Annotated in this window: 111 protein-coding genes, 4 tRNA genes and 1 pseudogene (2 of these 116 only partly in view); 88 read left to right on the top strand and 28 right to left on the bottom strand. The window is 70.0% G+C overall.

Features of this window, described 5'->3' with window-relative positions; translation table 11 throughout:
- Positions 1-545, top strand: partial view of a purine-cytosine permease family protein gene (locus tag OG607_RS18570; protein ID WP_405724348.1) — the end only. 883 nt of this gene lie to the left of the window's left edge; the window shows 545 of its 1428 coding nt (coding positions 884-1428); its start codon lies beyond the left edge, outside the window; its stop codon occupies positions 543-545.
- 7 nt (positions 546-552) lie between these two features.
- Here the strand turns inward: OG607_RS18570 and OG607_RS18565 are convergent, their stop codons facing one another.
- Positions 553-1611 (bottom strand): hypothetical protein, encoded by a 1059-nt coding sequence (locus OG607_RS18565; protein ID WP_405724346.1) that lies wholly within the window; start codon positions 1609-1611, stop codon positions 553-555.
- Positions 1612-1720: 109 nt separating this feature from the next.
- On the opposite strand from OG607_RS18565, the gene OG607_RS18560 reads away from it, so the two are divergent.
- The 7 genes from OG607_RS18560 (at position 1721) to OG607_RS18530 (ending at position 6668) form a co-directional block, all read left to right on the top strand.
- Positions 1721-2425, top strand: a complete 705-nt coding sequence (locus OG607_RS18560; RefSeq protein ID WP_405724344.1) for a UbiX family flavin prenyltransferase — start codon at positions 1721-1723, stop codon at positions 2423-2425.
- Positions 2426-2507: 82 nt separating this feature from the next.
- Positions 2508-2969 (top strand): Lrp/AsnC family transcriptional regulator, encoded by a 462-nt coding sequence (locus OG607_RS18555; protein ID WP_329322008.1) that lies wholly within the window; start codon positions 2508-2510, stop codon positions 2967-2969.
- Positions 2970-3014: 45 nt separating this feature from the next.
- Positions 3015-4178 (top strand): aminofutalosine synthase MqnE, encoded by a 1164-nt coding sequence (gene mqnE / locus OG607_RS18550; RefSeq protein WP_405724342.1) that lies wholly within the window; start codon positions 3015-3017, stop codon positions 4176-4178.
- Positions 4179-4194: 16 nt separating this feature from the next.
- On the top strand, positions 4195-4929 hold the full coding sequence (locus OG607_RS18545; protein WP_405724340.1) for a class I SAM-dependent methyltransferase: 735 nt from the start codon (positions 4195-4197) through the stop codon (positions 4927-4929).
- A 207-nt stretch (positions 4930-5136) separates the two neighbouring features.
- Positions 5137-5673 carry a GNAT family N-acetyltransferase gene (locus tag OG607_RS18540; RefSeq protein WP_405724338.1) on the top strand — a complete coding sequence of 179 codons (537 nt, stop codon included), beginning with the start codon at positions 5137-5139 and terminating at the stop codon, positions 5671-5673.
- Between the two features lie 96 nt (positions 5674-5769).
- On the top strand, positions 5770-6063 hold the full coding sequence (locus OG607_RS18535; RefSeq protein WP_405736875.1) for a DUF4229 domain-containing protein: 294 nt from the start codon (positions 5770-5772) through the stop codon (positions 6061-6063).
- Between the two features lie 47 nt (positions 6064-6110).
- Entirely contained in the window at positions 6111-6668 is a 558-nt protein-coding gene (locus OG607_RS18530) for a TetR/AcrR family transcriptional regulator (protein ID WP_405724336.1), read from the top strand.
- On the opposite strand, the gene OG607_RS18525 is transcribed toward OG607_RS18530, so the two are convergent.
- Both OG607_RS18525 and OG607_RS18520 read right to left on the bottom strand, forming a co-directional pair.
- A complete protein-coding gene (locus OG607_RS18525) occupies positions 6655-7485 on the bottom strand; it encodes a MaoC/PaaZ C-terminal domain-containing protein (RefSeq protein WP_405724334.1) in 831 nt (276 codons plus the stop codon). The genes OG607_RS18530 and OG607_RS18525 overlap by 14 nt on opposite strands.
- Positions 7486-7489: 4 nt before the next feature.
- Positions 7490-8725: a 3-oxoacyl-ACP reductase gene (locus tag OG607_RS18520; RefSeq protein WP_405736873.1), complete on the bottom strand. Its 1236-nt coding sequence runs from the start codon at positions 8723-8725 to the stop codon at positions 7490-7492.
- Positions 8726-8851: 126 nt separating this feature from the next.
- Between OG607_RS18520 and OG607_RS18515 the strand changes: the two genes are divergently transcribed.
- On the top strand, positions 8852-10174 hold the full coding sequence (locus OG607_RS18515) for an acetyl-CoA C-acetyltransferase (protein WP_405724332.1): 1323 nt from the start codon (positions 8852-8854) through the stop codon (positions 10172-10174).
- Between the two features lie 50 nt (positions 10175-10224).
- Positions 10225-12099, top strand: a complete 1875-nt coding sequence (locus OG607_RS18510) for an AMP-dependent synthetase/ligase (protein WP_405724330.1) — start codon at positions 10225-10227, stop codon at positions 12097-12099.
- A 117-nt stretch (positions 12100-12216) separates the two neighbouring features.
- Here the strand turns inward: OG607_RS18510 and OG607_RS18505 are convergent, their stop codons facing one another.
- Positions 12217-12420, bottom strand: coding sequence for a cold-shock protein (locus OG607_RS18505; protein ID WP_003984261.1), 204 nt, complete (start codon positions 12418-12420; stop codon positions 12217-12219).
- A 288-nt stretch (positions 12421-12708) separates the two neighbouring features.
- Between OG607_RS18505 and OG607_RS18500 the strand changes: the two genes are divergently transcribed.
- From OG607_RS18500 to OG607_RS18485, 4 genes are all read left to right on the top strand, one after another.
- A complete protein-coding gene (locus OG607_RS18500; protein WP_405724328.1) occupies positions 12709-13566 on the top strand; it encodes a menaquinone biosynthetic enzyme MqnA/MqnD family protein in 858 nt (285 codons plus the stop codon).
- Positions 13567-13603: 37 nt separating this feature from the next.
- Entirely contained in the window at positions 13604-15220 is a 1617-nt protein-coding gene (locus tag OG607_RS18495; RefSeq protein ID WP_405724326.1) for a serine/threonine-protein kinase, read from the top strand.
- 70 nt (positions 15221-15290) lie between these two features.
- Entirely contained in the window at positions 15291-16490 is a 1200-nt protein-coding gene (gene mqnC / locus OG607_RS18490; protein WP_405724324.1) for a cyclic dehypoxanthinyl futalosine synthase, read from the top strand.
- Positions 16490-16939 carry an imidazolonepropionase-like domain-containing protein gene (locus OG607_RS18485; protein ID WP_405724322.1) on the top strand — a complete coding sequence of 150 codons (450 nt, stop codon included), beginning with the start codon at positions 16490-16492 and terminating at the stop codon, positions 16937-16939. Before mqnC ends, OG607_RS18485 begins: the two co-directional genes overlap by 1 nt.
- Before the next feature lie 18 nt (positions 16940-16957).
- On the opposite strand, the gene OG607_RS18480 is transcribed toward OG607_RS18485, so the two are convergent.
- Complete coding sequence (locus tag OG607_RS18480) at positions 16958-17809, bottom strand: DUF3152 domain-containing protein (protein WP_405724320.1); 852 nt, start codon at positions 17807-17809, stop codon at positions 16958-16960.
- Between the two features lie 127 nt (positions 17810-17936).
- Between OG607_RS18480 and OG607_RS18475 the strand changes: the two genes are divergently transcribed.
- On the top strand, positions 17937-18629 hold the full coding sequence (locus OG607_RS18475; RefSeq protein WP_405724318.1) for a demethylmenaquinone methyltransferase: 693 nt from the start codon (positions 17937-17939) through the stop codon (positions 18627-18629).
- Between the two features lie 56 nt (positions 18630-18685).
- Complete coding sequence (locus OG607_RS18470; RefSeq protein ID WP_405724316.1) at positions 18686-19972, top strand: geranylgeranyl reductase family protein; 1287 nt, start codon at positions 18686-18688, stop codon at positions 19970-19972.
- Between the two features lie 21 nt (positions 19973-19993).
- Here the strand turns inward: OG607_RS18470 and OG607_RS18465 are convergent, their stop codons facing one another.
- Positions 19994-20569, bottom strand: coding sequence for a hypothetical protein (locus OG607_RS18465; RefSeq protein ID WP_405724314.1), 576 nt, complete (start codon positions 20567-20569; stop codon positions 19994-19996).
- Between the two features lie 89 nt (positions 20570-20658).
- Here OG607_RS18465 and OG607_RS18460 point away from each other — a divergent pair, with 89 nt between their 5' ends.
- On the top strand, positions 20659-21243 hold the full coding sequence (locus tag OG607_RS18460) for a PadR family transcriptional regulator (protein WP_405724312.1): 585 nt from the start codon (positions 20659-20661) through the stop codon (positions 21241-21243).
- Here OG607_RS18460 and OG607_RS18455 read toward each other — a convergent pair.
- Together OG607_RS18455 and OG607_RS18450 are read right to left on the bottom strand one after the other, a co-directional pair.
- Entirely contained in the window at positions 21216-22325 is a 1110-nt protein-coding gene (locus OG607_RS18455; RefSeq protein WP_405724310.1) for a chemotaxis protein, read from the bottom strand. The two genes, OG607_RS18460 and OG607_RS18455, sit on opposite strands and share 28 nt — an antisense overlap.
- An 85-nt stretch (positions 22326-22410) precedes the next feature.
- Entirely contained in the window at positions 22411-23076 is a 666-nt protein-coding gene (locus OG607_RS18450; RefSeq protein ID WP_405724308.1) for a C40 family peptidase, read from the bottom strand.
- A gap of 691 nt (positions 23077-23767) precedes the next feature.
- Here OG607_RS18450 and OG607_RS18445 point away from each other — a divergent pair.
- From OG607_RS18445 to OG607_RS18320, 26 genes are all read left to right on the top strand, one after another.
- Positions 23768-24127 carry an NADH-quinone oxidoreductase subunit A gene (locus OG607_RS18445; RefSeq protein ID WP_405724306.1) on the top strand — a complete coding sequence of 120 codons (360 nt, stop codon included), beginning with the start codon at positions 23768-23770 and terminating at the stop codon, positions 24125-24127.
- 20 nt (positions 24128-24147) lie between these two features.
- Positions 24148-24702 (top strand): NADH-quinone oxidoreductase subunit B family protein, encoded by a 555-nt coding sequence (locus OG607_RS18440; protein WP_329313854.1) that lies wholly within the window; start codon positions 24148-24150, stop codon positions 24700-24702.
- A complete protein-coding gene (locus OG607_RS18435) occupies positions 24699-25403 on the top strand; it encodes an NADH-quinone oxidoreductase subunit C (RefSeq protein WP_405724304.1) in 705 nt (234 codons plus the stop codon). The genes OG607_RS18440 and OG607_RS18435 overlap by 4 nt, the downstream gene beginning before the upstream one ends.
- A complete protein-coding gene (locus OG607_RS18430) occupies positions 25400-26734 on the top strand; it encodes an NADH-quinone oxidoreductase subunit D (protein ID WP_405724302.1) in 1335 nt (444 codons plus the stop codon). Before OG607_RS18435 ends, OG607_RS18430 begins: the two co-directional genes overlap by 4 nt.
- A 26-nt stretch (positions 26735-26760) precedes the next feature.
- Positions 26761-27492 (top strand): NADH-quinone oxidoreductase subunit NuoE, encoded by a 732-nt coding sequence (nuoE, locus tag OG607_RS18425; RefSeq protein WP_405724300.1) that lies wholly within the window; start codon positions 26761-26763, stop codon positions 27490-27492.
- A 2-nt stretch (positions 27493-27494) separates the two neighbouring features.
- Positions 27495-28826: an NADH-quinone oxidoreductase subunit NuoF gene (gene nuoF, locus OG607_RS18420; protein ID WP_405724298.1), complete on the top strand. Its 1332-nt coding sequence runs from the start codon at positions 27495-27497 to the stop codon at positions 28824-28826.
- A complete protein-coding gene (locus OG607_RS18415; RefSeq protein WP_405724296.1) occupies positions 28823-31315 on the top strand; it encodes an NADH-quinone oxidoreductase subunit G in 2493 nt (830 codons plus the stop codon). Before nuoF ends, OG607_RS18415 begins: the two co-directional genes overlap by 4 nt.
- Positions 31312-32703, top strand: a complete 1392-nt coding sequence (nuoH, locus tag OG607_RS18410; RefSeq protein ID WP_405724294.1) for an NADH-quinone oxidoreductase subunit NuoH — start codon at positions 31312-31314, stop codon at positions 32701-32703. Before OG607_RS18415 ends, nuoH (OG607_RS18410) begins: the two co-directional genes overlap by 4 nt.
- On the top strand, positions 32696-33274 hold the full coding sequence (gene nuoI, locus OG607_RS18405) for an NADH-quinone oxidoreductase subunit NuoI (RefSeq protein ID WP_405724292.1): 579 nt from the start codon (positions 32696-32698) through the stop codon (positions 33272-33274). The genes nuoH (OG607_RS18410) and nuoI overlap by 8 nt, the downstream gene beginning before the upstream one ends.
- The gene (locus OG607_RS18400) at positions 33271-34080 is read left to right on the top strand and encodes an NADH-quinone oxidoreductase subunit J (RefSeq protein WP_405724290.1); all 810 of its coding nucleotides are present in this window, start codon (positions 33271-33273) and stop codon (positions 34078-34080) included. The genes nuoI and OG607_RS18400 overlap by 4 nt, the downstream gene beginning before the upstream one ends.
- Positions 34077-34376 (top strand): NADH-quinone oxidoreductase subunit NuoK, encoded by a 300-nt coding sequence (gene nuoK, locus OG607_RS18395; RefSeq protein WP_405724288.1) that lies wholly within the window; start codon positions 34077-34079, stop codon positions 34374-34376. Before OG607_RS18400 ends, nuoK (OG607_RS18395) begins: the two co-directional genes overlap by 4 nt.
- A 14-nt stretch (positions 34377-34390) precedes the next feature.
- The gene (gene nuoL, locus OG607_RS18390; RefSeq protein WP_405724286.1) at positions 34391-36289 is read left to right on the top strand and encodes an NADH-quinone oxidoreductase subunit L; all 1899 of its coding nucleotides are present in this window, start codon (positions 34391-34393) and stop codon (positions 36287-36289) included.
- Positions 36289-37884 (top strand): NADH-quinone oxidoreductase subunit M, encoded by a 1596-nt coding sequence (locus OG607_RS18385; RefSeq protein ID WP_405724284.1) that lies wholly within the window; start codon positions 36289-36291, stop codon positions 37882-37884. The genes nuoL and OG607_RS18385 overlap by 1 nt, the downstream gene beginning before the upstream one ends.
- The gene (gene nuoN / locus OG607_RS18380) at positions 37881-39530 is read left to right on the top strand and encodes an NADH-quinone oxidoreductase subunit NuoN (RefSeq protein WP_405724282.1); all 1650 of its coding nucleotides are present in this window, start codon (positions 37881-37883) and stop codon (positions 39528-39530) included. The genes OG607_RS18385 and nuoN overlap by 4 nt, the downstream gene beginning before the upstream one ends.
- A 203-nt stretch (positions 39531-39733) precedes the next feature.
- Positions 39734-41014, top strand: a complete 1281-nt coding sequence (locus OG607_RS18375) for an ATP-grasp domain-containing protein (RefSeq protein ID WP_405724280.1) — start codon at positions 39734-39736, stop codon at positions 41012-41014.
- The gene (locus OG607_RS18370) at positions 41011-42237 is read left to right on the top strand and encodes an FAD-dependent oxidoreductase (protein ID WP_405724278.1); all 1227 of its coding nucleotides are present in this window, start codon (positions 41011-41013) and stop codon (positions 42235-42237) included. The genes OG607_RS18375 and OG607_RS18370 overlap by 4 nt, the downstream gene beginning before the upstream one ends.
- A gap of 226 nt (positions 42238-42463) precedes the next feature.
- On the top strand, positions 42464-43486 hold the full coding sequence (locus OG607_RS18365) for a polyprenyl synthetase family protein (protein ID WP_405724276.1): 1023 nt from the start codon (positions 42464-42466) through the stop codon (positions 43484-43486).
- Between the two features lie 183 nt (positions 43487-43669).
- Positions 43670-44890: a cytochrome P450 gene (locus tag OG607_RS18360; protein ID WP_405724274.1), complete on the top strand. Its 1221-nt coding sequence runs from the start codon at positions 43670-43672 to the stop codon at positions 44888-44890.
- Positions 44891-44900: 10 nt separating this feature from the next.
- Positions 44901-46172: an aminotransferase class I/II-fold pyridoxal phosphate-dependent enzyme gene (locus tag OG607_RS18355; RefSeq protein WP_405724272.1), complete on the top strand. Its 1272-nt coding sequence runs from the start codon at positions 44901-44903 to the stop codon at positions 46170-46172.
- Positions 46169-47308, top strand: a complete 1140-nt coding sequence (locus tag OG607_RS18350) for an N-acetyltransferase (protein WP_405724270.1) — start codon at positions 46169-46171, stop codon at positions 47306-47308. Before OG607_RS18355 ends, OG607_RS18350 begins: the two co-directional genes overlap by 4 nt.
- A 59-nt stretch (positions 47309-47367) precedes the next feature.
- The gene (locus tag OG607_RS18345; protein WP_405724268.1) at positions 47368-48273 is read left to right on the top strand and encodes an NAD-dependent epimerase/dehydratase family protein; all 906 of its coding nucleotides are present in this window, start codon (positions 47368-47370) and stop codon (positions 48271-48273) included.
- Positions 48270-49574, top strand: coding sequence for a condensation domain-containing protein (locus tag OG607_RS18340; protein WP_405724266.1), 1305 nt, complete (start codon positions 48270-48272; stop codon positions 49572-49574). Before OG607_RS18345 ends, OG607_RS18340 begins: the two co-directional genes overlap by 4 nt.
- 106 nt (positions 49575-49680) lie before the next feature.
- Entirely contained in the window at positions 49681-50742 is a 1062-nt protein-coding gene (locus OG607_RS18335; RefSeq protein ID WP_405724264.1) for a CHRD domain-containing protein, read from the top strand.
- A 183-nt stretch (positions 50743-50925) separates the two neighbouring features.
- On the top strand, positions 50926-52098 hold the full coding sequence (locus OG607_RS18330; protein ID WP_405724262.1) for a LolA family protein: 1173 nt from the start codon (positions 50926-50928) through the stop codon (positions 52096-52098).
- 8 nt (positions 52099-52106) lie between these two features.
- Positions 52107-53075 carry an ABC transporter ATP-binding protein gene (locus tag OG607_RS18325; RefSeq protein ID WP_405724260.1) on the top strand — a complete coding sequence of 323 codons (969 nt, stop codon included), beginning with the start codon at positions 52107-52109 and terminating at the stop codon, positions 53073-53075.
- Positions 53062-53955, top strand: coding sequence for an ABC transporter permease (locus OG607_RS18320; RefSeq protein ID WP_405724258.1), 894 nt, complete (start codon positions 53062-53064; stop codon positions 53953-53955). Before OG607_RS18325 ends, OG607_RS18320 begins: the two co-directional genes overlap by 14 nt.
- A gap of 61 nt (positions 53956-54016) precedes the next feature.
- Here OG607_RS18320 and OG607_RS18315 read toward each other — a convergent pair whose 3' ends face one another.
- Entirely contained in the window at positions 54017-55558 is a 1542-nt protein-coding gene (locus OG607_RS18315) for a PQQ-binding-like beta-propeller repeat protein (RefSeq protein WP_405724256.1), read from the bottom strand.
- Complete coding sequence (locus OG607_RS18310) at positions 55558-56970, bottom strand: hypothetical protein (protein ID WP_405724254.1); 1413 nt, start codon at positions 56968-56970, stop codon at positions 55558-55560. Before OG607_RS18310 ends, OG607_RS18315 begins: the two co-directional genes overlap by 1 nt.
- Before the next feature lie 577 nt (positions 56971-57547).
- Here OG607_RS18310 and OG607_RS18305 point away from each other — a divergent pair.
- From OG607_RS18305 to OG607_RS18265, 9 genes are all read left to right on the top strand, one after another.
- A complete protein-coding gene (locus OG607_RS18305) occupies positions 57548-57865 on the top strand; it encodes a hypothetical protein (protein ID WP_405724252.1) in 318 nt (105 codons plus the stop codon).
- 4 nt (positions 57866-57869) lie between these two features.
- A complete protein-coding gene (locus OG607_RS18300) occupies positions 57870-59330 on the top strand; it encodes a WXG100 family type VII secretion target (RefSeq protein ID WP_405724250.1) in 1461 nt (486 codons plus the stop codon).
- A gap of 83 nt (positions 59331-59413) precedes the next feature.
- A complete protein-coding gene (locus tag OG607_RS18295) occupies positions 59414-60784 on the top strand; it encodes a S8 family serine peptidase (RefSeq protein ID WP_405724248.1) in 1371 nt (456 codons plus the stop codon).
- 165 nt (positions 60785-60949) lie between these two features.
- Entirely contained in the window at positions 60950-61399 is a 450-nt protein-coding gene (locus OG607_RS18290; protein ID WP_405724246.1) for a hypothetical protein, read from the top strand.
- An 85-nt stretch (positions 61400-61484) separates the two neighbouring features.
- A complete protein-coding gene (locus OG607_RS18285) occupies positions 61485-63719 on the top strand; it encodes a DUF6571 family protein (RefSeq protein WP_405724244.1) in 2235 nt (744 codons plus the stop codon).
- Positions 63720-64054: 335 nt separating this feature from the next.
- Positions 64055-64732: a hypothetical protein gene (locus tag OG607_RS18280; RefSeq protein ID WP_405724242.1), complete on the top strand. Its 678-nt coding sequence runs from the start codon at positions 64055-64057 to the stop codon at positions 64730-64732.
- Between the two features lie 225 nt (positions 64733-64957).
- Positions 64958-65572 (top strand): hypothetical protein, encoded by a 615-nt coding sequence (locus tag OG607_RS18275; protein ID WP_405724240.1) that lies wholly within the window; start codon positions 64958-64960, stop codon positions 65570-65572.
- Between the two features lie 192 nt (positions 65573-65764).
- Positions 65765-66064, top strand: a complete 300-nt coding sequence (locus tag OG607_RS18270; RefSeq protein ID WP_405724238.1) for a ribbon-helix-helix domain-containing protein — start codon at positions 65765-65767, stop codon at positions 66062-66064.
- A complete protein-coding gene (locus OG607_RS18265) occupies positions 66061-66471 on the top strand; it encodes a hypothetical protein (RefSeq protein WP_405724236.1) in 411 nt (136 codons plus the stop codon). The genes OG607_RS18270 and OG607_RS18265 overlap by 4 nt, the downstream gene beginning before the upstream one ends.
- A gap of 410 nt (positions 66472-66881) precedes the next feature.
- Here OG607_RS18265 and OG607_RS18260 read toward each other — a convergent pair whose 3' ends face one another.
- From OG607_RS18260 to OG607_RS18240, 5 genes are all read right to left on the bottom strand, one after another.
- Positions 66882-68060: a hypothetical protein gene (locus tag OG607_RS18260; protein ID WP_405724234.1), complete on the bottom strand. Its 1179-nt coding sequence runs from the start codon at positions 68058-68060 to the stop codon at positions 66882-66884.
- Positions 68057-69226 carry an exo-alpha-sialidase gene (locus OG607_RS18255; protein WP_405724232.1) on the bottom strand — a complete coding sequence of 390 codons (1170 nt, stop codon included), beginning with the start codon at positions 69224-69226 and terminating at the stop codon, positions 68057-68059. The genes OG607_RS18260 and OG607_RS18255 overlap by 4 nt, the downstream gene beginning before the upstream one ends.
- Positions 69226-70671: a sialate:H+ symport family MFS transporter gene (locus OG607_RS18250; protein WP_405724230.1), complete on the bottom strand. Its 1446-nt coding sequence runs from the start codon at positions 70669-70671 to the stop codon at positions 69226-69228. The genes OG607_RS18255 and OG607_RS18250 overlap by 1 nt, the downstream gene beginning before the upstream one ends.
- Positions 70672-70761: 90 nt before the next feature.
- Positions 70762-71337: a flavodoxin family protein gene (locus OG607_RS18245; RefSeq protein WP_405724228.1), complete on the bottom strand. Its 576-nt coding sequence runs from the start codon at positions 71335-71337 to the stop codon at positions 70762-70764.
- Between the two features lie 66 nt (positions 71338-71403).
- On the bottom strand, positions 71404-71895 hold the full coding sequence (locus tag OG607_RS18240) for a hypothetical protein (protein WP_405724226.1): 492 nt from the start codon (positions 71893-71895) through the stop codon (positions 71404-71406).
- A gap of 88 nt (positions 71896-71983) precedes the next feature.
- Here OG607_RS18240 and OG607_RS18235 point away from each other — a divergent pair, with 88 nt between their 5' ends.
- Together OG607_RS18235 and OG607_RS18230 are read left to right on the top strand one after the other, a co-directional pair.
- A complete protein-coding gene (locus OG607_RS18235; protein ID WP_329313774.1) occupies positions 71984-72796 on the top strand; it encodes a helix-turn-helix transcriptional regulator in 813 nt (270 codons plus the stop codon).
- Positions 72793-73026 (top strand): DUF397 domain-containing protein, encoded by a 234-nt coding sequence (locus tag OG607_RS18230; protein WP_405724224.1) that lies wholly within the window; start codon positions 72793-72795, stop codon positions 73024-73026. Before OG607_RS18235 ends, OG607_RS18230 begins: the two co-directional genes overlap by 4 nt.
- Here the strand turns inward: OG607_RS18230 and rarD are convergent.
- A complete protein-coding gene (gene rarD, locus OG607_RS18225) occupies positions 73013-73915 on the bottom strand; it encodes an EamA family transporter RarD (protein ID WP_405736870.1) in 903 nt (300 codons plus the stop codon). The genes OG607_RS18230 and rarD overlap by 14 nt on opposite strands.
- A gap of 204 nt (positions 73916-74119) precedes the next feature.
- Complete coding sequence (locus OG607_RS18220; protein ID WP_405724222.1) at positions 74120-74977, bottom strand: SDR family oxidoreductase; 858 nt, start codon at positions 74975-74977, stop codon at positions 74120-74122.
- Between the two features lie 107 nt (positions 74978-75084).
- On the opposite strand from OG607_RS18220, the gene OG607_RS18215 reads away from it, so the two are divergent.
- On the top strand, positions 75085-75483 hold the full coding sequence (locus OG607_RS18215) for a winged helix-turn-helix transcriptional regulator (protein WP_405724220.1): 399 nt from the start codon (positions 75085-75087) through the stop codon (positions 75481-75483).
- A gap of 12 nt (positions 75484-75495) precedes the next feature.
- On the opposite strand, the gene OG607_RS18210 is transcribed toward OG607_RS18215, so the two are convergent.
- The 5 genes from OG607_RS18210 to OG607_RS18190 all read right to left on the bottom strand — a co-directional run bounded on the left by OG607_RS18210 (position 75496) and on the right by OG607_RS18190 (position 82057).
- Entirely contained in the window at positions 75496-76584 is a 1089-nt protein-coding gene (locus tag OG607_RS18210) for a 2-oxoacid:ferredoxin oxidoreductase subunit beta (RefSeq protein ID WP_405724218.1), read from the bottom strand.
- The gene (locus OG607_RS18205) at positions 76577-78511 is read right to left on the bottom strand and encodes a 2-oxoacid:acceptor oxidoreductase subunit alpha (protein ID WP_405724216.1); all 1935 of its coding nucleotides are present in this window, start codon (positions 78509-78511) and stop codon (positions 76577-76579) included. Before OG607_RS18205 ends, OG607_RS18210 begins: the two co-directional genes overlap by 8 nt.
- A gap of 220 nt (positions 78512-78731) precedes the next feature.
- Positions 78732-79391 carry a response regulator gene (locus tag OG607_RS18200; protein WP_405736868.1) on the bottom strand — a complete coding sequence of 220 codons (660 nt, stop codon included), beginning with the start codon at positions 79389-79391 and terminating at the stop codon, positions 78732-78734.
- A gap of 108 nt (positions 79392-79499) precedes the next feature.
- On the bottom strand, positions 79500-80801 hold the full coding sequence (locus OG607_RS18195; protein WP_405724214.1) for a sensor histidine kinase: 1302 nt from the start codon (positions 80799-80801) through the stop codon (positions 79500-79502).
- A gap of 107 nt (positions 80802-80908) precedes the next feature.
- A complete protein-coding gene (locus OG607_RS18190; RefSeq protein ID WP_405724212.1) occupies positions 80909-82057 on the bottom strand; it encodes a sensor histidine kinase in 1149 nt (382 codons plus the stop codon).
- A gap of 244 nt (positions 82058-82301) precedes the next feature.
- Here OG607_RS18190 and OG607_RS18185 point away from each other — a divergent pair, with 244 nt between their 5' ends.
- From OG607_RS18185 to OG607_RS18110, 16 genes and pseudogenes are all read left to right on the top strand, one after another.
- On the top strand, positions 82302-82670 hold the full coding sequence (locus OG607_RS18185; RefSeq protein ID WP_329313757.1) for an NADH-quinone oxidoreductase subunit A: 369 nt from the start codon (positions 82302-82304) through the stop codon (positions 82668-82670).
- Positions 82661-83308 carry an NADH-quinone oxidoreductase subunit B gene (locus OG607_RS18180; RefSeq protein WP_405724209.1) on the top strand — a complete coding sequence of 216 codons (648 nt, stop codon included), beginning with the start codon at positions 82661-82663 and terminating at the stop codon, positions 83306-83308. Before OG607_RS18185 ends, OG607_RS18180 begins: the two co-directional genes overlap by 10 nt.
- Positions 83305-84042, top strand: a pseudogene (locus OG607_RS18175) (NADH-quinone oxidoreductase subunit C); the annotation flags it as partial. The gene OG607_RS18180 and the pseudogene OG607_RS18175, both read left to right, overlap by 4 nt.
- Positions 84043-84095: 53 nt before the next feature.
- Positions 84096-85058: an NADH-quinone oxidoreductase subunit NuoH gene (nuoH, locus tag OG607_RS18170; RefSeq protein ID WP_329313753.1), complete on the top strand. Its 963-nt coding sequence runs from the start codon at positions 84096-84098 to the stop codon at positions 85056-85058.
- Entirely contained in the window at positions 85058-85627 is a 570-nt protein-coding gene (locus OG607_RS18165) for a NuoI/complex I 23 kDa subunit family protein (RefSeq protein WP_405724207.1), read from the top strand. Before nuoH (OG607_RS18170) ends, OG607_RS18165 begins: the two co-directional genes overlap by 1 nt.
- On the top strand, positions 85624-86184 hold the full coding sequence (locus tag OG607_RS18160) for an NADH-quinone oxidoreductase subunit J (protein WP_405724205.1): 561 nt from the start codon (positions 85624-85626) through the stop codon (positions 86182-86184). Before OG607_RS18165 ends, OG607_RS18160 begins: the two co-directional genes overlap by 4 nt.
- Entirely contained in the window at positions 86184-86516 is a 333-nt protein-coding gene (nuoK, locus tag OG607_RS18155; protein WP_405724203.1) for an NADH-quinone oxidoreductase subunit NuoK, read from the top strand. The genes OG607_RS18160 and nuoK (OG607_RS18155) overlap by 1 nt, the downstream gene beginning before the upstream one ends.
- On the top strand, positions 86513-88504 hold the full coding sequence (locus tag OG607_RS18150; protein ID WP_405724201.1) for an NADH-quinone oxidoreductase subunit L: 1992 nt from the start codon (positions 86513-86515) through the stop codon (positions 88502-88504). Before nuoK (OG607_RS18155) ends, OG607_RS18150 begins: the two co-directional genes overlap by 4 nt.
- Before the next feature lie 18 nt (positions 88505-88522).
- Positions 88523-90076, top strand: coding sequence for a NuoM family protein (locus OG607_RS18145; protein ID WP_405736866.1), 1554 nt, complete (start codon positions 88523-88525; stop codon positions 90074-90076).
- A complete protein-coding gene (locus OG607_RS18140; RefSeq protein ID WP_405724199.1) occupies positions 90076-91566 on the top strand; it encodes an NADH-quinone oxidoreductase subunit N in 1491 nt (496 codons plus the stop codon). Before OG607_RS18145 ends, OG607_RS18140 begins: the two co-directional genes overlap by 1 nt.
- 115 nt (positions 91567-91681) lie before the next feature.
- Positions 91682-92542 carry a zinc metalloprotease HtpX gene (gene htpX / locus OG607_RS18135; protein WP_405724197.1) on the top strand — a complete coding sequence of 287 codons (861 nt, stop codon included), beginning with the start codon at positions 91682-91684 and terminating at the stop codon, positions 92540-92542.
- A 37-nt stretch (positions 92543-92579) separates the two neighbouring features.
- Positions 92580-92963, top strand: a complete 384-nt coding sequence (locus OG607_RS18130; protein WP_405724195.1) for a YccF domain-containing protein — start codon at positions 92580-92582, stop codon at positions 92961-92963.
- Between the two features lie 172 nt (positions 92964-93135).
- Positions 93136-93747: a class I SAM-dependent methyltransferase gene (locus OG607_RS18125; RefSeq protein WP_405724194.1), complete on the top strand. Its 612-nt coding sequence runs from the start codon at positions 93136-93138 to the stop codon at positions 93745-93747.
- Between the two features lie 82 nt (positions 93748-93829).
- Positions 93830-94837, top strand: a complete 1008-nt coding sequence (locus OG607_RS18120; RefSeq protein WP_405724192.1) for a DUF1996 domain-containing protein — start codon at positions 93830-93832, stop codon at positions 94835-94837.
- A gap of 67 nt (positions 94838-94904) precedes the next feature.
- Positions 94905-95510, top strand: coding sequence for a sigma-70 family RNA polymerase sigma factor (locus tag OG607_RS18115; protein ID WP_405724190.1), 606 nt, complete (start codon positions 94905-94907; stop codon positions 95508-95510).
- The gene (locus tag OG607_RS18110; RefSeq protein WP_405724189.1) at positions 95507-96232 is read left to right on the top strand and encodes an anti-sigma factor family protein; all 726 of its coding nucleotides are present in this window, start codon (positions 95507-95509) and stop codon (positions 96230-96232) included. The genes OG607_RS18115 and OG607_RS18110 overlap by 4 nt, the downstream gene beginning before the upstream one ends.
- A 192-nt stretch (positions 96233-96424) precedes the next feature.
- Here OG607_RS18110 and OG607_RS18105 read toward each other — a convergent pair whose 3' ends face one another.
- A complete protein-coding gene (locus tag OG607_RS18105; RefSeq protein WP_101403673.1) occupies positions 96425-96913 on the bottom strand; it encodes a YajQ family cyclic di-GMP-binding protein in 489 nt (162 codons plus the stop codon).
- 241 nt (positions 96914-97154) lie between these two features.
- On the opposite strand from OG607_RS18105, the gene OG607_RS18100 reads away from it, so the two are divergent.
- A tRNA-Tyr gene (locus tag OG607_RS18100) sits at positions 97155-97236 on the top strand.
- Between the two features lie 74 nt (positions 97237-97310).
- Here the strand turns inward: OG607_RS18100 and OG607_RS18095 are convergent.
- Both OG607_RS18095 and OG607_RS18090 read right to left on the bottom strand, forming a co-directional pair.
- The gene (locus OG607_RS18095) at positions 97311-97973 is read right to left on the bottom strand and encodes an NAD(P)H-binding protein (RefSeq protein WP_405724188.1); all 663 of its coding nucleotides are present in this window, start codon (positions 97971-97973) and stop codon (positions 97311-97313) included.
- Between the two features lie 17 nt (positions 97974-97990).
- The gene (locus OG607_RS18090) at positions 97991-99193 is read right to left on the bottom strand and encodes an amidohydrolase family protein (RefSeq protein ID WP_405724187.1); all 1203 of its coding nucleotides are present in this window, start codon (positions 99191-99193) and stop codon (positions 97991-97993) included.
- A gap of 229 nt (positions 99194-99422) precedes the next feature.
- Between OG607_RS18090 and OG607_RS18085 the strand changes: the two genes are divergently transcribed.
- From OG607_RS18085 to OG607_RS18045, 9 genes are all read left to right on the top strand, one after another.
- A tRNA-Thr gene (locus tag OG607_RS18085) sits at positions 99423-99495 on the top strand.
- 47 nt (positions 99496-99542) lie between these two features.
- Positions 99543-99615 (top strand) — tRNA-Met (locus tag OG607_RS18080).
- Positions 99616-99713: 98 nt separating this feature from the next.
- Complete coding sequence (gene rpmG, locus OG607_RS18075; protein ID WP_014144273.1) at positions 99714-99878, top strand: 50S ribosomal protein L33; 165 nt, start codon at positions 99714-99716, stop codon at positions 99876-99878.
- A 92-nt stretch (positions 99879-99970) separates the two neighbouring features.
- The gene (locus OG607_RS18070; RefSeq protein ID WP_405724186.1) at positions 99971-100423 is read left to right on the top strand and encodes a MaoC family dehydratase N-terminal domain-containing protein; all 453 of its coding nucleotides are present in this window, start codon (positions 99971-99973) and stop codon (positions 100421-100423) included.
- Between the two features lie 2 nt (positions 100424-100425).
- On the top strand, positions 100426-100860 hold the full coding sequence (locus OG607_RS18065; RefSeq protein ID WP_405724185.1) for a MaoC family dehydratase: 435 nt from the start codon (positions 100426-100428) through the stop codon (positions 100858-100860).
- Between the two features lie 110 nt (positions 100861-100970).
- On the top strand, positions 100971-101531 hold the full coding sequence (locus tag OG607_RS18060; protein ID WP_405724184.1) for a TetR/AcrR family transcriptional regulator: 561 nt from the start codon (positions 100971-100973) through the stop codon (positions 101529-101531).
- A gap of 95 nt (positions 101532-101626) precedes the next feature.
- The gene (locus tag OG607_RS18055; protein ID WP_405724183.1) at positions 101627-103063 is read left to right on the top strand and encodes a DHA2 family efflux MFS transporter permease subunit; all 1437 of its coding nucleotides are present in this window, start codon (positions 101627-101629) and stop codon (positions 103061-103063) included.
- 98 nt (positions 103064-103161) lie between these two features.
- Positions 103162-104073, top strand: a complete 912-nt coding sequence (locus tag OG607_RS18050) for a cyclase family protein (protein WP_405724182.1) — start codon at positions 103162-103164, stop codon at positions 104071-104073.
- Between the two features lie 43 nt (positions 104074-104116).
- Positions 104117-105172: a UDP-N-acetylmuramate dehydrogenase gene (locus OG607_RS18045; RefSeq protein ID WP_405724181.1), complete on the top strand. Its 1056-nt coding sequence runs from the start codon at positions 104117-104119 to the stop codon at positions 105170-105172.
- Here the strand turns inward: OG607_RS18045 and OG607_RS18040 are convergent.
- A complete protein-coding gene (locus OG607_RS18040) occupies positions 105162-105812 on the bottom strand; it encodes an NAD(P)-dependent oxidoreductase (protein WP_405724180.1) in 651 nt (216 codons plus the stop codon). The two genes, OG607_RS18045 and OG607_RS18040, sit on opposite strands and share 11 nt — an antisense overlap.
- A gap of 62 nt (positions 105813-105874) precedes the next feature.
- On the opposite strand from OG607_RS18040, the gene OG607_RS18035 reads away from it, so the two are divergent.
- Positions 105875-106480, top strand: a complete 606-nt coding sequence (locus tag OG607_RS18035) for a TetR/AcrR family transcriptional regulator (protein ID WP_405724179.1) — start codon at positions 105875-105877, stop codon at positions 106478-106480.
- On the opposite strand, the gene OG607_RS18030 is transcribed toward OG607_RS18035, so the two are convergent.
- Both OG607_RS18030 and OG607_RS18025 read right to left on the bottom strand, forming a co-directional pair.
- Positions 106470-107501: an adenosine deaminase gene (locus tag OG607_RS18030; RefSeq protein ID WP_405724178.1), complete on the bottom strand. Its 1032-nt coding sequence runs from the start codon at positions 107499-107501 to the stop codon at positions 106470-106472. The genes OG607_RS18035 and OG607_RS18030 overlap by 11 nt on opposite strands.
- 107 nt (positions 107502-107608) lie before the next feature.
- On the bottom strand, positions 107609-108847 hold the full coding sequence (locus OG607_RS18025; protein ID WP_405724177.1) for a pyridoxal phosphate-dependent aminotransferase: 1239 nt from the start codon (positions 108845-108847) through the stop codon (positions 107609-107611).
- A 181-nt stretch (positions 108848-109028) separates the two neighbouring features.
- On the opposite strand from OG607_RS18025, the gene OG607_RS18020 reads away from it, so the two are divergent.
- The 6 genes from OG607_RS18020 to OG607_RS17995 form a co-directional block, all read left to right on the top strand.
- A tRNA-Trp gene (locus tag OG607_RS18020) sits at positions 109029-109101 on the top strand.
- Between the two features lie 108 nt (positions 109102-109209).
- Positions 109210-109515, top strand: coding sequence for a preprotein translocase subunit SecE (gene secE / locus OG607_RS18015; protein ID WP_329313666.1), 306 nt, complete (start codon positions 109210-109212; stop codon positions 109513-109515).
- 73 nt (positions 109516-109588) lie between these two features.
- Positions 109589-110449, top strand: a complete 861-nt coding sequence (gene nusG / locus OG607_RS18010; RefSeq protein ID WP_405724176.1) for a transcription termination/antitermination protein NusG — start codon at positions 109589-109591, stop codon at positions 110447-110449.
- A gap of 149 nt (positions 110450-110598) precedes the next feature.
- A complete protein-coding gene (rplK, locus tag OG607_RS18005; protein ID WP_405724175.1) occupies positions 110599-111033 on the top strand; it encodes a 50S ribosomal protein L11 in 435 nt (144 codons plus the stop codon).
- Positions 111034-111118: 85 nt separating this feature from the next.
- The gene (gene rplA / locus OG607_RS18000; protein WP_329313660.1) at positions 111119-111841 is read left to right on the top strand and encodes a 50S ribosomal protein L1; all 723 of its coding nucleotides are present in this window, start codon (positions 111119-111121) and stop codon (positions 111839-111841) included.
- An 80-nt stretch (positions 111842-111921) separates the two neighbouring features.
- Positions 111922-112137: the beginning of a hypothetical protein gene (locus OG607_RS17995; RefSeq protein ID WP_405724174.1), read on the top strand. Its footprint extends 516 nt past the window's final position; only the first 216 of its 732 coding nucleotides appear in the window; it begins with the start codon at positions 111922-111924; its stop codon lies beyond the right edge, outside the window.

Here is a 112137-nt window from a genome sequence, read left to right as displayed (position 1 = left end):
TGCCGGGCTGGCTCGGCAATCTGACGCTGCTTGCGATCATCATCGGCGCGATCTCGGCGAACGCGCTGAACATCTACTCCTCCTCGATATCGTTCACCGCGATGGGCCTGCGACTGCCCGGCTGGCTGGGCCGCAGCACGCTCGTCGTGGTCTTCGGCGTGCTGGGCATGCTCTTCGCCTGGAGCGGGCTCGACGACGCGGGAGCGTCCTACGAGGCGTTCCTGCTGGTCATCTCGTACTGGGTGGCCCCCTGGCTCGGCATCGTCCTCGTCGAGCAGTGGCTCTCGCGCAAGGCCGAGCACGACGGGCTCGCGGCGAAGCTCACCGACCCCGGGTACGCGAACTGGGCCGGGCCGATCGCGCTGGTGGTGGGGATGGCGGTGTCGATCGCGCTGTTCTCCAACCAGACGAAGTACGTCGGCCCGGCCGCCGAGCACTGGCCGGGGATCGGCGACATCACGTGCGTCGTCGGCTTCGCCGTGAGCGCCGCGCTGTACGCGGCGCTCAGGCGCTACGGGCGTGTCCTCAACCGCCGGACGGGCTGAAACCCGGCTACGACGGGGCCGAACCGCTGTCCGTCATGAGCGCCATCATCGCGCCCATGATGTCCTGCGGGTTGAGCACGGTGGCGCCGGCCGGGGCCCGGACGGGCTTCGCGTCGGCGCCGAAGCCGATGGTGAGCGGGAGCCTGCCCTTGACCCCCTTGTCGAACTGCGCGACATCGACGGTGATGCCGGACAGGGCGCCGTCCTTGAGGGCGACGTCGAGGGTGATGTTCTTCTTCGGGACGTCCTTGAGGTCGGCGGGGTCGAAGCCGTCGGGGAGGTCGTCCTTGTACGGTTTGAGCGCCTTGGCGATGGCGTCGGCGGTCTTGGCGGCCGGGACGGTGACCGTGACGTGGTCGGCGCCGTTCTTGCTGCCGGCGTCCTTGAAGGTCGCGTTGGAACCGATGGCCTTGGCGACCGCCTTGACGATCGCCTGCTGGGTCTTGGGGTCGAGCGCGTCGGTGCTGGTGCCGGTGCCGGTGTCGCTGCCGCCGAACTCCTTCGCGAACTCCCCGAAGGAGTCCGGGTCGATCGAGACCCACTTGCCGCCGAGAAGGTTCTTCACGGACTTGTAGGACGACGGCAGCTTGTCCGCCTGGTCGAGCATCGACTGGAACTCCTTGAGGTCCGCCTTGCTCTCCGCGTCGCCGGCCGATGCCCCGAGCGTCATGAGCTGCTTCAGGTCGGCCTTCACGTAGAGCTTCCTGCCGTTCAGGCTGCGGACCTCCAGCAGCGACGTGTCGCCGCCGGTGGACACGGTGACGGCCACGGAGCCGTCCTTCGCCTTCGTCAGCACCTGGTCGGAGCTCACGGACATGGAGACGTCCAGGTCCGCGAGCATCTTCGCGTTGTCGTGCGTGAAGTCGTCCTCGCCCTTCAGCGCCGACCAGATCTGCGCCTCGGTCCCGTCGAAGCCGACCGTCATGGTCATGGCCTTCTGCTCGCCGAGCTTGGCGAAGGCCTGCTGGACCTTGGCCCCGGCGCTCAGGTTCGCGACCGTGCCGCAGGAAACCGCGGCGGTGGCTATGAAGGCGACGCAGCCGGCCGCGGCCGCGCCCTTGCGCATGGTGTTGATGGCGTACTCCTCGTGGGGACGTGGGGACGATCGTCGGGACGATGTTTCCGGCCAGTAATGACACGCGGAGCGGCCGAAAGGTTGCACTACGCTCGCGGACATGGACGACAGCACCCCGCGAGTGCCCCCGCGCCCGGCCCGTAAACCGTGGATCGTCGGGGTTTCTGGCGCTTCCGGGACGCCGTACGCGGCGGCCGTCCTACGGGGCCTGCTGCAGGCGGGCGAGGCCGTGGACCTGGTCGTGAGCCGGGCCGCCCGGCTCACCGTGCTGGACGAGACGGGGGCCCCGCTGCGGGACGCGCACTGGCGCGAGGACCTGGCCCGGTGGCTGGCGCGCGGCGCCGACGGGACACCGGACCGCTTCGCGGGGGCTGATGTGAGCGACGTGCGGTACTGGGCGGCCGGGGACCTCGCGGCGGGGCCGAGCTCGGGCTCGTACGCGGTGAAGGGGATGCTGATCGTGCCGGCCAGCACGGCGTGCGTGGCGGGGGTGGCGCTGGGGCTGTCCAAGGATCTGCTGCAGCGGGCGGCGAGCGTGACGCTGAAGGAACGCCGGCCGCTGGTGGTGGCGGTGCGGGAGACCCCGCTGAGCGGACAGACGCTGCGGCACCTGGTCGCACTGGACGAGGCGGGGGCCGTGGTGCTGCCGGCCTCGCCCGCGTTCTACGCGGGGGCGACCGACATCCAGGACCTCGTCGACTTCGTGGCGGGCCGGGTGCTGGACGCGGCGGGCGTGCCGCACAAGCTCTACCGCCGGTGGGAGGGCGAGCTCGGAGCAGCCCGTACGGAACCCCGGACCGAGTAGATGCGCAGGGCGTGAACCCGTTCATGCCTTAGATTCGTGTTCAGACAGTGCGGTCGTGACACGAATGAAGGGTTCCACTCTGATGGACGCGGTGGACAGGCAGCTCATCCAGGCGCTTCGCGAGAACGGCCGGGCCTCGTACGCCGAGCTGGGCCGGCTGGTCGGCCTGTCCGGCCCCAGCGTCACCGACCGCATCAACCGCCTGGAGCAGGCCGGCGTCATCACCGGCTACCGGGCCACCGTCGCCCCCGCCGCGCTCGGCCTCGGCGTCACCGCCCTGGTCGGCCTGCAGCTCAGCGACGCCGCCGACCACGAGGACGTGGCCCGGCGGCTGCGGGACCTGGACGAGATCGAGGACTGCTGGTTCATCGCAGGCGACGACTCGTACATGCTCAAGGTCCGCGTCCCCGATGTGGACGGCCTGGAGCGCACCATCCGCCGGCTGTCCGGCACCAAGGGCGTGGCCCGGACCCGTACCACCATCGTGCTGAGCGCCAAGTGGGAGAACAGGGTCGGCGCACTGCCCGACGAGCCGGGGGCGTAGGCTCGACCGGGTCGAATCGGACTGATATGAGGGAGAGGCTGCGGCATGGACGCTGGGCTCAAGCGTGAGCTGGAGGACAAGGTCTACGCGGGCGAACGGCTCACCCGCGAGGACGGCATCGCCCTCTACGAGTCCGACGACCTGGCCTGGCTCGGCGGCCTCGCGCACCACGTGCGGGAGAAGAAGAACGGCGACGTCGTCCACTTCAATGTCAACCGGCATCTGAACATGACGAACGTCTGCACCGCCTCCTGCGCCTACTGCTCCTTCCAGCGCAAGCCCGGCGAGAAGGACGCGTACACGATGCGCATCGAGGAGGCCGTCCGCCTCGCCTCGGCGATGGAGAGCGAGAGCCTCACCGAGCTGCACATCGTCAACGGCCTCCACCCCACGCTGCCGTGGCGCTACTACCCGCGCTCCCTCAAGGCCCTCAAGGAAGCGCTCCCGAACGTCTCCCTCAAGGCCTTCACCGCCACCGAGATCCACCACTTCGAGACGATCTCCGGCCTGTCGGCCTCCGAGATCCTCGACGAGCTGATCGACGCGGGCCTGGAATCCCTCACCGGCGGCGGCGCCGAGATCTTCGACTGGGAGATCCGCCAGCACATCGTCGACCACCGCACCCACTGGGAAGACTGGTCGCGCATCCACCGCCTCGCTCACAGCAAGGGCCTCAAGACCCCCTCCACGATGCTCTACGGCCACATCGAGGAGCCCCGCCACCGCGTGGACCACGTCCTGCGGCTGCGTGAGCTGCAGGACGAGACCGGCGGCTTCCAGGTCTTCATCCCGCTGCGCTACCAGCACGACTTCGTCGACATGAAGGACGGCAAGGTCCGCAACACCCTCCAGGCGCGCACCACGATGGCCTCCGGCGCGGACTCGTTGAGGACCTTCGCCGTCTCCCGGCTGCTCTTCGACAACGTCCCGCACGTCAAGGTCTTCTGGGTCATGCACGGCATCCAGACCTCCCAGCTCGCCCTCCAGCACGGCGCCGACGACATGGACGGCTCGGTCGTCGAGTACAAGATCACCCACGACGCCGACAACTACGGCACGCCCAACAAGCTCACCCGCGAGGACCTCCTCGACCTCATCCGCGACGCCGGCTTCCGGCCCGTCGAGCGCAACACCCGCTACGAGATCGTCCGCGAGTACCCGGGCCCGGACGCGGGGCGGCGCGAGGCGCCGCAGCCGATGCGGCTCTGACTCCCGTACCGTCGCGATGTTCTCGGACGCGGACGCCGCAGCGCTGTACGACCTGCTGAACCCATGGAACCCCGAACTCTCCCCGGGCGACCGCTTCTACGACGAGCTGGTCATGGCCGCGGCCTCCGTCCTTGACGTCGGCTGCGGCACCGGCGCCATGCTCGCCTACGCGCGCGAGCACGGCCACGCCGGCCGTCTCACCGGTCTCGACCCGGACCCTGCCTCGCTGGCGCGGGCCCGACGGCGTACGGACATCGAGTGGGTCGAGGGCGCTGCGGCGGACGCGGGATGGGCGGCCGAGTTCGACCTCGCGATCATGACGGGGCACGCCTTCCAGTGCCTCGTCATCGATGAGGACCTGTCCGCCTCGCTCGCCGCGGTCCACGCCGCGCTGCGCCCGGGCGGACGCTTCGTCTTCGAGACCCGCCATCCGCAGGCGCGTGCCTGGGAGGGCTGGAACCCGTCCAACGAACACCACGTCGTCGACGCGTCCGGCCGTTCCCTGCGCGTCTGGCACGAGGTCGACTCCGTCGTCGGCGACGTGGTCACTTTCACCGGGACGACCGCCAGGCCCGACGGCACCGTGCTCCGCCTCGACCGCTCGATACTGCGCTTCCTCGACGCCCACGCGCTCGACGCGTTCCTCGCCGGCGCCGGCTTCGAGACCGAGGCCCGCTACGGCGACTGGCACCGCGGAGCCGTCACCGCCACCAGCCGGGAGATCGTCACCGTCGCCCGGCGGGCCCGCTGAAGTCCCTGCCGGAGCTGCCCCGGAGAAGCAGGCGCAGCGCCCCCACGCGCAACACGCCTGCTTCCCCGGGGCGGCTCCGGAGGGCTGTCCGCGCGCACGTGTGACCCGAGGATACGGAAGGCGCATGAGATCAGGGTGAGAGACGGGTAATCCCGCAGTAAGAAGTGTCTCCGCCAGGATCCGGCCTCTCTTCTACGATCGTGAGCCATGGGAACCACGCCGACGCTCACCTTCATATTCGACCCCGAGATCACCCCCGTACTCCTGGACCAGGTCACCGATCTGTGGGCCGAGGTCTCCGACGCGGGCGGCGCGGTCGGCTTCGCCGAGAACCCGGTGGACCGCGCCGACATCCGCTCCGAGGTGGACGGCTATGCCGCCGCCATCGCCGGGGGCCGCGTCCGGCTGCTCGTCGGCCTCGGCGAGGAAGGGCGGCCGGCCGCCACCGCCTTCTTCGCTCTCAACGGCCGCCGTACCGTGGGCCATTGGGGCTGGCTTTACACCGTCATGATCCACCCCTCCCTCCAGGGCGGCGGCCACGGCCGCGAGCTGCTCGCAGAGGCCGAGCGCCACGCCCGCGCCCTCGGCCTGGAGGCGCTCCGCCTCACCTGCCGGGGCGGCATGGGCCTGGAGGACTTCTACGGGCGCTGCGGCTACAAGGAGGTCGGCCGGGTCCCCGGCGGCCTGCGGCTGTCGGCCGGCGACTACCGCGACGACATCATGATGTGGCTCCCCCTGACCTGACTGTCCGGGCGCCGTGCTTCACTGGATGAGCACAGACCCAGAGCCCGCCGAACGACAGGAAAGAGGGAATCCGCCGTGAGCTGGAAGCCGAGTCCCATGCTCCGCTACTCGCTGCTGCGCCTCGGCCTTTTCGCCGGCTCCTTCGCCGTCATATGGGGCCTGGTCTACATCCACGTACTGCCCGCCGGCCTCGGCGACTCCAACCTGTTCTGGGTCATGCTCCTCGCCCTGGTCATCAGCGGTCCGCTGAGCTACGTCCTGCTGCGCGGCCCCCGCGAGGCAGCCTCGGTGCAGGTCTCCCAGCGCGTCGAGCGGGCCAAGCGCAACTTCGACGCCACGGCCTCCCACGAGGACGCGGCCGACGACGCCGCCCGCGCCGCCCAGGGCTGACGGCTCCCGTGGCCAAGCGGGTTCCGCGACCGGTCCGGGAGCGGCAGATGCTCGGCGCCGCGGTCACCACCTTCGCCCGCCGCGGATACCGGGCGGCGTCGATGGACGAGATCGCCGAGCAGGCCGGGGTGTCCAAGCCGCTGGTGTATCTCTACCTGAACTCCAAGGAAGAGCTCTTCACCGCCTGCATCCAGCGCGAGGCCGCCGCCCTGGACACCGCCGTACGCGACTCCGTCGAGCTCGGCGCCGGGCCCGAGCGCCAGCTCCGCTCCGGCCTGCGCGCCTTCTTCACCCACACCGCCGAGCACCCCGACGGCTGGGCCCTGCTCTACCGCCAGGCCCGCACCCAGGGCGAGCCCTTCGCCCGCGAGGTCGACCGCATGCGCGCCGGCCTCGTCGCCTATGTCACCGGCCTGGTCTCCGCCGCCGCCGGTGACGCCGACTGTGACGCCGCCGGCATCGCCCACGCCCTCGTCGGCGCCGCCGAGTCCCTCGCCGACTGGGCCAACGCCGCCCCCGCACCCGGGCGCGGGCCCCACGACACCGCGTCGATCCTGATGAACTTCGCCTGGCCCGGCCTGGAGACGCTGCTCAGGCGAGGCTGACCCGCGACCCGGTCAAGTGCACCCGGCCGCCGTCCGGCCCGCCCCGCAGCTCGAAGGCGTCGCCCTCGGCCGCGTACGTCACCGCGCCCGGCAGCAGCACCGGGGCCCTGAACTCGGCGCGGGCGGCGCGCAGCGGTCCGGGGGATTGCGCGAGGCAGCGGGCGAACGTCCACATGCCGTGGGCGATCGGGCGGGGGAAGCCCAGCGGCTTCGCCGTGAGCGGGTACAGATGGATCGGGTTGTAGTCCCCGGACACGGCGGCGTGCCGGCGGCCCAGATCGGCCGGCAGCTCCCACTTCTCCACCACCGGCAGCGGCTCCCGCGCCGCCGTTCCTTCCCGCCCCGCCGCGCCCTCCGGCTCGTGGCCGGTGCGGTGCCGCGCGAGATACGTACTGCGGTCGTACCAGACCAGGCCCCCGTCGAGCCGCGCCTCGGTGACGACGACGGCTTCCGTCCCCCGGTGGTGGGGGCGCAACTCCTCCGCGTAAACCGTCAGTTCCGGGCGGTCCTGCGGGCCCAGCGGACCGTGCCGGGTGATCTCTATCGAGGTGTGCACCAGCCCCAGCAACGGCAGCGGGAAGCCGCGCGCCGCCATGATCCGTGCGGCGAGCGGAAAGCCGAGGATGTGCGGATACGTGATCGGCACCTCGCCGCCGTCCGGAGGGAAGCCGCACACGCGCGCGTACGCGGCCATGCGCGCGGCATCGATCCGTACGGCCGGCAGCCGCAGCCGGGTGTCCGGCAGCGCGGCGTCCGGCGAGGGCTTCTTGCCGACGCCGGTGAGGACGCCTTTGGCGAGGACCAGGAGCAGGGGCATTGCGTCACGCGCCCAGCAGGCTCTGGCCGCACACCCGCACGACCTGCCCCGTGACGCCACCGGACGCGGGATCCGCGAACCAGGCCACCGTCTCCGCCACATCGACCGGGCGCCCGCCCTGTCCGAGGGAGTTCATCCGCCGCCCGGCCTCACGGATCGTGAACGGCACGGCGGCGGTCATCCTGGTCTCGATGAAGCCGGGGGCGACTGCGTTGACGGTGATGCCGCGCCCGGCGAGCGAGGGCGCCAGCGCGCGTACGAAGCCGATGATGCCGGCCTTGCTCGCGGCGTAGTTGGTCTGGCCGGCGTTGCCGGCGATGCCGCTGATGGAGGCGGTGGCGACGATCCGGCCGCCGTCGCGCAGCGCGCCGGAGGACAGCAGGGCGTCGGTGGTGCGCAGGACGCTGCCGAGGTTGACGTCGATGACGGAGTCGAAGCGGTCGGCCGGCATGTTGGCGAGCCGCCGGTCGCGGGTGATGCCGGCGTTGTGGACGAGGACGTCCAGGCCGCCGCCGGGGAGCGCGGCGGCTATGCGCTCACCGGCGTCGTCGGCCGTGATGTCGAGGGTGAGCGGTGTGCCGCCGATCCGCCGGGCGACCTCGGCCAGCGCTTCCGCCGCCTGCGGCACGTCGAGGCAGACGACATGCGCGCCGTCCCGGGCCAGGGCCGTGGCGACGGCCTCGCCGATGCCACGCCCGGCGCCGGTGACCAGGGCGGTGCGGGGGCCGTCGGCGGTCGCGGGCCAGGCCGGGAGGATGCGGATCACCTGGCCGGAGACGTAGGCCGATCTCGGCGAGAGCAGAAACCGCAGCGTGGACCCGGAGTCCGCCGGCCCGGCGCCCTTCGCCATGCGCAGCAGCTGGACGGTCCTGCCGCGGCCGACCTCCTTGCCGAGGGAGCGTACGAAGCCCTCCAGGCCCTGCTGGGCGGCGGCCTGATGGTGATCGGCGTGGTCGGGCTCGGCGCCGAGGACCACGATGCGGCCGCACGGGGCGACGGACCGGATGACGGGGTGCAGGGCGGCGTGCACCTGGCTCAGCGCACCGGCCGAGGCGAGCCCCGTCGCGTCTAGCACGACCCCGGCGTAGGTGACGCCGTCCTCCGCCTTGTCGCCCTGGTCGAGCCGCAGGACCGGCCCGTCGAGCGCGCCGCGCAACGGCACCGGCTGGGGGAGTCCGAGCCTCCGGGTGAGGAACCGGCCGGGCGCGGAGCCCACGAAACGCACGTACCGGTCGCCCAGATCGCCCGTATCACCCATTGGCCTTCTCCTTACTCGGGAGTAAATTTACGCATGAGTAAGGTTACCGGAGGTAAGTGCAAGCCCGCCAAGGAAGCCCCCGGAAGCCTAGGAAGGGCACCGCCAGTCATGAGCAGCTTCCCCCGCCGCGTCGCGGTCATCGCCGGAAACCGCATCCCCTTCGCCCGCTCCGACGGCCCCTACGCGACCGCCTCCAACCAGGACATGCTGGGCGCCGCCCTCGCCGGGCTCGTCGAGCGCACGCACCTCGAAGGCGCCCGCGTGGGCGAGTTCGTCGCGGGTGCCGTCCTCAAGCACAGCCGCGACTTCAACCTCGCCCGCGAGACCGTGCTCGGCAGCGCGCTGGACCCCGCAACACCCGCGTACGACCTGCAGCAGGCCTGCGACACCGGCATCCAGGCGATCATCGCCGTCGCCAACAAGATCGCCCTCGGCCAGATCGAGTGCGGCATCGCGGGCGGCGCCGACACCACCAGCGACGCCCCGCTCGCCCTCAACGACGAACTGCGCCGCATCCTCCTCGACACCCGCCGCGCCAGGTCGGCCGGAGCCCGCGTCAGGGCGCTGGCCCGCATCCGCCCCCGCCACCTGGTCCCCGAGATCCCGCGCAACGCCGAGCCGCGCACCCACCTGTCCATGGGCGAGCACGCCGCGATCACCGCCCGCCGGTGGGAGATCGGCCGCGCCGAGCAGGACGAACTCGCCGCCGCCAGCCACCGGCACCTCGCGGCGGCGTACGAGCGCGGCCTCCTCGACGACCTCGTCACGCCCTACCGGGGCCTGACGCGCGACCAGAACCTGCGCCCGGACTCCACGGCCGAGAAGCTGGCGCGGCTCAAGCCGGTCTTCGGGACCTCCGAAGAGGGCGCCACGATGACCGCCGGCAACTCCACCCCGCTCACCGACGGCGCCGCCCTCGTCCTCCTGGCCAGCGACGCCTGGGCGCAGGAGCACGGCCTGGAGCCGCTCGCGTACCTGACGGCGTACGAGACCGCGGCCGTGCCCTTTGTCGCAGGGGAGGCCGGCGGGGACGAGGGCCTGCTGATGGCCCCGGTCCACGCGGCTCCCCGCATGCTGAAGCGGGCCGGGCTGAACCTGGCCCAGGACTTCGACCTCTACGAGATCCACGAGGCCTTCGCATCCCAGGTCCTTGCCACCCTCGCCGCCTGGGAGGCCCCGGCCACCGCGCTCGGCGCCACCGCCCTCGACGCCACCGCCCTCGACACCACCAACCTCGGCGCCATCGACCGCGGCCGCCTCAACGTCGCCGGGTCCTCGCTGGCCACCGGCCACCCCTTCGCCGCCACCGGCGCCCGCATCACCGCGACGCTGGCCAAGCTGCTGGCCGAGAGGGGCGGCCCGTCGCGCGGATTCATCTCCATCTGCGCGGCCGGCGGCCAGGGAGTCACGGCCGTCCTCGAACGCCCGTAAGAAGCCTGTGTCTGACCACGGAAAACACGGATCGGAAACACGGAGCCGCCATGTCAGCCAGTCCCGCCGCCCAGGCCGCCCCGCCCGCCCTCGCCGAGCCCGAGAAGCTGGTGCGCGACGGCCGGGTCGTCCAGGTCACCGTCCCCGCGCTCGTACCGCCCGTCACCCACGGCAGCCTCGCCGACATCCCCTACGGCAACGCCGCCGAGGCCCCCGCCGACCCGGTCCTCAGCCGCAAGGACGACCAGGGTCACTGGCGGGACATCACCGCCGAGGCGTTCCGGGACGAGGTACAGGCGGTGGCGAAGGGCCTGGTGGCAGCGGGCCTGCGCCCCGGCGACCGGTTCGCGATCATGGCGCGTACGACCTACGAGTGGACCCTGCTGGACTTCGCCGCCTGGGCGGCCGGCTTGATCACGGTCCCGATCTACCCCACCTCCTCCGCCTCCCAGGCCGCCTGGATCCTCGCCGACTCCGGTGCGGCGGCCTGCGCCGTGGAGACCGTCGAGCAGACCCGGCTGATCAGCGGCATACGCCCGCAGCTCCCGCGGCTGCGGCACCTCTGGCAGATCGACGCGGGCGCCGTCGGCCAGCTCTTCGCCACCGGCCGGGAGATCGCCGACGACGAGATCCTGGCCCGCCGCAGCATGCTCGGACCGGACACGGTGGCGACCCTCATCTACACCTCGGGCACCACCGGCCGCCCCAAGGGCTGCGTCATCACCCACGCCAACTTCTTCGCCGAGGTCGACAACGCGATCGAGCTCCTGCACCCGGTCTTCAAGGCGCAGTCCGCCGAACCCGCCGCCACCCTCCTCTTCCTTCCCCTCTCCCATGTATTCGGCCGCATGGTCGCCATCGGCTGCCTGCGCGCCCGCGTCCGCCTCGGCCACGCCCCCAGCATCGCCACCGACGACCTGCTCGCCGACCTCGACGGCTTCCGGCCGACCTTCCTGCTGGCCATCCCGTACGTCCTGGAGAAGGTCTTCAACACCGGCCGCGCCACCGCCGAGAAGATGGGCCGCGCCGCCTCCTTCGACCGCGCCGCCCGCATCGCCCGGGCCTATGGCGAGGCCCTGGCCGAGGGCCGGACCCCGTCCCTGAAGCTCAAGGCCGCCCACAAGCTCTACGACCCGCTGGTCTACCGCCGCATCCGGGCCGCCCTCGGCGGCAGGGTCCGCTACGTCATCTGCGGCGGCTCACCGCTCGGCCACCGCCTCGCCGCCTTCTACGCGGGCGCCGGCATCGAGATCTTCGAGGGCTACGGCCTCACCGAGACCACCGCCGCCGCCACCGTCACCCCGCCCCTGGCCCCCCGCCTCGGCACCGTCGGCTGGCCGCTGCCCGGCACGGCGGTGCGGATCGCCGAGGACGGCGAGGTGCTGCTCAGCGGCGGCCAGGTCTTCAGCGGCTACTGGAACGCCACCGTCGGCGCCGAGCCCGTCCTCCGGCGCGGCTGGCTCCCCACCGGCGACATCGGCGAACTGGACGCGGACGGCTACCTCACCATCACCGGCCGCAAGAAGGAGCTCATCATCACTGCGGGCGGCAAGAACGTCGCCCCCGCCCCCCTGGAGGACCGCCTGCGCGCCCACCCCCTGGTCGGCCAGTGCATGGTCGTCGGCGAGGGCCGCTCCTATGTCACCGCCCTGGTCACCCTGGACCCCGACGGGCTCGACCACTGGCAGCGCATGCACCGCAGGACCGGGACCGGCAGGCTCGACGACCCCGAACTGCTGGCCGACATCCAGCGCGCCGTGGACGACGCGAACTCCACCGTCTCCCGGGCCGAGTCCATTCGCCGCTTCACGGTGCTCCCGGTCCAGTTCACCGAGGACTCCGGGCACCTCACCCCGTCGATGAAGCTGAAGCGGGGCGCTGTGACCGCCGATTTCGCCAAGGAGATCGAAGCCCTTTACGCGTAAAACGAGACGTAACGAGAGGGAACGAGAGGGAACGCGACGCAAACGAGTCAGGAGCCCCCGCACCGCCTGACAAGCAGGTGGTGCGGGGGCTCCTTGGGTGTTACTCCCAGACCGCGATCAGACCGGGGTCACGTTCTCCGCCTGCGGGCCCTTCGGACCCTGGGTGACGTCGAAGTTCACCTGCTGGTTCTCCTCAAGGGAGCGGAAACCAGAGGCGTTGATCGCGGAGTAGTGGACGAAGACATCCGGGCCGCCGCCGTCCTGGGCGATGAAGCCGAAGCCCTTTTCAGCGTTGAACCACTTGACGGTTCCGGTAGCCATAAGCCCTCCTTGGGCCAAAGGGTTGCCCTGCTCCAGAACCTGCTACTGCGAAGTCTGAAAACTACAAAAGCCTGCGGGTCACATGCTCCGCAGGCTCTGTACTGCAAGGGAAACCGAACTGCAACTTGCGACGACGGTAGCACGCAGGATCGGCGACGGGGAAGACCAACAAGATCCGATTTCTGAGAGGGTCGCGGACCGGTAACGATCATCCGTCGCAGGGGTTGACAGACGGTGTCGCGAACCCCCCGCCGGAAGATCGGCGAGCCGCCGGACTAGCCTCCTGATGTGGATAAATCTGCGTCCGACACCGCCGGCCGGCCCACCCGCCCCCGGGTGGGGCACATCCAGTTCCTGAACTGCGTACCCCTCTATTGGGGACTCGCCCGGACGGGTGCCCTGCTGGACCTGGAGTTGACCAAGGACACCCCGGAGAAGCTCAGCGCCCAGCTGATCCGCGGCGACCTGGACATCGGCCCGGTCACCCTCATGGAATACCTCAAGCACTCCGACGAGCTCGTCGCCCTCCCCGACATCGCCGTCGGCTGCGACGGTCCTGTCATGTCCTGCGTCATCGTCAGCCAGGTCCCCCTCGACCGGCTCGACGGCGCCCGCGTCGCGCTGGGCTCCACCAGCCGGACCTCCGTACGCCTCGCCGAGCTCCTGCTCGCCGACCGCCACGGCGTCACCCCCGACTACTTCACCTCCGCGCCCGACCTCGCCCTGATGATGCAGGAGGCCCAGGCCGGCGTCCTCATCGGCGACGCCGCACTGCGCGCCTACCTGCACGACGGCCCCCGCCTCGGCCTGGACGTCCACGACCTCGGCCTGATGTGGAAGGAGTGGACCGGCCTGCCCTTCGTCTTCGCCGTCTGGGCCGTCCGCCGCGAGTTCCTCGCCCGCGAGCCCGAGACCGTACGCCAGGTCCACGAGGCCTTCCTCGCCTCCCGCGACCTCTCCCTCGAAGAGGTCGCCAAGGTCTCCGAGCAGGCCGCCCGCTGGGAGTCCTTCGACTCCGACACCCTCCAGCGCTACTTCACCACCCTGGACTTCTCCCTCGGCGCCGAGCAGCTCACCGGCATCGCGGAATTCGCCCGGCGGGTCGGTTTCCCGCCCGGGGCGAGGGTGGAGCTGCTGGCCGGATAGCGTCTCCTCACGCGGAATCGGAGATGGGGGCAGGGATATGCGACCTCTGGAGGCCGGCGACCCGGCGGTGATCGGCTCGTACCGGCTGCTGGGCCGCATAGGCGCGGGCGGCATGGGCCGGGTCTACCTCGGCCGCAGCCCGGGCGGGCGGACTGTCGCGGTCAAGGTGGTGCGGTCCGAGCTCGCCGAGGACCCCGAGTTCCGCACCAGATTCCGGCGCGAGGTCGACGCCGCCCGCCGGGTCGGCGGTGCCTGGAGCGCGCCCGTCCTCGACGCCGACACCGAGTCACCGGTCCCCTGGGTCGCCACCGGGTACGTGGCCGGGCCCCCGCTCTCCGAGGCCGTCACCGAGTTCGGCCCGCTGCCGGAGGCCGGGGTACGGGCGCTGGGCGCAGGGCTCGCCGAGACCCTGGCCCATGTGCACGGCCTCGGGCTGATCCACCGCGACGTCAAGCCGGCGAATGTGCTCCTGGCCCTGGACGGCCCCCGGCTCATCGACTTCGGCATCGCCCGCGCCATGGACGCCACCACCGCGAACGCCACCAGCACCGGGGTCGTGGTCGGCTCGCCCGGCTACATGTCGCCCGAGCAGGTCCTCGCCCGCCCGATCGGCCCGCCCTCCGACGTCTTCGCCCTCGGCGCCGTCCTCGCGTACGCCGCCACCGGACGCGGGCCCTTCCAGGGCGACAGTGCCGCCGTGCTCCTCTACAAGGTCGCCCACGAGGAACCCGAGCTCGACGGTATGCCCGCCGCCCTGCGCGAGCTGGCCGAGGCCTGCCTCGCCAAGGACCCGGCCGCCCGCCCCGCCCCCTCCGAGATAGCCCGCCGGCTCGCCCCCGCCGGAGTCGCGGCCCTCGTCCAGCAGGGCTGGCTGCCCGCCCCGCTGACCGGCCAGCTGGCCGCCCGAGCGGTCGAGCTCCTCAACCTGGATGCCGCTGCGCCTCAGCACGACGCGCCCCCGCCCGGCTTCGGGCCCGCTCCCAGCGACTACGTGCCGATGTCCGTGCCGTCGCCACTGTCACCGCCGCTGCCCCCGTCGCCGCAGACCCCGGCGCGGGCCGGCAGGAGGATGCCGCTGGTGACCGGCCTCATCGTGCTCGCCGTCGCGGTGGCGGCCGTACTCCTGGTCCGGCTGCTGCCGGACCACGGCGGCGAGGAGCAGGACCAGACGGCCCAATCCACCGCTTCCCGCACCGCGGGATCCTCCACGTCTGCTTCCCCTTCCGCTTCCTCGGCGGCCCCTTCCACCGCATCGCCGACCGCTGCTTCCCCGACCGACGCCCTCCTCACGGCTCTCCCCGCCGCCTTCGTCGGCCGCTGGAAGGGCGACACCACCACGGTCAACGGCACGCCCGGCAGCATGGACATCACCCTCAAGGCGGGCCGGGTCGGCTCGGTCGTCGGCCGCGACCACAGCATCTCGGATCTCCTGGGCTCCAGCTACGACTGCAGCGGCAACTGGAAGCTCACCCTGGCCACCGCCACCGAGATAAGGCTCGACTCGACCGGCAACAAGAACCCGCACCCGGGAATCTGCTCCGACGGCTCCACCAACGAGCGCTTCACTCTCAACTCCGACGGCACCTTGAACTACAAATCCGGCGACACCCTCGCCGGCCGACCCGAAGGCGACCTCGTCAAGTCGGGCGGCTGACCCCTGTGTCAACCCCCTGGCGTAGGCTGAGCCAAGTCCGTCAGACCACCTCCGGAAGGGACCAGCCCCGGTGAGCGAGAGCGCCGACCTCCAGTCCGTACTCGACCGCGCAGCCGCCGGCGGCCGCATCACCCCGGAGGAGGCCCTCGACCTCTACCGCTCCGCGCCGCTGCACGCCCTCGGCTCGGCCGCCGACACCGTACGCCGCCGCCGCTACGCCGGCACCGAGCACATCGCGACGTACATCATCGAGCGGAACATCAACTACACCAACGTGTGCGTCACGGCGTGCAAGTTCTGCGCCTTCTACGCGCCCCCCAAGGACACCGCCAAGGGCTGGACCCGCGACCTGGACGACATCCTGCGCCGCTGCGCCGAGACCGTCGAACTCGGCGGCACCCAGATCATGTTCCAGGGCGGCCACCACCCGGACTTCGGCGTCGACTACTACGAGAAGCACTTCTCGGCCATCAAGCAGGCCTTCCCGCAGTTGGTCATCCACTCCCTCGGCGCTTCCGAGGTCGAGCACATGGCCCGCATCTCCGGCGTGTCGGTCGAGGAGGCCATCTCCCGCATCCACGCCGCAGGCCTGGACTCCTTCGCGGGCGCCGGCGCCGAACTGCTCCCGGCGCGCCCCCGCAAGGCGATCGCTCCCCTGAAGGAGAGCGGCGAGCGCTGGCTGGAGATCATGGAGACCGCCCACCGGCTGGGCGTCGAATCCACCTCCACCATGCTCATGGGCACCGGAGAGACCAACGCCGAGCGCATCGAGCACCTGCGCATGATCCGCGACGTCCAGGACCGCACCGGCGGCTTCCGAGCCTTCATCCCGTACACCTACCAGCCCGAGAACAACCACCTGAAGGGCCAGACGCAGGCCACCCTCTTCGAGTACCTGCGCATCATCGCCATCGCCCGGCTCTTCTTCGACAACGTCGCCCACATCCAGGGTTCCTGGCTCACCACCGGCAAGGAGGTCGGCCAGCTGTCCCTGCACTACGGCGCCGACGACCTCGGGTCCGTGATGCTGGAGGAGAACGTCGTCTCCTCGGCCGGCGCCAAGCACCGCTCCAACCGCATGGAGCTGATCCACCTCATCCGCTCGGCCGGTCGTGTCCCCGCCCAGCGCGCCACGACCTACGAGCACCTCGTCGTCCACGACGACCCCGCGAACGACCCGGTCAACGATCACGTCGTCTCCCACCTGTCCTCGACCGCGATCGAGGGCGGCACCGCCCACCCCGAGCTGAAGCTCATCGACGCGAGCTGATGCTGACCCTCCACGCGGCGCCCGTCGTCCGGCTCACCCTCGACGACGTGGCGCCGCTGCATGATGCCGCCGTCGCGGTGGACGGCGACCGGATTGTGGCGATCGGCCCGCTGGCCGAGCTGCGGGAGGCGTTTGCGCAGGCCCGCGTCCGGCAGTGGCCCGGCGTCATCGGCCCGGGTCTCGTCCACGACGGCCCGGTCCCGGACGCGCCCAGCCCGCGTGAGCGGATCCACGCCCTGCTGCGGCTCGGTGCGACGGCCGTGGTCGCCGCCCACGTCACCGATCCCGAACTCCGCGCCGCCGCCCACCGCAACGGCCTCGCCATCCTCGGCAGTCCCCGCCCGCCGGCCCTCGTGCAAACCGGCCGGGCGGACCTGGCGGCCTTCGACGCCGCTGGGCAGTGCGTCGCGACGGTGCTGGCCGGGCGACTGGTGCACCGCCGGTCCTGACAGCGGGATGGCGGGGGCTCAGGACTCGCTGGGGCCGCTGATGTAGTGGCCGTCCCCGTCGTAGGGCCAGGCATTGGCCTTGCAGCCCTTGAGCCCCTTGATCTGCTGCATCATCACTGGGGCGAGCTTGCCCTTGCCCGCGCAGGTCAGGTGCCCGTGGCCGAGCCGGTGGCCGACCTCGTGGTTGACGATCAGGGCGTGGTACTCGCCGATCGTGCCGTCGAACTCCGGCGAGCCGTCCACCCAGCGCCTGAGGTTGACGACGACCGAGGCGCCGGCCCGGCAGTTGACCTTGCCGTACGTCTTGAGGCCGACCGCCCCGCAGAGCTTGTCCACGGTGCCCGGGGTGGCGATCTTCACCACGAAGTCGAACTTGCCGGACGACACCAGCTTGAACCGGTTCTTGCCGTTGGCGATCCAGCCGCGCTTGTCGGCCAGGATCGCGACGACCTCCTCGGCGGCGTCGTCCGCGTCCAGGGTGATGCCCTTCTCGACCTGGACCTTGTACCGGAGGATGGCGCCCTTTCCCGAGGTCGCCGCGTGGGCGGCCGCCGCCGAGGCCGTCCTGAAGGTGCCGGGCCCGGTCGACGGCACGGGGATGGTGAGGGCGGTCGCGGTGGCCGAGGCGGACGCCGCGGACTCGGACGCGGACGCTAATGGGGGCGCCGAGGGCGACGCGGAAGCCGCAGCCGGGGACGTGGACACCGATGGCGTTGCCACCGCCTGCTTCGCCACCTCCGCCCCCTCCTCCTGCCCCAGGGCCAGCGCGGCAGCGCAGATCACGGCCGCGAGGAGGGCCGGCGCGGCCAGCACCCGCAGGACCGTGGTGCGCTTTCGGCGCCGGTGACCTGCAGCGCGATTGCGGCTCATGCGATTCCCCCGAAGATGATCTGATCAGTCGTATGGATTATCAGGTATCCCTGTGCGTGGCGTGAGCATTCACAGGCGACACGACCCTGCGGCCCGGTCCGGCGAAGCCGCACGGCACAATGGCCGAGTGACCCGCGCATCCCTGGACAAGCAGCCGCACGAAGTCGCCGCGATGTTCGACGACGTGGCGGCCAACTACGACCTGACCAATGACGTGCTGTCGCTCGGCCAGGACCGCCGCTGGCGCAAGGCGGTGGCCCAGGCGCTGGACGTACGCCCGGGGGAGCGGGTGCTGGACCTCGGCGCCGGCACCGGGACCTCGTCGCTGCCCTTTGCCGAGGCGGGAGCGAACGTCGTGCCGTGCGACTTCTCCCTCGGCATGCTGCGCGAGGGCAAGAAGCGCCACCCCTTCCTCCCGCTGACCGCCGGGGACGCGACCCGGCTGCCCTTCGCGGACGGTGCTTTCGACGCGGTCACGATCTCCTTCGCGCTGCGCAATGTCCACGACACCGACGCCGCGCTGCGCGAGCTTTTCCGCGTCACCAAGCCCGGCGGCCGGATCGTGATCTGCGAATTCAGCCACCCCACCGTCAAGGCATTCCGGACTGTCTATACCGAATACCTCATGCGCGCGCTGCCGCCGGTCGCCACCGCGGTCAGCAGCAACCCGGACGCGTATGTCTACCTCGCCGAATCCATCCGTGCCTGGCCCGACCAGCCCGCCTTGGCCGCGAAGCTCCAGCAGGCAGGCTGGTCCAAGGTCGCCTGGCGCAACCTGACGGGCGGCATCGTCGCCCTGCACCGCGCCACCAAGCCGTAGCCGGCCCCCTCACGCCCTCATGCCTTTACGCCCCTACGAAACGGGAGATCCCGACCGTGACCGAAGCCGTCGCTTCCGAACGCAGCGCCGATGTGATCGTCGTCGGGGCCGGTCCTGCCGGTTCGACGACGGCGTACTACCTGGCGAAGGCGGGACTGGATGTCCTGCTTCTGGAGAAGACCTCCTTCCCCCGCGAGAAGGTCTGCGGTGACGGCCTGACCCCCCGAGCGACCAAGCAACTGGTCGGCATGGGCATCGACATCTCCGAAGAGGCGGGCTGGCTGCGCAACAAGGGCCTGCGCATCATCGCGGGTGGCGTGCGCCTGCAGCTGGACTGGCCCGAGCTGGCCTCCTTCCCGGACTACGGCCTTGTGCGCAAGCGCGAGGACTTCGACGAAGTCCTCGCCCGCCAGGCCGAGAAGGCCGGCGCCCGCCTCTACGAGCGCTGCAATGTCGGCGCCCCCATCCGTGACGAGCGCACCGGCCGGATCACCGGTGTCGAGGCGAAGCTCGGCGAGGAGAAGACCCCCGTCACCTTCCACGCCCCCCTCGTGGTCGCCGCCGACGGCAACTCCACCCGGCTGTCGCTCGCCATGGGCCTGCACCGCCGTGAGGACCGCCCGATGGGTGTCGCGGTCCGTACGTACTTCACCTCCCCCCGTCATGACGACGACTACCTGGAGTCCTGGCTGGAGCTGTGGGACAAGCGAGGCCCCCAGGACCGCCTCCTGCCCGGCTACGGCTGGGTGTTCGGAATGGGCGACGGCACGTCGAACGTCGGCCTCGGCATTCTCAACTCATCTTCTGCTTTCAAGGAACTGGACTGGCGGGAGGTGCTCAAGGCCTGGTGCGCCTCGATGCCCACCGAGTGGGGCTACACCGACGAGAACCAGATCGGCCCCATTCGCGGCGCGGCCCTTCCCATGGCCTTCAACCGTCAGCCCCACTACACCAAGGGCCTGCTGCTGGTCGGCGATGCGGGCGGCCTCGTCAACCCCTTCAACGGCGAGGGCATCGCCTATGCGATGGAATCCGGTCAGATCGCCGCCGATGTCATCGTCCAGGCCCACGCCCGCCAGACCCCGGCCCAGCGCGAACTGGCCCTGCAGGCCTACCCGCGCATCCTCAAGGACACCTACGGCGGCTACTACACGCTCGGCCGGGCTTTCGTGAAGATGATCGGCAACCCGAAGATCATGAAGCTCGCCACTCAGCGGGGCCTCACCCACCCCATGCTGATGAAGTTCACCCTCAAGCTGCTGGCCAACCTCACCGACCCGACCGGCGGCGACGCGATGGACCGGGTCATCAACGGCCTGTCCAAGGTGGCCCCCAAGGCGTAGTGCCCGGGGGCCGGGCAGCCCCTAAGCCTGTTCAGCCGCCGGGGCCAGCCTCCGCCGGACGCGGTCCGGGTAACGGGCGGTGAAGACGGCGGGTATCGCGAAGCCGGCTGCCTGGACGGCGATGTTGGCGCCGGTGCCGAGGTGAGCGGCTGTCACAGCGGCGTCGGCGGCGGCGGTCAGGGTGAAGGCGGCGGCCCAGAAGGCGGTGAGCACCCTGTTGACGCGGAGGAAGACAGGGTTGTGCCAGATCTCGCGCGGCGCCTGCTGACGGGCTATGCCGGTGGTGAAGGGCCGTCCGACCGCCAGGGTGGCCCAAGCGGTGACGGCCAGCCAGGCCAGTGAGAGACCGCCGGAGTAGTGCCGCAGGCCGCTGTCGGGGAAGGTGAAGGCCACCGCGGTGACAGCCGCGAAGTACAGCGCGGTGCTGCCGTCGAGTATCAGCGCGTCGGCGGCGACCCCCGCCCTGCGATGGTTCGCCAGAAGCCATGCGGAGACCGCGAGCCCGGTGAGGGCTGCCCACTGCCAGCCGATCGTGGACACGACGGCGAATGCGATCCACGGGGTGAAGCCGCGCAGGTAGTTCATGAGGTCCCCCACCAGATTCCTGATCGATGTTCCTGCTCTGACGTGTCAAAAGTAGAAGGTCCTCTATTGACATGTCAAGAGTGGAAGGTAAAGTGATGTGCATGAGCCTCCGACACGCATTGCTGGGACTGCTCGCGGACCGTCAGGCCAGCGGGTATGACCTGATGAAGATCTTCGAGACCTCGCTCGGGAATGTCTGGCCCGCCACGCAGAGCCAGGTCTACGGCGAGTTGGGCAAGCTGACGGACGCCGGTCTCCTCGACGTCGCCGCCGAGGGCCCGCGCGGCCGCAAGGAGTACGCGCTGACCGAAGCCGGCCAGGCCGAGCTGCGGTACTGGCTGACAGAGACCAAGCCAACCCGGGTCACCCGCAACGACATGCTGCTTCGCGTGTTCTTCCTCAATGTCCTCACCCCGCTGGAAGCACTGACCTTCCTGGAGAGCGAGGCGGCGCGCGCGACGGCTCAGTACGGCGCGCTCAAAGAGGTCGAGGCCGCGGTGGACTGGGACCACGACCCGATCGCGGTCAACGGCCGGATCGCTCTGGAGTACGGGCTGCGGCTCAACGCGATGAGAGAGGAATGGGCCCGCTGGGCCGCCGACCGGATACAGCGGGCCCATGCGCCCGGGGACGAGCCCAACGGTCCTGGGGGACCGGATCAGAAGCGCAGTACCGCCGCGATCTGATCGTGCGCGGAGAGCGTGCCGTCGGGGAGGAACACGACCTCGCCGCCGGTGTCCAGGGTGGCCTCGATGATCTCGTCGACAATGTCCTCGCGGGTGGCGAGCCCGACGGCGGCCTCGGACTCGGCCGGGATGAGGTGGCTGTCGGTGACACAGACGGTCCGCTGGAAGCCCTCCTCGACCGCGAGCAGGTCGATGCGGCCTTCCCGTACGGTCTGCCAGGCCTCGTCGAGGCCGGCGGCGAAGACCCTGCGGCCCTGGGCGTCCTCGATCCGCTGGGTGACCCGGTCGATCTCGTGGCGTGCCTCCGCGGCGAGCATCGGCTGCAGTTCCTGGGCGACGGCGTGAGCCGGCCCGTTGGTCAGCCCGCCGGTGGTGACGCGGCCGGCCGCGGTCTTGGCCGTCGTGCCGACCTCCTCCAGGAGGCTGAGCTCGTGCGCCTGCCCGACCAGGTAGAACGGCCGGGGATCAGCGGCGAGCAGCGCCTGTAGGGCGGCGTCGACCTGGCGGAAGAAGCGCCGGGCCTCCTCGCCCCGCAGCGGGTCGAAGCGGTCACCGACCCGCTCCTGACGTTCGGCGTCGGGCTGGGTGCGGTCGGGCTGGAGCGGGAATCCGTTGTCCTGGGTGGCTTCCACCGTGTCGTCGCTGCCGCTCCACAGGGCCGTACGGTCCAGCGACACCGTGAGCACCCAATAGGGGCGGGCCTGCTCGCGGGCGGCGACCAGGTTGCGGGTCTCGTAGGTGTCGCTAAGGACGACGCGCTCGGGGACCGGGCGCGGCAGGTCCCAGACCTGGTGCTCGTCGTGTGCGGCGAAGATGGCCAGCCCGTCCAGGGTGTGGCGTAGATCCACATCGGCGACAGCGCGGTCGAGCTGCCCGCTGACCTTGATCCGGGCCTCCCGGGTCACGGCCGGATCGGCTTCGAGGCGGTGCTTGGCCTCACTGATCAGGTTGCGCAGCCGCACCGGGTCCTCCGCGTTCAGCGGTTGGCGGCGGTGCGCCGGCAGGGCCACGGTGACGGCGGGATAGGGCCGGCGTTTCCGCAGAGCGGTGAGTGTGCCCGAGGTCAGGTCCGTGATGTGCATCAGCGCCTCCCGACGGTGGCTCTTCTACAGCATCACGCACCTGCCCCGGGTCCGCACCCGTTACACCGTGCGCGCTTTGCGCGGCTCAGGCGACGCGTACCGCGGAGGTCGGCATGTAATAGGCCATTTTCTGGATCACCACGCCCTTGCTCGGGTTGGCGGCGTCCAAGTATTCGCCGTTACCGACGTAGACGGCCACGTGGTAGGCGGATCCGCGCCCGCCCCAGAACAGCAGGTCGCCGACCTGGACGTCGGAGACGGAGACGGCGGTGCCGACGGTGGACTGCTGGGCGGCGGTGCGCGGGAGGTCCACGCCGATGGTGGCGAAGGCGGCCTTGGTCAGGCTGGAGCAGTCGTAGGCGTACGGGCCGTTTGCGCCGTAGACGTAGGGCTTGCCGACCTGGGACTTGAGGAAGCTGATGACCGTGGCGATGCTGCCGCTGGCCGTCGAGGAGGAGAGAGAGGTGCGCTCGGAGGAGCGGGAGGCGGCGGCAGCGGTCTCACGGGCCTTGTCGGCGGCCTTCTGGGCGGCGGCCCTGCGGTCGGCCTGGAGACGGGCCTTCTCGGCCTGCTTGATGGCCGCGTCGTACGCGGCGTCCTTCTCGGCGTCGACCTGGAAGTCGAGCGCGGTCTGGTCCAGCGCGTCGACGGCCTGCTCGGCGGTGGTGGCCGTGGACAGCGGGACGACCGGGATGCTCCCGGTGGCGGTCGGGTCGGCGGCCGCGGTGTCAGCGTTCGCCGGAGCTGACATTCCGGTCAGTGCGATCGTGCCAATGACACCGCCGGCGATCCCTGCGCGGCGCGCCCAGTTGGGGTTGCTCTGCGTGGCGTGTCGCCGGCGGCGTATATGCGAATCGGTGGGGTCCGCAGGGGACGTCGTAAGGGACATGGTGTCCTGGGTATCAGGCTTCACCGGTTCGGCTCAACAAAAGTGCGATCTGACACAGTTGGCGGCCCCGCACCGCTATCATCCGTTTTTGATCATTCTTATAAGCGGCAAACGCGACATCAAGTCCATTTGCTCGTGCGCGCGTTCGCGAGCGTCGCGACTCGTCAGCAAGGGGTTTGCCAACTCACCCGCGCGGGTGGCGAAGCGCTATCACGTCGCTCCGTCCAGCTCCAATTTGGCGCTGGTGCAGGGTTCTTGATAATGCAACAACCGCTCCGACCAGCTGTGACGCGAAGAAAAGTAACTTCCGGTGATCATTTGAGTGTCATCAGTGAGAACTTCACCGCTCATCCGACCTCATGATCGTTCGCCGGGTGGCGTAGATCACAAAGACCAGAGTGAACCCCGTGTCGCAGATCACAGACCGGGAGACGTAGGATGCAGGCGGTCCGGGCTTGTGAACTGCCTCACATGAAAGCGATCTTCGTGACGCGGTTCGCACATCCGGGCACGGTCCGTCATCAGTCATCGTCGACTGGAAGGAGCGGGGACGGTGAACGCCTACGCGCCCATTCTCGTGTTGGGCGGCCTCGCGGCCGGCTTCGCGATCTTCTCCGTGGTCATGGCCTCGCTCATCGGCCCAAAACGGTACAACCGGGCCAAACTTGAGGCGTATGAGTGCGGCATCGAGCCCACTCCGCATCCGGCCGGCGGAGGCCGCTTCCCGATCAAGTACTACCTCACGGCGATGCTCTTCATCGTCTTCGACATCGAGATCGTCTTCCTCTATCCCTGGGCCGTCACCTTCGACTCCCTGGGGATCTTCGGGCTCGTCGAGATGCTCCTCTTCGTGCTCACCGTCTTCGTCGCCTACGCCTATGTCTGGCGTCGCGGCGGCCTGGAATGGGACTGAAGGGGCGGGAGTAAACAGCAATGGGTATTGAAGAGAAACTGCCGAGCGGTTTCCTGCTGACCTCCGTCGAGACGGCCGCCGGCTGGGTGCGGAAGGCGTCGGTCTTCCCGGCCACCTTCGGCCTGGCCTGCTGCGCCATCGAGATGATGACCACCGGGGCCGGGCGCTACGACCTGGCCCGCTTCGGTATGGAGGTCTTCCGCGGCTCGCCGCGGCAGGCAGATCTGATGATCGTCGCCGGGCGGGTCAGCCAGAAGATGGCTCCCGTCCTGCGGCAGGTCTACGACCAGATGCCGAATCCCAAGTGGGTCATCTCCATGGGTGTCTGCGCCTCCTCCGGCGGCATGTTCAACAACTACGCCATTGTGCAGGGAGTTGACCATGTTGTTCCTGTTGACATCTATTTGCCCGGATGTCCGCCCCGGCCCGAGATGCTGATGGACGCGATTCTCAAGCTCCACCAGAAGATCCAGCACGAAAAGCTCGGCGTGAACCGCGAGGAGGCGGCCCGCGAGGCGGAGGAAGCGGCCCTCAAGGCGCTCCCCACCATCGAGATGAAGGGGCTGCTGCGATGAGCGAGCCCAATGACAGCGTTCCCGCCCAGCGCGACGACGCCGGCGAGGCCATCCGCGTCCAGCGCGGCATGTTCGGCGCCCGCAACGGCGGCGACACCTCCGGCTACGGCGGCCTGGTACGGACCGTAAGGCTGCCGGGAGCCACCGGCAGGCCGTACGGAGGCTGGTTCGACGAGGTCGCGGACGAACTCGAAGGTGCCCTGGAGGAGCAGGACCTCCTCCCGGACAACGCGATCGAGAAGACCGTCGTGGACCGCGGCGAGATCACCTTCCACATCGCCCGCGAGCACCTGCCGCGCGTGGCCCGCACGCTGCGCGACGACCCGGCCCTGCGCTTCGAGCTCTGTACGGGCGTGAGCGCCGTCCACTTCCCGGAGGACAAGGGCCGCGAGCTGCACGCCGTCTACCACCTGCGCTCGATCACCCACAACCGGCTGATCCGGCTGGAGGTGTCCGCGCCCGACTCCGATCGGCATGTGCCCTCGATCGTGGACGTCTACCCGACCAACGACTGGCACGAGCGCGAGGTCTACGACTTCTTCGGCCTTGTCTTCGACGGCCACCCGGCGCTCACCCGGATCATGATGCCGGACGACTGGCAGGGCCACCCACAGCGCAAGGACTACCCCCTCGGCGGCATCCCCGTCGAGTACAAGGGCGCCCAGATCCCGGCTCCGGACCAGCGGAGGTCGTACTCATGACCACTCCTCACGCACCCACCCAGGCCGAAGAGCGGGAGACCACCGAGGGCCGGGTCTTCACCGTCACCGGCGGCGACTGGGACGAGCTCGCCGAGACCGTCGGCAAGGCCGACGACGAGCGCATCGTCGTCAACATGGGCCCCCAGCACCCCTCCACCCACGGCGTGCTCCGGCTCATCCTCGAAATCGACGGCGAGACGGTGACCGAGGCCCGCTGCGGCATCGGCTATCTGCACACCGGCATCGAGAAGAACATGGAGTTCCGGACCTGGACCCAGGGGTCCACGTTCGTGACCCGCATGGACTACCTGACGCCGTTCTTCAACGAGACGGCGTACTGCCTCGCCGTGGAGAAGCTCCTCGGCATCACCGACGAGATCCCCGACCGGGCCTCCGTCATCCGCGTGATGCTGATGGAGCTGAACCGCATCTCCTCCCACCTGGTGTGCATCGCCACCGGCGGCATGGAGCTCGGCGCCACCACGATCATGATCTACGGATTCCGGGACCGCGAGATGATCCTGGACGCCTTCGAGCTGATCACCGGCCTGCGCATGAACCACGCGTACATCCGGCCCGGCGGCCTCGCGCAGGACCTCCCGCCCGGCGCCGTCGACCAGATCCGCGAGCTGGTGAAGAAGTTCCGCAAGAACCTCCCCGAGTACGACAAGCTCGCCACCGGCAACCCGATCTTCAAGGCCCGTATGCAGGACGTGGGCTATCTGGACCTGGCCGGCTGCATGTCGCTCGGCGCCACCGGACCCATCCTGCGCAGTGCCGGGTTGCCGCACGACCTGCGCAAGGCGCAGCCGTACTGCGGCTACGAGAACTACGAGTTCGAGGTGCCGACCACCGACACCTGCGACTCCTACGGCCGCTTCCTGGTCCGGCTGGAGGAGATGCGGCAGAGCCTCGACATCGTCGAGCAGTGCCTGGACCGGCTGCAGCCCGGCGCGGTCATGGTCGCCGACAAGAAGATCGCCTGGCCCGCGCAGCTCGCGCTCGGTCCGGACGGACTCGGCAACTCGCTGGACCACATCAAGAAGATCATGGGCACCTCCATGGAGGCCCTGATCCACCACTTCAAGCTGGTGACCGAGGGCTTCCGGGTGCCGGCCGGACAGGCGTACGTGGCCGTGGAGTCGTCGAAGGGCGAGCTCGGCGTCCACGCGGTCAGCGACGGCGGGACCAGGCCCTTCCGGGTGCACTTCCGCGATCCGTCGTTCAGCAATCTGCAGTCCATGGCGGCGATGTGCGAAGGCGGCCAGGTCGCCGACGTCATCGTCGCGGTGGCGTCCATCGACCCTGTGATGGGAGGCGTCGACCGGTGACAGACGTAAGTCTTGGCATCCCACAGATGCCCGCGCCGGACTATCCGGCCGACGTACGGCAGCGGCTCGAAGCCGACGCCCGCGAGATCATCGCGCGCTACCCGAGCAGCCGAAGCGCCCTGCTGCCCCTGCTCCACCTCGTCCAGGCCGAGGAGGGGCACGTCACGCGCACCGGCGTCCGCTTCTGCGCCGAGCTGCTCGACCTGACGACGGCCGAGGTCACGGCGGTGTCGACCTTCTACACCATGTACCGCCGCGGACCCAGCGGCGAATACCAGGTCGGGGTCTGCACCAACACGCTCTGCGCGGTCATGGGCGGCGATCAGATCTTCGACGAGCTCAAGGAACACCTCGGCGTCGGCAACGGCGGCACCACGGACGACGGCAAGGTCACGCTGGAGCACATCGAGTGCAACGCGGCCTGCGACTTCGCGCCGGTGGTGATGGTCAACTGGGAGTTCTTCGACAACCAGACCCCCGCCTCCGCCAAGCGGCTCGTCGACGACATCCGGGCAGGCCGCACCGTCGAACCGACCCGGGGCGCTCCACTGTGCACATACAAGGAGACGTCCAGGATCCTCGCAGGGTTCCCCGACGAGCGCCCCGGCGCGGTCGAAGCCTCCGGCGGCGCCGGCCCGGCCTCGCTCGCCGGGCTGCGCCTGGCGCGAGGCGAGGCCGCGCCCCGCGTCGTACCGCCACGGCACGAGCCGCAGACGCCGCACGAGCCGCAGGACCGGCAAGCGGAGGGGGACAAGTGACCATGGTCGACTCGGCAGAGAAAATGCTCTCGCCAGTCCTTTCGGCGTTCTGGGACGACCCGCAGTCCTGGACCCTGAACACGTATCGCCGCCACGAGGGTTACGAGGGCCTGCGCAAGGCGCTTTCCATGGCCCCGGACGACGTCATCGCCTTCGTGAAGGACTCCGGACTGCGCGGCCGCGGCGGCGCGGGCTTCCCGACCGGCATGAAGTGGCAGTTCATCCCGCAGGGTGACGGCAAGCCGCACTACCTGGTCGTCAACGCCGACGAATCCGAGCCGGGCACCTGCAAGGACATCCCGCTCCTGTTCGCCAACCCGCACTCGCTCATCGAGGGCATCGTGATCGCCTGCCACGCGATCCGCTCCAACCACGCCTTCATCTATCTGCGCGGCGAAGCCGTACCCGTCCTGCGCAGGCTGCATTTCGCCGTCGCCGAGGCCTACAAGGCCGGCTACCTCGGCAAGAACATCCAGGGCTCCGGCTTCGACCTGGAGCTCACGGTCCACGCCGGCGCGGGCGCGTACATCTGCGGTGAGGAAACGGCCCTCCTGGACTCGCTCGAAGGACGCAGGGGCCAGCCCCGTCTGCGGCCGCCCTTCCCGGCGGTCGAGGGCCTGTACGCCTGCCCGACCGTCGTCAACAACGTCGAGTCCATCGCGTCCGTCCCCTCGATCCTGGTCAAGGGGAAGGAGTGGTTCCGCTCCATGGGCAGCGAGAAGTCCCCGGGCTTCACGCTCTACTCGCTCAGCGGCCACGTCGCCAACCCCGGCCAGTACGAGGCACCGCTCGGCGTCACCCTGCGCCAGCTGCTCGACATCAGCGGCGGCATCCGCCCCGGCCACCGGCTCAAGTTCTGGACCCCGGGCGGCTCCTCGACCCCGATGTTCACCGACGAGCACCTGGACGTCCCGCTGGACTACGAGGGCGTCGGCGCGGCCGGTTCCATGCTCGGCACCAAGGCGCTGCAGTGCTTCGACGAGACGACCTGCGTCGTGCGGGCCGTCACCCGCTGGACCGAGTTCTACGCCCACGAGTCCTGCGGCAAGTGCACACCCTGCCGCGAGGGCACGTACTGGCTCGTCCAGCTGCTCCGTGACATCGAGGCCGGCAAGGGCGCGCTCGCCGACCTCGACAAGCTCTACGACATCGCCGACAACATCAACGGCAAGTCCTTCTGCGCTCTCGGCGACGGCGCCGCCAGCCCGATCTTCTCCTCCCTGAAGTACTTCCGCGCGGAGTACGAGGAGCACATCGAGCGCGGCGGCTGTCCCTTCGACCCTGCCAAGTCCACGGTCTGGGCCGACAAGTCTCACCTGGAGGTGAACGCGTGACCGTCACTACCAACGCACCCTCCGGAGGAGGCGCGGCGGCAGTGCCGCCGGAGGATCTGGTGTCCGTCACCATCGACGGCATCCCGGTCTCCGTCCCCAAGGGGACCCTGGTGATCCGCGCCGCCGAGCTGCTCGGCATCGAGATCCCGCGCTTCTGCGACCATCCGCTGCTCGACCCGGTCGGCGCCTGCCGCCAGTGCATCGTCGAGGTCGAGGGCCAGCGCAAGCCGATGGCGTCCTGCACCATCACCTGCACGGACGGGATGGTGGTGAAGACACAGCTCACGTCCGGTGTCGCCGAGAAGGCGCAGCGCGGCGTCATGGAGCTGCTGCTGATCAACCACCCGCTGGACTGCCCCGTCTGCGACAAGGGCGGCGAATGCCCGCTCCAGAACCAGGCGATGACCGCCGGGCAGGCCGACACCCGCTTCGAGGGCCGCAAGCGCACGTACGAAAAGCCCATGCCGATCTCCACGCAGGTGCTGCTGGACCGCGAGCGGTGCGTGCTGTGCGCGCGCTGCACGCGCTTCTCACAGCAGATCGCGGGCGACCCCTTCATCGAGCTGCTGGAACGCGGCGCCCTGGAACAGGTCGGCATCGGTGAGGGCGACGCCTTCCAGTCGTACTTCTCCGGCAACACCATCCAGATCTGCCCGGTCGGCGCTCTCACCTCGGCGGCTTACCGTTTCCGCTCGCGGCCCTTCGACCTCGTCTCCTCGCCCAGCGTCTGCGAGCACTGCGCGGGCGGCTGCGCCACCCGTACGGATCACCGGCGCGGCAAGGTCATGAGGCGGCTCGCGCAGGACGATCCCGAGGTCAACGAGGAGTGGATCTGCGACAAGGGCCGCTTCGGATTCCGCTATGCGCAGCGGCCGGAAAGGCTCACCCACCCGCTCGTGCGCAACGCGGAAAACGGTGAGCTGGAGCCCGCGAGCTGGCCCGAGGCGCTGGCCGCGGCGGCCCGCGGCCTCACCCGGGGCCGCACCGGCGTGCTGCCCGGCGGGCGGCTGACGGTGGAGGACGCCTACGCCTACGCCAAGTTCGCGCGGGTCGTCCTCGACACGAACGACGTCGATTTCCGGGCCCGTACGCATACGGCCGAGGAAGCCGACTTCCTGGCGGCCGCCGTCGCCGGGCGCGGACGTGACCTGGACGGGAGCGGGGTCACGTACCGGCTGCTGGAGGCGGCACCGGCCGTGCTGCTGGTCGGCCTCGAAGCCGAGGAGGAGGCGCCCGGCGTCTTCCTCCGCCTGCGCAAGGCGCACCGCAAGCGCCGCCAGCAGGCCTATGCGCTTGCGCCGTTCACCACCCGGGGCCTGAAGAAGGCGGGCGGCGTGCTGCTGTCGGCCGCGCCCGGCACCGAGACCGAGTGGCTGGACGCGCTTGCGGGCGGCGTCGGGCTGGAAGGCGACGGCAGCGCCGCCGCCGAGGCACTGCGGGCGGACGGATCCGTGATCCTGGTCGGCGAACGGCTCGCCTCCGTGCCCGGCGCGCTGACCGCCGCGATCCGCTTCGCCCGGGCCAGCGGCGCCACGCTCGCCTGGATCCCGCGCCGGGCCGGAGAGCGCGGCGCGGTCGAGGTGGGCGCCCTGCCCGGGCTGCTGCCCGGCGGCCGGCCGGTCACCGACCCGCGCGCGCGTGACGAGGTCGCCCAGGTCTGGGGCGTCGGCATCCTTCCGCCGCGCTCCGGCCGCGACACCGGCCAGATCCTCGACGCGGCGGCCGGCGGCGAACTCGCCGCTCTCCTCGTCGGCGGCGTCGAACTCGCCGACCTCCCCGACCCTGCGGCCGCCCGCGCGGCCCTGGACGCGGCCGGCTTCGTCGTCAGCCTGGAGCAGCGCTCGAGCGAGGTGACCGACCGGGCCGATGTCGTCCTCCCGGTCGCGGCTGTCGTGGAGAAGGCCGGGACCTTCCTGAACTGGGAAGGCCGCGCCCGGCCCTTCGAGGCCGCCCTCAAGCCGGAGCAGGCCGTCACACGGCTCCAGATGGCCGACGCGCGCGTGCTGACGATGCTCGCCGACGCCATGGACGTCTCCCTGGGGCTTACGGATGTGCGCGCTGCGCGTGCCGAGCTTCAGCGGCTCGCCCCGTACGACGGGCCACGTGCCTCGCCCCCGCTGGAGACCTCCGCGACGCTGCCGCAGCCCGCGCGCGGCGAGGCCGTCCTGGCGGGCCACCGGCTTCTGCTGGACCAGGGGCGCCTGCAGGACGGGGACGAGGCGCTCGCCGGCACCCGGCATCCTGCGGTGGCCCGGCTCTCGGCCGCCACGGCGGCGGAGGCGGGTGTCAGCGAGGGCCAGCTGGTCGAGGTCTCCGGCCCGGCCGGGTCCGTAACGCTGCCGCTGGCGGTGACGGCGATGCCGGACCGGGTGGTGTGGCTGCCGCTCAACTCCGTCGGCGGGGGAGTGGCCTCCGATACGGGCGCTGTGCCCGGCCAGGTCGTCAGGGTCGTCAAAGTCAGCGCTGCCGGGGCGGAGGTGACCCGATGAGCCCGAGCCTGAGCCCGAGTCCGAGCCCGCTTTCGCAGTTCGCCGCCGAGGACCTGTCGATGTTCGGCACCGACCCCTGGTGGCTGGTCGTCGTCAAGGCGGTCTTCTGCTTCGCGTTCCTGATGCTGACCGTGCTGTTCTCGATCGTCTGGGAGCGCAAGGTCGTCGCGTGGATGCAGCTGCGCATCGGCCCCAACCGCCACGGCCCCTGGGGGATGCTCCAGTCGCTCGCCGACGGCGTGAAGCTGATGCTGAAGGAAGACCTGATCGTCAAGCGCGCCGACAAGGTCGTCTACGTCCTGGCGCCGATCATCGCGGCGATCCCGGCCTTCATGGCGATCGCCGTGATCCCCTTCGGCCCGGCGGACAACGAGGTGTCGATCTTCGGTCACCGGACGCCGATGCAGCTGACGGACCTCCCGATCGGCATCCTCTACATCCTGGCCACGGCCTCGATCGGCATCTACGGCATCGTGCTGGCCGGCTGGTCGTCGGGCTCCACCTATCCCCTGCTCGGGGGTCTGCGCTCCTGCGCGCAGATGATCTCGTACGAGATCGCGATGGGCGTGGCCTTCGCATCGGTGTTCCTCTACTCCGGCTCGATGTCGACCTCGCAGATCGTGGCCTCGCAGCAGGACCGCTGGTACATCCTCCTTCTCCCGGTGTCGTTCATCATCTACATCGGGACGATGGTCGGCGAGACCAACCGCGCGCCCTTCGACATGCCGGAGTCCGAAGGCGACCTGGTGGGCGGCTTCAACACCGAGTACTCGTCGATCAAGTTCGCGCTCTTCATGCTCGCCGAGTACGTGAACATGGTGACGGTCTCGGCGGTGGCTACGACGCTCTTCCTGGGCGGCTGGCGGGCCCCGTACCCGATCAGCACGTTCTGGGAGGGAGCGAACCACGGCTGGTGGCCGATGCTGTGGTTCGTGGTGAAGGTCCAGCTGCTGCTGTTCGGCTTCATCTGGCTGCGCGGCACGCTGCCACGCGTGCGGTACGACCAGCTGATGAAGCTGGGCTGGAAGGTCCTCATCCCGGTCTCGATGGTCTGGCTGATGCTGGTCGCGACCGTGCGGGCGCTGCGCAACGAGAACTACGACTTCCAGCAGATCGTGCTCTACGTCGGCGGGGCCGTCGTCCTCGTCCTGCTGGTCTCGCTCGTGGTCGACGTCTTCCGCGACCGCGAGGAGAAGGACCGGAAGGCCGCCGAAAAGCTGGCGCCGCCCCAGGAGTTCGACCCGATGGCGGGCGGGTATCCGGTGCCGCCGCTGCCCGGCCAGACGCTGCCGCCGGTCCCGCGCAGGCGGTCCCGGCTCGAGCGGGAGCTGATTGTCAGTGGTGGAGTGAATACTGACAGTGACGGAAAGGAGGCCGACGATGCCTGAGTTCCTTGGCCCGGTCGCGGGCTTCGGCGTGACCTTCAAGGCCATGTTCAAGAAGCGGCTGACCGAGCAGTATCCCGAGGAGAAGAAGCCGACCGCACCGCGCTTCCACGGCCGGCACCAGCTCAACCGGCATCCGGACGGGCTGGAGAAGTGCATCGGCTGCGAGCTGTGCGCGTGGGCCTGCCCGGCGGACGCGATCTATGTCGAGGGCGCGGACAACACGGACGAGGAGCGTTACTCGCCCGGTGAGCGCTACGGCCGGGTCTACCAGATCAACTACGCGCGCTGCATTCTGTGCGGGCTGTGCATCGAGGCCTGCCCGACGCGGGCGCTGACGATGACGAACGAGTACGAACTCGCCGACAGCAGCCGCGAGTCGCTGATCTTCACCAAGGAGCAGCTGCTCGCGGGGCTGGAGGAAGGCATGGTCGAAAGCCCGCACTCGATCTTCCCCGGGACGGACGAAGGCGACTACTACCGGGGCCTGGTGACCGAGGCCGCGCCCGGGACGGTGCGCCAGGTCGCGGTGTCCAAGGGCGAGGAGCCGATGTCAGAGGGGGTGGAGGCATGATGAGCGACCTCGCGGCCTACACGACCTCCACCGGCGAGGCCTTCCAGTTCTGGGTGCTCGGCACCGTGGCGGTGGTGGGCGCGCTCGGGACCGTGCTGATGAAGAAGGCGGTGCACAGCGCACTGTCGCTCGCCGGGACGATGATCGTCCTAGCGGTCTTCTATCTGGCGCAGGGCGCGTACTTCCTGGGCGTCGTGCAGATCGTGGTCTACACGGGCGCGATCATGATGCTCTTCCTCTTCGTCGTGATGCTGGTCGGCATCACCGCCGCCGACTCGCTGAAGGAGACGCTGAAGGGGCAGCGCTGGCTGGCCGCCGTGTGCGGGATCGGCTTCGGGATCCTGCTGATCGCGGGCATCGCCAACGCCCAGCTGCATTCCTTCGCCGGGCTCGGCGAGGCCAACGCCAAGGGCAATGTCGAGGGCCTGGCGGCGCTGATCTTCACCAAGTACGTATGGGCCTTCGAGATCACCGGCGCGCTGCTGATCACGGCGGCCGTCGGCGCGATGGTCCTCACCCACCGGGAGCGCACCGAGCGCCGCCACACGCAGCGCGAGCTCTCCGAGCAGCGGGTGCGCGAGGGCAAGCAGGTGCCGCCGCTGCCGGCGCCGGGTGTGTACGCGCGGCACAACGCGGTGGACAACCCCGGCCTGCTGCCGGACGGCACGCCGTCCGCGCTGACCGTCAGCGACACCCTGCGGGCGCGCGGGCAGGTGCGGGACGTGTCGGGCGAGGCGCTGGACAGCCTGGCCGAGCTGGAACAGCGCTCGACCGAGCGACTCGGCCGTAAGGAGGTCGGAAAGTGAATCCGGTCAACTATCTGTATCTGTCGGCGCTGTTGTTCACCATCGGCGCGGCCGGGGTGCTGATCCGGCGCAACGCGATCGTCGTCTTCATGTGCGTCGAGCTGATGCTGAACGCCTCCAACCTGGCGTTCGTCACCTTCTCCCGGCTGCACGGCAATCTGGACGGCCAGATCATCGCGTTCTTCACGATGGTCGTCGCCGCCGCAGAGGTGGTCGTGGGGCTCGCGATCATCGTGACGATCTTCCGCTCCCGCCACTCGGCCTCGGTCGACGACGCCAGCCTGATGAAGCTCTGAGGGGTAGCGACACTGTGGAGAACCTGATCGGACTGCTCGTCCTCGCCCCCTTGCTGGGCGCGGGTGTGCTGCTGACCGGCGGCCGCCGGCTCGACCGCACCGGCCACTGGATCGGCTGCGCCTTCGCGGCCACGTCCTTCGTCATCGGCGCGGTCCTCTTCGCCGACATGCTGAGCCGCTCCGGCGAGGACCGGACGCTGACCTCGCACCTCTACACCTGGGTCCCGGTCGGCGGCTTCCAGGCCGACGTCGCATTCCAGCTGGACCAGCTGTCGATGACCTTTGTCCTCCTGATCAGCGGTGTGGGCACGCTCATCCACATCTACTCGATCGGCTACATGGAGCACGACGAGCGCCGCCGCCGCTTCTTCGGCTACCTCAACCTCTTCCTCGCGGCGATGCTGCTGCTCGTCCTCGCGAACAACTACCTGCTGCTGTACGTCGGCTGGGAGGGCGTCGGCCTCGCCTCCTACCTGCTGATCGGCTTCTGGCAGCACAAGCCGAGCGCGGCCACGGCGGCCAAGAAGGCGTTCATCGTCAACCGCGTCGGCGATGTCGGTCTCTCGATCGCGATCATGCTGATGTTCACGACCTTCGGCACCTTCTCCTTCCAGCCGGTCTTCGAGGCCGTCGGCAAGGCCCACGAGGGCATCCTCACCGGCATCGGCCTCATGCTGCTGCTCGCCGCCTGCGGCAAGTCGGCCCAGGTGCCGCTCCAGTCGTGGCTCGGTGACGCGATGGAGGGTCCGACCCCGGTCTCGGCCCTCATCCACGCGGCCACGATGGTGACGGCGGGCGTGTACCTGATCACCCGTTCCGGGGCGATCTTCAACGCGGCCCCGGACGCCCAGCTGGCGGTCGTCACGGTCGGCGCGGTCACGCTGCTCTTCGGTGCGATCGTCGGTTGTGCGAAGGACGACATCAAGAAGGCCCTGGCCGGATCGACGATGTCGCAGATCGGCTACATGATCCTGGCGGCGGGGCTGGGCCCCATCGGCTATGTGTTCGCGATCATGCACCTGGTCACGCACGGCTTCTTCAAGGCCGGCCTCTTCCTCGGCGCGGGCTCCGTCATGCACGGCATGAACGACGAGGTCGACATGCGCAAGTACGGAGGCCTGCGCAAGTACATGCCGGTCACCTTCGTCACCTTCGGGCTCGGCTATCTGGCGATCATCGGCTTCCCCGGCCTGTCCGGATTCTTCTCCAAGGACAAGATCATCGAGGCCGCCTTCGCCAAGGGTGGCACGGAGGGCTGGATCCTCGGCGGTGCGGCCATGCTGGGCGCGGCGATCACGGCGTTCTACATGACGCGCGTGATGCTGATGACCTTCTTCGGCGAGAAGCGGTGGGAGCCGGACGGCCAGGGCCACGACCCGCACCCGCACGAGTCGCCCAGGTCCATGACGATCCCCATGGTCATCCTCGCCTTCGGCTCGGTGTTCGCGGGCGGGCTGTTCAGCCTCAACGAGTCCTTCCTGAAGTGGCTGGAACCGGTCACCGGACACGAAGAGGGCCATTCCCCGCTCAGCGCGGGCGCCGTCACCGCCGGCACCATGGTCGTCCTCGTCATCGGCGTCACCCTGGCCTGGCTGATGTACGGGCGCAGGCCCGTCCCCGCCGTCGCCCCGCGCGGCTCGCTGCTCACCCGGGCGGCCCGCCGCGATCTGTACCAGGACGACTTCAACCACGTCGTGCTGGTGCGCGGCGGCGAGCACCTCACCCGAAGCCTGGTCTACGTCGACCACAAGGGCGTCGACGGTGTCGTCAACGGCACGGCGGCCGCGGTCGGCGGCCTGTCGGGCCGGATGCGCCGCCTGCAGAACGGTTACGTACGGTCCTACGCGGTTTCCATGCTGGGCGGCACCGCAGTACTGGTTGCGGCAGTGCTCTTGATGCGAGGAGTCGCCTGATGTCCTTTCCACTCCTTACCGCGACCGCCGCCCTGCCGGCGCTCGGCGCGATCGCCACGGCCGCCATGCCGGCGGCGAAGCGGGCCGGCGCCAAATGGCTGGCGCTGGGCTTCTCGCTGGCGACGCTCGTGCTGGCCGCGATCGTCGTCGTACGGTTCGACCCGGGCGGGGCGCGCTATCAGCTGACCGAGTCGCACGCATGGATCAAGGACTTCGGGGTCCGGTACGAACTCGGGGTCGACGGCATCGCGGTGGCCCTGATCGGGCTCACGGCGCTGCTGATCCCCTTTGTCATCGCCGCCGCCTGGCATGACGCGGACCCGCTCGAAGAGGCCAACCCGAACCGCCGCTGGCGGCCGACGCAGGGCTTCTTCGCGCTGATCCTGCTGGTCGAGGCGATGGTCCTGATCTCCTTCGAGGCGACAGACGTCTTCGTCTTCTACATCTTCTTCGAAGCCATGCTCATCCCGATGTACTTCCTCATCGGAGGCTTCGGCGACCGCGCCCACGAGCACGGCGAGGAGGAAGCGGCCCGCCAGCGCTCGTACGCGGCGGTGAAGTTCCTGCTCTACAACCTGGCCGGCGGCCTGATCATGCTGGCCGCCGTCATCGGGCTGTACGCGGTCACCGCCGACCAGCTCGGCACCGGCACCTTCTCCCTCCAGGAGATCCTGCAGGCCCGGGCAGCCGGGAAACTGGACATGTCGTCGACAGCCGAACGGGCGCTGTTCCTCGGCTTCTTCTTCGCCTTCGCCGTCAAGGCGCCGCTGTGGCCGCTGCACACCTGGCTGCCCAACGCGATGCAGGAGTCCACGGCCCCGGTCGCCGTCCTGATCACCGCGGTCGTCGACAAGGTCGGCACCTTCGCGATGCTGCGCTACTGCCTCCAGCTCTTCCCGGAGGCCAGCAAGTGGGCCACTCCGGTGATCCTGGTCCTGGCCGTCATCGGCATCATCTACGGCGCGCTGCTGGCCGTCGGCCAGCGGGACATCAAGCGGCTGGTCGCGTACGCGTCGATCTCGCACTTCGGCTTCATCATCCTGGGCATCTTCGCGATGACCTCCCAGGGCCAGGCCGGCGCGACGCTCTACATGGTCAACCACGGGATCTCGACGGCCGCCCTGATGCTCGTGGCGGGCTTCCTGATCACCCGGCGCGGCTCCCGCCTCATCGCGGACTACGGCGGGGTGCAGAAGGTGGCGCCAGTGCTCGCGGGCACCTTCCTGATCGGCGGTCTGGCCACGCTGTCGCTGCCGGGGCTGGCGCCGTTCGTCAGCGAGTTCCTGGTCCTGGTGGGCACGTTCAGCCGCTATCCGGCACTGGGCATCATCGCGACCGTCGGCATCGTGCTAGCCGCGCTGTACGTCCTCGTCCTCTACCAGCGGACGATGACTGGCCCGGTGAAGGCGGGCGTCGAGGGCATGCCCGACCTCAAGGTCCGTGAACTCGCCGTCGTGGCACCGCTGATCGCGCTGCTGCTGCTCCTCGGCGTGTACCCGAAGCCGGTGACCGACATCGTGAATCCGGCGGTCCAGCAGACGCTCTCCGATGTGCACAAGACCGACCCCAAGCCGGCGCTGGAGGCTTCCAAGTGAGCAACGTGAATGTTGTCCACAGCCTGTGGACAACGGCGGCCGATTCCGCCGACAAGATCCAGGCCCCGAAGATCGAGTATGCCCAACTGGCCCCCGTGCTGATCGTCTTCGGCGCGGCGGTCATCGGGATCATGGTCGAGGCCTTCCTGCCCCGGCGCTCCCGCTACCTCGCGCAGGTCGGCGTCAGCATCCTCGGCATGGCGGCCGCGTTCGCCGCCGTCGTGGCCCTCGCGGCCGACGGGTACGCGAGCAAGAAGGCGCACATCGCGGCCATGGGCGCGGTCGCGGTCGACGGACCGGCGCTCTTCCTGCAGGGCACGGTCCTGCTGGTCGGCATCGTCGCCGTCTTCACCTTCGGCGAGCGGCGGCTCGACCCCAAGGCGCACGGCAGGCATGTCGACTCCTTCGCCGCGCAGGGCTCGGCGATCCCCGGCAGCGAGCAGGAGAAGGACGCGGTCAAGGCGGGGTTCACCACCACCGAGGTCTTCCCGCTGCTGCTCTTCGCGGTGGGCGGCATGCTGGTCTTCCCGGCCGCCAACGACCTGCTGACCCTGTTCGTGGCCCTGGAGGTCTTCTCCCTCCCGCTCTACCTGCTCTGCGCCCTGGCCCGCCGCCGGCGCGTCATGTCGCAGGAGGCGGCCGTCAAGTACTTCCTGCTCGGCGCCTTCTCCTCCGCCTTCCTGCTCTTCGGCATCGCCCTGCTCTACGGCTACGCGGGCACGGTCACGTACTCCGGCATCGCCTCCGTCATCGACGGCAGCGCCACCCTCACCCCCGCCCTGGCCAACTCCTCGGCCAACGACGCGCTGCTGCTCATCGGCACCGCCCTGGTCGTCATGGGCCTGCTCTTCAAGGTCGGCGCCGTCCCCTTCCACATGTGGACACCCGACGTCTACGAGGGCGCCCCGACGCCGGTCACCGGCTTCATGGCGGCGGCCACGAAGGTCGCGGCCTTCGGTGCGCTGCTGAGGCTGCTGTACGTCGTCCTGCCGGAGCTGCGCTGGGACTGGCGGCCGGTGCTGTGGGGCGTCGCGATCCTGACGATGCTGGCGGGCGCGATCATCGCCGTCACGCAGACGGATGTGAAGCGGCTGCTGGCGTACTCCTCCATCGCGCACGCGGGCTTCATCCTCGCCGGTGTCGTCGCCACCTCGCCGGAAGGGGTCTCGTCCGTGCTGTTCTATCTGGCGGCGTACTCCTTCGTGACGCTCGGCGCGTTCGCCGTCGTGACCCTCGTACGGGACGCCGGCGGTGAGGCGACGCACCTGTCGCGCTGGGCGGGGCTCGGGCGGCGGTCGCCGCTGGTCGCTGCGGTGTTCGCGGTGTTCCTGCTGGCCTTCGCGGGCATTCCGCTGACCTCCGGGTTCGCGGGGAAGTTCGCGGTGTTCAAGGCGGCGGCGCAGGGCGGGGCGGTGCCGCTGGTGATCGTGGGCGTCATCTCGTCGGCCATCGCGGCCTTCTTCTACATCCGCGTCATCGTCCTGATGTTCTTCAGCGAGCCCAAGGCCGACGGCCCGACGGTGGCGGTGCCCTCGCCGCTGACGTCCGCGGCGATCGCCATCGGGGTCGCGGTGACGATTGTGCTGGGTGTGGCACCGCAGTACTTCCTGGATCTGGCGGGGCAGGCCGGGGTGTTCGTGCGGTAGCGACGGCTCCTTATTGGTGCGGTGCCCCGGGACTTGGACGGTTCCGGGGCACCGTGCTTTTGCCGGTTACGTGCGGTTGTGCGACGGCTAAAGAGTTCGCAATGTCCGAAAAAGTCTTGCCGGAATGCTCAATTCGGGCTTAGCTTCCTAAGTGGTCATGGTCGGGGTGGGCCGTTGGATACCGTGACCATTGGGGGGAACAGGTGGCAAGTTCCGCGTTTGCGATCAATGCTGCCGTACCGGGGCTGATCGTCAAGATCGGCGACTACCCGCTGCACCACGGCGGCGTGGGCGCCATCCGCAGCCTCGGCCGAATCGGCGTGCCCATGTACGCCATCACCGAGGACCGACATACTCCCGCCGCCGCCTCGCGCTATCTGCGCGGCCGCTTCGTGTGGCCGACTACCGGCCTGGAACCGGCCGGGAAGCTGGTCGAGGGGCTGCGGCGGATCGGCCGGCGCATCGGGCGGCCGACGATGCTGATCCCGACCGACGAAGAGGCGGCCGTGCTCATCGCCGAGCACGCCGACGAGCTGTCGGCCGGTCCGCCGGGATTCCTCTTCCCGCGTATGGAGGACCCGGCCCTGTCACGGCGGCTGGCCAGTAAGCAGGGGTTACACGAGCTGTGCACGCAGTACGGGGTGCCCTCGCCGCGCGCCGCCTTCCCGGAGTCGTACGCGGACGTCGAGGCGTACGCGGCCACCGCCCGCTTCCCGGTGGTCGCCAAGAACCGCGAGGCCTTCGAGCGCCGCCGCGCCCCGGCGGTGCACGGCACCACCAGGATCGCCGGGCCCCGCGAACTGCTGGAACTGGCCAGCGGCTGGGGGGAGCGGCCCGGGGTGATCCTGCAGGAGTACCTGCCGCGCGAGGACGCGGAGGACTGGATCGTGCACGCGTACTTCGGCTCCGGGGAGCCCGTGCTCTTCACCGGGGTCAAGGTCCGATCATGGCCACCGCACGCCGGGATGACGGCCTGCGCGTATGTGGTCGCCAACCCCGAACTCGCCGAACTGGCGGCCCAGTTCTGCAAGTCCATCGGCTTCCAGGGCATCGCCGACCTCGACTGGCGCTACGACCGCCGTGACGGCCGCTACAAGCTCCTCGACTTCAACCCCCGCATGGGCGCCCAGTTCCGGCTCTTCGAGTCGGCGGCCGGCATCGATGTCGTACGCGCCCAGCACCTCGATCTGACCGGCCAGGACATCCCGCGCGCCCCGCAGCGGGAAGCGCGCCGCTTCATCGTGGAGAACATCGACCTGCCCGCCCTGCTGGCGTACCGCCGCAGCGGCTACACCACCCCGCACGCCCCGGCGCGGGCGAGCGGCACCGAGCTGGCGTGGCTGGCCCGGGACGACCTCAAGCCCTTCGCCGTGATGCTCGCCCGGTTCGTACGGCCGGGCGCCGCCCATCTGCTGCAGATGTACCGCACCCGCACCCGCACCCGCACCCGCACCGGCAACAGCTCCCGAAAGGACGGCACATGACCTCCGTACCCGTATCCGTGGCTGTGATCGGGGCCGGTCCCTACGGCCTCTCGACCGCCGCTCACCTGCGGGCACTCGGTGTGTCCGTCCGGGTCTTCGGCAGCCCGATGGTGAGCTGGGCGGAGCAGATGCCGGCCGGGATGCTGCTGAAGTCCACGCCGCTCGCCTCCAACATCTCGGCGGCCGTGCCCGGCCACAGCCTGCAGGACTTCGGGCGTGAGATGGGCGAGCAGCCCCTCGTGACGGACTGGGACATCATCCCGGTCGACACCTTCATCCGCTACGGACGCTGGTTCCAGGAGCGGCTCGTCCCCGACCTGGAGCAGGTACGGGTGGTGTCGGTGGACCGGCGCGGCGATCTGTTCGACCTGAAGCTCGACTCCGGCGAGCAGTTCCAGGCGCGGGCAGTGGTCGTCGCCAGCGGGCTGCACGGCTTCGCTCACGTGCCGGAGGTGCTGCGGGGCGTCGTGCCCGACGGGCCCTCGGCGGCCGGATCCGTCTCGCACAGCTCCCAGCACCCCGACCTGGGGCGCCTCCGCGGGCGGGAGGTCATCGTCGTCGGCGCCGGGCAGTCAGCGCTGGAGAGCGCCGCGCTGCTGGCCGAGGCCGGTGCCCAGGTCCGCCTCCTCGCCCGCGGCCGCCGGCCCGGCACGGTGGGCTTCGGCGACGCGCCGGACCGCCAGCCGCGTTTCCGACCCGAGTCCCCCTTCGGGCGGGCCTGGTCGCTCTACGCCTTCAGCTACCACGCCCAGGCCTTCCGCTACCTGCCCGCCCCGACCCGGCTCTACCTGGTGCGGCGGGTCCTCGGACCGCTCGGCGCGTGGTGGCTGCGCGAGCGTTTCGAGGGCAAGGTGCGGGTCTCCACGGGGCACGAGATCCGGGGGGCCAGCACCGATTCCGCCTCCGGCAGGGTCGTCCTGTCCACGGCCGCGGCCGGCGGCCGCGCGGGTGAGTTCGCCGCCGACCACGTGCTCGCCGCCACCGGCTACCGCGTCGACCTCGAAGCGCTCGGCTTCCTCAGCCCCGAGCTGCGGGCCGGGCTCGCCCGGGTCGGCCGCACCGGCTCCCCCCGCCTCGGCGCCGACTTCGGCTCCTCCGTCCCGGGGCTCTTCTTCACCGGACTGCCCGCCGCGGCCACCTTCGGTCCCGTACTGCGCTTCGTGTGCGGTACGGAATGGGCCTCCCCGCGCCTCGCGAAGGGGGTCGCGGCGGGCGTCGCCTGAGCCCCGCCGGGGGCTCTCCTGCCGGGTCCGCCGGATTGTGGGTAGGCGTTCCACAACCATGGAATGCCTACCCACAACCCGGCCACTTCGGCGGGGCAAAAGCCGCGAAGGGCCATGCCCCCGCAGTGATCGCGAAGCGACCGGTTACGCTGCCGGTGTAGACAGCGCACTACGCCGTGCCACGCCAGAAGCCGCGGAAGCGATCTCAGCGACAGGAGAATCCCTCGTGACGACCGTCGTCGTGCCCTTCGGGCTGAGCGTCCAGGACGAGGCCCTTGAGGCCGATGTCCAGGCCGGGCTGTCGGCCGTCGAGGAAGGCCTGCTGGAGGCCACGAAGAGCGACGTGCCGTTCATCGCGGAGGCGGCGCGGCATCTGGTGCGGGCGGGCGGGAAGCGGTTCAGGCCGTTGCTGGTCATGCTGGCGGCACAGTTCGGGGACCCGCACGCGCCCGGGATCGTGCCGTCGGCGGTCGTGGTGGAGCTGACGCACCTGGCGACGCTGTACCACGACGACGTGATGGACGAGGCGGAGGTCCGCCGGGGCGTGCCGAGCGCGAACGCGCGCTGGGACAACTCGGTGGCGGTGCTGACCGGCGACTTCCTGTTCTCCAAGGCGTCCCGCATACTGGCCGACCTCGGGCCGGAGGCCGTACGGATTCAGTCGGAGGCCTTCGAGCGGCTGGTCACCGGCCAGATCCTGGAGACCATCGGCCCGCGCGACGGGCGGGACCCGATCGAGCACTACCTGGATGTGATCTCCGGGAAGGCCAGCTCGCTGACCGCCGTGTCGGGCCGCTTCGGCGCGCTGATGTCGGGCGCTGACGAGACGGTCGTCGACATCCTCACGCAGTACGGGGAGCGGCTGGGCACCGCCTTCCAGCTGGCGGACGACATCCTGGACATCGCGAGCGACAGCCACGAGTCCGGCAAGACCCCGGGCACGGACCTGCGCGAGGGCGTGCCGACCCTTCCCGTCCTCCACCTGCGCTCGCAGGTCGCCAAGGCCAACGGCTCGGCGTCCGCCGACGACCGGCGGCTGTGCGAGCTGCTCGACGGCGACCTCACGGACGACGGCCGCCACGCCGAGGCGCTGGAGCTGCTGCGCGCGCACCCGGCGCTGGAGCAGGCCCGCAAGGACACGGTGCGGTACGCGGAGGAGGCGCGGGCGACGCTGGCGCCGCTGCCGGACTGCTCGGCCAAGGCCGCACTGGCGGGGCTGTGCGAAGCGGTGGTCCACCGCGCGGGGTGAACCGCACGGGGTGAACCGCGTGGGGCGATCGGTGGGCGCAGCACAGTAGCCGACCCGGGCGATGAAACACGAATTATGTCCACGGGCGGGTGAAACGGGCCGACTTGGCTGGCTCGGAACGTATGTGGCGGAGCAGTCTTCTTAACTCAGGCCGCATTCCGTTCCGACAGATGAGTTAGAGCCTTGTTGATCAGCCCGACCCTGGACGCCGGCTCCGCGGCCGGTCTCGTACGGCGGTGGCGGCAGTCCTCGGAACCGGGAGAGCTCGCCGGGATCTACGACGACCTGCGCGCCGCCGGACCGCTCGTTCCCACCCACTGGAACGCCCTGCTGGTCACCGGCTACGACGACTGCCGCCAGGTCCTCGCCGACCGGACGTGGCATACGCTCGGCGCCCGCTGGCGCGACGCCAACCGCCCCGGCTGGCGGCGCAGCGCGAGCACCGTCGCGCTGTGCGAGACCCCGCTGCAGCAGGACCCGCCCGAGCACACCGAGCGCCGCCGACCGCTGACCGCCGCCCTGTCCCCCCGGGCCATGACGGACGGCGCGGCCGCCCTGGTGGAACCGCTCGTGGACGCGTACGTACGCGCCTTCGCCGACCGGATCCGTGGCCACGGCCCCACCGACATCGTGGCCGCCGTCTGCCGCCCCCTGCCGACCGCCGTGCTGGCCGGGCTGGTGGGGCTGCCGCCGGAGGTCGACCTGGCCTGGCTGGCCGCCGAGAGCCTGGCCATGGTGCGGGTCGAGGAACTGGCCAGCCCGCCCAGTGTCGTACGCCGGGCCGACGAGGCCGCCATCGCCCAACTGGCGTGCTACGACCGGATCCTGGCCGAGCGCGTCCGCAGGCCCGCCGGGGACCTGCTGTCCCGCTGGGCCGCCGAGGACCGGGGCGGGGCCCGGCATGTGCTGCTCACGCTGTTCTCGGCCGGGGTGCCGACCACGGCGGCGCTGCTGGCGGGCCTGGCACACGCCCTGGTGACGCATCAGGGACTCGCGGAAAGGATCCGCCAGGAACCGGGATCCGCCGAGCAGCTCACGGACGAGGTGCTGCGCTGGGACCCGCCCGGCCGGGTCGTGACCCGGGTCGCCGCCGCCGGCACCGAGCTCGGCGGCCGGCCGCTGCCCGCCGGGCAGGTCGTCCACGCCCTCATCGGCGCGGCCCACCGCGACCCGGATGTCTTCACCGACCCGCACACCTTCGACCCGTACCGGGCGCCGCAGCGGCTGCTGGCCTTCGGCTCGGGGCTGCACTACTGCCTGGGGACCCATCTGGCCCGTTCACAGGCCACGGCCTTCGTACGGGCCTTCGCCCGCGAACTGCCCGGCGCGCGCCCGGCCGGGCCGCCGGTGCGGCAGCCGGGACCGAGCATGGCCGACATCACCCGACTGCCCATCACGCGCTGAGGAGAGAAAAGTGGCGGATATCTTCGACAAGCATCTGTCGCCGTTCGCCCGGGCCCTGACGGAGACCGGACCACGGCCCTTCAGCCGCCCGCTCACCGCCATCGGCGAAGGCGAGGCCCTGGTCGACGGCGTACGCGTGGTCATGACCGCCTGCAACGACTACCTCGGCCTGTCCGCCGACCCGCGCGTGACGGCTGCCGCCGCCAAGGCCGTGGGGGAGTACGGCACCTCCTGCTCCGGCAGCCGGCTGGTCTGCGGGACGCTGCCGCTGCACGAGGAACTGGAGGCCCGGCTCGCCGCGTTCCTCGGCCGCGAGGCCGCGATCGTGACCACGACCGGCTTCCAGGCGAATCTGGCCCTGACCCCGCTGTTCGGCAGGGGCGACCTGGTCTTCAGCGACACGGCCAACCACGCCTCCCTCGTCGACGCCATCCGGCTCGGCGCCGCCGCCAAGCGGCTGTACGCCCACTCCGACATGGCCGACCTGGGGCGGCAGCTCGCCGCGGCGGACCCCGGCGCCGCCAAGATCATCGTCACCGACGGGCTGTTCTCCATGGAGGGCGACCTGTGCCGGCTCCCCGAGCTCACCGGCCTCGCCCGCCGCCACGGCGCCCGCCTCGTCGTGGACGGCGCCCACGACATCGGGCTGCTGGGCCCCGGCGGGCGCGGCGTGGCCGAGCACTTCGGCCTGCCGGACGCCGTCGACCTGTACACCGGCACCCTCTCCAAGTGCTTCGGCTCGGTCGGCGGCGTACTGGCCGGCCCGGCCGACATCATCAACTACCTGCGCTACACGGCCCGCCCGGTCATCTTCACCGCCTCGATGCCGCCCGCCGCCCTCGCGGCCGCCCTCGCCGCGCTCGACATCATCGAGGCGGAACCCGAACGCCGCATGCGCGTGCTGGATCTGGCCGGACGCCTGCGCAACGGGCTGCGCGAGCTGGGCCTGCGAACGGGGGAGCCGGGGGAGCCGGGGGCGTCACAGGGGGAGCCGGAAGCCGTGACCCCGATCGTCCCGGTGCACATCGGCGACGAGGAACTCTGCGCGCGCATGTGGGGCCTGCTCCTCGACGAAGGCGTGTTCGCGCATGCCGTGGTCGCTCCCGCCGTCCCGATGGGCCGGGCGCTGATCCGGCTCTCCGTACAGGCCACCCACACCGACGACCACCTCTCCCGGATCCTGGACGCCTTCGCCGCGGCGGGCCGCCGCCTGGGGCTGATCCCAGGCGCACGCCCCGTCCCGCGCCAGGCCCAGCCGGCCGACGTAATGAGCGCACGATGACCGACCTCACCGTCACCCCCGTACGCGGCCGGGCCGACACCACCGCCTTCATCCGCCTCCCTTACGCCGTCTACCGCGACGACCCGCACTGGGTGGCTCCCCTGGAGCGCGAGCGGCGCGCCTTCCTCGACCCGGGCCGCAACCCGTTCCACGACACCGGCACCGTCCAGCTCTTCCTCGCGCGCCGGTCGGGCAGGACGGTGGGCCGCATCGCCGCCGTCGTCGACCCCCGCTTCACCGAGCGGCACGACCCGAAGTGCGGCCACTTCGGCCTGTTCGAGTGCGCCGATGACCCCGAGGCCGCCGAGGCCCTCTTCGACACGGCTGCCGTGTGGCTAGGCGAGCGCGGCCTCACGCGCATGCTCGGCCCGCTCAGCTTCTCCACCAACGACGAGTGCGGCGTGCTCGTGGACGGCTTCGGCGGACCGCCCACCATGCTGATGCCGCACAACCCCTCGTACTACCCCGGCCTCCTCGCCCGCTGCGGCTTCACCAAGGCCAAGGACCTGCTGTCGTGGCGGATCCCGATGTCCGCCGACGGCGAGCCCCCGGCGGCGGTGCGGCGGGTGGCCGAACGGGCGCTGGCCGCGCCCGATGTCGTGGTGCGGCCGCTGGACCCGGGGCGTTTCGACGCCGATCTCGCCGCCGTCAAGGACATCTACAACGACGCCTGGGCCGAGAACTACGCCGCCGTCCCCATGACCGACCGAGAGTTCGAGCACACCGTACGGCAGCTGAAGCCCATCATCCGGCCCGAACTGCTCCAGATCGTCGAGGTCGGCGGCGACCCCGCCGCCTTCACCCTGTGGCTCCCCGACACCAACCAGGCCTTGGCCGCCGCCCACGGTCGCCTCACCACCTTCGGCCTCCCGGTCGGCCTGGTCCGCATCACCCGGGCCGCCCGCCGCATCGACCGCACCCGGGCCGTCACCTCCGGCATCAAGAAGGCGCACCGCAACCGGGGCCTGGCCGCCGCCATGTTCGCCCGGGCCCAGCGCGCCGCCTTCCGCCTCGGCTACACCGAGACCGAGCTGTCCTGGATCCTGGAGGACAACCGCGACGCCAACCGCTACGCCAAGGCGGTGGGCGGGCAGCTCTTCCGCACCCACCGCCTGTACGAGCGCAGCGCGGGCTGAGCGCGATGCCTGCGACGCCCGCGACGTCCGGGATGCCTGTGACGCCTCCGACGCCTCCGATGAGATACCTGGTCACCGGCGCGACCGGCTTCATCGGCCGCCATCTCGTACGCCATCTCACCGAGGGCGGCCACGACGTGACCGCCCTCGTACGCGACGGCCGCCACGCCCCCGGGGCCGCCCGTTCGCTCCCCGGGGACCTCGCCACCGGCACCGGGCTCCTCACCGCCGTCCAGGAGGCCGCCCCCGACCGCGTCATCCACCTCGCCGGGGTCACCAAAGCCGCCCATGCGCATGCGTACGACGAGATCAACGAACACGGCACGCGCATGCTGTGCAGAGCCCTCGCCGCCCTCCCGCGAGCACCCCGCCTCGTCCACTGCTCCTCGCTGGCCGCCTCCGGCCCCGGACGGCTTCGGCACGAGGACGATCCGCCGGCCCCGGTCTCCGCGTACGGGCGCAGCAAGCTGGCCGGCGAGCGCGCGGTCGGCGACCGGGGGACCATCGTGCGCCCGCCGATCGTCTACGGACCCGGGGACCGCGAGTTCCTGCCCCGCCTGGTCGCATCGGTGCGCGCCGGGTTGCTCCCCGTCGTCGGCGGCCCCGGCCCGCGCCGCTACTCCCTCATCCATGTGGACGACCTGTGCCGCGCCCTGCTCACGGCCGCCGAGTGCGGTGCGGACGGCGCGATCCACCACGTCAGCGACGGTACCGAGCACCTCTGGGACGACATCGGCGCCGCCGTCGCCACGGCACTCGGCCGGCGGCCGCCGCGCGTCGTGCGCGTGCCGGCGTGGGCGGCCACGGCCGCCGCGCGGGCATTCGGCCGGGGCACCACCCTGACGCCCGACAAGGTCACCGAGGCCCTGCACCCGGACTGGACGACCGCCCCGGGCCGGCTCCCCTTCACCGCGGAGATCACCCTGGCCGACGGCCTCCGCGCCGCCCTGGCGCCGCCCTCATGACCGTACGCCGACGCCTCTCCCCGACCGAGCGCCTCGTCTGGGCCGCCGGCGAGGTCCTCCCCGTCAACTTCGCCGTCACCGCCCGCGTCACCGGACGAGCCCACCCCGGCCGGATCCGCGACGCCCTCGCCGCCGTACGCCGCCGCCACCCCCTCCTCGGCGTCCGCCTCGACGCCCCCGGACGCTGGCAGGCCTGGCTGACCTCGGACGACGTCCCCGACCCCGGCCTGCGGATCGTGACGGCCACGTCCCCCGACACCTGGACCCAGGTCGTCGAGCAGGAGCTCCAACGCCCCTTCGACACCACCACCGGCCCCCTCGCCCGCTTCGTCCTCCTCGACCACGGTGACTCCGGCGACTCCTTCGACCTGGTCTGCGTCTACCACCACCTGGTCGCCGACGTCCTCTCGGCGGCCTTCGTCGTGCGGGACGTGCTCGACCATGCGGCTGCGCCCCGAGTCGTCCGGCAGACGTCCGGGCCGCGGGAAGACCGTCCGCGCGGAGGCCCGCAGATCACCGGGGCGCAGGCCGCCCCGCCCGCCGACGACCTCCTCCCCGGCCGGCGCGCCAACCCCGCCGACCTCCTCAAGCTCGCCCGCGCCCTTGGCGGCCCCCCGCCCCCGCGCCCCGACCGCCCCGCGGGCCCCCTCACCTACACCACCTGGTCCCTGCCCCCCGAGGAGACCTCCGCCCTCCTCACCCGCTGCCGCGCCGAACGCACCACCCTCCAAGCCGCCCTCTGCGCCGCCTTCGCCCAGGCGTACGGCCGCCCCATCCGCATCGCGGTCCCCGCCGACCTCCGCCGCATCCTCACCCCCTCCCCCCAGGAGGCGATGGGCCTGTACGCCTCCACCGTGTTCGTCACCGCGGACGCGACGACCTCACGCCACGACCTCAAGGCCGCCATCCACCGCCAACTGCGCCCCGACGAACTCGTCCCCCTCGTCCGGGTCTTCCGCCTCCTGCGCCCCGTCCCCCGCAGGACCCTGAGCGCCCTGCTGCTGCGCGGCGAGACCAAGGGCGCCCGCTTCGACATCTCGCTGAGCAACGTCCGCGTACCCATCCCCCAGGACTACGGCCCGCTCCGCCTCGACGCCCTGTACGGCGCCGCCAACACCAGCCTGTCCGGCGCGCCCCTGGTCCTCGTGGCGGGTCACGGCGGGCGGCTCTTCTTCGGCGTCACCTCGACCGACGGAGCCGCTGTCGCCGAACTCTGCGAACGGGCCATGTCCCATCTGGGGTCTCTGGTGCCCTTTTCGGAACGTCCCCCGAGCCGGGCCGGTTCGGCGCCGGCGCCGTGACTCTCCTCGCACAGCCGCACTGAACCCGCCCCTCGCCCCGCCCCGTGTCCATGGCGAGCGGCCGGTACAGGGGGTACCGGCCCCACCACGGGACGGGAACCCCGCGATGAAGAGCATCAACAAGCGCCGCACCGCCATCACCCTGGCCATCGGCGGCACGGCCGCCGCTGCCGCGCTCGGCACGACGCTGGCGATCCACCCAGCAGGACATGACGCGGCAGGACATGACGCGATGAATCACAGTCACGGCGAGGCGACCACGGCCGTCGTGGACGCCGCGGCCGCCGAGCAGAACTTCACCACGCAGACCACGACGACGACCGCGTCCACCACCGCGTCCAGCGGCGACGCCGTCTACTTCGCCGCGAGCCTGAGCGGCCGCAACGAGGTCCCGGTCCCGAACGGTCCCGCCGTCGGCGACAAGGACGGCGCCGCGATCGAGTTCGTACGCGTCCAGGGCAACCAGGTCTCCTTCGCCATGAAGTGGAAGGGCATCGCCCCGCCCACCGCCGCCCACATCCACCAGGGCGTGGCCGGCAAGAACGGCGACGTCAAGATCCCGTTCTTCGCCGAGAAGCTCCCGGGCAGCCTCTACTCCGTCACCGGCTCGGTCACCGTCAACGACCCCAAGCTCCTGGCCGACCTGCGCCAGGACCCCACCGGCTTCTACGCCAACCTCCACACCGCCGAATTCCCCGGCGGCGCCGTCCGCGGCCAGCTGCACAAGGTCACCGGCCCCATCGACTTCCGCAAGTCCCTCACCAACTTCCAGGCCTCCGTCGTCAAGGGCAAGCAGATCTACGCCTGCACCAAGCAGAGCGATGGCACCCACGCCTTCACCCAGAACAACGTCAGCGCCCAGCTCGGCGCCGGCATCAAGCACTTCTTCGTCAACCCCACCGCCGGCCCGCCCGCCTGGCTCGCCCCCGACGGCAGCGCCGTCACCGGCACCCTGATCGCCAAGACCCCGAACGGCACCGGCAACATCCCCGAGCTGGACCTCAAGGCCACCCAGGCCGGACGCCCCGGCGGGCTGCTCTCCCAGACCCAGGAGATCCTGCGGCTCAACACCGTCGGCGGTGTCGCCCCGGCCGGCACCTGCGACCCGCACAAGACCCCCAAGGTGGGCGTGCCCTACCAGGCGGACTACCTCTTCCTTCAGCGTTAGGGGGTGTCTGGCCAACCCGCATACGCCTCGGGGTTCGTCATACCTGGGGCGTACGCGCAGTTGCCTCCGTCGGCTGATGTGCTGTCAGCCCCGATTTGGTGGGATGGAAACCACCACGACAGGGCGGTTCGGGCGACAATGCAAGAGAGCCCGCCGTTGACGACGGAGGTAGGGACAGCAGTGATGGCACGAATCCAGGACACAGACGACGACACCCGCGGGCGCCGCGGCAAGGCCATGCGTTACGCCGTCCCGGTCGCGGCGGCGGGCATCGCAGCCGCGACCATCGGACTCGTACCGGCGCTGGCCAGCGCGGGCACCCCGGACCTTCCGAAGATCTCCGCCCAGAAGCTGATCGAGAAGATCGCGGCCTCCGACACGCAGACGATCTCCGGCTCGGTGAAGATCACCACGGACTTCGGGCTGCCCTCGTTCGCGAACCTCGACACGAGCGCCTTCGGCGACCTGACCGGCGGCGCATCGGGCGACAGCGGCGACGGCAGCAGCGCCGCCGACCCGACGAAGCAGCTCACGCAGCTCCTCACCGGCTCCCACATCCTCCATGTCGCCGCCGACGGCCCCGACCGCCAGAAGGTCTCGATCGTCGAGCAGGCCGCCGAGTACAGCGTCATCCACAACGGCACCCAGCTCTGGGCCTACGACAGCGACAGCAACCAGGCCTACCACGCGATCCTCCCCAAGGACGCCGCGGACCGCCCGGCCCCTGCCCCGTCCCTGAGCTCCCTCACCCCGCAGGAGGCCGCCGAGCAGGCCCTGAAGGCGGTGGACGACACGACCTCCGTCACCGTCGACGGCACCGCCCGGGTCGCCGGCCGGGACGCGTACCAGCTGCTCATCAAGCCCAAGGCGGCCGACACGACGGTCGGCGCGATCCGCATAGCCGTCGACTCCGACACCGGGGTGCCCCTGAAGTTCACCCTGACCCCGAAGGGCAGCGCGAAGGCGGCCGTCGACGTCGGCTTCACGAAGGTGGACTTCGCCAAGCCGTCCGCCAGCACGTTCACCTTCACCCCGCCCAAGGGCACAAAGGTGACGACGGAGAAGGCGGACGCCGACGCGGCGAAGCCGGACCACACGAACGCCGAGGACGCACTGTCGGGTCTCGACGCCGTGGGCCTGGGCAAGGGCTGGGACTCGATCGCCGAGCTGAAGCTCCCGGCCGGGGACTCCGGCGACCTGTCCCTCCTCAACAGCTTCGGCAAGCAGGTCAACGGCGACTTCGGCTCCGGCACCTTCGTCTCCACCCGTGTGGTCAACGCCCTGATCACCGACAGCGGCAAGGTCTACATCGGTGCCGTCACCCAGGACGCCCTCATCAAGGCGGCCAACAAATAGTGCGGACAGTGCCCGCAGTGGAGGACAGCGACTCGCCCGCCGCGATCTCGACCCACGCCCTCACCAAGCGCTTCCGGGGCGGGCAACTCGCCGTGGACGGCCTCGACCTGACCGTCCCCCGCGGCAGCGTCTTCGGCTTCCTCGGCCCCAACGGCTCAGGGAAGACCACGACCATCCGCATGCTCATGGGTCTCATCGAGCCGACCTCCGGCACCGCCCGCGTCCTGGGCGCCCCCATGCCCCGCGCGGCCCGCGCCGTCCTGCCGCGCGTCGGCGCCCTCATCGAGGGCCCGGCCCTCTACGGCTTCCTCTCCGGCCGCGACAACCTCCTGCGCTACGACTCCGCCGACCCCACCGCCGACCCCCGCACCCGCCGCACCCGCGTCGGTGAGGCCCTCGACCGCGTGGGCCTCACCCCCGCCGCCGGTAAGAAGGCCCGCGCCTACTCCCTCGGCATGAAGCAGCGCCTCGGCCTCGCCGCCGCCCTGCTCCGCCCCCGCGAGCTCCTGGTCCTCGACGAACCGACCAACGGCCTCGACCCCCAGGGCATGCGCGAGATCCGCTCCCTCATCCGCGGCCTCGCCGCCGCCGACACCACCGTCTTCCTCTCCTCCCACCTCCTCGACGAGATCGAGCAGGTCTGCACCCACGCCGCCGTCATGTCCCGCGGCCGCCTCCTCACCCAGGGCCCCGTCGAATCCCTCTCCGCCCTCGCCGCCCGCGCCCGCCTGGCCGTCACCACCCCGGACACCGCCGACGCCATCCGCATCCTGAAGGAGCACGGCGTAACCGACCTCACGACAACCGCCGACCGCACAACCGGCGAGCTCCCCACAGACCCGAGTCCGCCCCTGGAGGACCTCAACGCCGCCCTGGTCTCCGCCGGCGTACGCGTACGAGCCTTCGGCCTCGAACGCGCCTCCCTGGAGGACGCCTTCCTGGCCCTCACCGGGGAGGGCTTCGATGTCGCAGGCTGAGGCGCAGGCTGAGGCGAGGGCTGAAGCCCAGCCCAGACTCCACTGGTCCCTGGGCCTCTTCCGCAGCGAATTCGTCACCGTCATCCGCCGCTGGCGCACCCTGGCCCTGCTCGCCGTCCTGGCCGGCGTCCCGATCCTCATCGGCATCGCCGTCAAGATCGACGGGGGCGACGGCGGCGGCGGTGGCGGTGGCGGCGACGGGGGCGGCGGCCCCGCCTTCATCACCCAGATCACCAACAACGGCCTCTTCCTGGTCTTCACCGGCCTCGCCGCCACCCTCCCCTTCTTCCTCCCCATGGCCATCGGCGTCGTCGCCGGCGACTCCATATCCGGCGAAGCCCACTCCGGCACCCTCCGCTACCTCCTCGTGGCCCCCGCCGGCCGCACCCGCCTCCTCCTCGCCAAGTACGCCTCCGTCCTGGCCTTCTCCCTCGTCGCCACCCTCACCGTCGCCCTCTCCGGCCTGGCCACCGGGCTGGCCCTCTTCCCCCTCGGCGACGTCACCCTCCTCTCCGGCACCACCATCACCTTTGCCGACGGCCTCCTGCGCGCCCTCCTCATCGCCGCCACCGTCGCCCTGTCCCTCACCGGCATCGCCGCCCTGGGCATGTTCATCTCCACCCTCACCAGCAGCGGCATCGCCGCCATGGCCACCACCGTCGGCCTCCTCATCACCCTCCAGATCCTCAACGCCATCCCCCAGCTCCACGCCATAGGCCCCTACCTCTTCCCCCACTACTGGCTCTCCTTCGCCGACCTCCTCCGCGACCCCGTCTACTGGGACGAACTCCGCCGCAACCTCGGCCTCCAGGCCCTCTACGTAGCCGTCTTCGGCTCCGCCGCCTGGGCCCGCTTCACGACCCGGGACATCACGGCCTGAGAACGGGTGTGGGGTGCGACCAGGACGGTCGCACCCCACACCCGTTCGCCAAGAGGACTCGCTATCCCGTCGTGGGCAGAGCCACCAGGGAGTACGCCTTGTCGTCGCTGTACAGGCTCTCGGTGTCCAGGGACGAGACGTACAGCCGATCGTCGTGCCAGTACGGGCGGGCGAAGATGCTCATGCCGTTGCCGGCATCGACCGGATAGCTCACGACGGTGGTCTTCTTCCCGTCCTTCGCCCCGAACTCGACCAATTCCGGGCCCTCCTCGGAGGAGTAACCCGTGGCGTAAACGAGGATGCGGTCCGCGTCGGAGCTGTGGAGCGGCAGGAATTCCCTGTTCTGCACGGGGTCGGTCTTCCACAGCTGCTTGCCGCTGTCCAGGTCGTACGCGACCACCACATGCCCGTTTTTGCCGTCGTCGGCGACGACGACAAAGGTGTTGCCGTAGGCCCCCGCCTCCGTCCACGGATTGCCCTCGTCGCTGCCGGTCTGGACGTACTTCGCGGGATACGGCGTCAGCGTGCTGCGCAACTTGCCGGTCGCGTTGTCGAGGGTGATCAGCGACTCGCCGTCGTCGTCCGTGTTCAGCTGCACAACGACGGGTGAGGTCGACAGAACGGCTTCGATGTCGTCGTTGAGTACGCCCGACGCGTCGTGGTGGTAAGTCCACTTGGCCTTGCCCGTGGCCGGGTCGATCAGGGAGATCTCCTGCCAGAGCTTTGTGCCGGGATACGGTTCGCGGCACACACGGGTCCGGATCAGTGCCTTGCCGCCGGTGAAGGAACCCCGGTCGTCGCACGTCTCGGTCCTGAAGCTCTCCGGCTTCCACGCCTTGGAGCCGTCCTTGACGTTCAGCGCCACGGTGACGTTCGAGGCCGAGTAGATCACCGTGTTCCCGCTGCGCGCCAGCGAGGCGTTGCCCGAGTCGGGATCCGGCTTGTACGCCTTGGTCCACAACTGCTTGCCGTTGTTCAGGTCGTACGCCACCAGGTGGTCGCAGGCATCGGCGGTGCCGAACGCCACGACGCCGATGTCGCCGGTGGAGTCGGTGTTCGCCCGGCACGCGGTGTTGGCGCTGCCGGGCAGCGAGTGGCCCCACAGCTGCGCGCCGGTGTCGATGTCGTACGCCTTGACGCCTCCGGAGAGCGTCTGCACGACGCTCTTGTCGGTGAACCAGGTGCCGGGGATCTCGTGCTTGAGCTCTGTCGAGTTCTTCGCCGCCGCGGGGACGCTCCACAGCACGTTTGCGCTCGACCCGCCGTAGAGCAGGAACCAGGCGCCGGTTCCGGCCCCGCCGAGTATGAACAGCGCCATGACCAGGAGCACGATCAGCCCGGTCTTCCTCTTCTTGGCGGGCGGGCCGGCCTGGTGCGGTGGGTAGCCGTAGGGCGGCTGGTGAGGGTAGGGCTGTTGGGGCTGCTGGGGATAGCCATAACCGGGCTGCTGTTGGGGATATCCGTAACCGGGCTGCTGCTGGGGATATCCGTAGCCCGGCTGCCCCTGCGGGTAGCCGTAGCCCTGCGGCGGAACGGCGGGCGGCTGCTGTGGCCAGGGCGCGCCCGCGGGGCCCTGCGGGCCTTGGCCGGTGTTGGCGGTCATCAGCTGACGCTCCTCACGTAGGCCGCCCAGGCGCTCTGGAACTGGGTCGTGTTCATGCCGACCGCCGTCTGCAGCGACGTGTCCAGCTGCTTCGGCTTCTCGTAGTTGTCGACGACGAAGTCGAAGGCCGCCTTCTCACCGCCCTTTTCGGCGATGTACCGAATGGCGAGATAACTGAGCGTGTAGTTCATGGAGATCGAGCGCGGAGCCTGGTCGCCGAAGTCATCCTCGGGAAGGGTGCCGTCGAACTCCTCGCCCGTGACGGTCGACCCGATCCTCGCGGACGACAGCGTCGAGTTACCGCGGTACGCGACGTAGTTGGCGAAGCCCTCCACGATCCAGTTCTTGGCCCCGCCGGCGCCACCGAACGTGTAGTCGCCGTGATCGAGAGGCTCCACCAGGGCATGCGCCATCTCATGCCGCGAGATGTCCGTGACACCCATCTGCCAGTACGAAGCGGAGGTGAATCGGCTGGTGGACGTGTCCATCTTGATCCGGGAACCGCCCCACTGCAGGCCGTCCGTCGAATCGCCGGAGCTGGACTCGTCGAAGGCCGGCATCGGCACCGCCTGCCCGGCGTCCCAGCCCACGTCCTCGCCTCCGCTGTTCCAGAGCTTCGCGTACTTCTTGCGGTCGGGCTCCAGGACCAGCATGAACCCCTTGGGCGTGTCCGTCTGCGGCTGGCCCAGCTGCTTCCACAGGTCCAGGTCGTAGTCGGCGGCCTGCTCCATGTACGGCGCGTAGCGGGCCGCGTTCGACGCGTTCTTCTTGTCCGCGATGACGATGGAGTGCGCCCCGCTCTTGACGTACATGTCGTCGTAGAGGTCCCAGGGCGCCGGGTAGTACACGAACGTGCCCGAGCCGTACATCGTGGGAGCCGGCCCGACCGAGGTGATCTCGGGCTCGGCATCCGCCGACTCCCGCTTGACGACCCAGCGGTACCACTCCGCGATCGGCCGGACATCCACGTTCTTGATCCTGTGCACGAACGCGACGTCGACCGCGACGCTGACCCCGTCGCCGAACTCGTCCCTCCCGCTGCCCTCCTGACTCAGAACGCTGAACTCGGCCTGGGTGAAGGGAATCTTCCGCAGATTGCGGTAGAGCTTCTCCTGCGTCGTCTTCGCCTTTCCGGCGAAGACCGACAGGTACGCGTCCTCGTCGCCGCTCTTCAGCGCGTCGGTGCGGCCATGCAACAGCGACTTGATGTCCTGCTGGCTCAGCAGCTCCTGAGCCTGCTCGTCCCCGCCCGCCGCGCTGGGCAGCGAATCCGAACCGACCGCCCTGAAGACCGCCAGCCCGCCCAGCCCGAACACCGCCAGCACCGCCAGCACCACGACCCCGATCACCGCGCCCTTCAGCCCGCCGCCGCCCTGCTTCCCGGGCGGTGGCGGAGGCGGACCCTGCGGCACCTGCCCCCAAACCGGCGGCTGGGCGTAGGGGTGGGGCTGGGGGTAGGGCTGCTGGGGAGGCGGCGGAGGCAGATACGAGCCTCCCGGTCCTCCCGGGCCTCCGGGTGGGTACTGGTGGGACACAGACTGACTCCCTCTCACTTCGAGCTCAGGTCGATGCGGCACGGCATCGACCGAGCCGCGCAGGCAAAGGAGAGGTGCTGACAGCGCAAAGCGCACAGTCAGTCAATGAGTGAGTGTTCGAGTGCTCCGCTTGATCTCAACCCCGTTGACGGCTGTGCGCCCGTCACTCCGGCCACAGCCTCCCCGTAAACGCACGACATCGTACAAGTACATGACAGACCCACCCGTGATGACCTTGTGCGTGCACCGACACGATTAGGTATCGACGGTCCCGTTCCGGCGTGAGCCGGACCTATGCCAGTGACGGCCGTTGTCCCCATCAACTACTCTGGACACAGCCGTTTGACACCCAAGGCCCAGCCTCGCTCCGCCCCACCGGAGGCACCGCTGGGCCCAGCGGTCTGAGGAGTCGGTCGTGGGGGACCGGCGTGGGAGTAACGGGGGCGATCGCCGCGTGGCCGATCAGTACAGAGTCGATCTCAGCGAGCTCGACTCCACCATCAAGAAGCTCAACAACGTCATCAACTCACTGGGTGAGACGAGCTCACACACCAAGTACGGTACGCAGCTGCCCAAGGGCGCTCTGGGCCATGGGTTCGACGAAGCGGCAGACCTCGCTCAGGCCCACGCGGAGATGAAGGCGCACCTGGAAGAGATTGTCGACCATCTGCACGAAGTCATGGACGCGTTTGGCTCCAAGACGAAGAAGGTCCACGACAACTACCAGGAGTCGGACTACGAGGCCCAGTCAAGCATGAGCGGAGCGGGCTGACCTGATGAGCGATTCAGGCAAGTACGAGTACCAGTACAACGCACAGCAGGGACCGCCTTCCGGGCACCAACAGGCTGGCGAGCTCAAGACCGACTTCGCCATGGGCAAGGACATGGACCAGATGAAGGCCATGGTTGCCCATGCCGACCCGGTGACCGTGAGTCATGTCGCCGAGGCTTGGGCGACCGTCAAGGACCAGCTCGTCGGCGAAGGCGGCGCCAAGGGCTTGCTGGAGGCCGCCGTCGGACACATCCTCCAGCACTGGGAAGGCGACTCCGCCGACGGCTTCGCGGCCCAGGCCAAGAAGATCAGCCAGAAGATCACCGACGGGGCCAAGTACGCCGAATACACCTCGACCGCGATGGCGCACGCGGCCAGTGTCCTGACGCATGTCCAGCGCGAAGTCCGGGACATGCACAAACCCAGTGAGTCGTCGAGCCTTTTGGACCACGGCAAGGACCTCCTCACCGGTGGCGGGCGTGACGACAGCGGCCTGAAGGCCGACCTCGCGTCCGGCACGAGCACACAGCAGGCTCTGGACAACAACCGCGGCGACCTCTCCAAGGGCAAGGAAGCCCAGCTGGGTATGGCCGTGAAGATGGAAGAGCTTGCCGTCGCCTACAGCGCGCAGACGAAGGCGATGGGGTCGTGGACGAAGACGAAGAAACCACAGAGTCACTTGGGAGAGAATGACGACGACTACCCCGGTGACCCGGGTGGCACCCCGCCCGTGGCGTTCGTCCCGGTCGCGGTCGATTCTCCCAGCACTGGGACATCGAGCCGGAGGGTCACAGGACGTACAGGCACGAGTCCGTCCCCGAAGTCTGATACATCGTTGAACTCGCTCAACAAGTCCGGCTCTCGTGAGCAGGGCGTAAGCGGCGGTGTCGCGCAGCAGAACTCCAAGCCACAGGTAGGAACAGGGCTGGACAGCTTCTCGGGGTCGCAGGGCGGCGGATCGGGTACCGGCGGCGGCACCTCAGGAATGGGCTCTGCGGGCCGTGGGTCTGCCGGAGGCAGTACTAGCGGTGGCATGTCCGGTTCCACGCCTGGGGGCCTTGGAGGTGTCAGCAGCCGCAGCATCGCCTCCGGCGGCGTTACCGCAGGACGTACCGGCGTTGGCGGTCGCGGAATGCCCGGCTCCGGCAGTAGCGCAGGCGGCTCGGGGGCGTCCAAGTCCGGAACAGGCAAGGGCAGCAGCCTCGCGCGTCAGCGCGGTGGCGTCGTCGGTGAGTCCAAGGGCGGCGCGGGCAAGGGTTCCCAGGGCGGATCGGGCCTTCACAAGAGCCGTGGAGGTAAGGACGCTGGCAAGGTCGGCAAGGGAAGCAGCCGCCTGGGCGGCCGGGGCGCCAACACCGAAGCAGAAGAGGAAGAGACCCGCCAGAGCAAGCGGCCCGACTACCTTGTCGAGGACGAGGAGACCTGGGTGCCCGAGCGGGACGTGGCCCCTAGGGTCATCGAGTAGTCAACGGAAGCGCGCAAGCGCTTAGTGAAGGGTGGGGGCGTAGCCGACAGGCTCGCCCCCACCTGGCTGGGAGAGGAAAACGGATGGGCTTCGGACGGACGCTGCGCGCAGTGAGTGGCATGGTTATCGCGGGTGCGCTCGTCTTCGCATCCGCTCCTCTCGCCGTTGCGGACCAGACCCGAGAGGATCAGTGGCCGCTCAAGGCGTTCGACGCCGAATCCATCTGGAAGGTGTCCAAGGGCAAGGGCGTCATCGTCGGCCTCATCGACGGAGGTGTGAACGCTCAGCACGTTGACCTCAAGGGGAACGTGATTGAGGGCAAGGACTTCGACAACGGCGGTGCGACCACCCCGGACGCCGGGGACAATCACGGCACACAGATGGCATCGATCATCGCCGGGCATGGACATGGGCAGGACTCTGCCGACGGCGTGATGGGACTGGCGCCGGAAGCAAAGATTTTGGACATCCGTGATTCGGGCCTTGGCGACAACAATTATGACCGATCAATCCGCTACGCGGTCGATCACGGCGCGTCAGTGATCAACATTTCCCAGGGCGGAGGTGCGGGACTCGACCAGAATACGGAGCAAGATGCCATCAACTACGCGTTGAATCATGATGTGCTCATTGTGGCAGCAACTGGAAATGATGGCGGAGAAGTAGGCTATCCCGCCGCGTATCCAGGGCTGGTCGCTGTCGGAGGCGTAAAGAACGACGGCGAGATCTGGGCGGATTCCGCTCACGGGTCCCAGGTGTTGCTTACCGCGCCCGCAACGAACATCGTCACTGCCGGTTCGGATTCCACTACCTCATACCGTTCGGGTGATGGCACCTCTGAGGCCACCGCCTATGTCTCCGCCGCCGCCGCCCTCCTCCGGGCCAAGTTCCCCGACCTCACCGCAGGCCAGATCGCCAACCGCCTCACCAAGACCGCGGGCCTCCCCACCTCCGCCAAGGGCCTCACCCTTCCGGACAAGCACTACGGCTACGGCTACATCCAGCCCCTCGCCGCCCTGACCAAGGACATCCCCGCCGGCTCCAAGTACGGCCCGCTCGCCGTCCCCAAGTCCCTGCAGGGCAACGAGAGCGCCTCCGCCACCCCGCAGTCCGGCACTTCCGACAACGCCTCCGCGTCGTCCTCGGACGGCGGAAGCCCGATCCTCTGGATCGGCCTCGGCCTGGCCGGCGTCCTGGTGCTCGCCCTCGTCATCGTCCTGATCGCCAAGGCCCGCCGCAACAACAACCGCGGCGGCGGCCCCGGCGGCCCCGGTGGTGGCGCCCCCGGCACCTACGGCCCCGGTCCCGGCTACCCGCCGCAGTACGGCCAGCAGCCGGCGGCCCCGGCTCCGCAGGGCTACCCGCAGTCGTACCCCCCGAGCCAGCCGAACCCGTATCAGCAGCCCCCGCAGGGGCAGTGGCAAGGACAGGGGCAGTGGCCCAACCAGCAGTGAGGGTCGGAGGCCTGGCCGAGGATTCGTCGTGACCTGTGAAGATCGCGTGATGTGACCAGGCGAATACGGCATCGCTCTCAGGTGTTCGTACTATGCTCCCGAGTTGGTCCGTCTTTGAGGCGACCATGCCAGAGTCTTGGTTGAACACGGGGGATGGAGCAGGGGATGAGTACGCCCTTCGACGCGCGGAAGTCCGACGGGAGCAGCACTCGCACAGTGCTGAACTCCGTAGCGGCGGATCCGGGCGGCGGGGGCGGCGGGGGCGGTTCGGGCAGCGTCACCAAGGCGGACACGCAGCGGATGGACCAGTCGGCCAACGCCCTGGTCGACTTGCGCGGGGACACGGAGAACGTGGACAACGCCGCCGTGGACGACACCCGCGGCTCCGTCATGGGCCTCAACAAGCACACCGCGCCCGGACCGCCCGACGAGGAGGCATGGGAGACGGCCCGAGCCCTGACGGTGCTGGACGACCGCTGGGGTAACCAGGTGCTCAACCTCAAGATGATGCTCCAGGACATCAGCGACAAGCTCCACGCCACCACCCACCACTACACCCGTCAGGAGCAGGAGGAGCAGGCTCGGATGAACTCGATGGACTCTGCCTTCGGATAGGTCGGAAGCCCAGAAAAGGCACCGGGGACAGACAACCGGAACCGACTACCGAGACCGAAGCCAGATCTGACAGGAGCCATCGAGAATGCCGTCCTACATCTACCTCAAAGAGGCCGACCTCAGCTCGCTGGACGCCGCCGCCGGTTCCTGGCAGGCGCTGACGGCCAAGTACGAGGGCCTGGGAGAAGAGTTCTCCCGCCGCGTGACCAAGCACCTCCAGGGCCACTGGGAGGGCGACGCCGCCGACTCGGCGTTCGCCACCATGACGAAGGCCGAGCAGCAGTACAAGGACGCCGCGACCGAGGCGGGCCGCATAGGCAAGCTTCTGGCAGACGCCCACACGGAGTTCGCCAGGTACCAAAAGGCACTGAACAAACTCGTCGACGAGGCCACGTCCGACAACTACGGCATTTCCGACCAGGGCCTCATCGACGATGTCGACCCCCGGATGGACAGCCAGACGGCCTCTGGAACCCCGGGCCTCGCTGAGGAGCGTACGGACAAGCTGCATTCGCTCAAGTCCCGGATGAAGGAGATCCTCCTCCAGGCCACCGCCGCCGACGAAGCCGCCAGTGCCGCCCTGCAACGCGACGCCAACGGCAAGAGCGATGGGTTCAACACGAGCGTCTACACCACTCTCGACGCCGTTGAGGCCGACGAGGCATCCCAGCTGATGAAGAAAAAGGGACGCCTCACCGACGCCGAGGTCACCAAGCTCAACAACCTCCTCGCCGCCAACAAGAACGACCCCGAGTTCTCCCGGCGCTTCGCGGTCGAAACCGGCGCGGACAACATGCTGAGCAAGTACAACCAGCTCATCAACCCGCCCGCCGGCACCACCCTCTCCAAGACCGAACTGGCCGAGCTCAAGCAACTCCAGAAGAACCTCGGCACAACCATCGGCACGGCTACCACCTCCGATGACAAACACCCCGACCCTGCCATCACCAAGTTCCAGAACGACCTGATGCAAGCGGGTCAGCAGGACTTCAACGCCAACCCCACCGAGTCCTCCTACGGCCTCAACGGCTTCCAGCTCACCAGCAGCCTGATGAGCAACGGCAAGTGGGACACCGACTTCCTCCAGGACTACGGCGACAACCTCATCGCCGCCGAGGCGAACGGCGCCAACGCCGGCCAGAACCCCGACACCTACTGGAGCGGCAGCGGCACTCGCGCCCTGGGCTCGACCAACCTTGGCGCGCTCGACCCCATGACCGGATTCATGGACGCCCTGGGCCACAACCCAGAGGCCTCCACCGAGTTCCTGACCTCCGATTCCACCGCCAACGGCGAAAAGGTCGACCACCTCGACTACCTGCTGAAAGACCGCCACTGGCCCGAAGGGGGCGGCTACACGGGCGACTCCAGCAACCCGAGCGGCTACAACAACCTTGGCCACGCCATCGAGTCCGCGACAACGGGCCACGCTCATGGCACCGCCCCGTCGGCAAGCACCCCGGCGCACACCGAGCAGCAGGCGGCTCTCGTGAACAGGCTCGTCGAGGCCGTCTCAATAGACCCTGACCTGGCACACGACGGAATGCAGGACAGCCTGGGTAAGATGACGGCTGAGTATATGCCGGACGTCTATCGAGGGCTGAACGGGGACGGAGAGACCGAATCGGACTTTCTTCCCCTCGGGGACAGCGCCACCGCGGGATTGAAGGATCCGCATCTCAGTCGTTTTCTGTACACCGTAGGCCAGGACCCAGATGGATACGCCGCGATCAGCTACGGCCAAGCTCAGTACAGTAGTGATCTCATCAACTATCACTTCGCTCACCCGGACGCGTATGGGCTCAGCAACGAGGCGACCCTGGAGAAGATCGCCAATCGTTCGGGCGAGGTCGAGGGGATAATGGCCCTCGGGCGGAGGGATTCCGACGTTCAGGAATCCGCGGCGGGAGACAAGGCATTCAATGATGCGCTTTCAACTGGTGGAGAATACGCAAAGGGTCTCACTGCCTTGGGGATTGGGGTCGGTACGGCGGCCATCACCTCTCCCGCTGGTGGCGCGATAGCAGGCGTCGCGGCAGAAGGGGTCAGTGGTTACGTAATCGACCAGATGGTTTCCGGAATGGAGCGGGACAGCTCTGGCCAGGCCTTGGTCGCGACTGGAACCGACACCGTGCAGAGTCGGGAGGCGGTATCGGCTCAGCTCAGGGATGCTGCTCAGCAGGCGGACGATCAAAATTCGTCCGGAATGAATGCCGCGAAGCGGGAAGAGGCTGTGAATCGAGGAGCGGAAGACGGATACGGGTATGCCCATGACCACGTGGATGACTATTCTAGGGCGTGGACAGGAGGGGCAGAATGAAAATTTCACCGTCAGGGAGAGCTAGGCGGTTGATCGCTGTTTTCGTGGCAATCATGCTGGCAGGGGGAAGTTATCTCGGATTTCGGATGCAGTACCCTGCCGCCAAGGTGAAAAGCATCTGCAGTGGTCTGCTACCTGTTGACTCCGTGCTCGGCCTGAACAATAAGTCGCGACTCAGTCTGTTCGGCCTTCACTTCAGGATATCAGGGGATCGAGACGCTGTAGGATCCGATGGGTTGGATGCCACATGCTGGGCGGGGAACGTCCACATGGCTATCCAGGAATCGGCGGCCGTTAGTTCTCCTTACGAAAATTGGAATCGCAATGGAGACTCCATGTCCGACCCTCTGGGGGCGGGGTGGAAAGGTTTCATTGTTGAAGAGAGTGATGCCATCGCATCTTCTGTTCTCGTCAACTGTACGAATTGGAAGAGTCGTCAAAGTAAAGGAATTCTAGTCGCCGCGAGTGTTTATGAGGCTGATGATCTTTCATCCGCTCGGCGTAAGGTGGCTCAGCTCGTTACCGAGACAGCTCGGGAGGCTGCTCAATACGTCGGTTGCGAGGCGGAGTTCGGTGAAAAAGATATCCCCAGTCCCCCCACGGGAAATTCCAAAGTCATGTCTGCCGGTGATGCCACTGGAACATGTAGTGGATTGACCTCCAGGCCGAAAGTGCGAGAGACAGCAGCTGGTGCATCGCCGGTGGAAGAGTGCGTTCTTGTAGGCGGATTGCAACTGAGTGCCGAGTACGGCCCCTTTACTTCCAGCTGGCGGGGCCAGCAGAAATACGGGACTCACGAGACCGCCTCCGGCGTCGAAGACGTGGCATGGACAACGGCCAGCTGCAGTGGAGTGCTTGGCACCGCCGTGTACACGGCGGAAAATCCCGAAGACAGCGATCGTAAATTCAGCGAGGAGCCGCTCACCAAGGCTGAGCGCGCCGATTTGCAACACTTCGCTGAGCAGTCTGCCGCGCGGCACGGGTGTTCCGCGCCGGTGGCACTCGGATCGTAGTGGAGTCCTTACGTTGGACTTGCGGGAGACCTGATGGGACACAAGCGGGTTGACGAACTGGGCAGAGCTTTCGCCTCGGCTGCGACAGCCGCAGCCCGTTACTTGGGTGGTGAGATTTATGACTGCTCCGCAGTCCAGTCAGGGGTGGGTTCTGGTTCAAGCTCACCGAGCCCCTCGAATACCTGACGTTTTCGCGGCGGCCATCCAAGGATGGATCAGAGGTTCATGACAGTGGTCACTTCTCATCCTGTCGTCGACGCCCCGCGTCCCAGTCGCCGGGCACGCTGGATAGCCGTTGCTGCGGGCTGCGCCGTTCTGGCAGGAGGCATAGCTTGGTGGGCCCTCCGCGAGGGTTCGGCCGTGGCGGTGCCGGCGAAGGTGTGTGACAGCTCGCTCAGCGGGAGCCTTGTGTCCCCTCTTCTGCCGGATCACGGCACGGCGTACTCGGAGGAGGTGCAGGGCTTCGGAAAGGACAGCAGCGGCGTCGGATTTTGCTCCATCCGGGGTGGAGGACAGGGCCTGCACCTCTCGTATCACCGGTGGACCGGCGATTCCTACAGTGACAAGACCATCGAGGAACTGGCTTCAGCGAAGGGGCGCCAGGCGCTGAAGGTCGGCACCGCCAAGGGGGACGTGAGCAACACCTTTGGGGAACTGTTCGTGCAATGCCCGAGTAAGGCCGACCCCGACTCGAAGGTTCAGGTCTCGGTGGAGTACCTGCAGCGTGACGGTACAAAGGGGGCGGTCGCGGACCTCCGTGCTCTGACCGTCGCTGCCACTCGTTACGTCGCCGAGGATCTCCTCGACTGTGAGGGCGCGGAAACACTCGACGCTGGGTGAGCGTTGGGCAGCCGCGAGGCCAGGGCCTGCAAGTGAGGGTCAGCACGTCCGGTCGTTCCGTATGGATCCGGAGGTGCATCGCCGAGTGGGGCGGTGGCCGATCCTGATCCGGAGCTATGAGGCCCAAGTGCCGGTGAGGTCCTTGGATCGGTTGTGCGGGGGAATGTTCATACGCAGTGTTACCCTCGTCCTATGGCGAAGACGCGCATGACGTTCACGATCGACCCCGCAGACGCGGAGCGGCTCCGCCGCGCCGCGCAGCAGGCGGGGGTGACGGTGTCCGCGTACATCGAGCGCAGGGTGCTCGACTCGGTCGAGCAGGACGAGGCCATACGGAAGACGTTCGCGGATGCGGATGCCGCGACGAATGCGGCGTACGCTGCTGCGGATGCGGCGATCTGGCCCGATCCTGAGCCGCTCTCGTCCGAGCGCAAGGCGGAACTGGACGCGGTGCTCGACCGTTTCTTCGACAAGTTCCCGCGCAGCGCATGACGCCGCCGCAGGTCGTCTACGACTCCGGTGCGCTGATCGCCGTTGAGCGTGGCAGCGCGGACATGCGATACCTGCACACACACTGGCGGGCGGCGGGCGTGCGGCCTCTCGTACCCGGTCCCGTGCTGGCCCAGGTATGGCGCGGCGGACCGCGTCAGTACCGCCTGGCGGAGTTCATGAAGCAGTGCAGGGTCTTCCTTGATTTCAAGGAAGAGGACTACCAGCGGGCCGGTTGGATGCTCGGGCAAGCGGACCTGCCCTCCAAGAAGCGGCCTGATGCGGTGGACGCGCTGGTCGTTGTCACCGCTGTCCTGCACCGCACGGACGTCATCGTGACGTCCGACCCCGAGGACATCACGGCATATGGCACGGCCCTTGGCCGGAAGTTGGACCTCGTAAGGGTCTGAGCAAGGGGCGATCGCGGGCCTCTGCCTGGCTGGTTGCGCGCAGCGCTATGCCGCACACGCGGCGACCACGTCCGCCGCCCCCAGCGCAGGGCGAGCGCCGAGGTGTCCAGGCCGTCCGCCGTCCCGGACAGGGAGATGGCGACGAGGCCTGTCACGCCGGGCTCGAAGCCCGGGGGCCGACGGAGCCGCGCGCTGCAAAGCAGCGAGGTCGTGGGGGTCGAAGGGGCCAACGGCTTCGGCGTCGGGCCAAGGGAGGGCTCCGGAGGCGGCGGCGAGGGATTCGCGGATGAGGGACTTCCCCAGCTCGGCCGTGCCAGATGGTCCAGCGGCGTTGGACGAGGTGGAAGGCGGCCTCGACGAGTCTCTTCCCGCGCTCCCGGTTGGGTAGATCCAATCTACGTAGATTCGTTCTACTCAAACTGAAGTGCCCACACCGCGGGCGTGCGGATCCCCGGCCGGACCTCGCCGCTCACAAGGACGAGGTCGTCGCCCAGGCGGGCGGCGGGGGTGGTGAGCTGGGAGGGGCCTGGGAAGTCGCCCACGGCGTGCCAGCGGGCGTGCAGGGTGTCGTACGCCAGGAGCTCGCGGTTGAAGCCGGTGTGGTGGTCGTAGAGCCAGGTGACGATGTCGGGGTGGCCGGCGGCGGTCTGGCGCTGGATGAGGTTCCAGCGGTCGAGGTCCTTGTCGCCGCCGGCGACCAGGAGGTAGCGGTCACCGAGGGGCCAGGCCTGGCCGGCGGTGACGCACCAGGGGAGGTCGGGGAGGCGGGTCCAGGCGGAGGTGAGGGGGTTGTAGGAGTAGGCGTCGCGGTGGAAGTGCCAGGTGCCGTCGGGGTCGCTGGAGCGGCCGCTGAGGAGGTGGAAGCTGCCGTTGAGGGCGGTGCCGAGGGCTACGGTGCGGGCGGGGCCGGGGCAGGGCGGGAGGGTCTGCCAGCCGTCGGAGGGGTGGGCGAGGTCGAGGGAGTAGAAGTCCGCGCCCTCGGCCGCGTAGACCGTGGTGCCGATGAGGGCGGCCACGGCGTAGGACATGGGGCGGGGGAGGTCGGGGAGGTCCTCGCGGATGAGGCGCCGGGCGGCCGGGTCGTAGCGGAGGCGGAAGGCGTCGGGGAATTTCACGGCCGGGGCCAGGGCCGTTCCGCTGGGGCCGCCGCGGAAGCCTTCGCCGCCGAGGACGAGGACGCCGGAGGGGGTGCTGACGCAGGCGGAGTAGGCGAGGGAGTCGGGGAGGCTGAGGCGTACGTCGAGCCAGGTGCGGTCGGGGCCCATGACGAAGGCGTCGGACCAGTAGACCTTGCCAAGACGGTTCGGCCTGGTCACGGTCAGGGCGGGTTCGGGGAAGTTGGCGCCGCCGGCGGCGATCAGATACGGGCCGTGGGAGCCGACGAGGAGGCCGGCGAGGCCGAGTTGGCGCCAGTAGGGGCTGCGGACCGGGATGGCGTCGTTCCAAGCGGTGGGGTTGGGCGGGAGATCGGGGAGGCGGTGGAAGGCGACCTGGGGACCGATGTCGGAGGCGGCAAGTGCGGGGGTTGCCGCCGCCAGGGGCCCGGCCGCCGCCCCCGCTGCTGCGGCCGCGAACGTACGGCGCCTCACAGGGCGGTCACCGGGATGCCGGTGAAGGCGATGGTCTCGTACGGGCCTTCCTCGCCCGTTTCGTAGAGCAGCCCGACCGTGCCGCTGCCCGCCTGCACCAGGTCGGAGTAGCCGGCCGGCAAGGCGGACACCTTCAGCACGGAGGACCAGCTCGCGCCGCCGTCCGTGCTGGAACGCAGGGTCATCGCCCGGCGGGCGGCCGGGTCGGCGGGGCCGGCGTAGAGCAGGGGGCCGTCCTGGACCTGCAGGAGGCTGCCCTGGACCACCGGGCCGGTGAGGGCGGGCTGTGGCCGGTAGGGGCGCAGCAGCGTGCGGCCGCCGTCGGCGCTGTAGGCGTCGCAGCGGACGCCGGCGGCGGTGCCCTTCTGGTCCCGGGCGTTGAAGTAGAGGCGGCCGTCGGGGAGCTGGGCGACGGCGGACTCGTTGACGTTCACGACGCCGTCCGGGTGGTCGTCGACGCAGCCGATGTGCCAGGTGCGGCCGGCGTCGTCGCTGTAGAGGTCGTGGCCCCCGTAGTAGCGGGCCTCGGCTCCGGTGTCGGCGGAGCCGTCGGGCGGGGCGACGGAGTGGTTGGCCGGGATGACGAGCCGGCTGCCGTCGGTGAGGGCGATGCCGTGGCCGGGGCCGGTTGCGTACCAGCGCCAGTCGGCGCGCTTGGCGGTGGAGGTGATCTCGCGGAGCGGGGACCACGAGCGGCCGTCGTCGTCGCTGTGCTGGACGAAGACGCGGCGGCTCTGGGATTCCTCGGTGGCGCCCATCATGATCTGGGCCTCGCTGACGGCGCCGGAGTTACGGCAGGTCAGGAGCAGGATGCGGCCGGTGCGGGGGTCGACGACGGGACAGGGGTTGCCCTGGGTGTCGGTGCCGGCCTCGGCGACGACCAGCAGGGGTCCCCAGCTGCGGCCGCCGTCGGTGGAGCGGCGGGCGACGACCCTGATCTCGCCGGTGTCGCTGGCGGAGTGGCCGCGGCCCTCGGCGAAGGCGATGAGGGTGCCGCGTTGCGTGCGTACGACGGCGGGGATGCGGAAGGTGTCGTAGCCCTCCGTCCCGGAGGTGAAGGCGACCGAGGAGATGCGGGGGGCGGCGTGGGACAAGCCCTTTATGGCGAACGCCGAACCCAGTACCGCCAGCGGTACGGTGATGGCCGCCCGTCGTCGAAAGCGCATCAGACTGCCTCCCGTGCTTCCGCGACGGGCGTCGGATAACGCCCGTCCGCCCACCGCTGCACCCGCGCCGGGACGTCGAGGCCGACCAGCGCGATCACCACCGCCGTCAGGGACAGCCCCAGCACCGCGATCGCCGTGCCCAGGCCCATCGGCTCCGCGAGCCGCGCGCCCAGCACGGGGGCCGCGGCGCCGCCCAGCGCGCCGACGTTGTAACTGAAGCCGAGCCCGGCGGCCCGGAAGCGAACCGGATAGTGCCCGGAAACGTACTTCGGGAGAACACCGGACGCCCCCTGACCGGTGCTCAGCAGCAGGAACAGCAGCGCCCACAGTGCGACCGGGTGACCCCCGCCGAGCGCGAAGACCGGCCAGACGAAGACCAGGGAGGCGGTGAGCATGCCGACGTACGCCCGCCGGGTGCCGAAGCGGTCGCCGAGGAAGCCGGTCAGCACGCTGCCCGCCGCGTAGCCGATGCCCGCGTAGAGCAGGGCGTCGGAGACCTGGTCGGGGTCGTAGTGGAGGTCGGTCTTGAGGTAGGTGGGGAGCAGGGACTGCAGCGGCCAGGAGTACAGGAAGGCGCAGAAGACGGTGATCATCAGGGCGACCATCACCGGCCACAGCCGCTCCGCGAACTGCACCGCGAAGGCGATGAAGCAGGCCGCGATGACGGCGACGAGCAGCAGTGTCACCGGCATCGCCTGGTCGCGCAGGACGAGGAAGACGCTCAGCGCCGCCACGGTCCCGATCGGCAGGTTCCATGCCGCCCGGCGTCCGGTGAACAGCACCGCCGCCGCGCTGACGGGCCGTTCCCTGGCGCTGAACTCCGTCCAGTCCTTGCTCTCTGGGAGCCGCTTGCGCAGGTAGACGGCGAGAAGGACCGGGATGACGCCCAGCCAGAACAGCACCCGCCAGCTGGAATGCGGCACGACCCAGGCGTACGACTTCGCGGCGAGGACGCTGCCCAGCGGATAGCCGGACAGGAGCATGCCGCTGGCCTTGTTGCGCAGCCGCTCGGGCCAGCTCTCGATGACGTACGTGGCGCTGGCGGTGTACTCGCCGGCCATGCCGAGCCCGATGACCATCCGGAACGCGAACAGCGACCAGTAGTCCCAGGCGAAGCCGCACAGGGCCGCCCCGACCGCGTAGAGCGTGATGCTCAGCACCATGGCGGGCCGCCGGCCGAAGCGGTCGCCGAAGGCGCCGATGGCGAGGCCGCCGAACCAGCGGGAGACGAAGGCGGCCGAGACGAGGGTGGCGGCGGTGACGGGGGAGAGGTGGAACTCGGCGGCGATCTCGGTCAGGACGAGGGTGATCAGGACGAAGTCGAAGCCGTCCATGGCATAGCCCAGCCAGGCGGCGGCGAACGCCTTCCAGTCCTGGGGGGACAGCTCGCGGTACCAGGGGGAAGAGGCAGGGGCGGGGGCAGGGGCGGGGGAGGGTTCGGTCATGCGGCGGCTCGCTCTCCTGGGGCCTGTTGGCGGCCACGGTAGAGCCAACGCGGCGGGCCCCGGAGAGGGCACGCCGTACGCCGCTGCGGCCTACGCCGCGAAGAAGCCCTTCGCCCGTGCCAGCGCGTCCGTGTCCCGCAGAACGTCGCCCGGTCGGCTGCCGTTGCCGAGGAGAGCTCCGCCCCAGTGCATGCCGGCGTACGCGGCGGTGTGCCGCAGCGTCCCGACGAGGGGTTCCGTGGTCGCGGGGTCCTGGCCGGCGAGGGCGGTGACCGACCACAGGGTCTTGCCGCGCAGGCGGGGGAGGAAGTCCAGCCCGGGGACGCGCATCCAGGCGGACCAGTGGTCGAGGTAGAGCTTGGTGTCGGCGGAGACGCTGAACCAGTACAGGGGCGAGGCGATGACGAGGTCGGTCGCGTCCAGGGTGGCGTCGAGGAGGGTGCGGGCGTGGCCGGTGGGCTCGGGGTAGCTGCCGTCGCCCTCGTGGCGGTGGTCCTCGAAGGCGGGGAGGGGCAGGTCGGCGAGGCGGAGCCAGCGCTGCTCGACCTGGGGCGGGAGTTGCTCGGCGGCGTGGCGGGCGAGGAGCTCGGTGTTGCCGCCGGGCCGGGTGTTGGCCAGCAGGAAGAGGTATCTCCGGGCGGCGTCGCCGTGCGTGCCAGTGGTCATGCCACATCCCCATCTCGTTGCGCATGCATTATGTACATACGCATTATGTGCGTGTGCATGGAGATGTTAGCAAGGCTCCTTCAGTGGCCGCCACCCCACCAGCCGGCACAGCGTCGTGTACAGCAGCTCCGGATCGACGAACGGCGCCCGCTCGCTCGGCCGCGAGTACCAGGCCAGCGGCCACGTGTCCCCGTGCAGGGCGGGCACGCCGACGTAGCCGACGCTCGTGGAGGTGCCGCCGAGCCGCATGATGCCGGGCGGCCAGCGGTAGCCGGCGGCGCTGCTGGGCGGGCAGAGGAAGTACATCCAGCGCTGGCCGACGGCCTCGCGGATGATCGGGCCGGCCGCGTCGCCGGTCTCGGCGGCGAGTTCGTCGGCGACCTCCTCGGCGCGCAGGCCGGCGATGCGTACGGCGTCGAACTGGACGCCCGTACGGCTGAGTTGGTGCCCTGAGGTGGGTACCCAATCCGGGCGATACGGCAGCGGGGGGTGGGCGTGGGGGGATGCGGCCGCAGGATAAGTGGCCGGTTCGTCGTTGGGGGCAGCTTCGGGGTTCATGGACTCAACGATTCCGTCGCGGTGTTGGCTTCACCATGCACGGCGCGGCTACAAGGCGGGTTGTGCAGGCGGGAAGGAGAACGGGCCTGTGAGTCAGAGCGACGGAACGTCAGCGACCCTGCGCGTCTTCGGCGGACAGGTCCGCTGGCTCCGGACCGAAGCGGGGCTGACCCGCGCCGAACTCGGCGACCGGATCGACTACTCGGAGTCCATGGTGAGTGCGGTCGAGCAGGGCCGCCGCATCCCCAAGCAGGACTTCATCGACCGGGCCGACACCGTCCTCGGCGCGCGCGGGCTGCTCAAGGCCGCCGCGCCCTTCCTCGCGCAGGAGCGCTACCCGTCCTGGTTCCAGGACTTCGCGCTGCTGGAGGCCGAGGCGGTGAGCATGTACCTGTACGCGAACCAGACCGTGCCCGGCCTCCTGCAGACCGAGGGCTACGCACGCGCTGTGATCGCTGCCCGCTGCCCGCCGCTGGACGACGAGGAGATCGAGACCAGGGTCGCGGCCCGCATCGACCGGCAGAGCGTGCTGATCCGCAAGCCCGCCCCCGTACTGGGTTTCGTCATCGAGGAGGTCGTACTCCAACGCCCCATCGGCGGACCCGGATCCATGAAGGACCAATTGCACCGCCTGCTGGACTGCGGCAGCATGCGGAACGTCTCGCTCCAGGTCATGCCGACCCGGCGGGAAACCCACTCCGGTCTCGACGGCCCCATGGTGCTGCTCGAAACCCCCGAACGCCGCAGTCTGGCCTATGTCGAAGGCCAGAGCGGCAGCTTCCTGATCTCAGATCGGGACGAGGTCAGTGTGCTCACCCAGCGGTATGGAATCATCCGCGCACAGGCACTCAGTCCCGAGGAGTCAGCGAGCCTGATCGAACGGCTGGCAGGAGAACTATGAACAGCGCGCAACCTCTGGAACCGGCTGAACCCGCTGAACCCGCTGAATCGGCGTGGTTCACGAGCAGCTACAGCGGCAACGAGGGCGGTGAGTGCGTCGAGGTCGCCGCCACTCCCGGCACCGGCGCCGGAATCGTCCACGTCCGCGACTCGAAGGACAGAACGGTCCCCGCCCTCGCCTTCGGCGCCGACGCCTGGGACGCCTTCGTCGCCCTCGTCAGCCTTCGGTAGCCCCGGCTCCGACCACCGGCGCGCTCCCGTCAACGATGCCGGGGGCGCGCAGTGCTGTCCGCGTCTGCCGGGCGGTACGCAGCGCGTCCGCCGTGAGGATCACCAGCGCCGCCCACACCAGGCCGAAGCCCGCCCATCGGGCCGTGGGCATGGACTCGTGGAAGTAGACCAGGCCCAGCACGAACTGGAAGAGCGGGGCGAGGTACTGGAGCAGCCCGATCGTGGAGAGCGGGACGCGGACCGCGGCGGCGCCGAAGAAGATCAGCGGGACGGCGGTGATCAGCCCGGCGGCGACCAGCAGGGCGGCGTGGCCGGGGCCATGGGTGGTGAAGGTGGCGTCGCCGCGGGCGCTCAGCAGGACGACGAAGCCCAGGGCGGGCAGGAACTGGATCGAGGTCTCGGCGGCGAGTGACTCCAGACCGCCCATGTTGACCTTCTTCTTGATGAACCCGTACGTGCCGAAGGAGAAGGCCAGCACCAGCGAGATCCACGGCGGCCGCCCGTAGCCGACGGTGAGCACGACCACCGCCGCGAGGCCGATGCCGACGGCCGCCCACTGCGCCGGGCGCAGCCGTTCGCGCAGCACCAGGACGCCCAGCGCGATGGTGACCAGCGGGTTGATGAAGTAGCCGAGCGAGGTCTCCACGACATGCCCGCTGTTGACGCCCCAGATGTACATGCCCCAGTTGACCGAGATCACGGTCGCCGCGAGGGCGAGCAGCCCCAGGCGCCGGGGCTGCCGCAGCAGCTCGGGTATCCACTGCCAGCGGCGCAGGCCCAGCAGGATGAGCGCGACCACGGCCAGCGACCAGATCATCCGGTGGGCGAGGATCTCCAGCGGCCCGGCGGGTTCGAGGAGCGGGAAATAGAGCGGAAAGACGCCCCACATGCCGTAGGCGGCGATTCCGTACACGAGCCCGGCGCGCTGGTCCTTGTCGTTCAACGGATCCTCCCCGGCCCCGGCCACGGCGGCGTACGGCAACCGTCCGACCGTAGCGCGCCGGGGAGGGGGTGTCATCCGCGTTCCGCATGACGGTCATGACAGCCGTAGGACCGCCATGCGGAAGATGGGGGAGAGGGTGCCTTTCGGCTGTCAGCCCTTCAGTGCCGCCGCGATCGTGTCGGCGAGCGGCGTGGTCGGCCGGCCGATGAGGCGGGAGAGGTCGCCGCTGCCGCCCTCCAGCAGGCCGCGCGAGATGCCGGAGACATCGACGTCGACCAGGATGTCGGCGAACTGCTCGGGCAGGCCCGCGCCGGTCAGGATGCCCTTGAAGACCTCCGCCGGGACGTCGGCGTAGGCGATCTCCTTGCCGGACTGCTTCGAGAGCTCGGCCGCGTACTCGGCCAGCGTCCAGGCCTCGTCGCCGCTCAGCTCGTACGCCTTGTTCTCGTGGCCCTCGCCGGTCAGGACGGCGGCCGCGGCGGCGGCGAAGTCCTCGCGGGTGGCGGAGCCGACCTTGCCCTCGCCTGCGCTGCCGACGACGCCGTGCTCCAGCTGGACGGGGATCTGGGCGGTGTAGTTCTCGGTGTACCAGCCGTTGCGCAGGAAGGTGTACGTCAGGCCGGAGTCGAGGAGGGCCTGCTCGGTGACCTTGTGCTCGGCGGCGAGCGCGAAGTCGGCGTCCGGGCCGCCCAGGACGCCGGTGTACGCGAGGCGGGCCACGCCCGCGTCCTTGGCGGCGCTGATGACGGCGGTGTGCTGGGCGGCACGCTGGCCGACCTCACTGCCCGAGATCAGCAGGACGACGTCGCCGGCCTGGAAGGCGCCGGCCAGGGTCTCGGGCTTGCCGTAGTCGGCCACGCGGAGCTCGACACCCCGGTCCGCGAAGTCGGTGGCCTTCGCCTTGTCGCGTACGACGGCGACGACCTGCTCGGCGGGGACCTTCGCCAGCAGTTCGTCGATGACGAGACGGCCCAGTGCTCCGGTGGCTCCGGTGACGACGATGCTCATGGGATGCGTTCTCCTGTGTCCATGTGGTGCGAGGGTGCGGATGCAGGACTAACGCTAAGACCGGCACTAACTTCTGGAAAGTACCCACTTTGAAGTAAGGTACTGGCATGGCAGTGAGCAATGAGCTGAGCGCGCTCCAGGCGCTGGCCCCCGACGTCAACGCCGCGAGCTGTCCCTCCCGGCTGATCCTTGAGCACGTCACCAGCCGCTGGGGGGTCCTCGTGCTGGCCGCGCTGCTCGACGGCACGCACCGCTTCAGCGAGCTGCGCCGCGCGGTCGGCGGGGTCAGCGAGAAGATGCTCGCCCAGACCCTCCAGACCCTGGAACGGGACGGCTTCGTGCACCGCGAGGCGCACCCCGTCATCCCGCCGCACGTCGACTACTCCCTCACCCCGGTCGGTGAGGAGGCCGCCCGCCAGGTCTGGACCCTGGCCAGGTGGGTGGAAAGCCGCGTCCCGGACGTGATGACCGCCCGGGACGCGTACGACACCGCCAAACGCGGTTAGGCCGCAAAAGCCCTAGCCGACGACCGTCCAGGTGTCGTTGCCGGTCAGCAGCGCCGCGAGGTCGCCCTTGCCGTGCTGCTCGACCGCGGCTTCGAGCTGGTCGGACATCTGGGTGTCGTAGACCGGCCGCTCCACGCTGCGCAGCACCCCGATGGGGGTGTGGTGCAGCGTGTCGGGGTCGGCCAGCCGGGACAGCGCGAAGGCGGTGGTCGGGCTGGCCGCGTGCGCGTCGTGGACCAGGACCTCGTGCTCGTTGGCCGGTGTCACGTCGATGACCTTGAGGTCACCCGTGGCCTGGTCCCTGACGACGCCCTTGGCGGCGCCCGCACCGAAGCGGATGGGGCGGCCGTGTTCGAGCCGGATCAGGGCTTCCTCGGCGGTCGCCTGGTCCTTGAGGGCGTCGAAGGCGCCGTCGTTGAAGATGTTGCAGTTCTGGTAGATCTCCACCAGCGCCGTCCCGGGATGCGCGGCGGCCTCCCGCAGCACCTGCGTGAGGTGCTTGCGGTCGGAGTCGATGGTGCGGGCGACGAAGGACGCCTCGGCGCCGATGGCGAGCGAGACCGGGTTGAAGGGCGCGTCCAGGGAGCCCATCGGGGTGGACTTGGTGATCTTGCCGACCTCGCTGGTCGGGCTGTACTGGCCCTTGGTGAGGCCGTAGATCCGGTTGTTGAAGAGAAGGATCTTGAGATTGACGTTGCGGCGCAGCGCGTGGATCAGGTGGTTGCCGCCGATGGACAGCGCGTCCCCGTCGCCGGTCACGACCCACACGCTGAGGTCGCGGCGCGAGGCGGCCAGGCCGGTGGCGATGGCGGGGGCGCGGCCGTGGATGGAGTGCATGCCGTACGTGTTCATGTAGTACGGGAAGCGGGACGAGCACCCGATCCCGGACACGAAGACGACGTTCTCTCTCGCCAGCCCCAGCTCGGGCATGAACCCCTGGACGGCGGCGAGGATCGCGTAGTCCCCGCAGCCCGGGCACCAGCGCACTTCCTGATCCGACTTGAAGTCCTTCATCGACTGCTTGGCGTCGGCCTTGGGGACCAGGCTCAGCGCGGGCAGCCCCCCCGGCGCCGGGTGCTCGACGGCAGGTGCCTCAGACATCCGCGCTCTCCTCCTGAATGGAGTCAGAAATGGCATCAGCGAGTTGTTCGGCCTTGAAAGGAAGCCCTGTGACCTGGGTGTAGGAGCGGGCGTCGACCAGGTACTTCGCCCGCAGCAGGTGCGCGAGCTGGCCGAGGTTCATCTCCGGCACCACCACCTTCTCGTAACGTCCCAGCACGTCACCGAGATTCCGCGGGAAGGGATTGAGATGGCGCAGATGGGCCTGCGCGACCGCGCCCCCTGCGCCCCTGATGCGCCGTACGGCGGCGGTGATCGGCCCGTATGTGGACCCCCAGCCGATGACCAGGGTCCTGGCCTGGCCGGACGGGTCGTCAACGGTCAGCTCGGGGACCGCGATGCCGTCGATCTTGGCCTGCCGGGTGCGGACCATGAAGTCGTGGTTGGCCGGATCGTAGGAGATGTTCCCCGTCCCGTCCTGCTTCTCGATGCCGCCGATCCGGTGCTCGAGGCCCGGTGTGCCCGGCACCGCCCAGGGGCGGGCCAGGGTCTCGGGGTCGCGCAGGTACGGCCAGAACTCCCGCTCGCCGCCCGGGCCTTCGTGGTTGGGCGCGGTGGCGAACTGCACGCGCAGATCCGGCAGATCGTCGATCTCCGGGATCCGCCAGGGCTCGCTGCCGTTGGCCAGATAGCCGTCGGAGAGCAGGAAGACCGGTGTGCGGTAGGCCAGCGCGATCCGGGCCGCCTCCACGGCGGCGTCGAAGCAGTCGGCGGGGGTGGACGGGGCCACGATCGGCACCGGGGCCTCGCCGTTCCTGCCGTACATAGCCTGGAGCAGGTCGGCCTGCTCGGTCTTGGTCGGCAGCCCGGTGGACGGGCCGCCGCGCTGGATGTCGATCACCAGCAGCGGCAGCTCCAGCGACACGGCGAGCCCGATCGTCTCGCTCTTGAGGGCCACGCCCGGCCCGGAGGTCGTGGTGACCGCCAGCGCCCCGCCGAAGGCCGCGCCCAGGGCGGCGCCGATGCCGGCGATCTCGTCCTCGGCCTGGAAGGTGCGTACGCCGAAGTTCTTGTGCCTGCTCAGCTCGTGCAGGATGTCGGAGGCCGGGGTGATCGGGTACGAGCCCAGGAACAGCGGCAGATCCGCCTGCTTGGACGCGGCCACGAGCCCGTACGACAGCGCCAGGTTCCCCGAGATGTTGCGGTACAGCCCGGCGGGGAAGGCGTTGCTCGCAGGGGCGACCTCGTAGGAGACCGCGAAGTCCTCGGTCGTCTCGCCGAAGTTCCAGCCCGCCCGGAAAGCGGCCACATTCGCCTCGGCGAGCTGCGGCTTCTTCGCGAACTTCTTGCGCAGGAAGGCCTCGGTGCCCTCGGTCGGCCGGTGGTACAGCCAGCTGAGCAGGCCCAGCGCGAACATGTTCTTGCTGCGCTCGGCCTCCTTGCGGGACAGCTCGAACTCCTTGAGCGCCTCCACCGTGAGCGTCGTCAGCGGCACCGGATGCACGGCGAACGCGTCCAGCGAGCCGTCCTCCAGCGGCGAGGCCGCGTAGCCGACCTTGGCCATGGCGCGCTTGGTGAACTCGTCGGTGTTGACGATGATCTCGGCGCCGCGCGGGAGATCTCCGGTATTCGCCTTCAGGGCGGCCGGATTCATCGCCACCAGGACGTTCGGCGCATCACCGGGCGTGAGGATGTCGTGGTCGGCGAAATGCAGCTGGAACGACGAAACGCCCGGCAGGGTGCCTGCGGGCGCTCGGATCTCGGCCGGGAAGTTCGGCAGCGTGGAAAGGTCGTTCCCGAACGACGCGGTCTCCGAGGTGAAACGATCACCCGTGAGCTGCATCCCGTCCCCGGAGTCCCCGGCGAACCGGATGATCACCCGGTCCAGTCGCCTGGTCTCCTTGGCCGGTTTGCGCTGCTCCCCGAGCACCCGATGCTCGGTCGCTGGGCTGCTGACCTGACTCGTCACTGAATCGGTCCTCCTTCGAGGCGGCGGCTCACGCTCAAGGTCGTGACCTCTTGTCCCACTCGAACATCGTACGTGGGTAAGGGTCGCCTTCCCTGCGAAAACGCTCGACTTCTGTAGTTGAGGACGCCTGCGGGCGGTTCGTCAGTTCTCCGTCAGATTTCCGTCAGTTCCCCGTCAGCCGGCACCGCTCTTCTCACGCCGTTTTTCTTACGCTCTTCTCCTACGAATTCAAATAGGTGAGCACCGCCAGAACCCTCCGGTGGTCCCCCTCGCTCGGCGCGAGCCCCAGTTTCAGGAAGATGTTGCTCACGTGCTTCTCCACCGCGCCGTCGCTCACCACCAGCTCCTTCGCGACCGCCGAGTTGGTCCGCCCCTCCGCCATCAGCCCCAGGACCTCCCGCTCCCGGGGCGTCAGCCCCGCCAGCACGTCCTGCTTACGGCTGCGGCCGAGCAGCTGCGCCACCACCTCCGGGTCCAGCGCCGTCCCGCCCCGGGCCACCCGCACCACGGCGTCCACGAACTCCCGCACTTCGGCTACCCGGTCCTTGAGCAGATACCCGACCCCCGTGCTGCTGTCGGCCAGCAGTTCGGTCGCGTACTGCTCCTCCACGTACTGCGACAGCACCAGCACCCCGACCCCCGGGTGCTCCCGGCGCAGCTGCACGGCGGCCCGTACGCCTTCATCCGTATGGGTGGGCGGCATCCGCACATCCGCCACGACCACGTCCGGCAGCGCGCTCTCGTCGGCCAGCTCGCGGATCACCTTGATCAGCGCCTCGGCGTCGCCGACGCCCGCCACCACCTCGTGCCCGCGATCGGTCAGCAGCCGGGTCAGTCCCTCCCTGAGCAGCACCGAATCCTCGGCGATGACGACCCGCACCCTGTCCTCCACGGCTCCAGCTCCCCCACGCTCGCGTATACCGCCCCAGCATTGCAGTACCGGGGCCGGTGGCGCGTGGGGATAACAGGTCGCGCTGCCGCCAAGAGGTCATGTTCGCCAGGGCAGCTCCGCGGCGATCGTGGTCGGCCCGCCGGCGGGGGAGTCCACCGCGAGGACGCCCTCCACCGCGTCCAGGCGCTCGGCGAGTCCGGCCAGGCCGGAGCCGCCGGCCAGGGAGGCGCCGCCGCGGCCGTTGTCGATGACGTGGATCATGAGCCGGTCGCCGGACCGCCAGACATCGGCCGTGGCCCGTGAGGCCCCGCTGTGCTTGCTGATGTTCTGCAGCAGCTCCGAGACCGTGAAGTACGCGATGCCCTCGATCGCCGGCACCGGCCGGCCCGGCAGGTCCACGGTCACCGACACCGGCACCGTGCAGCGCGCGGCCAGCGAGGACAGGGCGGCGTCCAGGCCGCGGTCGGTCAGTACGGCCGGGTGGATGCCGCGGGCCAGGTCGCGCAGCTCCTGCAGGGCGAGCTTCACCTCGCCGTGCGCCTCGTCCACCATGCCGGCGGCGGCCACCGGGTCCTCGCGCATCTTCTCCTTGGCCAGGCCGAGCCCCATCGCGAGGGCGACGAGCCGGGCCTGGGCCCCGTCGTGCAGGTCGCGCTCGATGCGCCGCAGGTCGGCGGCGGCGGTGTCCACCACGACGCCCCGGTCCGACTCCAGCTCGGTGACCCGGGTGGCCAGCCGGGACGGCCCGAGCAGCCCGCGCACCAGCGCCCGGTCCACGTGCGCCATGCCCCGGATCAGCCAGGGCGTGACCAGCACCAGCACCAGCCCGACGCAGGAGGTGAGCGCCAGCTCGAAGGGCGAGTCCAGCCACCAGCCGCTGCCGTCCCTGCGGCCGAAGATCTGCAGGCCGGGCTGGTGGGCGTAGACCGGGAAGACCCACTGCCACAGGGGGTAGGTCAGGAAGCCCCAGCCGTAGGTGACGAACGAGACCGAGACGCTGAAGGTGAGGACACCCCACGGGAAGTGAACGAAGGAGTAGAGGACATGCCGCCACGACACCCCGTTGCTCAGCTGCGCCCCCAGCCACGGCATGAACCCCCGCGCCTTCGGCCGCACCGGCCCAGGCTCCGCCACCTCCAGCCGCAGCCACCTGCGCGCCCGCTCCCGCTCCATGATTCCCAGCCCCCGGCAGCCCGCCAGCAGCAGCGCCAGTACGAACACGCCCAGGAACGTCACCAGCAGCCCCGCGCCCAGGGACAGCATCGTCACCGCGTAGACGAAGCCGATGATCCCCATCGGCAGATTCAGCAGCAGATACAGCAGCTCCCGCCACGTACGCGCCTCCAGCGGCGCGCGCAGCGCGATGGGCAGCAGATGCTCACGCGTGTCCGTATCCATGGCCCGTCCTAAGCAGTCCTGAGCAGCGAGGTGATGTGCGTCCAGCGTCGTACGGGGGGCGCCCCGCGCCCATGGTGCGGATCGGCGTCTTGATCCGGGGGCTATCCCTACCTTTCACGCCACGGCAGCTCCGCCGTCACCACCGTCGGCCCCCCGGCCGGCGAGTCCACGACCAGCAGACCGTCGACGGAGCCGAGCCGCTCCGCGAGTCCGGCCAGGCCCGACCCGGAGTACGTGGATGCCCCGCCCGAGCCGTCGTCGCGCACCTGCACCATCAGCCGCCCGTCCGAGCGCCACAGCTCCACGCTCGCCGCCCGTGCCCCGCTGTGCTTGCTGATGTTCTGCAGCAGCTCCGAGACCGTGAAGTACGCGATGCCCTCGATCGCCGGGGCCGGCCGGACCGCCAGGTCCACAGTCACCGCGACGGGCACCGTGCAGCGCGCGGAGACCGAGGACAGGGCGGCGTCCAGGCCGCGGTCGGTCAGTACGGCCGGGTGGATGCCGCGGGCCAGGTCGCGCAGCTCCTGCAGGGCGAGCTTCACCTCGCCGTGCGCCTCGTCGACCATCTTGGCCGCCGCGTCCGGGTCCTCCAGGAGTTTCTCCTTCGCGAGCCCCAGCCCCATCGCGAGGGCGACGAGCCGGGCCTGGGCCCCGTCGTGCAGGTCGCGCTCGATGCGCCGCAGGTCGGCGGCGGCGGTGTCCACCACGACGCCCCGGTCCGACTCCAGCTCGGCGATCCGCCGCTCCAGCTCGTCGGAGGGCTGCAGCAGCCCCCGCACCATCGCCCGGTCGGCATTGGCCAGGCCGCGCGCGATGAACGGCAGCACCGGCCAGGCCACGAAGAGCGAGACCAGGGTTACGGTGAAGGTGGTGATGCCCCACGGCAGCCGTATCGAGAAGTAGAGAGTGTGCCTCCAGGCCACCGGGTCCTTCAGGGAGGTCCACAGCCACGGGAAGAAGCCCAGCCGCCCGAGCCGCAGTGGCCTCGGCTCCTCGACCGTCACCCCCAGCATCCCCCTCGCCCGGCCCCGCTCCAGCCGGCCGGCGAGCCGGCAGCCCGCCAGCCCGAGGGCCAGCAGGGGCAGGCCGACCACGGTGACCGACAACCCGATGCCGAGGTAGAGCATGACGACCACATAGACGAAACCGGCGATGTCGACCGGCAGGTTCGCCAGCAGATAGGCGATCTCCTTCCAGGTCACGGCATCGAACGCGAACCGCGCCGGGGGCAATTGGGTGGTCTCTGGCTGGCTCATGGCCCAAGACTGCCGGGCGGGGAGCGGGTCGCGCCATGGGGTGCGTAGGAGGAGTCAGGTGGGGTTATCCCGAGGTTGGCCCGAGGTTGTCCGGAGATCGTCCCGGCCACCGCTGAATTCGGTGCGAAGGCGGTTGCCCAGCTCTTGAGGGGTTGGGCCTAGACTCCGTCCGTACAGATCGTCTAAAGATCCACCGGGATCGCTGGACAACGAGGGAACGACGAGAATCGAGGGGCGGACGGACGTGGACTACTTCCACGGCTACTCGGTCGTCGGCCTGGTCGCAGTGGTCGGGGTGCTCTTCGTCGCCGTGGCTTTCGGCGCCGGGCGGCTGCTGCGACCCGACCTGCCGACGCACGAGAAGCTGCTCACCTACGAGTGCGGGGTCGACCCGGTCGGCGAGGGCTGGGCGCACACCCAGATCCGCTATTACGTCTACTCCTTCCTCTACGTCATCTTCGCGGTCGACGCGATCTTCCTGTTCCCCTGGGCGACGGTCTTCTCCGCCAAGGGATACGGCGCCACGACGCTGGTGGAGATGTTCGTCTTCCTCGGCTTCCTCGCCGTCGGACTGCTCTACGCATGGAAGAAGGGGGTCCTGGAATGGACGTAACCCCTGCCTCTGCCTCTGCCTCTGCCTCTGCCTCTGCTCCTGCTCCTGCTCCTGCTCCTGAGCCCCAGCTGCTGCCGGAACCGCGCCGCCTGGGCACGCTCGCGCGCCTCGCGCCGGAGCCGATGAAGGTGGTCCTGAACTGGGGCCGCCGCTACAGCCTGTGGGTCTTCAACTTCGGGCTCGCGTGCTGCGCGATCGAGTTCATCGCCGCCTCCATGTCCCGCCACGACTTCATCCGGCTGGGCGTGATCCCCTTCGCCCCCGGGCCGCGCCAGGCCGACCTGATGATCGTCTCCGGCACGGTGACGGACAAGATGGCCCCGGCCGTCAAGCGGCTGTACGAGCAGATGCCCGAGCCGAAGTACGTCATCTCCTTCGGCGCCTGCTCGAACTGCGGCGGCCCGTACTGGGACTCGTACTCCGTGACGAAGGGCGTCGACCAGATCATCCCGGTCGACGTCTACGTGCCCGGCTGCCCGCCCCGGCCCGAAGCGCTGCTCCAGGGCATCCTGAAGCTCCAGGAGAAGATCTCCCGCGAGTCGCTCGGCGAGCGCTACGCGGCCGACTCCCGGCCTTCTGCCGCCCAGCTCACCAGCGGCCTCGTCACGGCCGAGGTCCCGGAGGGCGGCACGAGATGAACCTCTACGACCAGCTGCCGGACGCCGCCGCCGAGATCTTCGGCGAAGAGGCCATCGGGGCTGACGCGTACGGCCTGCTGACCGTCGACGTGCCCGTCGGCTCCTGGGTCTCCGCCCTGGAGACCGCCCGCGACAAACTCGGCTGCACCTTCTTCGACTGGCTCAGCGCCGTCGACGAGCCCGGCACCGGCTTCCGCGTCTGCGCGCATGTGGTGTCCCTGCACGAGGGCCGCGTCCGCCGCCTGCTCATGCGTACGACCCTCTCGCACGAGGCCCCGGCGCTGGCCACCGCCACCGATGTCTACGCGGGCGCCGGCTGGCACGAGCGCGAGACCCACGAGATGTTCGGCATCGAGTTCACCGGCCACCCGCACCTGGTGCCGCTCCTGCTCCCCGAGGGCTTCGAGGGCCATCCCCTGCGCAAGGACTTCGTCCTGGCCGCCCGCGTCGCCAAGGCCTGGCCCGGCGCCAAGGAGCCGGGGGAGTCCGAGCACGGCGGACCCAAGCGCCGCACGATGCTCCCGCCCGGCGTGCCCGACCCCAACGAGTGGGGCCCGATGAAGGGCCAGCTCCCGCCCGCCCCGGCCCGTCCGGCCCGTGCCGCGCGTCCCGCCGCTGCCGCTGCCGCGGGAGAACGCCCGGCGCGGCGCGCCCGCAGCGTCACGGAAGGCTCCGCCAGCCAGGCGCCGCCCACCCCCGACGCTCCGTGGGAGCAGCCGAAGCCCGCCGCAGGTGAGCGCGAAGGTGAAGGCCAAGGCGAAGGCAATGGCGAAGGAGGCGACGGCCAGTGAACGACATCCTCGACGTCGCCCTCCGCCTGGTCGTCGTGCTCGTCGCCTTCCTCACCCTCCCCCTGATCGTCGGCCAGACCGAGCACAAGGTGATGGCCCACATGCAGGGCCGCCTCGGCCCGATGTACGCGGGCGGCTTCCACGGCTGGGCGCAGCTCGTCGCGGACGGCGTGAAGTTCGTGCAGAAGGAGGACGTGGTCCCGGCCGACGCGGACCGCAGGATCTTCCAGATGGCGCCCGCCGTGGCCCTGCTTCCCTACCTCCTCGTCCTGATCGCGATCCCGGTCGGCCCGAACGGGTTCGTCGGCCAGGACATCGACGCGGGCCTGTTCTTCGTGCTCGCCGTGATGGGCGTGGGCGTCCTCGGCTCGCTCATGGCGGGCTGGGCGTCGGCCAACAAGTTCTCCCTCCTCGGCGGTCTGCGCACGGCCGCGCAGCTGATGGCGTACGAGCTGCCGATGCTGCTGGCCGCCGCGTCGGTGGCGATGGCGGCGGGCACCCTCTCGCTGCCCGGGATCGTGGAGTCGTACCACTGGTGGTGGACGCCGTGGCAGCTCGTGGGCGCGGTCGTGTTCTTCACGGCGGGCCTCGCGGAGCTGCAGCGGCCGCCGTTCGACATGCCGGTGGCGGACTCGGAGATCATCTTCGGCGCGTACACCGAGTACACCGGCCTGCGCTTCGCGTTCTTCCTGCTCGCGGAGTACGCCGGGATCGTGGTGCTGTCCGGCCTGACCACCGTGCTGTTCCTCGGCGGGTGGCACGGGCCGTGGTCGGACAGCGTCGGCTGGCTCTGGACCCTGCTGAAGACCTTCGCCCTCGCTTTCGTCGTCATCTGGCTGCGGGTCACGTATCCCCGTATGCGTGAGGACCAGCTCCAGAAGCTGGCCTGGACCGTGCTCATCCCCCTCTCCCTGGCCCAGATCGCGCTGACCGGCGTCGTGAAGGTGGTGATCTCCTAATGCCCGTCCCCGGCTCCGGCCTGGCCAAGGGCCTCGCCGTCACCCTGCGGACGATGACCCGCCGCACGGTCACCGCGCAGTATCCGGAGGTGCAGCCCGAACTGCCCCCGCGCAGCCGCGGTGTCATCGCGCTGTTCGAGGAGAACTGCACAGTGTGCATGCTGTGCGCCCGTGAGTGCCCCGACTGGTGCATCTACATCGACTCCCACAAGGAGACGGTTCCCGCCGCGGCCCCCGGCGGGCGCGAGCGGAGCCGCAATGTGCTGGACCGCTTCGCGATCGACTTCTCGCTGTGCATGTACTGCGGGATCTGCATCGAGGTGTGTCCTTTCGACGCGCTGTTCTGGTCACCGGAGTTCGAGTACGCGGAGACCGACATCCTCGAACTGACCCATGAGCGCGACAAGCTCCGCGAGTGGATGTGGACCGTGCCGGCCCCGCCGCCGCTCGACCCCGGCGCCGAGGAGCCGAAGGAGCTCGCGGCCGCGCAGAAGTCGGCGGAGAAGACCGCTGCCGCGGCTGCTGCCGCCGCTGTCGCGCAGGCGCAGTCGCAGGAGGGCGAGGCATGAGCCACCCCGGCTTCCTGTCCCCGGCGGGCGTCGAGATCGCCTTCGTGCTCGTCGGCATCGCGACCCTGGGGGCCGCCCTCATCACCGTGAGCACCAAGCAGCTGGTGCACGCCGCCCTGTGGCTGGTGGTCGCGCTCGGCGGGCTCGCCGTCGAGTACCTCCTGCTCACCGCCGAGTTCATCGCCTGGGTGCAGGTGCTGATCTACGTGGGCTCCGTGGTCGTCCTCCTTCTCTTCGGGCTGATGCTCACCAAGGCCCCCATCGGCCGCTCCCCGGACGCCGATTCGGGCAACCGCTGGGCCGCGCTCGTGGTGGCCGTGGCCTCCGCCGCCACCCTGGTCTGGGTGGTCGTGGACGCCTTCCGGGCCACCTGGATCAACCTCGACGGGCCCGTGCAGGGCTCGACCAAGGTCACCGGGCAGTTCCTCTTCCAGCACTGGGTGCTGCCGTTCGAGGCACTGTCCGTGCTGCTGCTCGCCGCCCTGGTCGGCGCCATCGTCCTCAGCCGTAAGAACGCCGACGCCAAGAACGCCGACCGGAAGAACGGAGCGCGCTGATGCACCTCGCCTACCCGGCCGTGCTGGCCGCCCTCCTGTTCTCCATCGGGCTGTACGGCGTACTGGCCCGGCGCAACGCGATCCTCGTCCTGATGTCGGTCGAGGTGATGCTGAACGCGGTCAACCTCAACCTCGTCGCGTTCGACGTCTGGCTCCGTGACACCGTGCACGCGGGGCAGGCGCTCACGCTGTTCGTCATCGTCATCGCCGCCGCCGAGATCGGCATCGGCCTGGCGATCGTGCTGCTCGTCTACCGCAACCGCGGCACGTCCGACGTCGACAAGCTCACCGACCTCGCCGACCGCGAGGAGAAGGCAGAGGCCGCAGCGTGACCGTGACGACCCTGGCCGTGCTCGTCCCCCTCCTTCCCTTCCTGGGCGCGGCCGCCTCGCTCCTGCTCGGCAAGCGCGCCCCCGGATTCGCCCAGCCGATGGCCGTGCTGCCGACCGCCGCCGCCTTCGTGCTCGCGGCGATCGTCGCGGTACGCCAGGGCAGCGGCCCGGCCACCGACTCCGCCCACCGGCTCACCCCGACCGGCTCGGTGCCGATCGACCTCGCCCTGCACCTGGACGGCTTCGCCGTACTGATCGCCGTGCTCGTCGGCCTGGTCGCGACCTGCGTCCAGCTCTACTCGACCGGCTACCTGCGCAATGACCCGCGCTATGTCTCGTACTCCGCCCTGGTTGCCATCTTCACCTCCGCGATGTTCCTGGTCGTCTATACCGGCGACGTCATGGTGCTGCTGGTCGGCTGGGAGATCATGGGCATCTGCTCGTACTTCCTGGTCGGCCACTACTGGGAGACCGAGGTCGCCCGCTCCGCCTCGATCAAGGCGTTCCTCGTCACCAAGCTCGGTGATGTCCCCTTCCTGATCGGCCTGTTCGCGCTCGCCACCGACGCCGGAACGTTCCGGATCAACGGCATCCTCACCGCCGCCACGCACGGCGAGCTGCACCACCCCACCCTCGTCGCCCTGCTCCTGCTCGCCGGAGTCGCCGGCAAGTCCGCGCAGTTCCCGCTGCACACCTGGCTGCCCGACGCGATGGCCGGTCCGACGCCGGTGTCCGCGCTGATCCACGCCGCCACGATGGTCGCGGCCGGCATCTACTTCGTCGCCCGCCTGCTGCCGGTCTTCGAGGCCTCCGCCGCCGCGATGGCCGTCCTCGCCGTCATGGCCGCCGTGACCATGATCGGCTCCGGGCTCGCAGCGCTCGCCCAGGACGACATCAAACGCGTCCTCGCCTACTCGACGATCGGGCAGCTCGGCTATATGGCCGGCGCCCTCGCCGTCGGCGACCGCAGCGCCGCCGTCTTCCACCTCCTCTCGCACGGCGCCTTCAAGGCGCTGCTGTTCCTCGCCGCCGGCGCGGTCATCCACGCCGCCGGTACGAACTCGCTGGCCGCGATGTCCCGTATGGACGGCCTGGGCAAGCGCGCCGAGGACGCCATGTGGACGATGGGCATCGCGCTGGCCGCCCTGGCCGCGATTCCTCCCTTCTCCGGCTTCTTCTCCAAGGAGTCCGTGCTCCGCGCCGCCGAACACGCCTCCGGCGGCCACACCGCCCACATCCCGTCCGCCGTCGGCTGGACGGTCCTGATCGCGGGCCTGGTCACCGCCGTCCTCACGGCCGCGTACGCCACCCGCCTGTTCCTCCTCGCCTTCCAGGGCCAGGGAGCCGAGGCCCCCGACCACGGCCGCGATCCGGCCGTCATGAACGTCGTCCTGTGGGTGCTGGCCATCCCCACCCTCGGCTTCGGCATGATCTCCCTCGTGCCGAAGGTCTTCGACCTCCCCGCCTGGTTCGACGGCGAGGAGCTCGCCCCGACCCTGGTCACCTCCGTCCTCGGCACCGGCCTCGCCCTCGTCGGCGTCCTCACGATGTACGGCGCCTGGCAGGCCACGGCCGCCCGCCGCACGCCCGCCGGAGCCGGGGCCGCCGTGGTCGCGGCGTCCGCCGCCGACGCCGAGCCCGCCCTGGTCGAGGAGGCCGCCCTGGAGCTGCCCCCGGCAGGGGAAGCGGCCGACCCCGGCGACCCGGGCCGGCTCCTCCTCGGCCCGCTGCACCGCCCCGCCGCCGCCGGCTTCCACCTGGACGCCGTCTACTCGGCACTGTTCGTACGCCCGGTGCTGGCCGCCGCGAGCCTTGTCCGCTTCCTGGACCGCGAGGTCATCGAGACCTACGTACGCGGAACGGGCGCGGCGCCCCGTCTGCTCGGTGCGATCGTCCGCCGCACCCAGACCGGCAATGTGCAGACCTATCTCAGCGTGCTGCTGGCCGGCTCGGTCGTGCTCGCCGTCCTCGTAGCTGTCGGAGCGTGAGCCGTGAACGACACCGTCATGCAGTACCTGCTCGTGGCCACCGTCGTCCTGCCGCTGCTCGGCGCGGTCGGCGCCCTGCTCCCGCCCCCGCCCGGCCTGAAGGGCAAGAGCCCCGACCAGGCGGTGCTGCGGCACGGCGTGACCGTCACCGGAGCCGTTCTGGCGCTCTCCATCGCCCTGGCGGCCGGTTTCGACCACGACCACCCCGCCACCATGCAGGCGAGCACCGACATCAGCTGGATCCCGGCACTCGGCATCCGCATCCACCTCGGCATCGACGGCATCAGCCTCCCCCTCCTCGTGCTGACCGCGCTGCTGACCTTCCTCTGCGCGGTCTACAGCTACTTCAAAATGCCGGCGGGCCCGTCCCCCAAGGCCTTCGTGGCGCTGATCCTGGTTCTCGAATCGGGCACCATCGCGACCTTCGCCGTGCTCGATCTGATGCTGTTCTTCCTGGCCTTCGAGATGGTCCTCATCCCGATGTACTTCCTCATCGCCCGCTGGGGCGGCGAAGGCCGCGAGCGGGCCGCACTCCGCTTCATCCTCTACACACTCCTCGGTTCCGTGGTCATGCTGCTCGGCCTGCTCCTGATCGGGATCAAGGCGGGCACATTCGACATGGTGACACTTGCCACTGACAACGGGTCACACCTCAGTCACACCACGCAACTGATCGCGGCCCTCGCCATCGGCCTCGGCCTCGCCGTCAAGGCCCCGATGTGGCCGCTGCACAGCTGGCTCCCCGACGCCCACACCTCCGCCCCGACCGTCGGATCGGTCCTCCTGGCGGGCGTCCTGCTCAAGATGGGCACCTACGGGTTCGTACGGATCCTGATCCCCATCACCCCCGAGGGGATGCAGACCTTCGCGCCCTACCTGGGCGCATTCGCGGTCATCGGGATCATCTACGGCTCCCTGGCCTGCCTGGCGCTGGCCCGGCAGGGCGTCGGCGGCGACCTCAAGCGACTCATCGCGTACAGCTCCGTCGGCCACATGGGCTTCGTCCTGCTCGGCATCGCGACCCTGACCCCCACCGGTATCAACGGCGCGCTCTTCGCCAACATCGCCCACGGCCTGATCACCGGCCTGCTCTTCTTCCTCGTCGGCTCCCTCAAGGACCGCTACGGCTCCACCGACCTCGACCGCCTCGCCGGCCAGACCGGCGCCGCGCTCTACGGCCGGGCCCCGCGCCTCGGCGGCCTGCTGGCCTTCGGCGCGGTGGCCTCGCTCGGACTGCCGGGCCTTGCCGGATTCTGGGGCGAGATGCTGGCGATGTTCGGGGCCTTCAAGCCCGCCGAGGGTCTGGACCGGGGCGCGTATCTGACCTTCACCGCCATCGCGGCCTTCGGCACGCTGCTCACGGCCGCGTATCTGCTGGTCGTCGTGCGCAGGGTGTGCATGGGCGAGAAGGCCACCGCCGAGGCGACGGAACCGCTCCTGGCGGACGTCCAGGGTTATGAATTCGCGGCCTGGACCCCGCTGGTCGCGCTCACCGTCATCGCCGGGCTGTGGCCCGCGCTTCTCCTCGGCCTCACCGACCCGGCCGTGCGTACCCTTCTCGGAGGCAGCTGATGGGTACCCTCATCCAGTCCGTCGACTGGATCGCGATCGCGCCGCCGGTCATCGCGGCCGCCGCCGCCCTGATCGTGCTGGTCGTCGACCTCTTCGTGAGCGATGCGCGCAAGCCGCTGCTGGGCTGGCTCACCGTCGGCGGCCTCGCGCTCGCCGGGCTGAGCCTGCTCCCGCTCCTTGACGGCGACCGCAGCACCTTCTGCCTCACCGTCCGGGGCGGCGACTGCTCCTACGTGGCCGACCACTTCACGATCATCGTCCAGCTGCTGGTCATCGGCGGCGCGCTGCTCACCGCCCTGCTCTCCATGCACACCATGGCCGCGGACGAACTCCCGGCGGGGGAGTACTGGTTCCTGCTGCTGTCCTCCGCCTCAGGCGCCGCGCTGCTGCCCGCCTCCCGCGACCTGACGACGCTGATCGTCGCCCTGGAAGTCGCCAGCCTCCCGGCCTTCGCACTCGTCGGCATCAAGCGCGGCGACCGGCTGTCCAGCGAGGCCGCGCTCAAGTTCTTCCTCTCCTCCGTCGCCGCCACCGCCGTCACCCTTCTGGGCGTCAGCTTCCTCTACGCCGCGACCGGCACCCTGCACCTCACCGCGCTGGCCCACGGCCTCACCGCCGTCGACCCGCAACTGGCCACCCTCGCCAAGGCGGGCGCCGCCCTCACCCTCGTCGGCTTCGCCTTCAAGCTCGCCGTCGCGCCCTTCCACTTCTGGGTCCCCGACACCTACACCGGCGCGCCGCTGCCCATCGCCGCCTACCTCTCCGTCGTCGGCAAGACGTCCGGCTTCTCCGGCCTCATCCTCGTCACGGTCGTTGGGCTGAAGCCCTACGCGGACGTCTGGGGCCCCGCCGTCGCCGTCCTGGCCGCGCTCACCATGACCGTCGGCAACGCCGCCGCCCTGCGCCAGCGCCCCGACGCCGCGCGCAGCGCCGTACGCCTGCTCGCCTGGTCCTCCATCGGCCAGGCCGGCTACCTGCTGGTCCCGGTCGCCGCCGCCGCGTACGCCGGCACCGACGAGATCGGCACCACCATCGCGTACGCCCTCATGTACGCCGCCGTGAACCTCGGCGCCTTCGCCGTCGCCGCGCTCGTCGCGCGCAGCGCGCCCGAGAACCGCCTCACCGACTACCGGGGCCTGTACGCGCGGCGCCCCCTGGCAGCCCTCTCGCTGGCCTTCTTCCTGCTGTGCCTGGCCGGGCTGCCGCCGGGCATCATCGGGCTCTTCGCCAAGGTTGCGGTCTTCTCCTCGGCCGTGCACGCGGGGCTCGGCTGGCTCGCGGTGATCATGGCGCTGAACGTCGTCGTGGCCCTGGTCTACTACCTGCGCTGGACGGCCCTGCTCTTCATGAAGAGCCCGGAACCGGCTGCCGTCACCCTCCCCCTCACCGCCCCCCTCACCGCCGCCATCGCCCTGTCCGCCGTCCTCGGCCTCGCCCTGTCCGGCGCGCCCCAGCTCGTCCTCCGCTTCGCGACCGGCGGCCTGCTGTGAGCCTCCTGTGAGGCGTGCACAAGGGAACTAACACCATTCCGGTGGCGTTGCCCCCTACGGGAGGTTCTCCTGAAGCAGAGAGCTCCCACCAGGGGAAGACCTAGGAGGACGCACCGTGCACCGCCGGCACAACGGGTTGAAGACCGCCGTACTGCTCGGCGGCCTTTCGGCACTCATCCTGGTCATCGGCAGCTTCTTCGGCCGTACGGGACTGATCGTCGCACTCGTCATTGCCCTGGGCACCAACGCCTACGCGTACTGGAACAGCGACAAGCTCGCGCTACGCGCGATGCGCGCCCGCCCCGTCAGCGAGTTCGAGGCCCCCGCCCTCTACCGCATGGTCCGCGAGCTCTCCACCTCCGCCCGCCAGCCCATGCCCCGGCTCTACATCTCGCCCACCGACGCCCCCAACGCCTTCGCCACCGGCCGCAACCCGCGCAACGCGGCCGTCTGCTGCACCGAGGGCATCCTGCGCATACTCAACGAGCGCGAGCTGCGCGGCGTCATCGGCCATGAGCTGAGCCACGTCTACAACCGCGACATCCTCATCTCCTCCGTCGCGGGCGCCCTTGCCTCGGTCATCGTCTTCCTCGCCAACTTCGCCTGGATCATCCCCATCGGCCGTTCCGACGACGACGACGGCCCCGGCCTCGTCGGCATGCTCGCCCTCATGATCCTCGGCCCGCTGGCCGCCTCCGTCATCCAGCTCGCCGTCAGCCGCTCCCGCGAGTACGAGGCCGACGCCTCCGGCGCCCGCCTCACCGGCGACCCCCTCGCCCTCGCCTCCGCCCTGCGCAAGCTCGACGCGGGCACCAAGCAGCTCCCCCTGCGGCCCGAGCCCCGCCTTGAGACCACAAGCCATCTGATGATCGCCAACCCGTTCCGCCCCGGCGACGCGTCCAAGCTCTTCTCGACGCACCCGCCCATGGCCGAGCGGATCGCCCGGCTGGAGGAGATGGCCGGCCACCGGGGCTGACCTGGCGGGCGCGCCCGACGCGTGGGAGGGTGGAAGCATGAAGCCGATCAACCTCATTCTCAACATCGTGTGGCTGATCATCTGGGGTCTGTGGATGGCCATCGGCTACGCCCTGCTCGGGTTGCTGATGTTCGTCTTCATCATCACCATCCCCTGGGGCATCGCCAGCTTCCGGATCGCCAACTACGTCCTGTGGCCCTTCGGCCGCACGACGGTCGAGCGGCCCGACGCCGGTGCCGCGTCCTTCGTCGGCAACATCATCTGGCTGATCTTCGCCGGCATCTGGCTGGCGATCGGCCACATCGTCGCGGGCATCGGCTTCTGCCTGACGATCATCGGGATCCCCTTCGGCATCGCCAACTTCAAGATGGTCCCGATCTCCCTCGTCCCCCTCGGCCGCGAGATCGTGACGGTGGACTAGGTCGCCCCTGGGACTCGCCAGTTCGGTGATGACGGCGCCTTTGGCGACCACGATGGCATCCTGGGCTGACCAGCGTTCCCCAACTGCTGTTGTCGGTAGGGCCCTGGGTGTTCGTAGAGGTGGGTTCAAGTAGCCACGTGGCCGTGATCCACGGCTGCACTAGGGTTCCCGCATGGCTGAGGACCCGTACTGGAACCACAACGTCGCCTACCACCACGTCGTGCTCGACGCGGTCCCCTCGTTCTGCGCCGACGCCCTCGACGTCGGCTGCGGCGACGGTCTGCTCGTCCGCAAGCTGGCCGCGGGCCGGGCGAAGCAGGTCACCGGTGTCGACCCCTCCCCGCGCATGATCGAGCTGGCCCGGAGCCTCGGCGCGGAAGCGCCGAACACCGCCTACGCCGAGGCGGACTTCCTGACCTGCGAGCTGCCGGAGGCCGGCTACGACTTCGTCTGCTCGGTGACGGCCATCCATCACATGGACTTCACGGCCGCCCTGCGCAAGATGGCCCGGCTGCTGCGCCCAGGTGGGCGGCTGGTCGTCATCAGCCTCGCCAAGAACGTCACCTGGACCGACTGGATCGTCAGCGGCCTCGGCGTCCCGGCCAACCACGTCTGCCGGATGGTGCGTGGCGAGGGGGCCCCGGACGGGATGCCGGTCAAGGAGTCCGTGATGAGCTGGGGCCAGGTCCGTGCGGCCGCGCGGGAGGTACTGCCAGGGGTCCGGTATCGGCGGCATCTGCTGTGGCGGTACTCGCTCGTGTGGACGAAGCCCGAGACGGCCTGAGCCGACTTATCGGGCCCGCCCGCCGGTGACAATCGCCGAAAGCCGCATTGAACCGGACGCCAGGCGCTGACAACCTGTCCCCGTGTGGACTGAACCGCGCACGCGCCGGCCTCGGCCGGTCAGCGCCGCCCGATCGCTGGCACCACTGGCGATCGCGCTGGCACTGGCCCTGGGCATCGGCGCGTACGTCATCGATCGCGTCGCGCCCGCGAGCAGCAGCAGCACCGTAGGGCCGTCGCCGCAGGACTACGTGGCCTTCGACGCCCTGCCGCGTACGAAGGCCGCCGCGTCCGGCCTCGCTGTCCCCTCCTACACCGAGGACTGCGGCCGCAACGAGGAGGGCCACCGCAACGCCGACAACGTCGTGGTGTCCCCGGGCTACACCAACGGCGCTCACCACGCGCACGACTACGTGGGCAACCTCTCCACCGACGCCTTCTCCACCAACCGCAGCCTGGCCGCCGCGCGCACCACCTGCCGCGACGGCGACCGCTCGACGTACTACTGGCCGGTTCTGCGCCGCCAGGACCAGCCGACCACCGGCGGCGGCGACGCCACGATCCACGGCAACGTCGGCCGGATCATCGACCCCGAGTCCGTAACCGTCGAGTACCGGGGAAATCCGGTCAGCGATGTCGTTGCGATGCCGCGCTTCCTGCGCATGATCACCGGCGATCCGGTGGCCGGCACCCAGGGCGACGCGAACGCGCATGCGCAGTGGGGGTGTTCGACGGCGCCCGGCCTCTTCACGCCGCTGTACCCGCGCTGTCCGGACGGTGCGCGCCTCATGCGCACGCTGGATTTCCCGAGCTGCTGGAACGGCCTGGACACCGACAGCCCGGACCACCGCACGCACATCGTTTTCCCGGCCGCGAACGGGGTCTGCCCGCACGGTACGTTCGCGGTCCCGCAGTTGCGGATCACGCTCACGTACGACGTCGATCCGGACTCGCCGTTCGCCCTGGACGCCTTCTCGGAGCAGCGGCACAGCCCGAGGACGGACCACGCGGTCTTCATCGACGTCATGACGGGCAGCCAGATGGCGGCGGTCGTGCGGTGTCTCAACGCCCGGAAACAGTGTGTGACGTAGGTCGCATTGAACCCCCCGCCGCCGCCCCGCGTTTAGGAAGCGAACCGCCGAGAGGACGGAGAGGTGGATGGCGGCATTGTGGTCCCGCGCCCGGCAGAGCACGCGCAGCACGCACGGCGCGCGCAGTACGCAGGGTGCTAGCGACGAAGCACTGATCCGATCGCTCTACGAGGAACACGGAGGTGCTCTGCTCGCCTACGCGACCCGGCTCACCGGTGACCGGGGGGCTGCCGAGGATGTGGTCCAGGAGACCCTGATCAGGGCCTGGAAGCACCCCGAGGCGCTGGTCAACGGCAAGGGTTCGGTGCGCGGCTGGCTGCTGACGGTCGCCCGCAACATCATCACCGACCGGTACCGGGCGAAGGCGGCCCGGCCGACGGAGGTCGCGGAGGTGCCCGAGCGGCCGCCGGTGCAGCAGGACCACGCGCAGCAGGTCGTGGACTCCATGGTCGTCATGGAGGCGCTGGACCAGCTGTCCCCGGATCACCGGGATGTGCTGCTGGAAATCTACTTCCGGGGGCAGAGCGTGGCCGAAGCCGCGAAAAATCTCGGAATACCACCGGGAACCGTGAAATCCAGGTCACACTACGCTCTCAAGACCTTGAGAGAGCTCTACACGAATAAGAATGCGAATACGCGGAAACCGGTCGCACTGCGGGAGGTGGCGGCATGAGCACACAAGAACGGCACGAGCACGACGGCGAACAGCTCACCGCGTACGTCCTCGGTGTCCTCGGCGAGCAGGAGGTGAGGGCTGTCGACGAACACATAGCGTCCTGCGACCGGTGCCGTGGCGAACTGGCCGAGCTGCGGGAGATGGAGCAGGCACTGGGCGAGGTCCCGCCCGAGGCCTTCATCGACGGGCCACCCGAGGGCGGCGACCTGCTGCTTCAGCGCACCCTGCGGCAGGCGCGCACCGAGCGCGCCGGCCGCGACCGGCGCCGGCTCGCCGCCAACGGCGCCATCGCCGCGGCCGCCGCGGCGGTGCTGCTGGTCGGCGGCGTACTCATCGGCCAGAGCGGCGGCAGCGGCGGCGGCCCGGTGGCCCTGCCCGCCACCACGCCCCCGGTCTCCACGGCTCCGTCCGGCATCAAGGTGGCCTCGGCCACCGACTCCGGCACCGGTGCGACCATGGCCGTGCAGGTCACCCCGGCCGCCAAGTGGGTCCGGGTCAACGCCTCGGTCAGCGGCATCCCGGCAGGTGAGCGGTGCCGTCTGGTCGTCGTCGCCAAGGACGGCAGCCGCGAGGTGGCCGGCAGTTGGGTGGTGGGCTCGGACCACGGGCACGGCAGGGGAGCCAACCTTGACGGCTCCGCCGCCATCGCGCCCGATGACGTGGCCTCGGTGGTCGTCGAGAACGACGCCGGAAAGAAATACGTCACCGCATCGCTCTGATTTCCCTGGAGCGAAGGGCCAAAGGACCGAACGCGGCATCGCGGGCTCCCCCCGGCGGTGCCGCGTTCGCATGCTCATTCCCTGCAGATCGGAATTCCAGGAATTCATCGAAATGCATTCATCTGCGCATGCGTACGGTCCGGCTCCCTGCGCAGGGAGCCGGACCGTATCCGCATCCGTATCGGCTTCGCCTCAGCGGTAGTTCACGTACTGCAGCGCGAAGTCGAAGTCCTTGCCCTTGAGCAGCGCCTGCACCGCCTGCAGGTCGTCACGGCTCTTCGAGCTGACCCGCAGCTCGTCGCCCTGCACCTGCGCCTTGACGCCCTTGGGGCCCTCATCGCGGATGATCTTGGCGACCTTCTTGGCGTTCTCCTGCGAGATGCCTTCCTCGATCGACGCGAAGATCTTGTACTCCTTGCCGGACAGCTGCGGCTCGCCGGCGTCCAGCGCCTTCAGCGAGATCCCGCGCTTGACCAGCTTGGTCTCGAAGACGTCCAGGATCGCCTTCACGCGCTCCTCCGAGTTCGCCTCCATGAGGATCTTCTCGCCCGACCACGAGATCGAGGCGCCCACGTTCTTGAAGTCGTACCGCTGCGAGATCTCCTTCGCCGCCTGGTTGAGGGCGTTGTCGACCTCCTGCCGCTCGACCTTCGAGACGATGTCGAAACTGGAGTCGGCCATCTTCAGTTGGCTCCTTGGCTCTGATCCATCAGGGATCCATCCGGGGTACGGCCCACCCCGGACCGCCCCCGCAAGCCTAGTGCGGTGACCGCGCACGTTCGCTGGGTTGCGCAGCCCGTCGCCACCATCCCTGTCCGAGGGGTTGATCAATCGAGTGGCGAAGCACCCCCGGGGATCGGGTATCGTTTACGACGTCGCCACGGAGCGCCCCGCGCGGGCCCCCGGAGGCGGCACCATCCCAGGCGGTGTGCCCGAGTGGCCAAAGGGAGCAGACTGTAAATCTGCCGGCTCAGCCTACCCAGGTTCGAACCCTGGCGCCGCCACAGGATGAGGCCCCTGACCAGTAGTTCTGGTCAGGGGCCTCAGTGGTTTCCGGGGCCGCTGCTCAGCTCCCGGCTCAGTTGCCGGCGACGTCCTTCACCGCCACCGCGACCGGCGTGTGACCCTCGATCAGCTCCAGGATCAGCCCGGCCGTGGACGGCGTGTCGATCAGCTCCGCGAGCACCGCCGCCACGTCGTCGCGGGTCACGGCGCCCGGCCCGGTGGAGGCGGCGAGCTGTACGCGCCCGGTGCCGGGGTCGTCGGTGAGGAGGCCGGGCCGCAGGATGGTCCAGTCGAGCCCGGGGCGGCGGCGCAGGTCGTGGTCGGCGGCGGCCTTTGCGCGGAGGTAGGCGGCGAAGACCGGATCGGTGCCGGCGGGGGGCTCGGGGGAGGCGCCCATCGCGGAGACCATGAGGTGGCGCCGCACGCCGGCCCGCTCGGCGGCGTCGGCGAAGAGGACGGCGGCGGCGTGGTCGACGGACTGCTTGCGGCCGACGCCGCTGCCGGGACCGGCGCCGGCGGCGAACACGGCGGCGTCGGCACCGTCCAGGACGCGGGCGATCTCCTCGACGGAGGCGTGTTCCAGGTCGTGGACGAGAGGTTCGGCGCCGGCCGCGCGCAGGTCGTCGGCCTGGGCGGGGTCGCGGATGATGCCCGCGGCCTCGTCGCCGCGCCCGGCGAGCAGGCGCTCCAGCCGGAGCGCGATCTGTCCGTGTCCACCAGCGATCACAATGCGCATGCCTTCGACGCTACGCCTTACGCCGGGTCTTTGCGGCTCCGCGCCTGCCGGGGGAGATCGAGCGCGAGCGTGTCCGTGAACTCCCGTACGGCGCTCGTCCGGGACACCACCCGCCCCCGGTGGATCACGATGCGGCTGTACGCGAGCGAGAGCGCGGCCTCGATCCGGTCGGCCCGCACCGCGAGCAGCTCGGCCGGGAAGCCCGCCTCGATCCGCACCTCGGGCAGCCCGAGGACCGCCCGGGCCAGCCCGCTCACCGCGTCGTAGGCCTCGGCGGCGCCGCACTCGCCGTAGGAGGCCAGCAGGAAGGCCGCCTCCAGCGGGTCGCCGCGCCCGACGGGGTTGGCCAGGTCGCGCAGGGCGCCGCTGCCCGCGGCGACCCGTACGCCGGCGGCGCGCAGCGCCCGTACCGGGGCGTGGCCGGGACCGCGGGACTCCAGGGCCCCGCAGCCGCCCTGGGGGAGGGCGACCACCGACACCCCGGCCGCGGCGAGCTGCCCGGCGGCGCGCCCCACGGCCTCGTACGGCAGCCGGCCGAGGCCGCCGCAGGGGCCGATGGAGACGCCGGGGCGCAGACCGCCCGCCATGGCGGCCAGACGGGCGAGGCGGGCCGGGTCGGAGCCGTCCGTGTGGAGGTCGACGGGGAGGCCGAACTCGTCGGCCACGCCGAGCAGGATCTCGACATAGCCGCCCGGGTCCGGATCGAGGTCCGGGCAGCCGCCGACGACCCCGGCGCCCATCTTCAGCGCGTCGCGCAGCACCGCGAGCCCGTCCGCCCCGGCGATGCCGGTCAGCAGCCGGGGCACGGCGACGGTGTGCAGCTCGGCGAGTCCGCGCAGCGCCCGCCGCGCCTGGAGCACGGCCTCCAGCGCGCTCAGCCCGGCGACGTCGCCGATCCGGACGTGGGTCCGGATCGCGGTCGTCCCGTGCCCGAGCTGCAGCAGCACCGCCTCGGTGACCCGGCGCTGGACGTCCTCCGGCTCGTACGAGGGCGGCCCGCCGCAGCCGGCTGTCATGGCGCTGTCCAGGTGGGCGTGCGGCTCGGCCGGGGCGGGCAGCAGCAGGTAGCCGCCGAGATCGATCCGGGTGCCGTCGGTGAGGCTCCCGGCCGTGCCGACGGCCTCGATCCGGGCGCCGCCGATCCGCACGTCGACGGTGCGGCCGTCGGCGAGGCGGGCGCCGCACAGCAGGAGCGGAGTGTCGGTAGCGGTGTCAGTCATCGCGCTCCCTGAGGCCGGAGGCAAGATCACGCGTTCCGAGCCTAGGGCGCGGTGCCCGGTCCGTCCGGGAAGAGGCGAATAGTCGTACCGGCGCGGTCGCTCAGAGCTGGTTCAGCGGTCGCTCTGCGTCGCTCAAGTGGCCTGCCTCACAGGGGTGCTGCGCGCCCGGTGTGCCCCTGAGATACGGATTTCACCTTCGGCGGCGGAGCGTGTAATGTCTTCCCCGTTCGCCCCTATAGCTCAGTCGGTAGAGCGTCTCCATGGTAAGGAGAAGGTCTGCGGTTCGATTCCGCATGGGGGCTCTGATGATCAGATGACCCGCCTTCGGGTGGGTTTGTCTCATCATCGCAGCGGCGTAGCTCAGTCGGTAGAGCAAGCGGCTCATAATCGCTGTGTCACCGGTTCAAGTCCGGTCGCCGCTACACCGTGTAGCCGATTGTGGGATCGGTCCTTCAATCGGCTACTCTTGCTTTGTTCTCTTTTCATAGTCTTTTCTACCCGTTCGTCAAGGAGCACTCACGTGGCCGCCACCGACGTCCGCCCGAAGATCACGCTGGCCTGCGTGGAGTGCAAGGAGCGGAACTACATCACCAAGAAGAACCGGCGCAACGACCCGGACCGTCTTGAGCTGAAGAAGCACTGCCCTCGCTGCAACTCGCACACCGCGCACCGCGAGACTCGCTGACCTCAGGCTTTACGCACACGAGGCCGTCCCCGCATCCGGGGGCGGCCTTGTGGCGTTACTCGTTGCCCGTACGTTTTCCAGGAGGTGCGCCGATGGCGCTGGACCAGTCCTTCGTCGGGCGGACGTATCCGCCCACCGCTCCCTACGAGGTCGGGCGGGAGAAGATCCGCGAGTTCGCCGAGGCGGTCGGTGACCCCAATCCGGTCTACACGGACCCGGAGGCGGCCAAGGCCGTCGGTCATTCCGATGTGATCGCGCCGCCGACCTTCCCCTTCGTGATCACGTACAAGGCGGCGGGCCAGGTCGTCCTCGACCCGGAACTGGGGCTGGACTACAGCCGCGTCGTCCACGGCGACCAGAAGTTCAGCTACACCCGCCCGGTCCGGGCCGGCGACCGGCTGTCCGTGACCGTCGCCATCGACGCCGTCAAGTCCCTTGCCGGCAACGACATCATCGACGTGCGCGGCGATGTGCACGACGAGAGCGGCGAGCATGTCGTCACCGCGCTCATGAAGCTCGTGTCCCGCGCCCCCGAGGAGAGCTGACCATGACCGCGAAGATCTCCTACGACGAGGTCGAGGTCGGCACCGAGCTCCCGGGCCAGTCCTTCCCCGTGAGCCGCGCCGCACTCGTCCAGTACGCGGGCGCCTCCGGCGACTTCAACCCCATCCACTGGAACGAGAAGTTCGCCGTGGCCGTCGGCCTGCCGGACGTCATCGCCCACGGGATGTTCACCATGGCCTCCGCGATCCGTGTCGTCACCGACTGGGCCGGCGACCCGGGCGCGGTCGCCGAGTACGGGGTGCGCTTCACCAAGCCGGTCGTCGTCCCGAACGACGGGACCGGCGCGGTGATCGAGGTCACGGCCAAGGTCGCCGCGAAGCTGGACGACGCCGAGCGGACGGTCCGGGTGGACCTGACCGCGATGGCCGACGGCCAGAAGGTGCTGGGCATGTCGCGAGCGGTGGTCCGGCTCGCGTAGCGGCGCCCCGCCTGAACAGGGCTCGCCTGAGCAAGAGGGGAAGGCGGCGGGGAAAAGCCCGCCGCCTTCCCCCTTGACGACGCTTGTTATTGATTGATAACTTACAAGGCATGGCAGCAAGCAGCGGGATCCGGATGAGCGCCGACGAGCGCCGCGAGGCGGCGATCCGTGCGGCGGTGACCGAGTTCGGTGCGACCGGTTACGACGGCACCTCCACCGGCGTGATCGCCAAGCGCATGGGCGTCTCGCAGCCGTATCTCTTCCGGCTCTTCCCCAATAAGAAGGCCCTCTTCCTCGCCGCCGCCGAACGCTGCTTCCGGAGCATCCAGGAACACTTCGAGCGGGTGTCCGAGGGCCTGGAGGGTGCTGAGGCCTTCCGTTCGATGTGTCTGTCGTACGGGGAGCTGATCGCGGGGAACGACGTCCTGCGCATGCAGCTTCAGATGTACGTCGCTTCGGTCGACGACGAGGAGGTCCGCGAGTTCTGCCGGAAGGGCTGGATGGAACTGTGGTCTTACGTCGTCGCCCGTACGGGTGTCGAGGAAGGCCAGGCGGCCGAGTTCTTCGGCACCGGCATGCTCGTCAACGTCCTGGTCGCGCTCGGCGTCGGCGAGGGTGAACGCTGCTGGGCCGGCATCCAGGAGCAGTACGCGGACCGCTACCCCGCATAACCGTCCCACCCGCGCAAGCGGCGCTTTCGTACGCCCGCCAAAGTAATTGATCAATAACTAACTAGCAGGCCCATCATCTCGCAGCAGGGGGAATCATGAAGGAGCAAACAACCGCCCGGCGCGGCTCCGTCGTCTGGGCGCTGATCATCACCAGCGTCGCAGGCTTCATGGCCGCACTCGACAATCTCGTCGTCACCACCGCCCTTCCCTCCATTCGCAAGGACCTCGGCGGCGGCCTCGCCGACCTCGAATGGACCGTGAGCGCCTACACCCTCACCTTCGCCGTGCTCCTGATGTTCGGCGCAGCCCTGGGCGACCGCTTCGGCCGCCGCCGGCTCTTCGTCACCGGAATCGGCATCTTCACCGCCGCCTCCGCCGCGGCCGCCCTCGCACCCGGCATGAACGAACTCATCGCCGCCCGCGCCGTCCAGGGCGTCGGCGCCGCGATCCTCATGCCGCTCACCCTCACCCTCCTCTCGGCCGCCGTCCCCGCCGAGCGCCGTGGCATGGCCTTCGGGATCTGGGGCGCCGCCAACGGACTCGCCGTCGCCACCGGTCCGCTCATCGGCGGCGCGCTCACCGAGCACGTCTCCTGGCACTGGATCTTCTGGCTCAACGTCCCGCTCGGCCTCCTCCTCATCCCCCTCGCCCGCCTGCGCCTCGACGAGAGCCGCGGCGCCAACCCCCGCCTGGACATCCCCGGCACCCTCCTCGCCAGCGGCGGCCTCTTCGGCATCGTCTACGCCCTCATCCGCGGCAACGCCGACGGCTGGACCAGCGGGCTCGTCCTCACCGGCCTCATCGCCGGCCCTCTGCTCCTCGCCGCCTTCGTCCGGCACGGCATGCGCAGCGCGAACCCCATGCTCCCCATGCGGCTCTTCCGCAGCCGCGCCTTCACCGCCATCAACACCGCCAGCCTGCTGATGTTCCTCGGCATGTTCGGCTCGATCTTCCTGCTCAGTCAGTTCATGCAGGGCGTCGGCGGCTACTCCCCGATGCAGGCCGGCGTGCGCATGCTGCCCTGGACCGGCATGCCCATGCTCCTCGCCCCCGTCGCCGGAGCGCTCTCCGACCGCATCGGCGGCCGCCGCATCGTCGCCGCAGGCCTCGCCCTTCAGGCCATCGGTCTCGCCCTCTTCGCCCTGGTCCTCAGCCCCGACGTCTCCTACGCCGCCCAGATCCCCGCCCTCGTCATCAGCGGCATCGGAATGTCCCTCTACTTCGCCCCCAGCGCCAACCTCGTCATGTCCAGCGTCCGCCCCGAGGAGCAGGGCATCGCCTCCGGCGCGAACAACGCGCTGCGTGAGGTCGGCGGCGCCCTCGGCATCGCCATCCTCGCCTCCGTCTTCTCCGCCCAGGGCGGCTACGAGACCGCTGCCCGGTTCGCCGACGGCATCACTCCCGCCCTGTGGGTCGGGGCAGGGGCGGTCGCGCTCGGCGCGGTGGCCGCCCTGACGGCGCCCCGGGGACGGCGCACGGCGCAGGCGGACGTGGTCCCGGCCGACGACAAGGAACTGGTCGCGGCGCACTAGCCCGGCGTACGTGTCGGTGTCGGGAACGGTCCAGGGCCTCCGGAGACGGAGGTCCTGGACCGTTCCGTTCCACGTCGCTTCGGCCGGATCATGGACGCATGACCGAGTACCGGGCGTCTTTCGACGCGGACGTGAGCTTCCTCAACGGCGGTGGGTTGCAGACCCAGGGGTTCAGGCTGGACCTGCCGGGTCCGTCCCTGCCCGAAGAGGAGTTGGCGCGGCTGTTCGTCGCCCATCTGGGGCTGCTGATGGTGGACCGGGTGCGGCTTTCGAACGTCGAGGTCTTCGCGGAGGCGCACAAGGGATCCCGCAGCGGGCCGGCCGAGGCCGACGCCGCCACCGGGGAGGGCCGTCGGCTGATCGACCTCAGCCATGCGATCGAGGCCGGGATGGTGACATATCCCGGGCTCCCCGGCCCGGAGGTCACCCCGCACCTGACGTACGCGGATTCGCGGAACCTGTACGCCGAGGGCACCGAGTTCACGATCGGCCGCATCACGATGGTGAGCAACACCGGCACCTATGTGGACAGCCCCTTCCACCGGTACGAGGGCGGCGTGGATCTGGCCGGCCTGCCGCTGGAGTCGGTCGCCGACCTGCCCGTCGTGGTGGTCCGCCTGACGGGCGCGAGCGAGCGCGGCGTCGGCGCACAGACCCTGGCGCCCTACGACGTGGCCGGCAAGGCCGTCCTGCTGCACACCGGCTGGGACCGGCACTGGCGCACCGAGGCCTACGGCGTCGCGGCCCCGTACCTGGCCGAGGACGGGGCGAAGTACCTGGCCGACGCGGGCGCGCGGCTGGTCGGCATCGACAGCGTCAACATCGACTCGACGGACGGCGGGCAGCGGCCGGCGCACTCGATCCTGCTCGGGGCGGGCATCCCGGTGCTGGAGCACCTGACCAACCTCGGCGAGCTGCCGGTACACGGCGCCCGGCTGCACGCCGCACCGGCCCCGGTGCGCGACTTCGGCACCTTCCCGGTGCGCGCGTACGCGCTGGTGCCACGGTGAACCGGCCCGGAGGCCCCGGACCGGCCTGCGTAAGCTGAACCGCGTGACCGTTACGTACGACGCCCTGCTGGCCCCCCTGACCACGTTCCGCCTGGGCGGACCCGCCGCGCGCCTGATCACGGCGGCCACGGACGCCGAGGTGATCGACGCGGTCCGCGAGGCCGACGCCACGGGCACCCCACTGCTGGTGATCGGCGGCGGGAGCAACCTCCTCATCGGGGACGACGGCTTCGACGGCACCGCGATCCGGATCGCGACCAAGGGCTTCGACCTGGACGGCACGCGCCTGGAACTGGCGGCCGGCGAGGTCTGGACGGACGCCGTCGCCCGGACCGTCGAGGCCGGCCTCGCCGGCGTCGAGTGCCTCGCGGGGATCCCCGGCTCGGCGGGGGCGACGCCGATCCAGAACGTGGGGGCGTACGGCCAGGAGGTGTCGGCGACGATCGCCGAGGTGGTCGCCTACGACCGCCAGGAGCGCGAAACGGTCACCATCCCCGGAGCGGAATGCGGGTTCGCGTACCGGCACAGCCGGTTCAAGGCGGATCCGGCGCGCTATGTCGTCCTGCGCGTCCGCTTCGGGCTCGAAGACGCGGACGGGCTGTCGGCGCCCGTCACGTACGCGGAGGTCGCCCGGACGCTCGGCGTGGAGCAGGGCGGGCGGGTCCCGCTGACGCTGGCCCGCGAGACCGTGCTGAGGCTGCGCGCGGGGAAGGGCATGGTGCTGGACCCGGAGGATCACGACACCTGGTCGGCGGGGTCCTTCTTCACCAATCCGGTGCTCACGGCCGCCGCGCACGCGGAGTTCCTGGCGCGGGTCCATGACCGCCTGGGCCCGCAGGCGGAGCCGCCGGGCTGGCCGATGCCCGACGGGCAGGTGAAGACCTCCGCGGCGTGGCTGATCGACAGGGCGGGCTTCACGAAGGGCTACGGGACCGGCCCCGCCCGGATCTCCACCAAGCACACCCTCGCGCTGACCAACCGCGGCGGCGCGAAGACGGAGGACCTGCTGGCCCTGGCCCGCGAGGTCCGGGACGGCGTGCACGCCGCTTTCGGGGTGACGCTGGTCAACGAGCCCGTGACGGTCGGCGTCAGCCTTTAGCTACCCCCACCCCCACCAGCTGCTTCACGGTCGCCGCGTCACCGACGCAGTCGAGCATCGCCGCGGCCAGGTCGGCCCGCCCCAGGGTGCCGGCGCGCGGCACGTTGGCTCCGATCGCCTTGCGGTAGCGCCCTGTGAAGGGCCGGTTGGCGAGGTTGCCGGGGCGGAGGGCGGTCCAGTCGAGGGCGCTGCGCCGCAGCTCGTCCTCGGAGCGGGCCAGGTCCGCGTAGACCTCCTTGAGGATGGCCCGGATCAGGGGGAAGAGGACCCGGCGGCCGACGAGGGACTCGCCTTCGGGCACCGGGCCCACCGGGGCGGCGCTGATTGTGATGAGGCGTCGCGTGCCGTCGGTGGCCTCCATCGCCCGCACGATGGCCCGGACGCTGCCCTCGGCGATGCCGCCCGGGTGGCGGCCGGTCGCTCCGAGGCCGGACAGGACGGCGTCGCGTCCCTCGACGTACGGCCGCAGCGCCTCCGCGTCCGTGACGTCGGAGACCGTGACGACATCGAGCCGGTCACCGTGCACCGGCAACCGGGCCGGGTCGCGTACGACGGCCGTCACCTCGTGCCCGGCGCCGAGCGCCTGGCGGACGACTTCCATGCCGGTGCGTCCGGTCGCACCGAAGACGGTGAGCTTCATGAGGTGCCACTCCCTGGAGGTAGGAGGGTGAGTGAGTATTCACCCACCTGTAGGGTGAGTGAATGCTCACCCCCACGTCAAGGCCCACACGCCAGCGGCTCGTGGACGCGGCCGAGAAGCTGATGCGCACCACCGGCCTGGCCAGCGCCACCACCAAGGCGATCGCGCGTGAGGCGGGCTGCTCGGAGGCGGCGCTGTACAAGCACTTCACGAGCAAGGAGGAGCTCTTCGTACGCGTCATCCACGAGCGGCTGCCGAACATCGGCCCGCTCATCGGTGAGCTGATCGCCGACCCCGGCGAGCGGGCCGTCGAGGAGTGCCTCGCGGTGCTGGTCCGGCAGGCGGCGCGGTTCTACGAGGAGGCGTTCCCGATGTTCGGCACGCTGCTCGCCGAGCCCGCGCTGCGCGCGCAGTACCGGGACGGCCTGCGCAAGATCGACGCGGGCCCGCACCTGGCGGTCGAGGGCGTCGCCCGCTATCTGGAGCGTGAGCGCGACCGCGGCCGGGTCCGCGCGGAGGCGGATCTGTACGCCGCTGCCGCGCTGCTGATGGGCGCGTGCTTCCAGCGGGCGTTCTTCATCCAGGTCTCGGGCGCGGACCGGGTGCCGCCGGCCGAGGAGTTCGCCGCGGCGGTGGCCCGTACGGCCTGGGCGGCGGTCAGGCCATAGCGGGAACCGGGGCCGCCAGCCAGTCGCCGACGCCGGCCAGCAGCCGCTCCTTGACGGCCGCCGGAGCCGCCGAACCGCGCACCGACTGCCGGGCCAGCTCCGCGAGTTCCTCGTCCGTGAACGCATGCGCATCGCGCGCGAGCTCGTACTGCGCAGCGAGCCTCGAGCCGAACAGCAGCGGGTCGTCCGCGCCCAGCGCCATCGGCACGCCCGCGTCGAACAGCGTGCGCAGGGGGACGTCCTCCGGCTTCTCGTACACGCCGAGCGCCACATTCGACGCGGGGCACACCTCGCACGTCACCTGCTTCTCGGCGAGCTTCGCCATCAGCCGCGGATCCTCCGCCGCGCGCACGCCGTGCCCGACCCGGCCCGCGTGCAGGTCGTCCAGGCAGGCCCGGACGCTGCTCGGCCCCGCCAGCTCCCCGCCGTGCGGGGCGGCCAGCAGCCCGCCCTCGCGCGCGATCGCGAACGCCCGGTCGAAGTCACGGGCCAGTCCCCGCCGCTCGTCGTTGGAGAGCCCGAACCCGACCACGCCCCGGTCGGCGTAGCGCACAGCCAGCCGCGCCAGCGTCCGGGCGTCCAGCGGGTGCTTCATACGGTTGGCGGCGACCAGGACGGCCATCCCGACACCCGTCTCCCGCGACGCGGTCTCCACGGCGTCCAGGATGATCTCCATCGCCGGGATCAGCCCGCCCAGGCGCGGCGCGTACGAGGTCGGGTCGACCTGTATCTCCAGCCAGCCCGAGCCGTCGCGCGCGTCCTCCTCGGCGGCCTCGCGCACCAGGCGCTGGATGTCCTCGGGCTCGCGCAGCACGGCCCGCGCACTGTCGTAGAGCCGCTGGAAGCGGAACCATCCGCGCTCGTCGGTCGCGCGCAGCTTGGGCGGCTCGCCGGAGGTCAGTGCCTCGGGGAGGTGCACCCCGTACTTGTCGGCGAGCTCCAGCAGCGTGCTGGGGCGCATGGAGCCGGTGAAGTGCAGGTGCAGGTGTGCCTTGGGGAGGGTTCGTACGTCACGTGCCATTTTCAGATCTTGCCGTATGCGCGCGGCGCCCGGGTACCGCTTTCCCCGAATGAGGGCTTGCCCGCACGTCAGTGCCGTCGCAAGCCCCCACAACCCGGCGGCGAACCTCAGTCCCGGGCCTCGCCCAGGAGCTTCTGGATGCGGGACACGCCCTCGACGAGGTCCTCGTCGCCGAGCGCGTACGAAAGGCGCAGGTAGCCCGGGGTGCCGAAGGCCTCGCCGGGGACGACGGCGACCTCGGCCTCGTCCAGGATCAGCGCGGCGAGCTCGGCCGAGTCGGCGGGGCGCTTGCCGCGGATCTCCTTACCGAGGAGGCCCTTGACCGAGGGGTAGGCGTAGAAGGCGCCCTCGGGCTCGGGGCAGAAGAGGCCGGGGATCTCGTTGAGCATCCGCACCATCGTCTGGCGGCGGCGGTCGAAGGCGACGCGCATCTCGGCGACGGCGGTGAGATCACCGGACACCGCGGCGAGGGCCGCGACCTGGGCGACGTTGGAGACGTTGGACGTGGCGTGCGACTGGAGGTTGGTCGCGGCCTTGACGACGTCCTTGGGGCCGATGACCCATCCGACCCGCCAGCCGGTCATGGCGTAGGTCTTGGCGACGCCGTTGACGACGATGCACTTGTCGGCGAGCTCGGGGACGACGACCGGGAGGGAGGAGAACTCGGCGTCGCCGTAGACGAGGTGCTCGTAGATCTCGTCCGTCAGGACCCACAGGCCGTTGTCCGCCGCCCAGCGGCCGATCGCCTCGACCTGCTCGCGCGGGTACACGGAGCCCGTGGGGTTGGAGGGGGAGACGAAGAGCAGCACCTTGGTGTTCTCGGTGCGCGCGGCCTCCAGCTGCTCCACCGACACGCGGTAGCCGGTGGTCTCGTCGGCCACGACCTCGACCGGGACTCCGCCGGCGAGGCGGATCGACTCGGGGTAGGTGGTCCAGTACGGGGCCGGGACGATGACCTCGTCCCCCGGGTCGAGGATCGCGGCGAAGGCCTCGTAGATGGCCTGCTTGCCGCCGTTGGTGACCAGGACCTGGGACGGGTCGACCTCGTAGCCGGAGTCGCGGAGCGTCTTCGCGGCGATGGCGGCCTTCAGCTCGGGCAGGCCGCCGGCCGGGGTGTAGCGGTGGTACTTGGGGTTGCGGCAGGCCTCCACCGCGGCCTCGACGATGTAGCCGGGGGTCGGGAAGTCCGGCTCGCCCGCGCCGAAGCCGATGACGGGACGCCCGGCGGCCTTGAGGGCCTTGGCCTTGGCGTCCACGGCGAGGGTCGCGGACTCGGAGATCGACCCGATGCGGGCCGACACGCGTCGTTCGGTAGGGGACTGTGCGGGAGGGGTTGCTGCGGTCATGCCTGCATCGTCGCAGACGTGCACGGGCCCGGGCATACGAGTTCCACGGGCTGGTCGGACCCGACCCATTCGACGCGGGGTCCGTGAACACGTACACTCATCCGTCGATGGCCCCCACGAGCCGATCTTGCCTGCGCACAACGTGCAGTCGGTCGGATGCGGTAGGTTGGGGGAGCTTCAAAGGGTCGTAGCTCAATTGGTAGAGCACTGGTCTCCAAAACCAGCGGTTGGGGGTTCGAGTCCCTCCGGCCCTGCTACACGCACCTTCACCAAGGTCGCGTGCTGCGTAGGTAACGAAATGCACCGTCGTGCGGCTCAACCGGGCGCGGCACGGCCACGACCCGGATTCAGGTGAGGACGTAGTGACGGAAGCCCTGGGCTCCACCGCAACGCCTGAGAGTGGTCGCCCCGAAGACACTGAGTCCGCGGAGACCACCAGCAGCAAGAAGGCCCGCAAGGGCGGCAAGCGCGGCAAGAAGGGCCCCTTCGCCCGGCTCGCGCTCTTCTACCGCCAGATCATCGCGGAACTCCGCAAGGTCGTCTGGCCGACCCGCAACGACCTGATGACCTACACCACCGTGGTGATTGTCTTCGTTGTGGTCATCATCGCGCTCGTGACCGTGATTGACTGGGGTTTCAACAAGGGCGTCTCGTACGTCTTCGGGTGATTCCCCCGCGGAAGGTGCCCAAGGCGCCCGAACCGCCAGTTCCACCCCTTGAAGTCAGGAAGAAGCAGCCACCGTGTCTGACCCGAATCTGAACGACGCCGTCGATTCCGTCGAGGCGGCTGAGGCCGTCGAGGGCGACGACACCGAGCTGGAGATCGTCGAGGCTGCCGACGCCAGCGACATCGAGGACGCCGAAGCCGGAGCCGACGCCGAAGAGGCTGACGAAGCCGCGGCTGAGGACGAGGTCGCCGAGGACGCGGACGCGGTCAGCGACGAGGACGCCGAGGACGAGGCCGAGGAGCCCGTCGAGGCCGAGCCCGTCGACCCGGTCGTGGCCTTCCGCGAGGAGCTGCGCACGCTGCCCGGCGAGTGGTACGTCATCCACACCTACGCCGGGTACGAGAACCGCGTGAAGTCCAACCTGGAGCAGCGCGCCGTCTCGCTCAACGTCGAGGACTACATCTACCAGGCCGAAGTGCCCCAGGAAGAAGTCGTCCAGATCAAGAACGGCGACCGCCGCACCGTCCGTCAGAACAAGCTGCCCGGCTACGTGCTGGTGCGCATGGACCTGACGAACGAGTCCTGGGGCGTCGTCCGCAACACCCCCGGCGTCACCGGCTTCGTCGGCAACGCGTACGACCCGTACCCGCTGACCCTGGACGAGATCGTCAAGATGCTCGCCCCGGAGGTCGAGGAGGCGGCGGCCGCCGCTGCCGAGGCAGAGGGCGGCGCACCGGCGCGGCGCAAGGTCGAGGTCCAGGTGCTGGACTTCGAGGTCGGCGACTCGGTCACCGTCACGGACGGCCCCTTCGCGACGCTGCAGGCGACGATCAACGAGATCAACGCCGACTCGAAGAAGGTCAAGGGCCTCGTCGAGATCTTCGGCCGCGAGACCCCGGTCGAGCTGAGCTTCGACCAGATCCAGAAGAACTAGCTCGCGACACGGATTTCCGTCCAGGTCAGGTCGGCTCTCGTAGCCTTCCTGACCTGCTCGGTTTCAGGCCGCGCCACAGTACCCGCTATCGTGGTGCGGTATGCCTGCTCGCAGGCAGAGAACACTCTCACTAGGACCCGGAGAGAGCAATGCCTCCCAAGAAGAAGAAGATCACGGGGCTCATCAAGCTCCAGATCAACGCCGGCGCGGCCAACCCGGCGCCGCCGGTCGGCCCCGCGCTGGGCCAGCACGGCGTGAACATCATGGAGTTCTGCAAGGCCTACAACGCGGCGACCGAGTCGCAGCGCGGCATGGTCGTGCCGGTGGAGATCACGGTCTACGAGGACCGTTCCTTCACCTTCATCACCAAGACCCCGCCGGCCGCCAAGCTGATCCTCAAGGCCGCGGGCGTGGACAAGGGCTCCGGCGAGCCGCACGTCAAGAAGGTCGCCAAGATCACGACCGCCCAGGTGCGCGAGATCGCCACGACCAAGCTCCCGGACCTGAACGCCAACGACCTGGACGCCGCCGAGAAGATCATCGCCGGCACCGCCCGTTCCATGGGCATCACGGTCGAGGGCTGACAGCCTCCGTCCCCCCGTAACACCAGAAGTTCTGTGGCAGGGCCTGCTCGGCCCACACCACGACTCCACGATTCCAGGAGCAGCAATGAGCAAGCGCAGCAAGTCTCTCCGCGCTGCGGACGCCAAGGTCGACCGGGAGCGTCAGTACGCCCCGCTCGAGGCCGTCCGTCTCGCGAAGGACACCTCCACCACGAAGTTCGACTCGACCGTCGAGGTCGCCTTCCGCCTGGGTGTCGACCCGCGCAAGGCCGACCAGATGGTCCGTGGCACCGTGAACCTTCCGCACGGCACCGGTAAGACCGCCCGGGTCCTGGTCTTCGCGACCGGTGACCGTGCCGAGGCAGCGCGCGCCGCGGGCGCCGACATCGTCGGCTCCGACGAACTGATCGACGAGGTCGCGAAGGGCCGTCTGGACTTCGACGCCGTCGTCGCCACCCCGGACCTCATGGGCAAGGTCGGCCGCCTGGGCCGCGTGCTCGGTCCCCGTGGCCTGATGCCGAACCCGAAGACCGGCACCGTGACCCCGGACACCGCCAAGGCGGTCACCGAGATCAAGGGCGGCAAGATCGAGTTCCGCGTCGACAAGCACTCGAACCTGCACTTCATCATCGGCAAGACGTCCTTCGGTGAGCAGCAGCTGGTCGAGAACTACGGCGCCGCGCTGGACGAGATCCTTCGTCTCAAGCCGTCCGCCGCCAAGGGCCGCTACATCAGGAAGGCCGCCATCAGCACCACGATGGGCCCCGGCATCCTGGTCGACCCCAACCGCACCCGCAACCTCCTCGTCGAGGAGGACGCGACCGTCTGACGGTCACGCGTCCACCGCGTCTGCACCGGGCCGGGCCCGCTCCCTCGTGGAGCGGGCCCGGCCTGTTAGTTTCTGAGTTCATGAACACGAAGTGTTGTGTGGTCGTCGCGCTGAGCGTGTCCGTCCTGGCGGGCTGCAGCAGCGGCGGCGGTACGGGCGCCTCACCCGCTGCCGGCTCCTCCAGCGACACGCAGGCGCTCAGCGCCCTGCGCAAGGCGGTCAAGGCCACCGAGAAGGCCGGCTCCGCCCGTCTCGAGGGCACCGCCACAACCGGTACGACAACCAGCACGGGCAAG

The organism is Streptomyces sp. NBC_01537 (assembly GCF_045040445.1).
In the GTDB taxonomy this organism is placed as follows: domain Bacteria; phylum Actinomycetota; class Actinomycetes; order Streptomycetales; family Streptomycetaceae; genus Actinacidiphila.
The sequence above is the reverse complement of the archived record's forward strand: the minus strand, read 5'-3'. Positions and strand labels throughout refer to the sequence as shown.

Coding starts and splice junctions, on each gene's coding strand:
- OG607_RS18250 (WP_405724230.1), bottom strand. CDS start 70,671: ATGACCGAACCCTCCCCCGCCCCTGCCCCCGCCCCTGCCTCTTCCCCC.
- OG607_RS18530 (WP_405724336.1), top strand. CDS start 6,111: ATGCTCGGCGCCGCGGTCACCACCTTCGCCCGCCGCGGATACCGGGCG.
- OG607_RS18450 (WP_405724308.1), bottom strand. CDS start 23,076: ATGTCAGCTCCGGCGAACGCTGACACCGCGGCCGCCGACCCGACCGCC.
- OG607_RS18220 (WP_405724222.1), bottom strand. CDS start 74,977: ATGAGCATCGTCGTCACCGGAGCCACCGGAGCACTGGGCCGTCTCGTC.
- OG607_RS18455 (WP_405724310.1), bottom strand. CDS start 22,325: ATGCACATCACGGACCTGACCTCGGGCACACTCACCGCTCTGCGGAAA.
- OG607_RS18285 (WP_405724244.1), top strand. CDS start 61,485: ATGCCGTCCTACATCTACCTCAAAGAGGCCGACCTCAGCTCGCTGGAC.
- OG607_RS18505 (WP_003984261.1), bottom strand. CDS start 12,420: ATGGCTACCGGAACCGTCAAGTGGTTCAACGCTGAAAAGGGCTTCGGC.
- OG607_RS18400 (WP_405724290.1), top strand. CDS start 33,271: ATGATGAGCGACCTCGCGGCCTACACGACCTCCACCGGCGAGGCCTTC.
- OG607_RS18535 (WP_405736875.1), top strand. CDS start 5,770: ATGCTCCGCTACTCGCTGCTGCGCCTCGGCCTTTTCGCCGGCTCCTTC.
- OG607_RS18230 (WP_405724224.1), top strand. CDS start 72,793: ATGAACAGCGCGCAACCTCTGGAACCGGCTGAACCCGCTGAACCCGCT.
- OG607_RS18095 (WP_405724188.1), bottom strand. CDS start 97,973: ATGCGCATTGTGATCGCTGGTGGACACGGACAGATCGCGCTCCGGCTG.
- OG607_RS18190 (WP_405724212.1), bottom strand. CDS start 82,057: ATGAGCCAGCCAGAGACCACCCAATTGCCCCCGGCGCGGTTCGCGTTC.
- OG607_RS18435 (WP_405724304.1), top strand. CDS start 24,699: ATGAGCGAGCCCAATGACAGCGTTCCCGCCCAGCGCGACGACGCCGGC.
- OG607_RS18290 (WP_405724246.1), top strand. CDS start 60,950: ATGAGTACGCCCTTCGACGCGCGGAAGTCCGACGGGAGCAGCACTCGC.
- OG607_RS18245 (WP_405724228.1), bottom strand. CDS start 71,337: ATGACCACTGGCACGCACGGCGACGCCGCCCGGAGATACCTCTTCCTG.
- OG607_RS18335 (WP_405724264.1), top strand. CDS start 49,681: ATGAAGAGCATCAACAAGCGCCGCACCGCCATCACCCTGGCCATCGGC.
- rarD (WP_405736870.1), bottom strand. CDS start 73,915: ATGTGGGGCGTCTTTCCGCTCTATTTCCCGCTCCTCGAACCCGCCGGG.
- OG607_RS18165 (WP_405724207.1), top strand. CDS start 85,058: ATGCCCGTCCCCGGCTCCGGCCTGGCCAAGGGCCTCGCCGTCACCCTG.
- OG607_RS18300 (WP_405724250.1), top strand. CDS start 57,870: ATGAGCGATTCAGGCAAGTACGAGTACCAGTACAACGCACAGCAGGGA.
- OG607_RS18565 (WP_405724346.1), bottom strand. CDS start 1,611: ATGCGCAAGGGCGCGGCCGCGGCCGGCTGCGTCGCCTTCATAGCCACC.
- OG607_RS18275 (WP_405724240.1), top strand. CDS start 64,958: ATGACAGTGGTCACTTCTCATCCTGTCGTCGACGCCCCGCGTCCCAGT.
- OG607_RS18345 (WP_405724268.1), top strand. CDS start 47,368: ATGAGATACCTGGTCACCGGCGCGACCGGCTTCATCGGCCGCCATCTC.
- OG607_RS18460 (WP_405724312.1), top strand. CDS start 20,659: ATGAGCCTCCGACACGCATTGCTGGGACTGCTCGCGGACCGTCAGGCC.
- OG607_RS18035 (WP_405724179.1), top strand. CDS start 105,875: ATGCTCACCCCCACGTCAAGGCCCACACGCCAGCGGCTCGTGGACGCG.
- OG607_RS18115 (WP_405724190.1), top strand. CDS start 94,905: ATGGCGGCATTGTGGTCCCGCGCCCGGCAGAGCACGCGCAGCACGCAC.
- nuoE (WP_405724300.1), top strand. CDS start 26,761: ATGCCCGCGCCGGACTATCCGGCCGACGTACGGCAGCGGCTCGAAGCC.
- OG607_RS18515 (WP_405724332.1), top strand. CDS start 8,852: ATGAGCAGCTTCCCCCGCCGCGTCGCGGTCATCGCCGGAAACCGCATC.
- nuoI (WP_405724292.1), top strand. CDS start 32,696: ATGCCTGAGTTCCTTGGCCCGGTCGCGGGCTTCGGCGTGACCTTCAAG.
- OG607_RS18485 (WP_405724322.1), top strand. CDS start 16,490: ATGCTGACCCTCCACGCGGCGCCCGTCGTCCGGCTCACCCTCGACGAC.
- OG607_RS18280 (WP_405724242.1), top strand. CDS start 64,055: ATGTCCGACCCTCTGGGGGCGGGGTGGAAAGGTTTCATTGTTGAAGAG.
- OG607_RS18060 (WP_405724184.1), top strand. CDS start 100,971: ATGGCAGCAAGCAGCGGGATCCGGATGAGCGCCGACGAGCGCCGCGAG.
- OG607_RS18255 (WP_405724232.1), bottom strand. CDS start 69,226: ATGCGCTTTCGACGACGGGCGGCCATCACCGTACCGCTGGCGGTACTG.
- rplK (WP_405724175.1), top strand. CDS start 110,599: ATGCCTCCCAAGAAGAAGAAGATCACGGGGCTCATCAAGCTCCAGATC.
- OG607_RS18510 (WP_405724330.1), top strand. CDS start 10,225: ATGTCAGCCAGTCCCGCCGCCCAGGCCGCCCCGCCCGCCCTCGCCGAG.
- OG607_RS18125 (WP_405724194.1), top strand. CDS start 93,136: ATGGCTGAGGACCCGTACTGGAACCACAACGTCGCCTACCACCACGTC.
- OG607_RS18295 (WP_405724248.1), top strand. CDS start 59,414: ATGGGCTTCGGACGGACGCTGCGCGCAGTGAGTGGCATGGTTATCGCG.
- OG607_RS18525 (WP_405724334.1), bottom strand. CDS start 7,485: ATGCCCCTGCTCCTGGTCCTCGCCAAAGGCGTCCTCACCGGCGTCGGC.
- OG607_RS18315 (WP_405724256.1), bottom strand. CDS start 55,558: ATGACCGCCAACACCGGCCAAGGCCCGCAGGGCCCCGCGGGCGCGCCC.
- OG607_RS18030 (WP_405724178.1), bottom strand. CDS start 107,501: ATGGCACGTGACGTACGAACCCTCCCCAAGGCACACCTGCACCTGCAC.
- rplA (WP_329313660.1), top strand. CDS start 111,119: ATGAGCAAGCGCAGCAAGTCTCTCCGCGCTGCGGACGCCAAGGTCGAC.
- OG607_RS18040 (WP_405724180.1), bottom strand. CDS start 105,812: ATGAAGCTCACCGTCTTCGGTGCGACCGGACGCACCGGCATGGAAGTC.
- OG607_RS18240 (WP_405724226.1), bottom strand. CDS start 71,895: ATGAACCCCGAAGCTGCCCCCAACGACGAACCGGCCACTTATCCTGCG.
- nuoK (WP_405724203.1), top strand. CDS start 86,184: ATGCACCTCGCCTACCCGGCCGTGCTGGCCGCCCTCCTGTTCTCCATC.
- OG607_RS18140 (WP_405724199.1), top strand. CDS start 90,076: ATGGGTACCCTCATCCAGTCCGTCGACTGGATCGCGATCGCGCCGCCG.
- OG607_RS18480 (WP_405724320.1), bottom strand. CDS start 17,809: ATGAGCCGCAATCGCGCTGCAGGTCACCGGCGCCGAAAGCGCACCACG.
- OG607_RS18210 (WP_405724218.1), bottom strand. CDS start 76,584: ATGTCTGAGGCACCTGCCGTCGAGCACCCGGCGCCGGGGGGGCTGCCC.
- OG607_RS18320 (WP_405724258.1), top strand. CDS start 53,062: ATGTCGCAGGCTGAGGCGCAGGCTGAGGCGAGGGCTGAAGCCCAGCCC.
- OG607_RS18195 (WP_405724214.1), bottom strand. CDS start 80,801: ATGGATACGGACACGCGTGAGCATCTGCTGCCCATCGCGCTGCGCGCG.
- OG607_RS18430 (WP_405724302.1), top strand. CDS start 25,400: ATGACCACTCCTCACGCACCCACCCAGGCCGAAGAGCGGGAGACCACC.
- OG607_RS18265 (WP_405724236.1), top strand. CDS start 66,061: ATGACGCCGCCGCAGGTCGTCTACGACTCCGGTGCGCTGATCGCCGTT.
- OG607_RS18025 (WP_405724177.1), bottom strand. CDS start 108,847: ATGACCGCAGCAACCCCTCCCGCACAGTCCCCTACCGAACGACGCGTG.
- mqnE (WP_405724342.1), top strand. CDS start 3,015: ATGGACGCTGGGCTCAAGCGTGAGCTGGAGGACAAGGTCTACGCGGGC.
- OG607_RS18070 (WP_405724186.1), top strand. CDS start 99,971: ATGGCGCTGGACCAGTCCTTCGTCGGGCGGACGTATCCGCCCACCGCT.
- OG607_RS18215 (WP_405724220.1), top strand. CDS start 75,085: ATGGCAGTGAGCAATGAGCTGAGCGCGCTCCAGGCGCTGGCCCCCGAC.
- OG607_RS18270 (WP_405724238.1), top strand. CDS start 65,765: ATGGCGAAGACGCGCATGACGTTCACGATCGACCCCGCAGACGCGGAG.
- OG607_RS18370 (WP_405724278.1), top strand. CDS start 41,011: ATGACCTCCGTACCCGTATCCGTGGCTGTGATCGGGGCCGGTCCCTAC.
- OG607_RS18065 (WP_405724185.1), top strand. CDS start 100,426: ATGACCGCGAAGATCTCCTACGACGAGGTCGAGGTCGGCACCGAGCTC.
- OG607_RS18090 (WP_405724187.1), bottom strand. CDS start 99,193: ATGACTGACACCGCTACCGACACTCCGCTCCTGCTGTGCGGCGCCCGC.
- OG607_RS18560 (WP_405724344.1), top strand. CDS start 1,721: ATGGACGACAGCACCCCGCGAGTGCCCCCGCGCCCGGCCCGTAAACCG.
- OG607_RS18350 (WP_405724270.1), top strand. CDS start 46,169: ATGACCGACCTCACCGTCACCCCCGTACGCGGCCGGGCCGACACCACC.
- OG607_RS18160 (WP_405724205.1), top strand. CDS start 85,624: ATGAGCCACCCCGGCTTCCTGTCCCCGGCGGGCGTCGAGATCGCCTTC.
- OG607_RS18495 (WP_405724326.1), top strand. CDS start 13,604: ATGCGACCTCTGGAGGCCGGCGACCCGGCGGTGATCGGCTCGTACCGG.
- nuoF (WP_405724298.1), top strand. CDS start 27,495: ATGGTCGACTCGGCAGAGAAAATGCTCTCGCCAGTCCTTTCGGCGTTC.
- OG607_RS18555 (WP_329322008.1), top strand. CDS start 2,508: ATGGACGCGGTGGACAGGCAGCTCATCCAGGCGCTTCGCGAGAACGGC.
- OG607_RS18545 (WP_405724340.1), top strand. CDS start 4,195: ATGTTCTCGGACGCGGACGCCGCAGCGCTGTACGACCTGCTGAACCCA.
- OG607_RS18055 (WP_405724183.1), top strand. CDS start 101,627: ATGAAGGAGCAAACAACCGCCCGGCGCGGCTCCGTCGTCTGGGCGCTG.
- OG607_RS18110 (WP_405724189.1), top strand. CDS start 95,507: ATGAGCACACAAGAACGGCACGAGCACGACGGCGAACAGCTCACCGCG.
- OG607_RS18385 (WP_405724284.1), top strand. CDS start 36,289: ATGTCCTTTCCACTCCTTACCGCGACCGCCGCCCTGCCGGCGCTCGGC.
- OG607_RS18540 (WP_405724338.1), top strand. CDS start 5,137: ATGGGAACCACGCCGACGCTCACCTTCATATTCGACCCCGAGATCACC.
- OG607_RS18130 (WP_405724195.1), top strand. CDS start 92,580: ATGAAGCCGATCAACCTCATTCTCAACATCGTGTGGCTGATCATCTGG.
- OG607_RS18145 (WP_405736866.1), top strand. CDS start 88,523: ATGCAGTACCTGCTCGTGGCCACCGTCGTCCTGCCGCTGCTCGGCGCG.
- nuoH (WP_405724294.1), top strand. CDS start 31,312: ATGAGCCCGAGCCTGAGCCCGAGTCCGAGCCCGCTTTCGCAGTTCGCC.
- OG607_RS18050 (WP_405724182.1), top strand. CDS start 103,162: ATGACCGAGTACCGGGCGTCTTTCGACGCGGACGTGAGCTTCCTCAAC.
- OG607_RS18330 (WP_405724262.1), top strand. CDS start 50,926: ATGGCACGAATCCAGGACACAGACGACGACACCCGCGGGCGCCGCGGC.
- OG607_RS18180 (WP_405724209.1), top strand. CDS start 82,661: ATGGACGTAACCCCTGCCTCTGCCTCTGCCTCTGCCTCTGCCTCTGCT.
- OG607_RS18440 (WP_329313854.1), top strand. CDS start 24,148: ATGGGTATTGAAGAGAAACTGCCGAGCGGTTTCCTGCTGACCTCCGTC.
- OG607_RS18105 (WP_101403673.1), bottom strand. CDS start 96,913: ATGGCCGACTCCAGTTTCGACATCGTCTCGAAGGTCGAGCGGCAGGAG.
- OG607_RS18340 (WP_405724266.1), top strand. CDS start 48,270: ATGACCGTACGCCGACGCCTCTCCCCGACCGAGCGCCTCGTCTGGGCC.